The organism is Paenibacillus sp. Negev47 (assembly GCF_058313655.1).
On sequence record NZ_CM177754.1, the window covers coordinates 1787816 to 1903158 of the forward strand.

Annotated in this window: 107 protein-coding genes, 2 tRNA genes, 1 other RNA gene and 1 other annotated feature (1 of these 111 cut by a window edge); of the genes, 101 read left to right on the forward strand and 9 right to left on the reverse strand. The window is 46.6% G+C overall.

Going from position 1 to position 115343, the window contains the following annotated elements; all coding sequences use genetic code 11:
* Positions 1-29: 29 nt before the first annotated feature.
* The 19 genes from yqfC to AC4G47_RS08285 all read left to right on the forward strand — a co-directional run bounded on the left by yqfC (position 30) and on the right by AC4G47_RS08285 (position 18234).
* On the forward strand, positions 30-323 hold the full coding sequence (gene yqfC / locus AC4G47_RS08195; RefSeq protein WP_458123463.1) for a sporulation protein YqfC: 294 nt from the start codon (positions 30-32) through the stop codon (positions 321-323).
* Positions 320-1513, forward strand: coding sequence for a sporulation protein YqfD (gene yqfD, locus AC4G47_RS08200; RefSeq protein ID WP_458123462.1), 1194 nt, complete (start codon positions 320-322; stop codon positions 1511-1513). Before yqfC ends, yqfD begins: the two co-directional genes overlap by 4 nt.
* A 6-nt stretch (positions 1514-1519) precedes the next feature.
* The gene (locus tag AC4G47_RS08205) at positions 1520-2491 is read left to right on the forward strand and encodes a PhoH family protein (protein WP_458123461.1); all 972 of its coding nucleotides are present in this window, start codon (positions 1520-1522) and stop codon (positions 2489-2491) included.
* A 16-nt stretch (positions 2492-2507) separates the two neighbouring features.
* Positions 2508-4757: an HD family phosphohydrolase gene (locus tag AC4G47_RS08210; protein WP_458123460.1), complete on the forward strand. Its 2250-nt coding sequence runs from the start codon at positions 2508-2510 to the stop codon at positions 4755-4757.
* A 34-nt stretch (positions 4758-4791) separates the two neighbouring features.
* On the forward strand, positions 4792-5289 hold the full coding sequence (ybeY, locus tag AC4G47_RS08215) for an rRNA maturation RNase YbeY (protein WP_036674804.1): 498 nt from the start codon (positions 4792-4794) through the stop codon (positions 5287-5289).
* On the forward strand, positions 5289-5660 hold the full coding sequence (locus tag AC4G47_RS08220; protein WP_491105682.1) for a diacylglycerol kinase family protein: 372 nt from the start codon (positions 5289-5291) through the stop codon (positions 5658-5660). Before ybeY ends, AC4G47_RS08220 begins: the two co-directional genes overlap by 1 nt.
* A 310-nt stretch (positions 5661-5970) precedes the next feature.
* Positions 5971-6384 carry a cytidine deaminase gene (locus AC4G47_RS08225; RefSeq protein WP_458127317.1) on the forward strand — a complete coding sequence of 138 codons (414 nt, stop codon included), beginning with the start codon at positions 5971-5973 and terminating at the stop codon, positions 6382-6384.
* A gap of 37 nt (positions 6385-6421) precedes the next feature.
* Complete coding sequence (gene era / locus AC4G47_RS08230) at positions 6422-7321, forward strand: GTPase Era (RefSeq protein ID WP_145323247.1); 900 nt, start codon at positions 6422-6424, stop codon at positions 7319-7321.
* Between the two features lie 104 nt (positions 7322-7425).
* Positions 7426-7566 (forward strand): YqzL family protein, encoded by a 141-nt coding sequence (locus tag AC4G47_RS08235; RefSeq protein WP_145323245.1) that lies wholly within the window; start codon positions 7426-7428, stop codon positions 7564-7566.
* Positions 7567-7599: 33 nt separating this feature from the next.
* Entirely contained in the window at positions 7600-8352 is a 753-nt protein-coding gene (gene recO / locus AC4G47_RS08240; protein ID WP_458123458.1) for a DNA repair protein RecO, read from the forward strand.
* A 409-nt stretch (positions 8353-8761) separates the two neighbouring features.
* On the forward strand, positions 8762-9649 hold the full coding sequence (glyQ, locus tag AC4G47_RS08245) for a glycine--tRNA ligase subunit alpha (RefSeq protein WP_145323243.1): 888 nt from the start codon (positions 8762-8764) through the stop codon (positions 9647-9649).
* A complete protein-coding gene (glyS, locus tag AC4G47_RS08250; protein WP_458123457.1) occupies positions 9642-11717 on the forward strand; it encodes a glycine--tRNA ligase subunit beta in 2076 nt (691 codons plus the stop codon). The genes glyQ and glyS overlap by 8 nt, the downstream gene beginning before the upstream one ends.
* Positions 11718-11925: 208 nt before the next feature.
* On the forward strand, positions 11926-12414 hold the full coding sequence (locus AC4G47_RS08255; protein WP_076332315.1) for a YaiI/YqxD family protein: 489 nt from the start codon (positions 11926-11928) through the stop codon (positions 12412-12414).
* Between the two features lie 50 nt (positions 12415-12464).
* Positions 12465-14285, forward strand: a complete 1821-nt coding sequence (dnaG, locus tag AC4G47_RS08260) for a DNA primase (protein ID WP_145323239.1) — start codon at positions 12465-12467, stop codon at positions 14283-14285.
* A 43-nt stretch (positions 14286-14328) separates the two neighbouring features.
* Positions 14329-15468, forward strand: a complete 1140-nt coding sequence (rpoD, locus tag AC4G47_RS08265; protein WP_062835490.1) for an RNA polymerase sigma factor RpoD — start codon at positions 14329-14331, stop codon at positions 15466-15468.
* 186 nt (positions 15469-15654) lie between these two features.
* The gene (locus tag AC4G47_RS08270) at positions 15655-16413 is read left to right on the forward strand and encodes a tRNA (adenine(22)-N(1))-methyltransferase (RefSeq protein WP_458123455.1); all 759 of its coding nucleotides are present in this window, start codon (positions 15655-15657) and stop codon (positions 16411-16413) included.
* Positions 16389-17504 (forward strand): Nif3-like dinuclear metal center hexameric protein, encoded by a 1116-nt coding sequence (locus AC4G47_RS08275; RefSeq protein WP_491105683.1) that lies wholly within the window; start codon positions 16389-16391, stop codon positions 17502-17504. The genes AC4G47_RS08270 and AC4G47_RS08275 overlap by 25 nt, the downstream gene beginning before the upstream one ends.
* An 82-nt stretch (positions 17505-17586) precedes the next feature.
* An RNA gene (gene rnpB / locus AC4G47_RS08280) (RNase P RNA component class A) lies at positions 17587-17995 on the forward strand.
* Between the two features lie 89 nt (positions 17996-18084).
* On the forward strand, positions 18085-18234 hold the full coding sequence (locus AC4G47_RS08285; protein ID WP_491105684.1) for a hypothetical protein: 150 nt from the start codon (positions 18085-18087) through the stop codon (positions 18232-18234).
* 13 nt (positions 18235-18247) lie between these two features.
* Here the strand turns inward: AC4G47_RS08285 and AC4G47_RS08290 are convergent, their stop codons facing one another.
* A complete protein-coding gene (locus tag AC4G47_RS08290) occupies positions 18248-19477 on the reverse strand; it encodes an aminotransferase-like domain-containing protein (protein WP_491105685.1) in 1230 nt (409 codons plus the stop codon).
* Positions 19478-19585: 108 nt separating this feature from the next.
* Here AC4G47_RS08290 and pdxR point away from each other — a divergent pair, with 108 nt between their 5' ends.
* Both pdxR and AC4G47_RS08300 read left to right on the forward strand, forming a co-directional pair.
* The gene (pdxR, locus tag AC4G47_RS08295; protein WP_458123452.1) at positions 19586-21106 is read left to right on the forward strand and encodes a MocR-like pyridoxine biosynthesis transcription factor PdxR; all 1521 of its coding nucleotides are present in this window, start codon (positions 19586-19588) and stop codon (positions 21104-21106) included.
* Positions 21107-21192: 86 nt separating this feature from the next.
* Positions 21193-21450 carry a hypothetical protein gene (locus AC4G47_RS08300; RefSeq protein WP_491105686.1) on the forward strand — a complete coding sequence of 86 codons (258 nt, stop codon included), beginning with the start codon at positions 21193-21195 and terminating at the stop codon, positions 21448-21450.
* Positions 21451-21550: 100 nt separating this feature from the next.
* Here the strand turns inward: AC4G47_RS08300 and AC4G47_RS08305 are convergent, their stop codons facing one another.
* Positions 21551-23425: a S8 family peptidase gene (locus tag AC4G47_RS08305; protein WP_491105687.1), complete on the reverse strand. Its 1875-nt coding sequence runs from the start codon at positions 23423-23425 to the stop codon at positions 21551-21553.
* A gap of 282 nt (positions 23426-23707) precedes the next feature.
* Here AC4G47_RS08305 and AC4G47_RS08310 point away from each other — a divergent pair, with 282 nt between their 5' ends.
* The 6 genes from AC4G47_RS08310 to thiI all read left to right on the forward strand — a co-directional run bounded on the left by AC4G47_RS08310 (position 23708) and on the right by thiI (position 28559).
* Positions 23708-24214: a YpuI family protein gene (locus AC4G47_RS08310; RefSeq protein WP_145323225.1), complete on the forward strand. Its 507-nt coding sequence runs from the start codon at positions 23708-23710 to the stop codon at positions 24212-24214.
* 167 nt (positions 24215-24381) lie between these two features.
* On the forward strand, positions 24382-24600 hold the full coding sequence (locus AC4G47_RS08315; RefSeq protein ID WP_076211597.1) for a DUF1540 domain-containing protein: 219 nt from the start codon (positions 24382-24384) through the stop codon (positions 24598-24600).
* Positions 24601-24636: 36 nt separating this feature from the next.
* Positions 24637-25050 carry a hypothetical protein gene (locus tag AC4G47_RS08320; protein WP_491105688.1) on the forward strand — a complete coding sequence of 138 codons (414 nt, stop codon included), beginning with the start codon at positions 24637-24639 and terminating at the stop codon, positions 25048-25050.
* 188 nt (positions 25051-25238) lie between these two features.
* Entirely contained in the window at positions 25239-25991 is a 753-nt protein-coding gene (locus tag AC4G47_RS08325) for a lytic transglycosylase domain-containing protein (RefSeq protein WP_458123448.1), read from the forward strand.
* A 171-nt stretch (positions 25992-26162) separates the two neighbouring features.
* Positions 26163-27311, forward strand: a complete 1149-nt coding sequence (locus AC4G47_RS08330; protein ID WP_491105689.1) for a cysteine desulfurase family protein — start codon at positions 26163-26165, stop codon at positions 27309-27311.
* 6 nt (positions 27312-27317) lie between these two features.
* Positions 27318-28559 carry a tRNA uracil 4-sulfurtransferase ThiI gene (thiI, locus tag AC4G47_RS08335; protein ID WP_491106666.1) on the forward strand — a complete coding sequence of 414 codons (1242 nt, stop codon included), beginning with the start codon at positions 27318-27320 and terminating at the stop codon, positions 28557-28559.
* A gap of 120 nt (positions 28560-28679) precedes the next feature.
* On the opposite strand, the gene AC4G47_RS08340 is transcribed toward thiI, so the two are convergent.
* Entirely contained in the window at positions 28680-29381 is a 702-nt protein-coding gene (locus tag AC4G47_RS08340; RefSeq protein WP_491105690.1) for a TerC family protein, read from the reverse strand.
* 87 nt (positions 29382-29468) lie between these two features.
* Here AC4G47_RS08340 and AC4G47_RS08345 point away from each other — a divergent pair, with 87 nt between their 5' ends.
* The 6 genes from AC4G47_RS08345 to AC4G47_RS08370 all read left to right on the forward strand — a co-directional run bounded on the left by AC4G47_RS08345 (position 29469) and on the right by AC4G47_RS08370 (position 35277).
* Positions 29469-30128 (forward strand): TerC family protein, encoded by a 660-nt coding sequence (locus AC4G47_RS08345; RefSeq protein WP_491105692.1) that lies wholly within the window; start codon positions 29469-29471, stop codon positions 30126-30128.
* Positions 30129-30425: 297 nt separating this feature from the next.
* Positions 30426-30920, forward strand: a complete 495-nt coding sequence (locus tag AC4G47_RS08350) for a hypothetical protein (RefSeq protein ID WP_491105693.1) — start codon at positions 30426-30428, stop codon at positions 30918-30920.
* A gap of 176 nt (positions 30921-31096) precedes the next feature.
* Entirely contained in the window at positions 31097-32941 is a 1845-nt protein-coding gene (gene typA, locus AC4G47_RS08355; protein ID WP_458123444.1) for a translational GTPase TypA, read from the forward strand.
* Between the two features lie 336 nt (positions 32942-33277).
* The gene (locus tag AC4G47_RS08360; protein ID WP_047843765.1) at positions 33278-33574 is read left to right on the forward strand and encodes a YlaH-like family protein; all 297 of its coding nucleotides are present in this window, start codon (positions 33278-33280) and stop codon (positions 33572-33574) included.
* A 90-nt stretch (positions 33575-33664) separates the two neighbouring features.
* Positions 33665-34726, forward strand: a complete 1062-nt coding sequence (locus AC4G47_RS08365) for an LCP family protein (protein WP_458123443.1) — start codon at positions 33665-33667, stop codon at positions 34724-34726.
* Between the two features lie 98 nt (positions 34727-34824).
* On the forward strand, positions 34825-35277 hold the full coding sequence (locus tag AC4G47_RS08370) for a pyridoxamine 5'-phosphate oxidase family protein (protein WP_458123442.1): 453 nt from the start codon (positions 34825-34827) through the stop codon (positions 35275-35277).
* Between the two features lie 7 nt (positions 35278-35284).
* Here AC4G47_RS08370 and AC4G47_RS08375 read toward each other — a convergent pair whose 3' ends face one another.
* Positions 35285-35980, reverse strand: a complete 696-nt coding sequence (locus AC4G47_RS08375; RefSeq protein WP_458123441.1) for a YhcN/YlaJ family sporulation lipoprotein — start codon at positions 35978-35980, stop codon at positions 35285-35287.
* 241 nt (positions 35981-36221) lie between these two features.
* Between AC4G47_RS08375 and AC4G47_RS08380 the strand changes: the two genes are divergently transcribed.
* Positions 36222-37556, forward strand: coding sequence for a PhoH family protein (locus AC4G47_RS08380; RefSeq protein WP_491105694.1), 1335 nt, complete (start codon positions 36222-36224; stop codon positions 37554-37556).
* 221 nt (positions 37557-37777) lie between these two features.
* On the forward strand, positions 37778-39046 hold the full coding sequence (locus AC4G47_RS08385) for an extracellular solute-binding protein (protein WP_491105695.1): 1269 nt from the start codon (positions 37778-37780) through the stop codon (positions 39044-39046).
* A 2-nt stretch (positions 39047-39048) separates the two neighbouring features.
* Here the strand turns inward: AC4G47_RS08385 and AC4G47_RS08390 are convergent, their stop codons facing one another.
* Together AC4G47_RS08390 and AC4G47_RS08395 are read right to left on the reverse strand one after the other, a co-directional pair.
* Positions 39049-40128 (reverse strand): hypothetical protein, encoded by a 1080-nt coding sequence (locus AC4G47_RS08390; protein ID WP_491105697.1) that lies wholly within the window; start codon positions 40126-40128, stop codon positions 39049-39051.
* Positions 40129-40311: 183 nt separating this feature from the next.
* Positions 40312-40548, reverse strand: a complete 237-nt coding sequence (locus AC4G47_RS08395; RefSeq protein WP_076332330.1) for a DUF2626 domain-containing protein — start codon at positions 40546-40548, stop codon at positions 40312-40314.
* A gap of 314 nt (positions 40549-40862) precedes the next feature.
* On the opposite strand from AC4G47_RS08395, the gene AC4G47_RS08400 reads away from it, so the two are divergent.
* The 37 genes from AC4G47_RS08400 to AC4G47_RS08580 all read left to right on the forward strand — a co-directional run bounded on the left by AC4G47_RS08400 (position 40863) and on the right by AC4G47_RS08580 (position 83822).
* Positions 40863-41513, forward strand: coding sequence for an RsfA family transcriptional regulator (locus AC4G47_RS08400; protein ID WP_491105698.1), 651 nt, complete (start codon positions 40863-40865; stop codon positions 41511-41513).
* A gap of 151 nt (positions 41514-41664) precedes the next feature.
* A complete protein-coding gene (locus AC4G47_RS08405; RefSeq protein WP_491105699.1) occupies positions 41665-42606 on the forward strand; it encodes a ketopantoate reductase family protein in 942 nt (313 codons plus the stop codon).
* A 17-nt stretch (positions 42607-42623) separates the two neighbouring features.
* Complete coding sequence (locus AC4G47_RS08410; protein WP_491105700.1) at positions 42624-42998, forward strand: DUF3397 domain-containing protein; 375 nt, start codon at positions 42624-42626, stop codon at positions 42996-42998.
* Positions 42999-43151: 153 nt separating this feature from the next.
* A complete protein-coding gene (locus AC4G47_RS08415) occupies positions 43152-44849 on the forward strand; it encodes a peptide ABC transporter substrate-binding protein (RefSeq protein ID WP_491105701.1) in 1698 nt (565 codons plus the stop codon).
* 189 nt (positions 44850-45038) lie between these two features.
* Entirely contained in the window at positions 45039-45971 is a 933-nt protein-coding gene (locus AC4G47_RS08420; RefSeq protein WP_491105702.1) for an ABC transporter permease, read from the forward strand.
* A 47-nt stretch (positions 45972-46018) separates the two neighbouring features.
* Positions 46019-46900 (forward strand): ABC transporter permease, encoded by an 882-nt coding sequence (locus tag AC4G47_RS08425; protein ID WP_458127314.1) that lies wholly within the window; start codon positions 46019-46021, stop codon positions 46898-46900.
* 17 nt (positions 46901-46917) lie between these two features.
* Positions 46918-48687: an ABC transporter ATP-binding protein gene (locus AC4G47_RS08430; RefSeq protein WP_491105703.1), complete on the forward strand. Its 1770-nt coding sequence runs from the start codon at positions 46918-46920 to the stop codon at positions 48685-48687.
* A gap of 156 nt (positions 48688-48843) precedes the next feature.
* Positions 48844-50475, forward strand: coding sequence for a bacillithiol biosynthesis cysteine-adding enzyme BshC (bshC, locus tag AC4G47_RS08435; RefSeq protein WP_491105704.1), 1632 nt, complete (start codon positions 48844-48846; stop codon positions 50473-50475).
* Positions 50476-50519: 44 nt separating this feature from the next.
* Positions 50520-51785 carry an adenosylhomocysteinase gene (locus tag AC4G47_RS08440; RefSeq protein WP_491105705.1) on the forward strand — a complete coding sequence of 422 codons (1266 nt, stop codon included), beginning with the start codon at positions 50520-50522 and terminating at the stop codon, positions 51783-51785.
* A gap of 274 nt (positions 51786-52059) precedes the next feature.
* Complete coding sequence (mraZ, locus tag AC4G47_RS08445) at positions 52060-52497, forward strand: division/cell wall cluster transcriptional repressor MraZ (RefSeq protein WP_017687291.1); 438 nt, start codon at positions 52060-52062, stop codon at positions 52495-52497.
* Between the two features lie 18 nt (positions 52498-52515).
* Entirely contained in the window at positions 52516-53466 is a 951-nt protein-coding gene (rsmH, locus tag AC4G47_RS08450) for a 16S rRNA (cytosine(1402)-N(4))-methyltransferase RsmH (RefSeq protein ID WP_491105706.1), read from the forward strand.
* 27 nt (positions 53467-53493) lie between these two features.
* Positions 53494-53925 carry a hypothetical protein gene (locus AC4G47_RS08455; RefSeq protein ID WP_491105707.1) on the forward strand — a complete coding sequence of 144 codons (432 nt, stop codon included), beginning with the start codon at positions 53494-53496 and terminating at the stop codon, positions 53923-53925.
* Positions 53926-53937: 12 nt separating this feature from the next.
* Complete coding sequence (locus AC4G47_RS08460; protein ID WP_491105708.1) at positions 53938-56271, forward strand: penicillin-binding transpeptidase domain-containing protein; 2334 nt, start codon at positions 53938-53940, stop codon at positions 56269-56271.
* A 142-nt stretch (positions 56272-56413) separates the two neighbouring features.
* The gene (locus AC4G47_RS08465; RefSeq protein ID WP_440131295.1) at positions 56414-58318 is read left to right on the forward strand and encodes a stage V sporulation protein D; all 1905 of its coding nucleotides are present in this window, start codon (positions 56414-56416) and stop codon (positions 58316-58318) included.
* Between the two features lie 140 nt (positions 58319-58458).
* Entirely contained in the window at positions 58459-59946 is a 1488-nt protein-coding gene (locus AC4G47_RS08470) for a UDP-N-acetylmuramoyl-L-alanyl-D-glutamate--2,6-diaminopimelate ligase (RefSeq protein WP_491105709.1), read from the forward strand.
* Positions 59946-61358 carry a UDP-N-acetylmuramoyl-tripeptide--D-alanyl-D-alanine ligase gene (locus tag AC4G47_RS08475; RefSeq protein ID WP_491106667.1) on the forward strand — a complete coding sequence of 471 codons (1413 nt, stop codon included), beginning with the start codon at positions 59946-59948 and terminating at the stop codon, positions 61356-61358. The genes AC4G47_RS08470 and AC4G47_RS08475 overlap by 1 nt, the downstream gene beginning before the upstream one ends.
* A 12-nt stretch (positions 61359-61370) precedes the next feature.
* Positions 61371-62339, forward strand: a complete 969-nt coding sequence (mraY, locus tag AC4G47_RS08480; RefSeq protein WP_047843751.1) for a phospho-N-acetylmuramoyl-pentapeptide-transferase — start codon at positions 61371-61373, stop codon at positions 62337-62339.
* Between the two features lie 3 nt (positions 62340-62342).
* Positions 62343-63764: a UDP-N-acetylmuramoyl-L-alanine--D-glutamate ligase gene (gene murD, locus AC4G47_RS08485; RefSeq protein WP_491105710.1), complete on the forward strand. Its 1422-nt coding sequence runs from the start codon at positions 62343-62345 to the stop codon at positions 63762-63764.
* A gap of 48 nt (positions 63765-63812) precedes the next feature.
* A complete protein-coding gene (spoVE, locus tag AC4G47_RS08490) occupies positions 63813-64910 on the forward strand; it encodes a stage V sporulation protein E (RefSeq protein ID WP_458123427.1) in 1098 nt (365 codons plus the stop codon).
* 7 nt (positions 64911-64917) lie between these two features.
* Complete coding sequence (gene murG / locus AC4G47_RS08495; RefSeq protein WP_145323174.1) at positions 64918-66027, forward strand: undecaprenyldiphospho-muramoylpentapeptide beta-N-acetylglucosaminyltransferase; 1110 nt, start codon at positions 64918-64920, stop codon at positions 66025-66027.
* Between the two features lie 149 nt (positions 66028-66176).
* Positions 66177-67082, forward strand: a complete 906-nt coding sequence (murB, locus tag AC4G47_RS08500; protein WP_491105711.1) for a UDP-N-acetylmuramate dehydrogenase — start codon at positions 66177-66179, stop codon at positions 67080-67082.
* Between the two features lie 17 nt (positions 67083-67099).
* On the forward strand, positions 67100-68383 hold the full coding sequence (murA, locus tag AC4G47_RS08505) for a UDP-N-acetylglucosamine 1-carboxyvinyltransferase (protein WP_145323170.1): 1284 nt from the start codon (positions 67100-67102) through the stop codon (positions 68381-68383).
* Between the two features lie 58 nt (positions 68384-68441).
* Complete coding sequence (locus AC4G47_RS08510; protein ID WP_491105712.1) at positions 68442-69209, forward strand: cell division protein FtsQ/DivIB; 768 nt, start codon at positions 68442-68444, stop codon at positions 69207-69209.
* Between the two features lie 293 nt (positions 69210-69502).
* Positions 69503-70783, forward strand: a complete 1281-nt coding sequence (ftsA, locus tag AC4G47_RS08515) for a cell division protein FtsA (RefSeq protein WP_491105713.1) — start codon at positions 69503-69505, stop codon at positions 70781-70783.
* Between the two features lie 150 nt (positions 70784-70933).
* Complete coding sequence (gene ftsZ / locus AC4G47_RS08520; protein WP_145323164.1) at positions 70934-72049, forward strand: cell division protein FtsZ; 1116 nt, start codon at positions 70934-70936, stop codon at positions 72047-72049.
* Positions 72050-72304: 255 nt separating this feature from the next.
* Entirely contained in the window at positions 72305-73285 is a 981-nt protein-coding gene (gene spoIIGA, locus AC4G47_RS08525) for a sigma-E processing peptidase SpoIIGA (protein ID WP_491106668.1), read from the forward strand.
* An 11-nt stretch (positions 73286-73296) separates the two neighbouring features.
* Positions 73297-74019, forward strand: a complete 723-nt coding sequence (gene sigE / locus AC4G47_RS08530) for an RNA polymerase sporulation sigma factor SigE (RefSeq protein WP_017687308.1) — start codon at positions 73297-73299, stop codon at positions 74017-74019.
* 111 nt (positions 74020-74130) lie between these two features.
* The gene (sigG, locus tag AC4G47_RS08535) at positions 74131-74913 is read left to right on the forward strand and encodes an RNA polymerase sporulation sigma factor SigG (protein ID WP_017687309.1); all 783 of its coding nucleotides are present in this window, start codon (positions 74131-74133) and stop codon (positions 74911-74913) included.
* A 173-nt stretch (positions 74914-75086) separates the two neighbouring features.
* Positions 75087-75479, forward strand: a complete 393-nt coding sequence (locus tag AC4G47_RS08540; RefSeq protein WP_427463898.1) for a YlmC/YmxH family sporulation protein — start codon at positions 75087-75089, stop codon at positions 75477-75479.
* Positions 75480-75530: 51 nt separating this feature from the next.
* Positions 75531-76430 carry a peptidoglycan editing factor PgeF gene (pgeF, locus tag AC4G47_RS08545; RefSeq protein ID WP_491105714.1) on the forward strand — a complete coding sequence of 300 codons (900 nt, stop codon included), beginning with the start codon at positions 75531-75533 and terminating at the stop codon, positions 76428-76430.
* Between the two features lie 6 nt (positions 76431-76436).
* A complete protein-coding gene (locus AC4G47_RS08550) occupies positions 76437-77138 on the forward strand; it encodes a YggS family pyridoxal phosphate-dependent enzyme (protein ID WP_491105715.1) in 702 nt (233 codons plus the stop codon).
* Positions 77129-77596 carry a cell division protein SepF gene (locus AC4G47_RS08555; RefSeq protein ID WP_062835447.1) on the forward strand — a complete coding sequence of 156 codons (468 nt, stop codon included), beginning with the start codon at positions 77129-77131 and terminating at the stop codon, positions 77594-77596. Before AC4G47_RS08550 ends, AC4G47_RS08555 begins: the two co-directional genes overlap by 10 nt.
* 7 nt (positions 77597-77603) lie before the next feature.
* Positions 77604-77870 (forward strand): YggT family protein, encoded by a 267-nt coding sequence (locus tag AC4G47_RS08560; RefSeq protein WP_440131282.1) that lies wholly within the window; start codon positions 77604-77606, stop codon positions 77868-77870.
* A gap of 20 nt (positions 77871-77890) precedes the next feature.
* The gene (locus AC4G47_RS08565; RefSeq protein WP_145323158.1) at positions 77891-78673 is read left to right on the forward strand and encodes a YlmH family RNA-binding protein; all 783 of its coding nucleotides are present in this window, start codon (positions 77891-77893) and stop codon (positions 78671-78673) included.
* A gap of 238 nt (positions 78674-78911) precedes the next feature.
* The gene (locus AC4G47_RS08570; protein ID WP_017687316.1) at positions 78912-79421 is read left to right on the forward strand and encodes a DivIVA domain-containing protein; all 510 of its coding nucleotides are present in this window, start codon (positions 78912-78914) and stop codon (positions 79419-79421) included.
* Between the two features lie 57 nt (positions 79422-79478).
* Positions 79479-79771, forward strand: a binding site (T-box leader).
* 427 nt (positions 79772-80198) lie between these two features.
* Positions 80199-83297 carry an isoleucine--tRNA ligase gene (gene ileS, locus AC4G47_RS08575; protein ID WP_491105716.1) on the forward strand — a complete coding sequence of 1033 codons (3099 nt, stop codon included), beginning with the start codon at positions 80199-80201 and terminating at the stop codon, positions 83295-83297.
* Between the two features lie 165 nt (positions 83298-83462).
* Positions 83463-83822, forward strand: coding sequence for a DUF5665 domain-containing protein (locus AC4G47_RS08580; protein ID WP_145323152.1), 360 nt, complete (start codon positions 83463-83465; stop codon positions 83820-83822).
* A gap of 29 nt (positions 83823-83851) precedes the next feature.
* Here AC4G47_RS08580 and AC4G47_RS08585 read toward each other — a convergent pair whose 3' ends face one another.
* Entirely contained in the window at positions 83852-84589 is a 738-nt protein-coding gene (locus AC4G47_RS08585) for a TraR/DksA C4-type zinc finger protein (protein WP_491105717.1), read from the reverse strand.
* 218 nt (positions 84590-84807) lie between these two features.
* On the opposite strand from AC4G47_RS08585, the gene lspA reads away from it, so the two are divergent.
* The 28 genes from lspA to AC4G47_RS08725 all read left to right on the forward strand — a co-directional run bounded on the left by lspA (position 84808) and on the right by AC4G47_RS08725 (position 112820).
* Positions 84808-85302 carry a signal peptidase II gene (lspA, locus tag AC4G47_RS08590; RefSeq protein WP_458127310.1) on the forward strand — a complete coding sequence of 165 codons (495 nt, stop codon included), beginning with the start codon at positions 84808-84810 and terminating at the stop codon, positions 85300-85302.
* Entirely contained in the window at positions 85295-86257 is a 963-nt protein-coding gene (locus AC4G47_RS08595) for an RluA family pseudouridine synthase (RefSeq protein WP_458123416.1), read from the forward strand. The genes lspA and AC4G47_RS08595 overlap by 8 nt, the downstream gene beginning before the upstream one ends.
* Positions 86258-86367: 110 nt before the next feature.
* A complete protein-coding gene (locus tag AC4G47_RS08600) occupies positions 86368-87621 on the forward strand; it encodes an LL-diaminopimelate aminotransferase (RefSeq protein WP_036674844.1) in 1254 nt (417 codons plus the stop codon).
* Between the two features lie 207 nt (positions 87622-87828).
* Positions 87829-88719, forward strand: coding sequence for a decaprenyl-phosphate phosphoribosyltransferase (locus AC4G47_RS08605; protein ID WP_491106669.1), 891 nt, complete (start codon positions 87829-87831; stop codon positions 88717-88719).
* A 17-nt stretch (positions 88720-88736) separates the two neighbouring features.
* Complete coding sequence (locus AC4G47_RS08610; RefSeq protein ID WP_458123414.1) at positions 88737-89369, forward strand: HAD family hydrolase; 633 nt, start codon at positions 88737-88739, stop codon at positions 89367-89369.
* Positions 89366-89686: an EamA family transporter gene (locus AC4G47_RS08615; protein ID WP_491106670.1), complete on the forward strand. Its 321-nt coding sequence runs from the start codon at positions 89366-89368 to the stop codon at positions 89684-89686. Before AC4G47_RS08610 ends, AC4G47_RS08615 begins: the two co-directional genes overlap by 4 nt.
* Positions 89673-89993, forward strand: coding sequence for an EamA family transporter (locus AC4G47_RS08620; protein WP_491105718.1), 321 nt, complete (start codon positions 89673-89675; stop codon positions 89991-89993). Before AC4G47_RS08615 ends, AC4G47_RS08620 begins: the two co-directional genes overlap by 14 nt.
* 31 nt (positions 89994-90024) lie before the next feature.
* Positions 90025-91350, forward strand: coding sequence for a DUF6080 domain-containing protein (locus AC4G47_RS08625; RefSeq protein WP_491105719.1), 1326 nt, complete (start codon positions 90025-90027; stop codon positions 91348-91350).
* Between the two features lie 525 nt (positions 91351-91875).
* Positions 91876-92439, forward strand: a complete 564-nt coding sequence (gene pyrR, locus AC4G47_RS08630; RefSeq protein WP_017687330.1) for a bifunctional pyr operon transcriptional regulator/uracil phosphoribosyltransferase PyrR — start codon at positions 91876-91878, stop codon at positions 92437-92439.
* Complete coding sequence (locus tag AC4G47_RS08635; protein WP_491106671.1) at positions 92439-93350, forward strand: aspartate carbamoyltransferase catalytic subunit; 912 nt, start codon at positions 92439-92441, stop codon at positions 93348-93350. The genes pyrR and AC4G47_RS08635 overlap by 1 nt, the downstream gene beginning before the upstream one ends.
* Positions 93351-93476: 126 nt before the next feature.
* Positions 93477-94781 carry a dihydroorotase gene (gene pyrC / locus AC4G47_RS08640; protein WP_491105720.1) on the forward strand — a complete coding sequence of 435 codons (1305 nt, stop codon included), beginning with the start codon at positions 93477-93479 and terminating at the stop codon, positions 94779-94781.
* Positions 94782-95182: 401 nt separating this feature from the next.
* Positions 95183-96325, forward strand: a complete 1143-nt coding sequence (gene carA / locus AC4G47_RS08645) for a glutamine-hydrolyzing carbamoyl-phosphate synthase small subunit (protein WP_458123410.1) — start codon at positions 95183-95185, stop codon at positions 96323-96325.
* 1 nt (position 96326) lies between these two features.
* The gene (gene carB / locus AC4G47_RS08650) at positions 96327-99545 is read left to right on the forward strand and encodes a carbamoyl-phosphate synthase large subunit (RefSeq protein ID WP_458123409.1); all 3219 of its coding nucleotides are present in this window, start codon (positions 96327-96329) and stop codon (positions 99543-99545) included.
* A 102-nt stretch (positions 99546-99647) separates the two neighbouring features.
* A complete protein-coding gene (gene pyrF, locus AC4G47_RS08655) occupies positions 99648-100388 on the forward strand; it encodes an orotidine-5'-phosphate decarboxylase (RefSeq protein WP_491105721.1) in 741 nt (246 codons plus the stop codon).
* Positions 100385-101026: an orotate phosphoribosyltransferase gene (gene pyrE / locus AC4G47_RS08660; RefSeq protein ID WP_253439277.1), complete on the forward strand. Its 642-nt coding sequence runs from the start codon at positions 100385-100387 to the stop codon at positions 101024-101026. The genes pyrF and pyrE overlap by 4 nt, the downstream gene beginning before the upstream one ends.
* A 272-nt stretch (positions 101027-101298) precedes the next feature.
* Positions 101299-102246 (forward strand): ABC transporter ATP-binding protein, encoded by a 948-nt coding sequence (locus AC4G47_RS08665; protein WP_491105722.1) that lies wholly within the window; start codon positions 101299-101301, stop codon positions 102244-102246.
* The gene (locus tag AC4G47_RS08670; RefSeq protein WP_491105723.1) at positions 102209-103318 is read left to right on the forward strand and encodes an efflux RND transporter periplasmic adaptor subunit; all 1110 of its coding nucleotides are present in this window, start codon (positions 102209-102211) and stop codon (positions 103316-103318) included. The genes AC4G47_RS08665 and AC4G47_RS08670 overlap by 38 nt, the downstream gene beginning before the upstream one ends.
* Positions 103318-106233, forward strand: coding sequence for an ABC transporter permease (locus tag AC4G47_RS08675; RefSeq protein WP_491105724.1), 2916 nt, complete (start codon positions 103318-103320; stop codon positions 106231-106233). The genes AC4G47_RS08670 and AC4G47_RS08675 overlap by 1 nt, the downstream gene beginning before the upstream one ends.
* Positions 106234-106235: 2 nt before the next feature.
* Positions 106236-107099, forward strand: a complete 864-nt coding sequence (locus tag AC4G47_RS08680; protein WP_145323112.1) for an ABC transporter ATP-binding protein — start codon at positions 106236-106238, stop codon at positions 107097-107099.
* Between the two features lie 20 nt (positions 107100-107119).
* Positions 107120-108571: an ABC transporter substrate-binding protein gene (locus AC4G47_RS08685; RefSeq protein WP_458123402.1), complete on the forward strand. Its 1452-nt coding sequence runs from the start codon at positions 107120-107122 to the stop codon at positions 108569-108571.
* Between the two features lie 105 nt (positions 108572-108676).
* Positions 108677-108868 (forward strand): hypothetical protein, encoded by a 192-nt coding sequence (locus tag AC4G47_RS08690; protein ID WP_047843730.1) that lies wholly within the window; start codon positions 108677-108679, stop codon positions 108866-108868.
* A 71-nt stretch (positions 108869-108939) separates the two neighbouring features.
* Positions 108940-109013: transfer RNA gene (locus tag AC4G47_RS08695), tRNA-Met, on the forward strand.
* 56 nt (positions 109014-109069) lie between these two features.
* Positions 109070-109143 (forward strand) — tRNA-Ile (locus AC4G47_RS08700).
* Between the two features lie 311 nt (positions 109144-109454).
* Positions 109455-111008 carry a tetratricopeptide repeat protein gene (locus tag AC4G47_RS08705; RefSeq protein WP_491105725.1) on the forward strand — a complete coding sequence of 518 codons (1554 nt, stop codon included), beginning with the start codon at positions 109455-109457 and terminating at the stop codon, positions 111006-111008.
* Positions 111009-111064: 56 nt separating this feature from the next.
* Positions 111065-111244, forward strand: a complete 180-nt coding sequence (locus AC4G47_RS08710) for a hypothetical protein (protein WP_458123400.1) — start codon at positions 111065-111067, stop codon at positions 111242-111244.
* Positions 111245-111413: 169 nt separating this feature from the next.
* Positions 111414-112091 carry a hypothetical protein gene (locus AC4G47_RS08715; protein WP_491105726.1) on the forward strand — a complete coding sequence of 226 codons (678 nt, stop codon included), beginning with the start codon at positions 111414-111416 and terminating at the stop codon, positions 112089-112091.
* A 115-nt stretch (positions 112092-112206) separates the two neighbouring features.
* Positions 112207-112332: a YjcZ family sporulation protein gene (locus AC4G47_RS08720; protein ID WP_491105727.1), complete on the forward strand. Its 126-nt coding sequence runs from the start codon at positions 112207-112209 to the stop codon at positions 112330-112332.
* A 158-nt stretch (positions 112333-112490) separates the two neighbouring features.
* The gene (locus AC4G47_RS08725) at positions 112491-112820 is read left to right on the forward strand and encodes a DUF1904 family protein (protein WP_145323102.1); all 330 of its coding nucleotides are present in this window, start codon (positions 112491-112493) and stop codon (positions 112818-112820) included.
* A gap of 40 nt (positions 112821-112860) precedes the next feature.
* On the opposite strand, the gene AC4G47_RS08730 is transcribed toward AC4G47_RS08725, so the two are convergent.
* Positions 112861-114087, reverse strand: coding sequence for an MFS transporter (locus AC4G47_RS08730; protein ID WP_491105728.1), 1227 nt, complete (start codon positions 114085-114087; stop codon positions 112861-112863).
* A gap of 143 nt (positions 114088-114230) precedes the next feature.
* Positions 114231-114425, reverse strand: coding sequence for a DUF6199 family natural product biosynthesis protein (locus AC4G47_RS08735; protein WP_491105729.1), 195 nt, complete (start codon positions 114423-114425; stop codon positions 114231-114233).
* 307 nt (positions 114426-114732) lie between these two features.
* Here AC4G47_RS08735 and AC4G47_RS08740 point away from each other — a divergent pair, with 307 nt between their 5' ends.
* On the forward strand, positions 114733-115343 hold the 5' portion of the coding sequence (locus tag AC4G47_RS08740) for a sensor histidine kinase (RefSeq protein ID WP_458123396.1). It continues 538 nt past the right edge of the window; the window shows 611 of its 1149 coding nt (coding positions 1-611); its start codon is at positions 114733-114735; the stop codon falls past the right edge of the window.

Below are 115343 nucleotides of genomic sequence, written 5' to 3' on the forward strand. Positions count from 1 at the left end.
AACTGTAGAGGAAGGGGGAAGACCTTCGAATGACCCGGATCAGCCGCAAGCTGCGCAGATGGACCAGTGAAGTGCTGGATCTGCCGCAGGATGTGCTTTATGATATGCCACGGTTAACCCTAATCGGCAGCAAGCAACTGTATATAGAGAATCATCGCGGTGTCATCCATTTCACGCCGGATCGCATCGTGCTGGCTCTTTCCCAAGGCCAGTTGGAGATCAGAGGAACTGCCTTGGTGATACGCAACATTTTGCCGGATGAAGTAGCTGTTGAAGGAACGATTCTGGATATTCATATGAATGGAGTGGAGGGGAACGGATGAAGCAGCCCAGTCTGTACAAACTGCGGGGAGCAGTCCGAATCACGGTCACTGGGGGAGACATTGAAGCATTAATCAACACGGTGGCAGAGCAGGGACTGGAAGTGTGGAACCTGCGTGCTCACGATGGACGCGTAGCAGAGATGAATATTCTGCTGCCGCATTTTTTCAGGCTGCGTCCTGTGTTGAAACGGACAGGCTGCAGAGTGAAAGTAACCCACCGTAGCGGTTTTCCTTTTTTTGCGGCCCGACTATTGCGAAGGAAGTTCTTTCTCGGTGGAATGCTGTTTTTTGTGGCAGCTTTGTTTGCGTTGTCGTCTATGGTATGGAATGTGGAGGTCAAGGGGAACGTTACCATTCCCACGGACGAAGTGCTCGCAGCAGCGAAGAAAGAGGGGGTATACCCTTTCCAGTGGGGGTTCCGCTTGCAAAGCCAAGACAAGCTCTCCAGGCAGCTTGCACTCGCTCTGCCGGATGTAACCTGGATTGGAGTAAGCAAAGAAGGGACAACCATTACCATTCAAGTCGTGGAGTCCGCACAACCGAAGCGCGAACCGTTACTGAATCCGAGACATTTGATCAGCAAATCAGATGCTGTTGTCACTCAAATCTATGCGGAGCAGGGGCGTCCTGTCGTTCAGAAGGACATGCGTGTCAAAAAGGGTCAGGTACTGATCTCGGGCATTCTTGGAGACGAAGAGAACACCAAGACTATTGTTGCCAAAGGCGAAGTGCGTGGACTGGTATGGCGTGAGTATCAGGTACAGGTTCCTCTTGTGCAAAAACATAATACGATGACCGGTGAGAGCAAAGAACGGTTTTACATGGTGCTGGGGAAATGGGCGATCCAATTGTGGGGATACGGAAGTACACCGTTCAGTTCCTTTGATACCGAGAGTAATCATAAACCACTAACCTGGAGATCCTTTACACTACCCATGGGCTGGTTGACAGAGAAGGATCTGGAGACCCGTGAACATGAGGAACAACAGACCATAGAGTGGGCCAGAACGAAAGGATTGGAAGGAGCAAGAAACGATATTATTGCTAAAAACGGCAAAGGAACGAAAATTATAAGTGAAAAAATTTTGCATGAGAAGAAAGAGAATGGTAAAGTTTATATGAAAGTCTTATTTGAAGTAGAAGAAAGCATTGCGGAAGAACTTCCGCTATTCCATAGTCAAGGAGAATGAGGATATTTGTCAGAGCCAACACGCAGCATACAAATCTCCCTCCAGAGTGCGGGAGAGGGCCAATCTCTTTTTGGACCCCAAGATACTTTTCTTAAACTGATTGAATCCGAGATTCCCGCCCAGATTGCATCCCGTGAAGCGGAGATTGTGATTTTCGGCAATGCACAGCATGTGGAATCGCTTGAACAATTATTTGATGTGTTACTGCAGTTGATACGCAATGGATATGTGTTAACCGAAAGAGATGTGAAATATGCGATTGAACTTGCCAAGGATATGCGGGCAGATCAGCTATTGGATCTGTTCAAGGGCGAGATTACCACGACATACCGAGGTAAACCAATCCGTGTTAAAACCATTGGACAGAAGCACTATGTAACTACAATTAAAAAACGTGATATTGTATTTGGTATTGGTCCTGCAGGTACGGGTAAAACCTACCTTGCTGTTGTACTGGCTGTTGCCGCAATCAAGGAAGGCAGCGTCAAACGTATTGTGCTCACACGGCCTGCTGTTGAAGCAGGAGAGAGTCTTGGTTTTTTGCCAGGTGATCTTCAGGAAAAGGTAGACCCGTATTTGAGACCACTGTACGATGCCCTGTATGACGTTATGGGACAGGAACAGACCGCGAAGGCACTGGAGCGAGGGTTAATCGAAATCGCACCACTCGCATATATGCGGGGGCGTACGCTGGATGACTCCTTCATCATTCTTGATGAAGCACAGAACACAACACCGGAACAGATGAAGATGTTCCTGACCCGTCTTGGTTTTGGCTCCAAAATGGTCATTACCGGAGATGTGACACAGATTGATTTACCGCGTGGTAAGAAATCCGGGCTTGTGGAAGCGAATACGATCTTGAACGAAGTTAAAGAGATTGGATTTGTCTATTTTGCCGAGCAAGATGTTGTGCGGCATTCCCTCGTCCAGAAAATTATCGTGGCTTACAACCACGCCGCAGAAAATCAAGCATAGAAAGGGATTGTCTAAAGTGACCTCGAAGGAACCGTCAAAAGGCAAATCTTTTCAGAATAAGGCTACAGGATGGAAGTATAGCGTGTGGGCACGCTATCTTCTGTTTTTGTTTCTGGTGATTCTTTTCTACGTGAGTCTGGCTTCCAAGTTGCTCCCCGAGCGGTATGATATTCAGGAAGGTACACGGAGTGAAGTGGACATAGCTGCGCCCATGCAGATTCCAAATAACAAGGCCACACTCAAAGCACAGGAAGAAGCTGCTGAACGGGTACAGCCGATATTTCAGATTGTGCAGATGCGAAACGAAAATTTGATGACGACCCTGCTTGATCGTGTAGATCGATTGAACCAGGATGATCAGATTTCAAGTCAAGACAAGATTGATATTTATCGGGATGAAATCCCGCAGCGTCAGAAGGATTTTGTGACCAATTATATCAATAACAATCGGAAAGCCGGTACATACTCCGAGACTCTGTTGGAAGAGATCAGAAACGTGGTACAGGAGCAAAGCTACCGTATTCCCGAAGAAACCTACATCAAAATCTCGCGTCTGACATCGGATGATATCCAAGAGATGAAACCAGTTGCGAGGGATATTGTTGCCCGGTTAATGACAGATCAGATCAACGATGCAACCACTGCACGTGCGAAAGTAGCCGAGATGGTGAGTGTCAGCTCGCTCAGTAAGCGTACGCAACGTGAGGTGGTGCAAGAACTTGCTCGCCTCGTAGTGACCGCTAACCGTTTCTATGACGAAGAGGGAACCAAGGAAGCGAAAGTTCAGGCGCGTGAGAACACGCAAACGGTCTTTATCAAGCAAGGGGACACATTAGTTGCCAAGGGTGAAATGATCACCCCGGAAATGTATACGCTTCTGGATGAGAATGACTTGCTGAAAAATGAAGTAAACTACTGGCCGCAGCTTGGACTTCTTATGTTTTCCTGCCTGTTGTCGGCAGCAATTCTGATGTATATTCAGCAAGGCAGCGGAACGCACTTTAAATATAATAATGCGCAGCTGTTGATGCTTGTTCTCATTTTTATTATTACGATTGTGGTTATGCATGTGACGGCGATTATCCAGACCAATGAGAGGTCTTATGTAGGTTTCCTTGCGCCTGTTGCGGTAGGGGCGATGTTAATTGCACTTCTCCTGGATACCTCGCTTGCCTTTGTATGTTCGATTTTGATCGGTATGTTGTCCAGCATTATTTTGAACACGCATCAGGGTCAGCTTTTTGACTTTGAACTGGGCTTCTTCGCTGTATTAGTTTCGTTTGTTGCGATCTTCGCAACTCATAAGGCTAGCCAGCGATCAACGATCCTGAAAGGGGCCATTATGGTCTGTCTGTTCGGATCCATAGCCGTCTTCACCCTGGCCTTGATTGACTCGGGCGATTGGAACCGAACCACGACACTGTATGGCGTTGGGTTTGCATTTGCGGGTGGCGTGCTGACTGCGATCTTGGTGATTGGGCTGATGCCATTTTTCGAAACTTCATTTGGTATCTTGTCAGCGCTCAAACTGGTGGAATTGTCCAATCCGAACCATCCGCTTCTTCGCAAGTTGCTGACGGAGACACCGGGTACCTATCATCACAGCGTTATGGTAGGTAATCTGTCCGAAGCTGCAGCAGAGGCCATTGGAGCTAACGGATTGCTCTGCCGAGTGGGATCGTATTATCATGATATTGGCAAGACCAAGCGACCCATCTATTTTATTGAAAATCAGAATAATATGGAGAATCCACATGATTCGATCGATCCGAAACTGAGCAAATCCATTATCATTGCCCATGCGCGTGATGGTGTGGAAATGCAGAAGGACTACAAACTGCCCAAACCTATTCGGGATATTGCGGAACAGCATCACGGCACAACATTTCTCCACTATTTCTATCACAAAGCACTGCGCCAAGCAGAAGAAGCAGGAGTTGAACCTGATTTCACGGAAGAGGATTTCCGTTACCCTGGGCCGAAGGCTCAGTCCAAGGAATCTGCTATTGTTGGCATTGCCGATAGTGTGGAGGCTGCTGTGAGATCTTTGCGCAAACCTACAGTGGAGCAAGTGGAGTCGATGATTGAGAAAATTATTAAAGGGCGATTGGACGATCATCAGTTCAACGATTGTGATCTCACGATGCGTGAACTGGATATCGTCGCCAGAACATTGAAGGAAACGGTGATGGGTATCTTCCACTCCAGGATAGAATATCCGGAGGAGATTAAGAAACCGAAGCCGACTTCGCCCGAAGCAGGCTAGTTCAATAATATGAGCAGACAGGAGTTATGGAAGAATGAGTCTTAATCTGGCATGGAATAATGAACAACAGGACAAAGAAATTACAGAACCAATGATTGCAATGCTGGAACAGTTGCTGAATCTTGCCGGAGAAGCGGAAGGTGTTGCAGACGGGGAAGTGGCTCTGACTTTTGTGAACGATGAGCAGATCCATGAGTTGAACCGTGATTATCGCGGTATTGACCGTCCTACGGATGTATTGTCTTTTGCGATGAACGAGACGGTGGATGAAGAGCTTGATATTATCTATGAGCTGGACGAAGATGAAGAAATGGAAGAAATGCCGGATGTTCTTGGAGACATCATCATCTCCGTACCACGGACAATCCTGCAAAGTGAGGAGTATGGACACTCATTTGAACGTGAGCTTGGTTTTCTGTTTGTTCATGGCTTCTTGCACCTGCTCGGATACGACCATCAGGATGAAGCCAGTGAGGCTGAAATGATGGGCAAACAAGAAGCGGTATTGGCCCAGGCCGGGTTGACACGATAATGAAAAGGCGCTCCTGGGGTCTGGTATTCCGCAATGCTGCGGAAGGAATCGCATATGGGTTGCGGACTCAGCGTAATGTGAGAGTTCACACGGGAGTGGCTGTTTTGATGTGTATAGCCGGCTTTTTTTTCAGAATCTCAAGAACGGATTGGATGTTTGTGCTGACCGCTGTCTTTTTGGTCCTGGTGACTGAATTGATGAACACGGCTGTAGAGGCTGCAGTTGATTTGGCACATCCCCATATCCATCCGCTGGCAAAAGCGGCGAAGGATACCGCGGCCGGAGCAGTTCTGCTGGCTGCGGTATTCGCCGTCATCATCGGTTGTATCGTTTTCATGAAGCCGGTGATGAGCTGGCTAGGTTTGATCTGATTTCGTTTTAACTTTGATTTGTTTTGTCTTGTTTTGATGTTAATACTACACACTAATATAAAGTTGGATCTTTTTTAAGTTGAACTTGTAGACGTTACACGATAACGAAGAGGACAGAAATAAACCTGTAGAAGCGAAGCGTTCGCCTTTATCCCCGGATTTTCACTTTGAAAAAGTGAATCAAAAAATCTGGGGATAACAGCGATCGAAAGGTTATTCTGGACTCGAAGTGGCAAGTGTAAATTTGGCTTTGGTTGAACTTAACTTGTAGGTAGTAACTTTATATTGCACCCTAAGGGAGAGAATAATGATGGATAACGGTTTGTTAATGCAGGAAGCAATTAAGGCACGTACGAAGGCGTATACGCCTTATTCCCATTTTGGTGTAGGTGCGGCTTTGCTTGACAGTGAAGGACATGTGCATCATGGTTGTAATATTGAGAATGCTGCTTATTCCCCAGGTAACTGTGCTGAACGTACAGCGATGTTCAGTGCCATTGCAGGTGGACAGAAGCCTCGCAGCTTCAAAGCGATTGCCATTGTAGGAGACACGGATGGTCCGATTGCTCCTTGTGGTGTATGTCGTCAGGTCATGTACGAGCTGTGTGAACCGGATATGAAAGTCATCTTGGGGAACATGAAAGGTGATCTGCAAGAGACGACTGTTGCCGAACTGTTACCTTGGGCTTTTGGGCCTACTGATCTGAATTCTGCCAAAAAATAAACCAATATTCCAGGCCTAGGCGCCTGAGGAGGAACATATGAAAAAACAAGCATTTAAATCCGGTTTTGTAGCCATTATTGGACGTCCAAACGTAGGTAAATCCACACTGATGAACCAGGTTATCGGACAGAAAATTGCGATTATGTCGGACAAGCCGCAAACAACCCGTAATAAGATTCATGGTGTGTATACATCAGAACATCAGCAAATCGTTTTCCTGGATACACCGGGTATTCACAAACGTCAATCCAAACTTGGCGATTACATGAACCAGACTGCTCTGAACACGCTCGGAGAAGTGGAAGCAGCACTGTTCTTGATTGACGCTTCGGAAGGAATGGGTGGCGGTGATCGTTATATTGCGGAACAGTTGAAAAATATCCGTACTCCTGTCATTCTCGTCATGAATAAAATTGACAAAATTGAGCCGGAAGCGTTGCTGCCCCTTATGGAGGAGTATCGCAAACTGCATGATTTCGCTGAAATCGTGCCTGTATCTGCCAAGCTGGGTAGCAATGTAAGCACCTTGCTCGAACAGCTTGGGAAGTATTTGCCTGAAGGTCCACAGTACTATCCTGATGACCAGGTCACTGACCATCCGGAACAGTTTGTATGTGCAGAGTTGATTCGTGAAAAGATTCTACAGATGACTCGTGAAGAAGTACCTCACTCCATTGCTGTAACGATTGAAGATATGAAAGTACAGGATAACGGTGTCGTTTATATCTCAGCCGTCATATTTGTGGAACGGGATTCGCAAAAAGGGATCATTATTGGGAAGCAGGGTGCTCTTCTGAAAGAAGTGGGTAAACGAGCTCGACATGACATTCAGAACTTGCTTGGTTCCAAAATTTTCATGGACCTATGGGTCAAAGTGAAAAAGGACTGGAGAAATCAGGATCGGGTTCTGCGTGATCTTGGCTTTGGCCGCGATTAATGATTTGAGTTATATCCAGTAATTGCAACACATAGTTTACCTTGCAAGACTCCATCCTATTTGGTAGATGCAGACGTCATTTCCGAAGAGAGGATGAAATTCCGATGCGAGATTTTTCGTGGAAGGTTTTTGCGATGACGGGGGATGTGGAGTCCTATTTGTTATATACCGAGGCGTGTAACTCGTTAGGACAGGAGTCGGAACCTGCAAGGGAAGTGATTGAAGATGAAGAAGCCGAAGGATAACTGGCTAATTCGGGAATGGTTAGGTGACGAGGCATGCTATACAGGGTGGAAGGGATTGTCATCCGCAGCATGGACTACGGCGAAGGGAACAAAATTATTACGCTTTGCACCGAAAGCGGCGGGAAAGTAGGCGTACTCGTCCGCGGTGCCAAAAAACCCAAGAGCCGACATGCTGCACTGGTGCAGCCGTTTACGTATGGTCAATATGTATATTTCCGCAATACGGGTCTAGGCACACTGAATGCTGGAGAGATTGTTGAATCCTATCATGAGTTGCGTGAAGATCTGGTCAAGGCCTCTTATGCCTCGTATGCGTGTGAACTATTGGATCGCGTGCTTCAGGATGAAGAGACAGGTACATTTTGGTTCAAACAGTTAAAGGCGTGTCTGCAGGCGTTGAAGGAAGAGAAAGATCCGGTTGTCATTACAAGTCTGTACGAAATGAAAATATTACAGGCATCCGGTTATGGTCCGCAGTTCGATGAGTGTATCTCCTGTAACCAGGAGCGACCTGATGAGCAGTTGTTTATAAGTCCCAGACTTGGCGGCGTCCTGTGTCGTGCATGCAAACATTTCGATCCTCCGGCGATGTCAGTCAGTCCAAAGGCTCTGAAGTTGTTGCGCTTGTTCGCTCGGTTGGATCTGCAGCGCTTGGGGAATATATCAGTGAGTGAGTCTACCCGTAATGAGATCAAAAAGCTGATGCGTGCCTTTATGGATCATCAGCTTGGCCTGAATCTTAAATCCCGTTCTTTCCTCGATCAGATGGAGAAGTACGGGATTTGAGGCGTTTATGTGGAAGTGAAACTATATCTTGACTTCATACTAGATTTTATATATTATGAAATATAATTTCTCTTTATGAGACATGCATTGAACGAGAAAGTAAAAGACTGGATTTATTGCATTTGTGGGGACAAGTCGTTGTAGGACACTTGCGCATCATGAATGAGCGAGTTGGGGATGGTGGAAGCCTGACTGAATCGGTTTTTGAAACGGCACTCGGGAGCATGAATGGACACGGAAAAGTGGGCTTGAATAACAGGATTATCCTGTTTGATCCAAGCCAAGTAGGGTGGAACCGCGGGAATAGCTCTCGTCCCTACGTCTGTACAACAGGCGTAGGACGGGGGCTATTTATTGTTGTTTTCGCCGTTCTAAGCCTACTAACAAACCATTGAAAAGGAGCATGATTATGAATTTTCAGCAGATGATTCTAACGCTGCAACAATTCTGGGCCGAGCATAACTGTATTATTGTCCAGCCATACGATACGGAAAAAGGGGCAGGTACGATGAACCCGATGACCTTTTTGCGTTCGCTTGGACCCGAACCTTGGAAAGTGGCCTATGTGGAGCCTTCCCGTCGTCCTTCGGACGGACGTTATGGCGAGAACCCTAACCGGCTGTATCAGCATCATCAGTTTCAGGTAATCATCAAGCCTTCTCCGGACAATATCCAGGAAATTTACCTGGAAAGTCTGAAGCGTCTGGGCATTGATCCGCTCAAACATGATATTCGGTTTGTTGAAGATAACTGGGAGAATCCTTCACTTGGTTGTGCAGGTCTTGGTTGGGAAGTATGGTTGGACGGAATGGAGATTACGCAATTCACGTATTTCCAGCAGGTTGGTGGAATCGAGACGAATCCGGTAGCCGTTGAAATTACGTATGGTATGGAGCGTTTGGCTTCTTATATTCAGGAAAAAGAGAATGTGTTTGATTTGGAATGGGTGGAAGGTATTACTTATGGTGATGTGTTCCGTCAGCCAGAATTCGAACATTCTAAATATACATTTGAAGTATCCGATGTCAAAATGCTGTTCACTCTCTTCAACATGCACGAAGAAGAAGCAAACAAAGCCATGGCGCAGCATCTGGTATTCCCGGCATATGACTATGTGCTCAAATGTTCCCATACGTTCAACCTGTTGGATGCACGTGGGGCCATCAGTGTAACGGAACGTACGGGTTACATCACACGTGTCCGTAATCTGGCTCGTCAAGTCGCTGCAACATATATGGAAGAGCGTGAGAAGCTAGGCTTCCCGCTAATCAAGAAAGGGGGAGCCGAGCATGTCTAAGGATCTGTTGTTTGAAATCGGGCTGGAAGAAGTACCTGCACGCTTCATGCGTGCAGCAATCGCACAGCTGCAAGAGCGTGTCGTGAAATGGCTTGAAGCATCCCGCATTGCTTATGGTGAAGTGAATGCGTATGCTACACCTCGCCGACTGGCTGTTTTGATTCAGAATGTGGCTGAAAAGCAGGAAGATATCGAGGAAGAAGTGAAAGGTCCTTCACGCAAAATTGCACTGGACGACAGTGGCAATTGGAGCAAAGCTGCACTTGGATTCGCCCGAAGTCAAGGTGTTGAACCGGACCAGTTCACGTTCAAGGAATTGAACGGTGTCGAATATATCTATGCAACGAAGAGCAGTAAAGGTGTGGAAACGGCTTCTGTGATTGGGGAAGGACTGCTTTCTGTATTGCATGCCATGACGTTCCCGAAATTTATGCGCTGGGCTTCCTATGATTTCAAGTTCGTACGTCCAATCCGCTGGATTGTAGCTTTGCTTGGCAGTGAAGTCATCGAGCTTGAAGTGGCCGGAGTGAAGTCTGACAATGTCACACGTGGGCATCGCTTCCTTGGCGATGATGTGGTAATTTCGAAGCCTGCCGTTTACGTAGAAGTCCTGCGTTCCGAACATGTCATTGTAGATATTCAGGAACGTGAACAGATGATTGTATCCCAGATTCAAGCACTGGCTGCTGAGAAAAAATGGGATATTGCCATCAAGGAAGACCTGCTGGAGGAAGTCCTGTTCCTGGTGGAGACACCTACGGTGTTGTTCGGAACATTCGACTCATCATTTTTGAATATTCCACAAGAAGTATTGATTACTTCCATGCGTGAGCATCAGCGTTATTTCCCTGTATTGGACAGCGAGGGACAATTGTTGCCATTCTTCGTGACGGTGCGTAACGGTGGAAGTGACTCACTTGATGTCATTGCTAAAGGGAATGAAAAAGTACTGCGTGCGCGTTTGTCTGATGCCAAGTTCTTCTATGAGGAAGACCAGAAGCTACAGATTAAGGATGCATTATCGAAGCTGGAAAGTATCGTCTTCCAGGAAGAGCTGGGTACGGTTGGAGATAAAGTACGCCGTATTCGCAAGATTGCCGATGGAATTGCTGCCAAACTGCAAGTATCCGGTGATGTTGCCGAATCCGTTAGCCGCTCAGCTGATATTTGCAAGTTCGATCTGGTGACACTGATGGTGGGTGAATTCCCGGAACTGCAAGGTGTGATGGGTGAGGATTACGCTCGGAAAGCTGGCGAAAAAGAAGAGGTGGCCAAAGCCGTATTTGAACACTATCAGCCACGTTTCGCCGGAGACCAATCCCCCGCTTCGCTTGTCGGTGCCATTGTGAGTGCTGCGGATAAAATGGACACAATCGTGGGTTGTTTCTCCATCAACATTATTCCAACAGGTTCTCAGGATCCATATGCGCTGCGCCGTCAGGCTGCAGGTATTGTACAGATTCTACTGGATCATAAGCTTCCGCTGACATTGTCAGACGTGTTCGGAGTGGCGCTTCAAGTGCATGCCCAGATGAACCTGTTGAAACGTGCAGATGAAGAGGTTCGTAAAGATCTGCAAGACTTCTTCGGTCTTCGCGTGAAAAAATTATTGTCCGAAACCGTCCGTTATGACGTAGTGGATGCCGTAATTTCTTCCGGATTCGATGATATCAGCGCTGTGGTTCCAAAAGGTGAAGCATTGATGGCGGCTGTTCTGACAGGTGACGCATTCAAAACAACGGTTGAATCGTTCAACCGTGTGGGTAATTTGGCTGCCAAAGCATCCAATGCTTCCGTGCATCCAGAACTGTTCACAGAAGATGGAGAGCGTCAGTTACACGAGTCATGGAGCAAAACGAATGCAGAATATCGTCAGGCGTTGACTCAGCATGATGCTGCTGAAGCACTGGCTATTGCATCAGCTTGGAAGGATGGTATTACCTCATTCTTCGATTCGGTCATGGTTATGGCTGAAGATGAGGCTGTCCGTGCGAATCGACTTGCCTTGCTCGCGGCTATTGATCGTGACTTGAAAGGATTTGCTGATTTTTCCAAGTTGGTTTGGTAATTGGGCGTATTTCATGAGTCCTTTTCCACAGACTTGGAGCAAAGCTAAAATTCAGTATTAAAGAAGGATATATGAGGGTATAAATATACGGAACGGGTTGTGAAATGTATTTTTTACAACCGCTCCGTATTTTAGCCTTTGATTTCCCTTGTTCCGGCAGAAGGATTTTGCCTGGCCGGGGTCGTATATTACAATATGCAGCTATTTTATGAAACCGGGTGGTCTGGGTTTGAGTGAGTTAAATATACGCCACATTGTTGTGGATGGTGATGCTTGTCCGGTCAAAACCGAGATTGCGCAAACCGCTCGCCTTTTCAACATCCCTGTACTGTTGGTCTCTTCATTTGATCATTTGCTTCAAGGAGGAGAAGGGGTGCGTACTGTGCAAGTGGATCGAAGTGATCAGAGCGCAGACCTCTATATTGCTAATCATATTAAGCCATACGATGTGGTTATTACTCAGGACTATGGACTTGCGGCACTTGCGCTCGGCAAACGTTGTTATGTTTTATCCTTTCGTGGTCGTGAGTTTAACGATCGGGACATTGATTTCATGTTGGATTCTCGTCATACTGCGGCCAAAGCACGAAAAAGAGGCCATTACGGGAAAGGCCCAAAGCCTTTCACAGAGCAGGATCGAGAAATTTTTCAACATAAACTGACAAAACTTTTAAAAGATTTGCAGGAGAATGTGTAAGTTTATCGAATTATATTTACGACGTGTTGAAGAGATGAAGGTGGCCAGAGATGAGTACCGGACAAGGCGGTATACCCGAAAGTATTATTGAATCGGTGTTACAGCAGAATGATATCGTCGATACGGTGAGCCGATTTGTGCATCTGACCAAGCAGGGGAAGTATATGAAAGGCCTCTGTCCTTTTCATTCCGAGAAGACCCCTTCGTTCACCGTTACACCTGAGAAACAAATTTTCTACTGCTACGGTTGCGGCACGGGCGGAAATGCCATCAAATTCAGGATGGAAATCGAAGGGTTATCCTTTCCCGAGGCTGTCAAGACGATGGCGGAAGAAAGCCATATCTCTATGGGGGACTGGCAAGGGCGTGAATCTGCTCATGTGAATCCGGAGACGGAACGTCTGTTGGAGGCCTATGAGCTTACCGCAAAGCTGTATCATTTTTTGTTAAAAAATACAGAACACGGCAAGTCAGCCATGGAATATTTACGCTCAAGAGGTTTTGGCGACAAGTTGATTGACCAGTTCCAGATTGGTTTTGCACCAAATCGTTGGGATACACTGGTACAATTTCTCGAAAAACGTAACTATCCGCTTGAAGAGATGGAAAAGGGTGGTCTTCTATCACCGCGAAATGAAGGTCAAGGATATGTGGATCGATTCCGCGACCGGATTATGTTCCCGATTAACGGCAGGAGCGGTAAGCCAATTGCATTTGCAGGGCGCATATTGGGAGACGGGCAACCGAAGTATCTAAATTCACCGGAAACCCGGTTATTTAACAAAAGCCGTGTTCTCTATAATCTGCATCATGCCAAAAATGCAATTCGCAAACAAAGGCAAGCCATTTTGTTCGAGGGATATGGTGATGTCATCTCCGCATGGGATCAGGATATCCAGAATGGTGTTGCGGCAATGGGTACTGCGCTAACTGAGAATCAGGCACTGATGCTCAAAGGCATGTGCGACGAGGTCATCATATGTTATGACGGTGACCGAGCAGGACAGGCTGCTGCACTCAAAAACTTCCCGATTCTTGAGGAAGCCGGATTGCAGGTCAAAGTGGCTCTCATTCCTGAGGGACTTGACCCGGATGATTTTATCCGGAAGCATGGTGGGGAACGGTTCCGAAACCAGATTGTGGACGGTGCTGTGACCACTACAAAATTTAAACTTATAAACCTAAAAAAAAGCCATATACTGCTAGAGGGTGGCGGACAAATCGCCTATTCAAAAGAAGCGGTAAAATTGATTGCCCCCTTACCTTCTCCAACAGAGCGGGAAGTGTATCTTCGAGAACTGGCTGCAGAAGTGGACGTATCCTTCGAAACATTGAAGCAGGAGTGTAATGAAGAACGGGAGGCAATGAAAAATAACCTCCAGTTTGGGGATAATAACCCGAAAAGGTGGAATAATGGTAGGCAACAAAATAGGCAGGTGCCTACACCCAATCTGTTGCCAGCTTACCACGCTGCTGAACGCAAACTGATCGCCTGGATGTTGCAGGATGATGAGGCCGCCCAGTACGTGAACGAGCATCTTGGTGAAGCTTTTAACTTGGATGATCATGCAGCTATTGCTGCTTATCTATATGCCTACTATGCGCAAGGCAAACCGTCGGATACAAGCCGTTTTATGTCTTCACTGCATGACGATCGCCTGGAAAAAACGGTCAGTTCAATCTCGATGATGGATGGTCCAGGTGAATGGAGTATTCAAATGCTCGATGATTGCATCAGGGAAGTGCTGAAGTATCCGCGTAAGAAAGAGTACGATTTGAAAAAAGAAGAAATGATTGCTGCAGAGCGGGCAGGTGATTCTGTACGCGCGGCACAGATTGCAATTGAAATGATTGCCCTAGAGAGACAGTGAATGTCTGATTATTGGATGTTTCTAGGGAGGAGGGAGTCGAGTTATGGCGAATGATCAGCATACTGAACTAGAAACAGAATTGACACTGGATCAGGTTAAAGATCAATTGATTGAATCAGGTAAGAAAAGAGCTTCGCTGAATTACAAGGAAATTATAGAGAAACTCTCTCCTTTTGAGCAGGATGCAGAGCAAATGGATGAGTTCTATGAGCAACTGAGCGATCTGGGTATCGATGTAGTGAATGAAAATGATGAAGAGGTTACACTTCGTCCTAGTGAAGATTCCGAGAACAACACCAGAGAGGGAGAGGACGAATTCCACTTTGATGATGATCTGAGCTTGCCGCCAGGTATCAAAATCAATGACCCTGTCCGTATGTATCTCAAGGAAATTGGTCGTGTGCCATTGTTGTCGGCAGATGATGAAGTACAACTGGCCAAACGGATTGAGAACGGGGATGAAGAAGCCAAGCGTCGTCTGGCTGAAGCGAACCTGCGTCTCGTAGTCAGTATCGCCAAGCGTTACGTTGGACGTGGAATGTTGTTCCTTGATTTGATTCAGGAAGGTAATATGGGTCTGATCAAAGCGGTTGAGAAGTTTGACCACAAAAAAGGATACAAGTTCAGTACGTATGCTACATGGTGGATTCGCCAGGCGATCACTCGTGCGATTGCTGACCAGGCGCGTACAATTCGTATTCCTGTTCACATGGTGGAGACGATTAATAAGCTGATCAGGGTATCCCGTCAGCTGTTGCAGGAACTTGGGCGTGAACCGACTCCAGAAGAAATTGCCGCTGAGATGGATCTGAGTGTAGAGAAAGTTCGTGAAATTACGAAGATTGCACAGGAACCGGTTTCTCTTGAAACACCGATTGGTGAGGAAGATGATTCCCATCTGGGTGACTTTATTGAGGATCAGGAAGCACTTGCTCCGGCAGATGCTGCTGCGTATGAGTTGCTGAAAGAACAGCTCGAAGATGTACTGGATACTTTGACTGAGCGTGAAGAGAATGTTCTTCGTCTACGTTTTGGTCTGGACGATGGACGGACGAGAACGCTGGAGGAAGTGGGCAAGGTATTCGGTGTTACGCGTGAGCGTATTCGTCAGATTGAAGCCAAGGCTCTTCGTAAATTGCGCCACCCGAGTCGTAGTAAACGACTCAAGGATTTCCTCGAATAATCGAACTATGGGAGACTTTCCGCAAGACGCTTTAGCGGCGGCGGGGTCTCCTTTATTTTTAATTTGAACGTCTTGATTTCTTGGTTTTGGAAATTCATCCTTGAAATGTTTGATTGGATTTTATTTTATCGCTTTTCCTTGTTCAATGCAAATCAATAAATTAAATGAATGGTGTAGGTGTGCTTCATGAAACTTTCGAATCGATTACAGCGAATACATGATCAAATTCCCGAGGGCAGCCGCATGGCTGATATCGGTTCAGACCACGCGTTGCTGCCAGTAGCCGCGATCCGCAGTGGGAAAGCCGCAAGCGCAGTAGCTGGGGAAGTCAACCCTGGCCCTTATGATGCTGCATGCAAACAAGTCAGCGACGCTGGCATGAAAGAAAAAATTACGGTGCGTCGTGGAGATGGGCTTGATGTGATCTCTGCGGGTGAAGTGGATGTCATCACCATTGCAGGTATGGGTGGTGCCTTGATTGCTTCTATTTTGGACAGAGGTATATCCAAACTGGAAGGAGTTCAGTTACTTATTTTGCAACCGAATGTGGGAGAGGACATCCTCAGACGCTGGTTGTTGGAGCATCACTGGGTGGTTGTAGCAGAACAGTTGCTCGAAGAAGATGGCAAGATCTATGAGATTATAACGGCGATGCCGCAATCCGTAAGCCCGATTGCAAATGTTGAGGTGTATCGTGCACGTCCGCTTCAAGGCGGGGCAGAATTGACTGAAGATTTGCTTCTGCGGATGGGACCGTATTTGGTGGATCGTCCAACGGATGTATTTTTTGCCAAATGGGAAAGTGAGATCGTCAAACTGCAAGGGGTTGTAAATTCCATCTCCAAATCGGATCAGGATTCTTCCCGGGACAAGGCGGCTGAGGTAGAACGTCTTATCGCAAACTTGAAGGAGGTTTTGGCATGTTTGCCAAAGGTCAAACTGTAATTCAACTGATGGAGCAGCTCGCTCCTAAACATCTGGCTGTGCCGGATGACCGCATCGGTCTGCAGCTCGGCAGTTTGCAAAAAGAAATCAGTCACGTGCTCGTTGCTTTGGATGTGACGGATGAAGTGGTGGATGAAGCAATTCGTATCGGTGCCAATCTGATTATCGCCCATCATGCCATCATTTTCCGACCGGTTAAGTCACTGAGCACGGATACGCCTATGGGTAAACTGTATGAAAAGCTGATTAAGCATGATATTGCTGTCTATATCAGTCATACGAACCTTGACGTGGCCGAAGGTGGCATGAATGACTGGATGGCTGAAGCACTTGGCATTGAGAGCAAGGAATCGCTGGAGGATGTACATACAGATCATCTGTACAAGCTGGCGGTATTCGTACCTCGTACGCATCATGAACTGGTGCTTCAAGCCATCCTAGAAGCCGGAGCAGGAAGTATCGGTCAATACAACAAGTGCAGCTTCAACATGGAAGGTACAGGAACGTTCGTACCCGGAGAAGGGACACAACCGTACATTGGTACTCAAGGGCAGATGGAACGTGTGGAAGAAATGCGGATTGAGACAATCGTGCCTCAAAGTCTGCGCAGTAAGGTCGTTCAGGCGATGCTTAAGGCTCACCCGTATGAAGAAGTCGCCTATGACCTCTATGCAATGGATTTAAAGGGCCGTACGCTCGGTCTGGGACGCTTGGGACCCCTTAGGGATCCTAAGACATTAGGTGAGCTGGTGGAGGTCGTGAAGACCCAATTCAACGTGCCTCATGTTCGTGTTGTAGGGGATCTGAACAAACAGATCAAAAAAGCAGCGGTTCTGGGCGGTTCTGGCAGTCGTTATGCACTCACTGCCCGCTTCAAAGGTGCGGATGTTATTGTGACCGGAGATATCGATTATCACACGGCACATGATGCGTTAATGGCAGGCATGTGCATCATTGATCCAGGACATAATTCCGAGAAGATTATGAAACCGAAGACAGCCGATTGGCTTCGTTCCCGTTTGGAAGATAAACGATATGATACGCAAGTTACGGCTTCTGAGGTGAATACAGAAGTATTCCAGTTTATCTAAAAAGACAGGTGATGTGGGATTCCCAGTAATATTAAGCTTGTCTGGGAACCCAAATGCCTGTATACTATGTAATGTTGTTCGGAAAGCTTGACAGACAATCGCTGGTGGCCTTTGTTGCCACGAGAGGAAAGTCCGGGCTCCACAGGGCAGGATGCTGGATAACGTCCAGTCAGCGCGAGTTGAAGGATAGTGCCACAGAAATGGACCGCCGATGGCCGGATTTCCGGCACAGGCAAGGATGGAACCGAGGTGTAAGAGACCCCGAGGAACGCTGGTGACTTCGTTCCTGGTAAACCCCATCTGGAGCAAGACCTAATGGGACACAGTCACCTCTTCGGAGGAGACAGCCTTAGCCCGAGGTGTGTCTAGGTTGGTCGCTTGAGCTGTGCAGCAATGTATGGCCTAGATAGATGATTGTCGCTTCTGGTGGGAGGGTAGTTCCCGCATGAACCACGAAGAGCACAGAACCCGGCTTACGGTAAGCTTTCCTAACTGCAACAACAGCATTACAGTGTAGTCCACCTATCAGTCGAGGACAATCCTTGAGATTCACCGATGGCCTGACTGATCAGAAGGACCCATGAAATTTACCACAATTGCATACATCCTGTTCATGACAGGTCATATAAAATACGGCGGCAGTTCCGAGATTCTCGGTCTGCCGCCGTATTTTTGTTATATCGAGAAATTGCTTCGTACACTTTCACATTCTATGAATGGAAACAGTTGAAAATGACAGTGAATTACAGTGTAACCACACGGTCAGATTGTAATTCGGCATGCCAGCGTTGGATGGCGCGATCCATTCTTTCCACGGCTTCCGGAAGAAGCTCAGGATCTGTATGGGTAAAGTTGATTCGCATACGGTTCAACTCTGGTATGCCCGCATAGAAGGAATCACCTGGGACAATGCACACTTTCTCTTGGATACCGTAAGTGAACAGATTACTTGCCAGCATGCCTTCAGGCAGCTGTAGCCACAAGAACATGCCACCTTGAGGTGAATTCCACGAGATACCTTCCCATGATTTGGCTGCCATGAGTGTGGTCAGTGTTTTCATGCGTTGCTCGTAATCCTGTGAAATATGGCGGATATGTGCATCCAGATCGAAAGATTCAAGCAATGCATGAAGAGCTCTTTGGTCGATGCTGCTGGAATGCAAGTCGGCACCCTGTTTGGCCCGTGCTGCCATTTTGACAATATCAGGAGCAGCCAGTATCCAGCCGGTACGAAGGCCTGGTGCTACCGTTTTGGAGAACGTACTGGTGTAGATAACATTGGAAGGGGCACCATAGGCGGCTGCATCCAGTTCTGCGAGAGCAGGGACATCCAATTGTTCCGGATTGAATCGAATTTCGCCATACGGATCATCCTCCAGAATGAGCACACCATACTCGCGGCACAGATCCACAGTTTGTTGTCTTCTTTCTCTTGACCACACTTTACCCGTAGGATTGGAGAACGTCGGGTTGATATAGACGAGCTTTGGACGATGAAGTTGGAGCTGTTCCTCCAGAGATTCAGGCAACATGCCATGATCATCGCAGGCTACGCCGTGAGATTCAGCCTGATAGGAATGGATGACTTGCAGAGCAGCGAGATAGGTTGGTGATTCAACCAGTACGCGGTCACCCGGGTCGAGAAGGATGCGGCAAACCAAGTCAATGGATTGTTGTGAGCCCGTAGTGAGAAGCATGTGGTCTGGTGAAGCGGGAATGCCCTTGGATTCAAGACGCTCGGCAATTTTGGCGCGAAGAGGACGGTATCCTTCAGTCTCCGCATATTGAAGAGCGGCTGCTCCGCTCATAAATACTTTTTCATATGCAACGCGGATGGCTTCCAGCGGGAATGAAGTCTGGGCTGGTAATCCACCGGCAAGTGAAATCATTCCAGGTGCCTGGGCGGCCTGGAGCATGTCGCGAACGACAGAGGACGGGGTGTTTTGTGCCATTTTGGACCAAGGGATACTCATGTTATTCTCATCTCCTGTTATTCACTGTTATACTGATATTATAAACTATTTTAGACGGACTGCACTATAACAGTAAAATGAAGATCATAACAGTTGGGGGGAGCACGTATGCATATTGAATTAAAGCGGGGAAGCAGTACCAAATTGTACGTGCAGATAGCGCTAACGATTGCCGATCGCATCAGATCAGGACTCATTGAACCCGGAACCCGACTTCCTTCTGTTCGTAAAATGACCGCCGATCTGGGTGTAAGCCTGGTCACCGTATCGAAAGCCTATGCTGAACTCGAGGCAATTCAATTGATCACTTGCTCCCAGGGTAAAGGTTGCTATGTAAGAGGCGTGTTGCACACCGATCAGACGGAGGAGATGGAAAGGACGCAGCGGATGAATGGTAATAGTGAATCCAGTACGCCTTGGAATTGGCAGATGGCACTGGTGGATTATTTACCAAGAGCACAACTCTGGAGACATTTTGATACGTCACCTCAAGTACGGGTTGAACTTCATATGTCAGCGATCCAGCCTGAACTCTTGCCTACACGCGAGATTATCGATAGTGCCTACCGCCTTTCCTCGGATCATGCAGAGCGTATGGCGGCGTATGGATCTTTTCAGGGAGATCGGGAACTCAGACAGACCTTTGCGGAACATTTTGCTGAGCGTGGACTACAGGTGACACCTGAACGCATGCTGATTACAAGTGGAGCCCAACAAGGAATTGATCTTGTCGCACGGACTTTTGTTGGACCTGGGGATGTAGTGTATATGGAGGCTCCAAGCTATACCGGAGCCATTGATGTGTTTACCAGTAGAGGTGCGAAGATCATTACGGTCCCGATGGACGACGAAGGTATGCGTATTGATCTGTTAACCCGGTTATGTGATACATATCCTCCCAAGTTGATCTATACAATCCCGACCTATCATAACCCAACAGGCATTACGATGAGTGCAAGAAGACGAGCACAGCTCTTGAATCTCGCGCAAAGTTACCACTGCCTCATTCTGGAGGATGACCCGTTTGCAGATCTTTATTTCCGTGCCCCTCCCCCGGCTTCCATTAAATCGATGGATGGGACGGGCCACGTTGTGTACATCAAAAGCTTCAGCAAGGTGTTATCTCCTGGTTGCCGTATAGCTTGCGCTATTGCAGACGGAAGTGTATTGACCCGACTTGTAGCTGCGAAGTCTACGGCGGATTTGGGGAGCCCGCTCCTTACACAGAAGGCACTGCAATCCTTTATTCAGAATCAGTACGGAGTGTATGTATCCCGCTTGAGGGATGAACTGTATTCTCGCTTATGCGCAGCAGCTGAAGTACTGAAAGAGCATGCTCCTATGGGGATGCACTGGCGTTTGCCGGATGGGGGACTCAATCTGTGGCTTCAACTGCAGGATAACTTGGATATGCGTGAACTTCATCGTCAGTCACTTGCCGCCGGGGTGTCATTCCTGCCGGGTTCCGCCTGTTATGTGGGTGAGACGGATACATCAAGTCTGCGCATTTGCTTCACCGTGACGAACGTTGAGCTTTTGTGTGAAGGGTTGCGCGTATTGTGCGATGTCATTGACAAGGTTACACCTCAGGAAGGCGGGGCAGTGGCGGACAGGCTACCGCTCATATAATTTTTCGGACTATGGACATACATCCAATCCACTTTCGACCTGCTGCAATAGGTTATAGTATCACCAGAAAGGGAGTTGGTTTTGAAATGAACCATTACTGTCCACCGCTTTGCCCGATTGTCTGTGACCCGATCCAGGTTGTTGAGGATTACTACATCCCACAAATCGTGCCTGTAATTCACCCGATTGAAGTTATCAAAAAACATCACTGCGTTCCAATTCACCACCACATGTACCCAGTTGTTGTAAAAGAAGAAGATCCTTGCTATGTATCCAGTCACAATGCGAAGAAGAAATCCGTGAAAAAATCAAGCAAGGCCCGCACAACTTCTCACAAACGCTAATCGCAGCGGGTGCCCCGGGGAATTGGATATAAACCAAAGAGCAGCGTACGCCCCGGGGCGCAGCTGCTTTTGTATTTTTTACAGAGTAGCGTCATTACGCTTACTGCGTATACTTTTTCATCGTATTATCCATTTGTTTTCTGACATGCTGGGGCCAAAACTGCAAAGGAGCGCTGTTGCCTGATGCGGCTTGCAGTGCTTTATAGACATCGATTTGTCCATAACCGAAATACTTATCGTGACCCGGATCACCGAGGTCAATGACACTTTGGCGCATTAGATCCATCACTTCCGTGTTGGTTAAGTCCGGGTTCAAGGAACGAATCAATCCTGCAAGTGCTGCTACATGCGGGCTAGCCATGGATGTACCAGACAAAGCTGCATACTGATTGTCCGGATACGTACTTGCGATACTGGACCCTGGGGCCATCACATCCACATAATCCCCGTAATTGGAATAGGAAGCTTTGCTCATATCCGGGTCTGTAGCGGACACGGCAAATACCTCCGGGTAGGCAGCAGGGTATCCTGGACGCTCGGTATTATCGTTCCCTGTAGCTGCAATCAAGACGATATCCCGGTCAAAAGCGTATTTAATGGCGTCATGAAGAAATTGGGCATCGGCATAATTGCCAAGACTCATATTGATGACTTTGGCTCCATGATCAGCTGCCCAAATGATACCTTCAGCAACGGCATACGTGGTGCCTGAACCCGAGTTGTCCAGTACTTTAACCGGAAGTACCTTGTTATACCAGCTCATGCCTGCCACGCCTTCATTATTGTTAACAATAGCGCCGATAATGCCGGCAACGTGTGTGCCATGTCCCACATCATCCAGTGGCTGGCTTCCCGGATCGACCACATTATATCCCTCTAGGAGCTTGCCTTTCAGATCAGGGTGATTCAAATCAACCCCTGTGTCGACCACTGCAACGATAACATCCTTGTTCCCCTTGGTAATATTCCAGCCGCGATTCGTTTCGATTGCAGGCAGGTTCCACTGATAATCGGAGAACAAAATATCGTTGGGTATCGTTACATCTGTTTGTTCAGTTACAGTATCATTGGTTAAATACATGTAGTGGGGTTCCATATAGAGTGGATTCCATTTGCTTTCGAAATAGCTATGCAATTGCTTGTAATTCATGTGTTCTGACCGGAAAACATACGTGTATCCCAGCTTACGCGCAGACTTCGCTCTTAGATCAGATTTAATGATACGCATATCCCGGTCACCAGGATCTTGCCGAAAACGGATAACAATTTCATTTTCGTAAAAATGACTGGCATTGGCATTATCGTGCCCTGTTTTAACCGTGATTTCGTTAAGGGTATCCGGGTGAACGGACTCAATTTTGAACTTACCTTCACGTGGATATGGGATCATGCGCAGATTTTTGCGCTGGTGTTGTTCAACAGCATTCAATACGTTCTGACTGAACAAGGCGATCACAGCTCTTTTACCATCTTTCGCAGGTTGCCCCATCACAAAATATTTCTCTTTTCCCAAGGGGAAAGAAGAGGATTCGAAGCTTTGACGTTTGTTTACCGCTTTTTTGGCGAGGTTCAAAGCATGTTCAAGCTTCTGTTGCTCCAGCTTGCTACCTTGCTTGGATGCCTGATCAAATGGCTTGTTGAATGAACCGTTGGTATCCATGAGATGAATGGATCTAATATGTTTATGCGAACTTTGGAGATCATTCATGTATTGATTAAGCTGCGAAGTATTCATGGTGGAGGTTTTCTCCAGCATGATGCTGAGGTGTTGTTTGGCATCCATGCGGGTCAGAAGATCTGTTGCTTTGACATCCTGTACTTTCAGTCGCTGTTTGTTCGTGTGCTCTTCATGAGCAGAGTCGGAAAGGGCGCTTGGCTTAGGTTCGGGACGATTGGATGTTGGAAGCAGCAGAGTCAGGGCGAGTGCTCCCGCACCAGCTGCTATGGCCCAGTTAATCCATTTCGGTCTGGACATGGGGGTGGAACCTCCTTCGTTCATTTTGGACAATCATCAACAGTGCTTCATCATTGTCACTGGTTGTATCTATCGTTAGGATAAGCGGATATTTTTATGCAGGCGAGTTCGAGTCTAACTGCGTATAATAGGCATGTTTGATGGTAGAAACGGAAAGCATGATTAAGGGATACCGCTCGTCATCTTTTTATGGTAGGATTATAGCTGAGAATTCAAAGGTCAGGGGAAAACCACCGTTGGCCGACCTATATGTAAGGACTTATTTAAGGGGGAGCTACCTTTATGTCAGCAGCCAATGTACAGAAAACATGTGAGTCAACTAGGGAAAAGTTAAAACCGGCTATCGATCGGATCGAAAAATTTTTGAATGAAAATGCCTTGCCTGAACTGGATCAGAATCAGACGGAAGAATCAACAGCCTTCTACAAAGGATTTCTTTCAGATCTCCGTCATTTGCTCGTTTTTTCTGAAGTTTCTTACGAAAAACTTGGCGTTGTGCTGCGTCGTGCCAACTTTGATGTCGATTTTGCCGAAAAGGCTCTTTATAATACGTATCACCAATGCGTAAACAGCTTTTTCTATCCTAAAAATGAATGTTATTCTGAAGACGGAAGATATGCTTATACGGGACAAGATGCCATTCGTTTCCGTGACAAGCCAATCCGTTCGGTACGGGATGTCATTCTTGAGGTTTCCAAAACGTACGAAGAATTGCGCGATGATCTGGCATATTATGAAAGTGACTACCTGACTCAGCGCCGTATGCAGAATCAGCGTAATCACGCCTAATTCCTGTTAAAACCTGATATGAAATTGGACAAAACCGCCCTTGTGGCGGTTTTTTTGTGTCTTTATATAAGAATCAGACCAGGACGAGATCATGTCATCATCTGGCATTTCGACGGGGAATATCGGTTTTGTGGCGGGGAGACAATAGTACTCGAGGTGATAAAAAAATGAGCCAAGACAAACCTATTGTCAAATGCAGCGTCTCCAACTGCAACTTTTGGGGAGAAAACAACTTCTGCCAAGCTGATGCCATCATGATTGACATTGACCAACATGCCACCCGTCGTCTGCATGAAGAATTTGCCGGTGAAACATTTGACTCAGATCACCATGATCATGCACGTACATCCTCTGCAACATGCTGTCACACGTTCAAACCCAAGTGAGCAGTCATCCCTATTTCATAACGGAGGTGCTTCCAAATGAAAAATGACGATAATAAGTTTAATTTTAAAGATCGCCCTGAAACCAATGTAGAAGGTGAAAAACAGCGTATGCGTGTCGATTATCCAAGAAAAACACATCGGGAAGAATATGGGGCAGAGGTCGCTCCTCCGACTGTGGTAAGAACTGGAGGCACCGAGCGCACAGAACAGGTACCTGAGAAACATGAGGCAGACCGTGTTATGGAGTCAACAGGCAAAGTCGCGGGATATATAGGGCTTGCCTTCGGGATCGCGTCCTTATTCATGTGGTCAATCGTACTTGGACCGGCGGCAGCCGTACTGGGTTACTATGCATATGTAAATGGTCGGAAAACAGCGGGAGCTTGGTCCATTGGATTGGGTGTTGTAGCCACGCTAAGTTATTTTTTCATGATTCCATTCGCTCGCTAAAGTGTAAAGTATTCATCAAAAGCCTTCTGTTCTCACCCCAAAGTGGTGAATTACAGAAGGTTTTTTTCGTATATGCGAAGCATAAGTGGTCAGATTCATATATTTTTTTGAAAACAATGGAACCTTGCTGTAAAACGATGTAGAATAAGGTCATAATACGCTTAATTATACGGGAGTGGATATAACGCATGCAGATTGATCCACGCGGATCGCGGCAGTTGTTGGAACTGCAATTGTCCAATGTGAATAACCAGACCAATGGATCAGCCCCAGATGCTGGTTCAACAGTGGATTTTGCCAATATGATGGACGGGCTGTTAGGCACGGGTTCCAATTCGACGAACATGACCGGTTCAACCGAAACGATCTCCAAAAGATCCAGTGATGGTCTTTTGTGGCTGCAACTTGGAAGCACGTACAATCCGGATATGAATACGGCAGGGTCGTCCTCTGTCTCCAATAACATCGTTGAGTCTTTATTATCTTTATCCAATACAGGCATGGTGGATTCCGGTGCATCTGTACCTACGGATTATGAATCTATAATTGCGGAGGCAAGCGCCAAGTATGGTGTTCCTGAATCGTTGATCAAAGCCGTCATTGATACAGAATCCAATTTTAACCCGAATGTGGTGTCCTCCGCAGGTGCCAAGGGTCTTATGCAATTAATGGATGGCACGGCTGCAGGGTTGGGTGTGAGTAATTCATTTGATCCTGCCCAGAACATTGATGCGGGTACTAAATATCTCTCCCTTCAGCTCCAGCGTTTCGGTGGAGAAGTGAAGATGGCACTTGCTGCATATAATGCAGGACCGGGTCGTGTTTCACGTCTGGGTGTGTCGAGTGATAGCGAATTGATGAGTGTACTTAACCGTCTACCTTCAGAAACTCAGAATTATATCTCCAAAGTAGAGAAGGCGCAGTTGAAATATGTGATCTAAACTCACAGAAAGACCTTTGCGATAACACATCATTGCAGGACAAGATCAAATGTGGGAGCAGTAGCGCTTAAAACGCCTGTTCCCGGTTGGTCTTTTTGTGTTGTATGGGTATCGTGTTACAATGCTCACTGTAGATTCATGAACGAAGAGATAAGGGAGGTTTAACCTCATTTGAAATATTTTGATTATGCTGCAACCACACCTCCCCATCCCGATGTGATTCGTACGATGGCCGAAATTATGGAGACACAATTCGGGAATCCGTCCTCCATTCATGGGTATGGAGAGCGTGCCGATCAATTGTTGCGTCGTGCTCGATCCGGATGTGCTGCGGCAATAGGCGTTAAGCCTGAAGAGATTGTATTTACTTCCGGTGCGACCGAGAGTAATAATCTCGCGATAAAAGGTGCGGCATTACGTTACCAGTCAAGAGGCAGACACATCATCACAACAGCTACCGAGCATGCCTCGGTGTATGAGAGTTTTATGCAATTGCAACAGTGGGGATGGGACGTGACGCTAATTCCTGTCAATTCCGATGGTGTGGTTAATGCTCAGCAGGTTGTAGACGCGCTCAGGCCCGACACGGTGCTTGTGAGTCTGATGCATGTAAACAATGAAACAGGGGCCATTCATCCGATTGGAGAGATCGGCAAACAGCTCAAAAAGAAAGCACCACGCGTGCTTTTTCATGTGGATGGTGTGCAAGGGTTTGGAAAAATGGAAGCAGCACCTGCCGCTTGGGGGGCAGATCTGTACAGTCTGTCTGCTCACAAGATCCGTGGACCGAAGGGAGCAGGCCTCTTGTATGTGCGAAGGGGAGTGGAGCTTACGCCATTATTGTCAGGTGGATCACAGGAGCATGGCCTACGGGCAGGCACGGAGAATGTGGCCTTACTGGTAGGTATGGCAAAGGCCGTGCGGATGGCAGCAGAAGATCAGGTTGACTTTGCAAGACGTACAACGGGACTTCGTGATCGATTGATGAATACGATACGTGCCATTCCTGAATTTGAATTGAACAGCCGCCAAGAGGGTGCGCCTCATATTGTGCACTTCTCCTATCCCGGGATGAAGGCAGAAGTGGCGCTGCACACCTTGGAGCAACTGGGCGTAACGATATCCACCCAATCGGCCTGTTCTTCGCGTTCGGCTGAACCGAGTCGGGCTCTGCTTGCGATGGGCAGAGAGGCAACTTGTGCTGCTGGGGGATTGCGTATTAGTCTTGGAGATGAACATACAGAAGAAGATGTGGCCTTGCTTGAGCGGGCTTTACATCAGATGGTGGCGCAGTTGCGACCCCTCGAAAGGCGGATGTGAATGGATATGAATTATGATATGCTGCTTCTCCGTTTCGGAGAATTTATGTTAAAGGGAAAGAATCGTGCCCGATTTGAAAAAACGATCATTACTCAGGTGAAAGCTTTGCTTAAACCTTACCCTGGAGCGAGCCTTCGTAAAGAATATGGCCGTGTCTATGTAGATCTCGGCGGTGAATCACATACTGAACTGATTAAGGTGCTGAAGCGGGTATTTGGCGTGATGTCGATTAGTCCGGTTAAAGTTACCCCTTCGGAGCTTGATGAAATTGTGAAAACGGCAGTTGCGTTTATGGATGAAAGGGAAGACGAATTCAAGGAAGGTACCACATTCAAGGTCAATGTAAGGCGGGTATGGAAGGCGTTCCCGTACTCTTCACATGAAATGAATCATCTGGTTGGTTCCCCGATCCTTCGGAAGTTTCAGCAATTAAGTGTTGATGTTCGTCAACCTGATATTGAACTGAGAGTGGAAATCCGCGAACAGGGAACGTATATTTTCAATGAAACCATTCCCGCAGTAGGTGGGTTCCCTCTTGGTACCAATGGAAAAGCGATGGTACTGTTGTCTGGCGGCATAGACAGCCCGGTTGCAGCATGGTCTTCCATGCGTCGAGGATTGGAAGTGGAATGTGTGCATTTCTATAGTTATCCGTTCACAAGTCAGCGTGCAAAAGAAAAGGTCATTGATCTAGCACGTGCACTTGCCGATCACGCAGGAACTATCAAACTGCATCTGGTTCCATTCACAGAGATCCAAACGGCATTTACCCAACTGGGTCAGGATAACCTGATTATTACCCTGATGAGACGTTCAATGCTGCGAATTGCATCCAAACTTGCCGAGCGTGAGCGTGCACTTGCACTGATTACAGGAGATAGCCTGGGTCAAGTAGCGAGTCAGACTCTTCCAAGTATGAATGTCATTGGTCGTGCGACGGATCTGCCGCTGTTGCGCCCACTGGTTATGATGGATAAACAGGAGATTATCACGCTGTCCAAACAGATCGGAACGTATGACATTTCCATTTTGCCATATGAGGATTGCTGTACTCTCTTCGTACCAAAGTCGCCTTCAACCAATCCGAATCTTCGGATTGTGGATAAAATTGAATCGACAATGAGTTTATTGCCGGAGTGGCTGGATCAGGCGGTAGAGCAGACAGAAACGATCACACTGCATGCCGGTGAAACTTCCGTGGTATCGAATCAGTCAGGTGATAATGGGTTGAAAGATGATTGGTTCTAAACTTGATAAAAATTAGCATGGCTGACATAATAAGGGCTATGTTAACTGCAGAAAAGGACTGAACGATGTAATATCGTTCAGTCCTTTTCTGTATTCAGCACACATATAGATTAGATTAATTTATGAATAGGAACACTGCTGTTCCCCGCCAGATCCCTTGTTGCTGGAGCGTTTGCGATAACCTGCAAAGACTACACCTGCAATAACGACAACAATGAAGAGAATCCGCAATGCCGGATGTTCAGTAAAGTAAGGCAAGAGTCGCTGCTCCTCAGTGATCATATTGGAAGCCGTATACCCGAGAACGATGGCCCCGACATAGATGATCCAAGGGAAATGATTGATGAGCTTGATAAACAGGGTACTACCCCAGACGATGATCGGTACACTGATCAAGAGTCCAAGAATAACAAGCACGAGATGCTGCTGCGCAGCTCCAGCGACTGCAATCACGTTATCTAATCCCATGGCTGCATCCGCGATCACAATGGTACGAATAGCGGTCCACAAGGAAGTTCCCGCCTGAATATCATTGTGTTCATCCCCCTGATCCGCCAATAATTTATAGGCAATCCAGATCAGAAGTATGCCCCCTACAAGCAAGAGCCAAGGCACCTTAAGCAACCATAACACGACAACCGTTGCCAAAATCCGAATCAGAAGTGCACCGCCAGTTCCGTATAAAATCGCCTTTTTCTGCACGGAAGGGTGCAAATTTCGAGCTGCCAGGCCAATGACGATAGCATTGTCTCCAGCCAGAATGAGATCAATAAAGACAACGTTCAGCAAAGCTAGCCAGAATGTGGGACTAAATAGCTCCATATGATATGTCACTCCTTATATACGGTTCAATCATTAAGAATAGCATGGACAACTCTCACATACAAGTTAAGTGGGGGGGATGAGGACATGGATACACTATGGCTGTTAACTGAAATTTTAATGATCAATCTGGTATTAAGTGGAGATAATGCGGTTGTGATTGCGCTTGCCAGCAAGGATCTGCCACCAATACAACGTAAAAAGGCGGTATGGTGGGGGGCTTTTGGTGCGGTACTACTACGCTGCGTATTAACCTTCGTAGCGGTATTATTGCTGGGCATTCCATTTATTCAGGCGGCAGGTGGGCTGTTGCTACTCTGGATTGCAGTGAAGCTGCTGCTTCAGAATGATGATGAAGTACATATTCGAGAGGCTTCGACGACCTGGAAAGCCATTCAAACGATTCTGATTGCTGATTTTGTAATGAGTCTGGATAATGTCTTGGCCATAGCAGCATTGGCGGATGGAGATCTGGCTTTGATCGTGATCGGGATTGCGATCAGCATCCCTATTGTCGTATGGGGGAGCGGTCTAATCGTTGGTTTGTTGAAGCGATTTCCAATTCTGGTGTTCGTCGGCTCAGGCATTCTGGCCTTCACAGCAGGTGAGATGGTTATGAAAGATCCCAAGTTGGGAGAATGGCTGGGAGGAATGGCATCAGAGGTGCATACGCTACTACCCACAGCGATGGCTTGCCTTGTGGTCGCGGTTGGAGGCGCACATAAATTTGTGCGGAAGAACGCATAGTTTGATTTCGGGAAATTGCTTGGACAAAGGGCCGTCTGAACCATCCGGTTTAGGCGGTTTTGTGTAGAGAGAAATACGCTTGACCATGAGTTCTCATTGGGCTAGTCATAAGTTGCAGATTTTAGGGTAATACAGGTAAAGGGAGCAAGCAAAGTACGACATAAAGTATAGTTTTTTGCCGAAACATCGGATACACTAGAAGCAGGATTACAGGTTAGGAAACCAAAAGTCATCATGGAATGCGCATCGATTATAAGAGTAAAAGTACATAGCCAATGGTATAAGAGGTGATTGCAGATGAGGATGAGAAATGAAAAAGCGATTGGATTATTTATTGTAGCTGCGGGGATTATTATTCTGCTTGGCAAGTTTGGCGTGTTTGGGTTCATTGGTCGTAATTTCTGGCCTTTGCTGATCCTGCTACCAGGCATCGCCCTTCATGCGTTATATTATGCGCGTATTTCACCATCGTGGTCACTTGTTCCTGCCGGCATACTAACGGTGTATGGTGTTTTATTCAGTATAACGAATACATGGGGTGCAGGACTTATGAGCAGGCTGTGGCCAGCATTCTTGCTGGGGATCGCCATAGGTTTACTGGAATATGCAATGGCAGAGCGGAGAAGACCGGAATTTGTATTACCTGCGGTTTTGATCCTTGGTGCGGTGTCCATCATATTATTCGGATTCACCCTGCTTCAAACGGGAATAATCTATGTGCTGGCTGTCCTTTTGATCTTGGGCGGAGCCTGGTTATTGCTTGGTCGAGAGCGTCAAGGGAGAGGCTGGTAACATTCCCAGTGGTCTTTTCATGCGAAATATCTTGATTTTTACCTATAATAAACTATAATATAAGGGATATAGACATGCGTCGGGATATCACCGACGCTTATTTTGTGAGTAACCTGCGAAATTGCGGGAAGTTTAGTAGATAAGAATTGAAATTGGAAAGGATATGGATACAAACCATGCATTCAAGAGAACACATTCGCAATATTGCGATTATTGCCCACGTCGACCACGGGAAAACTACGCTCGTCGACAAGTTGCTCCAGCAATCCGGTACTTTCCGTGATCACGAAACGGTACAGGAGCGCGCAATGGACTCCAACGATTTGGAGCGTGAACGCGGTATTACGATTTTGGCCAAAAACACGGCTATAACTTATAAAGATTACCTGATCAACATTGTGGATACACCAGGACACGCCGACTTCGGTGGTGAAGTGGAACGTATCATGAAAATGGTTGACGGCGTATTGCTCGTTGTTGATGCATATGAAGGCTGTATGCCACAAACGAAGTTCGTACTTCGTAAAGCACTGGAGCACAACCTGACACCAATCGTTGTTGTAAACAAAATTGACCGTCCAGCGGCTCGTCCGACTGAGGTTATTGATGAAGTACTGGACCTGTTCATTGAACTGGGTGCCAACGATCAACAACTTGAATTCCCTGTTGTATATGCTTCCGCATTGAACGGAACATCCAGCATGGATAATGATCCTGCGAAACAGGATGACAACATGATGGCGATCTACAATACGATCGTTAGTCATATCCCTCACCCAACAGAGAATGTTGAAGAGCCACTTCAATTCCTCGTTACTTTGATGGACTACAATGAATACCTTGGCCGTATTGCCATTGGTCGTGTTAACCGCGGTGTGATCCGTCAAGGACAATCGGTAACGGTTATTATGCGTGATGGTAAGAGCAAAACTGCACGTATCGAGAAACTGTTTGGTTTCCAAGGTCTCAAGCGTGTTGAGACAGAAGAAGCAGGAGCAGGCGACATCGTTGCGATTGCAGGAATCAAGGACATCAACATTGGTGAAACCATCGCTGATCCGAACAATCCAGAAGCACTTCCAGTTTTGAAAATTGATGAGCCTACACTGCAAATGACGTTCCTCGTGAACAACAGTCCATTCGCAGGTCGTGAAGGTAAATGGGTAACTTCCCGTAAACTTCGTGAACGTTTGTTCAAAGAGTTGGAAACAGACGTTTCTCTTCGTGTTGACGAAACAGAGAGCCCAGATGCATTTATCGTTTCCGGACGTGGTGAGCTTCACTTGGGTATCCTGATTGAAAATATGCGTCGTGAAGGATATGAGCTTCAAGTATCCAAACCAGAAGTTATCATTAAAGAAGTTGACGGTAAGAAAACAGAGCCTATTGAGCGCTTGTTGATTGATATCCCTGAAGAGAGCATGGGTTCCGTAATGGAGAGCCTAGGCGCACGTAAAGCAGAGATGGTTAACATGGTCAACACAGGTAGTGGTCAAGTTCGTCTGGAGTTCCTGATTCCAGCACGTGGTTTGATCGGATATAGCACAAATTTCCTGACATTGACTCGTGGTTACGGTGTTATGAACCATGCATTTGACAGCTACGCTCCGGTAGTGTCCGGTCAAGTGGGTGGACGTCACCAAGGTGTACTGATCTCAACTGAAACTGGTACATCTACGTTCTATGGAATGATGGGCGTTGAGGATCGTGGTACGCTCTTCCTTGAGCCTGGAACAGAAATTTACGAAGGTATGATCGTTGGTGAGCATACACGAGACAATGATATCGTTGTCAACATCTGCAAAGAAAAACAACTGACTAACGTTCGTTCTTCAGGTAAAGATGATACGGTTAAAATTAAAACTCCGATTATCTTCTCGTTGGAACAGGCGCTTGAATATCTGAATGACGATGAATATTGTGAGATTACACCGAAATCTATTCGTCTTCGTAAGAAGATCCTGAATAAATCCGAGCGTGAACGTGCAGAGAAACAACGCAAAATGGCTTCAAAATCCTAATAACAACAAAATAATCTATATAAGTTAACGTTTGATGGAACACAGAAGTTAACGATGTTATGCACAGTGGAAGTAGTGAAGGGATCGGAATCGATTCTGTAGGAGCGAAGCGTTCGCCTGAAAGCTTTCTGAAAGAAAGCTACATCGGAAGCATACGCTTATCCCCGGATTTTTCCATAGAGAAATGGATCAAAAAAATCTGGGGATAACAGCGATCAGAAGAACGAGCTGAGACCGAAACGGTCACGATGCACGTATTGGCTCTATGTACTAGAGGGAATTCCATCAACCAGTTAACTTATATCCTAGCATGATAACGAAAGGAGCTGGCTGTGCATGCAAGCATGGTTCGCGTCAAACCCGATCGTAGCCTACATCGTCATCTTTGTATTGATTACTTACGTATATAACAAGGTGTTTCGGGTACGTCAGAAATTACCGCTTGGTAAGGAAATCGTTCTCTATATATTGATGGCGATGGGCACATTCATGCTTCTTATTTTTCAGATCGACAAGCTTCCCATCATTCAATGTTTGTTGGTGGCAGTCGGTTTGATGTTGTTAGTGAGAGTGCGCTATTTTATTGAAGGTCGTCAAAAGAAAAAAGCGGAAGCTGCCGCTCGAAACTCATAAATCCTGTCTTGTACAGACCATCCGTTTTCCTTAGGGAAAGCGGTTGTCTTTTATTTAGACAAAAACAGATGTGATAAAGGTGTTGAAGATATGAACTCGAATTCGAACGGACTGCCTCCACGGAGACAGGCACCGACGCAATCCGGCGCTTCTGGGTCGAAGAATGGCAAGGGTAAGCAGCCTAAGAAGAAAAAGAGAATGAATGCGTTTGGTAGAATCTTTTTAAGTCTATTGGTAATTGCCATTGTGGTAGGCGGCGGATATGCGTATTGGGTATACAATCAAGTCGTGGAAACAGGCATCGACAAACCGGTACCTCCGGGGATGTCAGCCACAACAAAACCGATCACGATGCTGTTGCTTGGTACAGATAACCGTCCGGAAACTGGCACGCATCTCTCGGATGTCGTTATGGTGGCTTCGTTGAATCCGGAGACCAAGACGGCAACGATTGTATCTTTGCCCCGAGACACGCGTATTCAACTGGATGGGTATAAATCTAACAAGCTGAACTCCTATTATCCGAGGTTCAAGGCACAGGAAAAGACTACTGGCAAAAATGCAGAGGATCAGATGAAAGAAATGATGGGCAAGTATTTGGATGTAGATATTAATTACACCACCGTCCTGAATTTCCAGGCATTCCGTGATGCTGTCAATGCCGTAGGTGGCGTAGATGTGACTGTGGATAAAAATATGTGTTACAGAGATACAGCTGACGGTACCGATATCAATCTGGTCGCAGGCGCACAACATCTCGATGGTAAAGAGGCACTGGATTTTGTTCGTTACCGCAAATCCAATTGTAATCCAAAGACGGATGAGTCCAACGACTTTGATCGGAACAAACGTCAAAACCAAGTGCTGAATTCCATGCTGGATCAGATGAAATCTCTTGGTGGCATTACGAAGATTAGCAAAGTGATTGGTGCAGTTGACGATAACATGACGACAGATGTGGAATCGGAACAAATGAAAAACTTTATCTCGACGTATTGGAATATCTCTACCTCAGATGTGCATTATACTCCGGTTACCGGAGAGTGGAGAAGCCCGTATGTGTATATTAATGAGACGGAACTGGCCAATGCGAAGCAGGCTTTACAAGATACACTTTCTGGTAAAGTAACAACTTCACCTTCAGGTGAATAACCTCCATTCTTTTGGGATTGGAAGCACGTTAATCGGTATGCTATAATAACATAAACCAAGTTTAAGAATTGCATAAAGAAGTTTAGGGGGCTGGTTGAATGTCCGAAGCCGTCACACAATTAACTGAATCTCTTTTACAGCAATTCAAGAATGAGACCTTTGTGCTTCTGAGCACCGTGGATGCAGAATCCGGAGGTCCGACTTCAACAGCCATCTCCTGGATCTATGCGGAGAATGCTTCTACTTTTCGTGTGGCGATCGATCATCGTTCACGCTTGGTGAACAACATGCTCACTAATCCGATCATTACGGTTACTGTCTTTGGAGAAGAGACGGTGTACGCAGTGAACGGACGTGCGACGGTACGACAAGATCCGCTGCAGGATGTTCCATTTAATATGTGCTGTTTCGACATCACGATTGAAGCAGTGAGGAATGCTCTGTTTTACGGCGCTCAACTGTCCTCTGTGCCTCAATATGTCAAAATATATGATCAGCGTGCTGCTGAGAAATTAGATGAGCAGGTTTTTGCTGCCATGAAAAAAGCCTAGTGAGAGATCACTGGGCTTTTTGTTGTCTTTTGTCATTTGAACGCTGCGGCATTTGTTGTTCTTGATCCACGTGTTCATCCGGATTTTGACGGACTTTGACGTCTTTCGGAAGTTGGGGAATAATTCTTCCCACCATGTCAGCGAGTTCTGAAGCAAAACCGGATATCGGGTGTCCTTGACGAATATGTTCACCAATTTCTTTAATTCGTTCAGTAACATCGGCATCGGCAGTAACAATAGAATCTACACCTTCGGGATCTTTGCGAAGTGCTTCGGCAACAGAGTACTTAATCGTACCCACCCGGGCACGTTCAAGTTCACCATCAACATCTATGCCAACTACGGCAGTATTTCCCAGTATAACGCAGTTCGCATCTTCAACACCTTCCACTTGCTTGGCAAGGGCTTTCAGGTGATTAATCCGTTTTTCATTTGACATTCGTCCACTTTGATCATCTTCAACAATGTCCATGTCATGGACTTCGCCTGTATTTTCATTGAAACGGTCCAGACGTGAAGGGTTCATTCGATCGTCCTGTGTATAGATCGGTTGGGTCCCATTCTGTTGATTTTCTCGTGTTTCAATATTGCCTCCGTAACTTCTGGGATGTGACGTATGCGGTTCTTGTGAAGCACTTCGTGAAGTGTTGTTACAACCGGTAATTAAGAAGATTAGAAGCAACGTGCAAACCCAATTTTTCATAAATGTTCATCCTTTCTTGGAGTTTTTCAGAATGGTTGACAATTATTTTGTCCTAGTCGAATACATTTATGTATGGGAGCATGATTGTCCATGCCGCTGCTGATAAGATCATACAATCAAAATGAACTCGGGAATGAAGGGAAACGGGCTTCCTTCCAGGATAATACAAGGATTAATCCGACATTCCCGAGTTTTACGTTCCAGCCCATGCCTTTAACGACGCCGCTTTGGAGGGGATTGAATGAAAAAGATTTTTGTATTGGATACCAACGTGCTTCTGCATGACCCCAATGCCATATTTGCCTTTGAGGAACATGAGGTAATCATTCCCGCGGTTGTACTGGAGGAAATCGACTCCAAAAAAAGAAATGCCGATGAAATTGGGCGTAACGCCCGCAATGTATCCAGACTGTTGGATGGATTACGTGAGCTGGGTCACCTGCACAGTGGGGTGCCTTTGGCTAATGGAGGTAATCTGAAAGTAGAGCTGAATCATCGGAGTTTCGTGAAAGTTCAGGAAATGTTTGGTGAAGTGTCCAATGATAATCGGATTCTGGCTGTCGCGTTGAATTATCAGATTGAGGAAAAAGAGAAAGAGATTGTTGAATGTCAGGTGGTGCTTGTCAGTAAAGATGTACTTGTGCGTATCAAAGCGGATGTGCTTGGTCTGTTCACACAGGATTACTTATCAGATCGGACGGCAGGACTCAGTGAGTTATATCCAGGCTATACGGCTCTAAAGGTTCATCCGTCAGTGATTGATGAGTTTTACACATATCGTTTTTTACCGATCAAACCGTTACAGTTGTCATATTCGCTCTACCCGAATGAATTTGTCATTCTCAAGGATGAGATGGGAACCAATAAATCGGCTTTGCTGAAAGTAAATACAGAGGGAACGAAGCTTGAACCGCTTTTCCTCAGTAATGATAATGTCTGGGGCATTAGCGCTCGTAATGCGCAACAACGTATGGCACTGGAGCTGCTTTTAAATGATGACATCCCGCTGGTTACGATTACCGGTAAAGCTGGAACAGGGAAAACCTTGCTGGCGCTTGCAGCAGGTCTGCTTAAGGTAGAGGATGATCATAAATACAAAAAACTGTTGATTGCTCGTCCTGTCGTTCCGATGGGGAAAGATATCGGTTACTTGCCTGGTGAGAAGGAAGAAAAGCTCCGGCCATGGATGCAACCGATTTATGATAATCTGGAGTTCTTGTTTGATACCAAAAAATCAGGAGATATCGATAAAATTCTAATGGGGCTTGGCAGTATTCAGGTGGAGGCTCTAACATATATTCGTGGAAGATCGATACCTGGACAGTTTATCATTATTGATGAAGCTCAGAACCTGTCCCGCCATGAAGTGAAGACGATTGTATCAAGGGTCGGTGAAGGCAGTAAAATTATTTTGATGGGAGACCCTGAGCAGATAGACCATCCGTATCTCGATTCCGCAAGTAACGGCCTCACGTATATCGTGGAACGGTTTAAACAAGAGGGGATCAGCGGACACATCATGCTCGAAAAAGGAGAACGCTCCAAGCTGGCACAGCTTGCAGCTGATTTATTGTAAAATTCAGGGTATTTATTTCCCGGAAAATGGTATCTTGGAAGCCGGCTCTTGAAGCCGGCTTTTTGCTGAAAAAATGAGAAAGCGTTATTGCACAGAACTCGATATGCTCTTAATATGCAAAAAGCCGGAAAAGTGTTTTTTGGCAGGGTAGGACAAGAGCACTACTTATTTGTTACAATAATTGCTGCAGGAAAAAACGAGGTGAGCAGGGAGGGAAGTTAATGAAGCGTAGACATCAGGTTGTTTTATTCGCGATATTGCTGCTTTCGTTAACGATCCTGTCTCCGAGTTTTGACTTCAGAGGGTCACAGCTTAATCAGGAACGTGATCAGGAAAAGGATACCTTTCCTGGTTCTTCATCCCGTAATGAGAATGCTCAAGCTCCACTGGAGATTGTAGTCGCCATGTCGGATGAAGAGTTTGAAGCCTTTCAAAAGATAGCAAAAGAAGTCGCTGCTTCTCAGCTGGTAGAGATCAATCTTCGGAATGAGAAGCCGGATACATATAAACGTGTTCTTGATCTTGAATTTTCGCTAGGGGAGAACGGGGATGTTGTTCTGCTTGATAGTGAGGAAGTGCAATACTATGCCCGAAAAGGGCATCTGTATCCGTTGAACGGCACGACATTATCGAAGTCGCTTGGAGAGACGGTTGCAGGGTTACGTGGAATGACAGAGTGGAATGGTTATCAGTGGGGCATGCCCTTTGATTTTGACCCATACATTCTAGCGACACAATCTTCATTTCTGAAAAAGGCGGGTCTTCAGACGTTACCTCATAGTAAAGATCAGTGGGCTAAATTAACTCAACAAGCCATTGCGGAAGGAATACATTTAATTGGAATGAACCTGAACGATGTGTACGGAACGAGTGGATGGTTGCATCATTTGGAACCGGGGATGGCACCAGATCAAGTTAAGGGAGCGCAGATTTCTTCGCAAACGGGGGATCTCCAACAAGGAATTGAGTTAATGAATCAGATTCAACCGTATATCATGGGCCAGTCTGCCAATCCGGATTTCTCTTCATCTGCTGACCAGAAAGTAACACCGATGATTGTATCATTGTTATCTCTATTATTAAAAGCAGAACAAGCGAGTACAGTTGATAAAGATTCCATGGAGCGTATTTCTATCGAAACGTTGGAACCTGTAAACTCGAGAAGCCTTGTGATTACCGCAGGTTCGGTTGAGGCTGAGGAAGCAAGTAGATGGATTGAAGGCATGACAGCTGCTGGTACACAGTTGAAATGGTACCAACAGACTAGTCGGTTGCCCGCAAAGCAACAGGAACTGGATGTGGAAACTGAGAAACTTGCGGGACATTATGACTTGACCAAAGGACAATCCTGGTTTTTAACCGAAGATATCCCAGCTGTAACGCCTCAAAGCCGTGCTTTGATTATCCGTTTTCATAAAAAAGTGCAACAGTTCTTAAAGGGAGAGATTACTGCTAATCAATACGTAGATAGTATCAGAACGACAAACTAACCTTAAAATGATATGGCGAGTTTTACTTCCAGTATGCCTTCACTTGATGAAACATCGGTGGCTTTGACGAAGGACAAGATTTTCTGTGGATAGAATCCGAGGTCGAACTCTCTTTCCAGCATTCGGCGAGTGGTGTCTGGTAATTCAAGCTGATTGAATACAAGTTTGTCCACATGAAAACGAATAGAGTTTTGAGGCTCATTTTCTACCGTATAATGTCCTTCAATACTTAATTGCAATTGATCTCGCTGACCGGAAGCTGTGATCTTGTCCTGGTTGAATTGAAAGGCAAAGTCTTCAAAGATGGAATTCTGGGAACGTAAAAATGCATTAAGCTCATCCTGCCCAATTCGAATCGTATACGTTGTTCCGGTCGTGGATATGCCCCCATTCTGCTCTTGAATAAAATCGGGCAGGTTCTGCATGGCAGATGCCAATGCTTTGAAATATCGTTTCACCTCATAGATGCCGATGTTCTCCCAATATAGGGTCAGTTCATCCATCAGTTTTTGAATCGCCGCCGCATCTCCGCTGGTGGCTATTTGGGCGTCCACTTCCTTTTGCAAGGCGACTACACGTTCCCGCTGGTTTTGAAGATTAGTCTTCATTTCAGATAATTCTGATGTAGTTTGACGAATTTGAGTGGAAGTCTGTTGCAGATTGCGATAACGGTCCTGATACTTGTCCAGCACAGCCTGATCCCGTCCAATAATGATCTGGTAATAATCATACAGTACAAACAGGTCTTTAAATGACCTGGCTCCCAGGACCGTCATGAGGAGACTGTCACGTTCTCCCGTGTAGTAGGACCTCACCACAACACCGGCCCGATCTTGCTGAATATGTATCTGTTGTTCCTGTTCCTGAAGCTGGACGGATAATGTCTCGTATTGTTGAGCCAGCTGTTTTTGCCTGTCTGCGATGCGTTCGATTTCATGATCGATTTCGACGATGGATAGACTTTTTTGCAATATTTCACGTGTATCCTCGGGTGAAGACTCTCCATAGGCATAGGTAGAAGGTAGCTGTGTGAATAAAATGATGCATAATAAAAAGGCGGCAATGCCGTATTGACGATTCACCGATCATTCTCCTTTCCATTCCCTAAATGATAATAGTACAGGCTTGTAGTCTTTCAGACAATATATGAAACAAATACGTGAAATATCCTTAGTGGTTACATAACACCACGAACAAACGTGTAATCTGAAAACAACAAAAAAGCAATCCGACTGATGCCGGATCACTTTGATGTTGCAGGTGGATTAGAGCGGCAACCCCATTTGGAATACGGTCCAGTAGCTGAACCCCGTGAAGGTCACGATCATATAACCCCAGAAGAGCAATATGTACGTTCGTTCAGTGAATTTCAAGTATCCCAAAATGACAAAAAACGCAGTCTGCAGGAAAAAAAGCAAAGCCATTTCGACCAGATCTCCCGCAAAAGCCATCAGGCCAATCGCAAGCGTGAAGAACCCGAGTACCCGAAACATGCGTGCCACGGTAAATCCTCCTCTCCTAAGTACGATCATAGATTGTCTACACAACATTATACCGGGAAAGGAAAAACGTGTAAACAAATTTGGATATGAAAGCGAATTCTTTTTTTGTCCCAAAGCAAGATGACGGGAGTAGTTTTACAGAAGTTACGTATGAGCAAGCCTAAATGTGGAAATACATTTTAGTATGAAATCAATTCTATGAACTCTATGAGAGGCATAAGAATGAATGAAGCAGCTTTTATACCTAATTCACATACCGGGTTTCCGGTAATGCGGACGGTTATTTTAGGATGTTGTTAGGAGGGTATTATAGCATGACTGCAGTGAGACAGGATGCTTGGAGTACAGAGGACGATTTGATATTGGCTGAGGTTACTTTGCGTCATATTAGGGAAGGCAGTACACAACTGGCCGCTTTTGAAGAGGTGGGCGAAAAAATAGGCAGAACTTCTGCCGCATGCGGTTTTCGCTGGAACAGTTGTGTGCGCAAAAAGTATGAGTCTGCCATCAGTAATGCCAAGGCACAACGGCAAAAACGTAGTTATCTCAGAAAGCAGCCGGCTATGCTGGGACCGCAGGTTGCAGCTCTGTCTACAATGGATACCGAAGAACATCTGTACAAATCAGATGGGATCTCGGACGATTCATTATCTATGGATGCAGTAATTCGCTTCCTGCGACAATGGAAAGGAACAGTGCAGGAGAGCAGTCGTCAACTTAAGATGCTGGAAAAGGAGCTTCGAGAGAAAGAAGATGAATTGCTTGAACTGCGCTGCGAGAATGACCGTCTCTCCAAGCAAGTGAACGAAGTACAGACGGATTACCGTGTGGTGAATGACGATTACAAGGCTTTGATTCAGATTATGGATCGGGCTCGCAGACTCGCATTTTTGTCCGAAGAAGAAGAGGAACTCAAAACCCGCTTCAAGATGGATGCCAACGGGAACCTGGAACGGATTGAATAGTAGGAACAGGTGTTTGATTTGCGATAGTCAGATATGAACCCGCCACACCTCCGTTACATAACGGCAGGTATGACGGGTTTTTAGTTTGGTCTTTTTGTTCTATGATAGATAAAATGAGAGTAACTACTGAAGCCGAGAGGAGTGAATTCATATGATCATTGACATCGTAGGAGCAGGGTCACTGGGTCTTTTGTATGGCGGGAAACTGCTCGCGGCGGGTAATCAGATTCGATTTTGGACCCGAACAACTGATCAGGCAGACCTATTAAACCGTAATGGAGTAACTATCGCGGAACAAGATAGGAAGATACATATTCAACCGGATCAGATACAGGCAAAACCGATCAATGAGTTGTCTGACGCATTGGAGCGCACGCCTGGAGAATGGTTATTGCTAATGGTTAAGCAGACAAGCATTGACGATTTCCTTCATGAGGTTGGTCTATTGAAAGATCAGGTCCTGAACATCGCGTGTTTTCAAAATGGGATGGGCCATCTGGAGAAACTAGAAGCTACTTTGCCGCATTCATTTATATGTAGCGCGATTACTACAGAGGGGGCAAAGCGTACCGAGTACCAGGTGACTCGTGCAGGCACAGGTGAAACCAGACTGGGAAAACGAAACATATATATGGAAGCTTCTACATCTATAGAGATGGAAAAAACATTTACTCTATCGAGACTTATGCAGCAGGCAGGATTTGACTGTACAGTGTCGAATGAAATCGATAAGCTGATATACAGGAAACTGTTGATCAACGCGGTCATAAACCCGCTTACGGCATTATGGCGTATTCCCAACGGTGAATTAATCATCAAGGAAGATCGCAAGCGGTTTATGCGTCAGTTATATGATGAAACATTGGTGATCTACTCCGCAAGTGGAATATACCTAGATCAGGATATGTGGGAGCAACTGATAGGTGTCTGTCGTTCCACAGCCTCGAATACGTCCTCTATGCTTGCAGATGTTCTTCAAGGACGTGGTACAGAAGTCGGATCCATCAACGGACATATCGTAAGGATGGCACAAAAGTCAGGCCTTGCTGCACCTACACATAAAATACTGCTTGATCTGATTGAAGGAATGTAACCGGAAGGAGTGAGTTAATGGGATTATTTATTGTGTTAAGTATACTACCCTTTTTTCCGTTCTTTCTTGTATATTGGGGCATGTACGGGTGGAAAAAAGACAAACGCACAGCATTGCGGATGGCAATGGATGTAACGACCTTTTTTCTTGTATTTTCAGTTTCGGCGTTATTCAACTTAACATTTGACTCGAATTTTGGTTTTTATCTGACACTATTACTCATACTACTAGCACTTGGATTCATCGGAGGGGCACAAAATCGACTAAAGGGGAAGGTCAATGGGGGTAGAATGTTCCGGGCCGTTTGGCGCATGGCCTTCATCATTATGAGTTTCGGGTATGTTTTGTTTACTTTATTTGGATTATTTAGATACTTCATGCAACAGATGTGAGGATACATAACGCAAAAGGGCTAAAAAATGTGTCGATTTTGTCGAAAACTGAAAAAAACATTACTTTCTGAAAAAGTAATGTAGATTTTTTTGACCGGTGGTTGTATAATCTATAAACATATAAACCATATCAATTTAGGGGGAACGTGTTAGATGAAAAGGAAAAGTCTATTAGTCCTTTTGACGCTGATTTTGGCGTTCGGTACCGTACTTGCAGCGTGCGGATCGAAAAACGAAGGCACAGGTAACACCGATACTGGTTCTGCAAACGAAGGAAATGGTCTTGCTAAAGATCAAATCCTGAAAATCAACCTGTCAGCTGAACCTCCTACGTTGGACCCGGCTCAAGCAAAAGACAGCCAAACCAACACTGTTCTGAAGTTCTTGTATGAAGGTCTTGTACGCATTGATGCTGATGGTAAAGAACAAGCAGGCGTAGCTAAAGACTGGACAATCTCCGAAGATGGTTTGAAATATGTTTTCAACCTGAACCCGGAAGCTAAATGGAGCAACGGTGATGCAATCACTGCCGAAGACTTTGTTCGTTCTTGGGAACGCGCTTTGAAACCGGAAACAGCTTCTCCATATGCATACCAATTGTACTACATCAAAGGTGCTGAAGGTTTCAACCTCAGCAAAGATGAAACATACACTGGTACTAAAATCACAGATTTCTCACAAGTAGGCGTTAAAGCTACTGATGAGCACACACTGGAAGTAACGTTGGAAAACCCAACACCTTATTTCTTGGGTCTGACAGCATTCTACACGTACTACCCAGTACATGCATCTGCTGACACGAATGACAAATTCTTCACAGACTACAAAAACATGATCGTTAACGGACCATTTGTAATGGATCAATACGCTAAAGGTCAAAAAATTGTTGTGAAGAAAAACGATAGTTACCATGCAGCTGCCGATATTAAATTGGCTCAAATCGATATGTCTCTGACTAACAGCAGTGCTTCCGAACTGCAAGCTTACAAATCAGGACAATTGGACTACACTGGTGCACCTAACGGTGAAATTCCATCCGACCAAATTCCTTCTGTAAAAGCGGAATTGCCGGACGAGTTCAAAGCTACTGGTATTGCAAGTACTTACTACTACCAGTTCAACGTAAACGAAGCACCATTTAACAACGTTAAAATCCGTAAAGCATTTGCAATGTCCATTAACCGTCAACTGATTGTTGACAAAGTAACACAAGGTGGACAAATTCCAGCATTCGGCTTTGTACCTCCAGGTATCCGTGGTGAAAACGGCGAATTCCGTGATGAGCACAAAGACGATTACTTCACAGAAAATGTGGACGAAGCAAAAGCATTGCTTGCTGAAGGTATGAAAGAAGAAGGTTACACAACATTGCCAGCTGTTACCTTGATCTACAATACTAGTGATGGTCACGCAAAAATCGCTTTGGCGGTTGCTGACATGTGGAAACAAAATCTTGGTGTTGATGTGAAAACAGAAAACCAAGAGTGGGGCGTATTCCTCGAGAACCGTCAAAATCAAAACTTCCAAGTAGCTCGTGCAGGTTGGTCTGCTGACTACAACGATCCATACAACTTCTTGGAAATGTGGACTACTGGAAACACAAACAATGATTCCAAATTCAGCAACGAACAGTATGACAAAGATGTTAAAGAAACTGTAAAATCTGCTGATCCAGCTACACGTATGGCTGCATTTGCTGACGCTGAGAAAATCCTGATTCAAGATGAAATGGGCGTTTTGCCAATTTATTACTACACTAACGTATCTTTGACCAAGCCTTACCTGAAAGGCGTACAACTTGATTTCAGTGGAGCTATTGACTTCACGCGTGCATATCTAGAAGAGAAATAAGTTGTTCTGAAGTCTAATATGAATACTTCGGGATATATATGTGGAATTCCATATATATCCCGATTTTTTGTATGTGCACCGATTTTCCTTATAATTCTTGAAATTTCCGATAAATGGATTGGACTTTATTTCTGTCTAATTCTACAATCGATTTGTATACAAAATATTGTTTGTGGAGGTGTGCAAGGGTTGGTTAAGTATGTGTTGAAAAAACTATTATTTATGCTGCTATCGCTTTTCATACTCGCATCTGCAACCTTCTTCCTGATGAAGGCTATTCCGGGTGACCCTTTTACATCCGAGAAAAAAGTATCGCCTGAAATTCGGGTCTTGCTGGAACAGAAGTATGGATTGGACAAACCGATGTATGAACAATACCTGAAGTATATGGGTGGAATCATTAAGGGAGATTTCGGGGTTTCAATGAAATATCTCAATCGAGATGTAGCCGGAATGATCGGCGAAACATTCACCGCTTCGCTGAAGCTTGGAGTGTTTGCAATTGTTATCTCCATTATCGTGGGTGTTTTACTGGGACTTATTGCTGCAGTTTATCATCGTAAACTCATTGATGATGTCACGATGATCCTCGCTGTCATAGGTATAGCTGTTCCGAGCTTCTTGCTTGCGTCACTATTGCAGTATCTCTTTGCTACTAAATTAGGCTGGTTTAACGTTATGGGCTTCGATGGTCCATTAGATTACGTTCTTCCGGTTGCGGCGCTATCTGCATCTCCGATTGCTTTTATCGCTCGTTTGACGCGTTCGAGCATGCTCGAAGTCTTGCATGCAGATTATATCAAAACAGCTAAAGCCAAAGGTCTGAAATGGCCTGCAATTATGTTTAAACACGTTGTAAGAAACGGTATTCTACCGGTAGTAACTTATGTTGGTCCAATGACAGCGAATATCATCACAGGTTCCGTTGTAATTGAACAGATCTTTAACATCGGGGGAATTGGTAAAGTATTCGTAGAGAGTATCACAAACCGTGATTACACCATGATCATGGGGATTACGATTTTCTATGGTATCCTCCTGATGTTGGCGCGTTTCTTTACGGATATCGCTTACGTGCTGATTGATCCTAGAATTAAGCTGGAAAGCCGGAAGGGGGCATAACGTTGTCTGGCACGAATAATAAAAACAATGAAACGGCGAACACTGACCTGACTAGTCAGGCAGCGGTTAAACCGCAAGAAAGTGTATCCCTTTTTAAAGATGCCATGTACAGACTTGCAACCAATAAGGCTGCAATGATTAGTCTAGGTGTATTGTTTCTTGTCGTGATTTTCTCTTTGATTGGTCCAACTTCTTTGTTTACAAGTTATAATTATTATTCCAATGATTTGATGAATGCCAATGCAGCGCCGAGTGCGGAGCACTGGTTCGGTACGGACGAGCTTGGTCGTGACGTGTGGGTAAGAACTTGGGTAGGAGCACGTGTATCCCTTACTGTAGGTTTGGCCGCAGCCTTGATTGACCTTGTTATCGGGGTTATTTATGGAGCGATCATGGGTTTCTACGGTGGACGTGTAGATGGAATTATGAACAAGTTTTCCGAAATCCTCTATTCCTTGCCGTACATGCTGGTTGTAATTTTGTTGCTGGTTGTATTGGAACCAAGTCTGACAACGATTATCATTGCCCTCACCATCACAGGCTGGATCAGCATGTCATGGATTGTGCGTGGTGAGATTATGCAACTCAAAAACAGAGACTTTATTCTTGCTGCACGATCCATGGGAGCAAGCACAGGGCGTCAATTGTTCCGTCATTTGCTGCCCAATGCAATAGGACCGATTCTTGTAACATTGACGTTGTCCATTCCAAATGCAATCTTTGCCGAAGCGTTCCTGAGCTTCCTTGGATTAGGTGTATCTGCACCAAGATCTTCACTTGGTTCTATGATCAATGATGCACTTACAGGCTGGACGCTATTCCCGTGGCGGATGTGGTTCCCTGCAGGTCTGATGGTTCTTACAATGCTTGCATTTAACTTGCTCGGAGACGGACTGCGCGACGCACTCGATCCGAAATTACGTAAATAGAAATAGGAGGTGGGATTATGGAGCCGATTTTAACAGTCAAAGACCTGAGTGTGTCGTTCTCAACACGTTCTGGTGAATTTGATGCCGTTAAAAATGTGAGTTTTGAAATTGGCAAAGGAGAGACGCTGGGGATCGTAGGTGAATCGGGTAGTGGTAAGAGTGTTACCGCCCAAACCATCATGAAATTGATTCCCTCCCCGCCTTCGAAGGTCAAAAGCGGAGAAATTACTTTTCACGGGCAAGACCTGCTGAATAAGACGGATAAACAAATGGAAGCCATCCGTGGTAAAGATATCGGTATGATCTTCCAGGATCCAATGACTTCTTTGAATCCTACCATTAAAATTGGTAAACAAATAACGGAAGTACTTCGGAAGCATCAGAACATGTCCAAGCAAGAGGCTAAGAAAAGTGCTTTGGAAATGTTGGAGCTTGTAGGTATCAAAAATGCAGATATCCGCATGAACCATTATCCTCACCAATTCTCTGGTGGTATGCGTCAGCGTGCGATGATTGCAATCGCGCTTGCTTGTCGTCCATCTCTTCTGATTGCGGATGAGCCGACAACTGCACTTGACGTTACAATCCAGGCTCAAATCCTGGATGTAATGAAAGATATGCAGCAAAAGCTTGGAACATCAATTATGCTCATTACGCATGACCTTGGTGTTGTAGCAGGGATGTGTGACCGTGTTGTTGTTATGAAAGAAGGCGAAGTTGTTGAAACAGGAACAACTGCTGAAATCTTTAGTAACCCTCAACATCCATATACGATTAAGTTGCTGAATGCTTTGCCTCGCCTGGACGAGCCCAAAAAGGAGAAACCAACTCCGGCTGGTATTATCAAAGGCAGCAACAAGCCTTTGGTACAAGTGAAAAACTTGAAACAATACTTTAATATGGGTAAAGGTAACATTCTCAAAGCGGTCAATGACGTAAGCTTTGATATCTTTGAAGGTGAAACACTTGGCGTTGTAGGCGAGTCCGGCTGTGGTAAATCCACAACAGGTCGTACTATTCTGCGTCTTTATGAGCCAACTGGTGGAAATGTTAACTTTAACGGAACGGATATCTACAAGCTGTCCCCGCGCAGAATGAAAGAAATGCGTAAAGATATGCAGATGATCTTCCAAGATCCATATGCATCCCTTAACCCGCGTTTCAACGTTATGGATATTATCGGGGAGTCCCTTGATATTCATGGTCTGGCTTCCAGCTCTAAAGAGCGCAAGAGAAGAGTGGAAGAGCTGCTTGACCTGGTAGGTTTGAATCCAAGTCATGCACTCCGTTATCCGCATGAATTCTCTGGTGGTCAAAGACAACGGATCGGGATTGCGCGTGCACTTGCTGTAGATCCTAAATTCATCATCTGTGATGAGCCATTGTCTGCTCTGGATGTATCCATTCAGGCGCAGGTCGTTAAATTACTTGAAGAACTTCAGCAACGTCTCGGCTTGACATACCTGTTTATTGCGCATGACTTGTCGATGGTTAAACATATCAGTGACCGTGTAGCCGTAATGTACATGGGTAAAGTGGTTGAACTCGCAGAAAGTGAAGAACTGTATGCGAACCCGATCCACCCTTATACCAAAACATTGCTTTCAGCGATCCCTGTGCCTGATCCGGAAGTGGAAGCGAACAAGCGTCGCATCTTGCTGCCGGAAGAGCATATGAGCCCGATTCAGAATGGATCTGGCGGTCCTGCTAATGACCCGTACAACCTGGAAAATGCTCAATTGATTGAGGTTTCCAAAGGTCACTGGGTTGCAGAACCTTACGTATAATAGAAATTCTAAAGCGATATGCTATTATTGATGTATTAACTGCCGCCGACTTGTTCGGCGGTTTTTTCGTTTTTTAATTACTTTCTTTTGACGAAGCGACCCTGAATTCGGTACAATCAAGTAAGGCTCTTTGAAGCAGAATAGGAGGCAGACCTCATGAACGGTATTACCGAGGCACTCCGCAGCGGATCAAAACTTGCAGAAGATTATATCTGTTCAAGAGAAGCTGCGCGTGGCCTTTACGAGTATGACATTCGCTGGGAATCAGGACTTCATGCGCGTGCCGAGTGGTTGGACCAATCGGAAAACACACGCATTGATCGTCGTGATCTGGCAGAGTATTTACGTATATATAATAAACGGGTGAACGACCATGGAGAAGTTCATGCGTCCATCACACGTTTGGCAGAACAAGGTGCATTGGTGGTTACAGGAGGACAGCAGAGTGGTTTGCTCACCGGACCACTGTTTGTCATATACAAAGCCGCCAGCGTAGTTGCAGCTGCGCGTGAAGCCGAAGAAAGGCTGCAGCGCCCGGTAGTTCCAGTATTCTGGATCGCGGGTGAAGACCATGACTGGGATGAAGTTAACCATACGTATCTGCCTGATCACCAGGGAGACATGAAGAAAGTTAAGTTACCAGGACGATTCGCAGGAAGAGATTCTGTGAGTAATGTTCAAGTGGATACGGAACAATGGATGAATGTAATCGAACAGGTGGAACATCTGTTACCTGATACGATACATAAACCAGGATTGATGAAATGCATCACAGAGATCCATCAATCCAGTTCGAATCTGAGTGATGCCTTTGCCCGCATGATGTCCGCTTTGTTTGCCAACAGTGGACTTATTCTAATGGATGCATCAGATCCAGACTTGCGCAGATTGGAACAGCCTGTTTTTGAACGGCTGATCCGTAGTAATGAAGTGCTGCGTAACGCTTATATACAAGGATCTTCGTTAGTACAACAAGCTGGTTATGCTATGCCTGCCGAAGTGGCAGAGGATGGAGCCAATCTGTTCTATATCCATGAAGGTGTGCGTTTGCTTTTGACGCTGAAGGATGGCTTGTATACTGATCGTAAAGGTCTGGTTTCTTTCACAGAGGAACGTTTGCTTCAGGAGCTAGGGGAACATCCTGAGCGCTTTAGTAACAACGTATTGACCCGGCCCTTGATGCAGGATTCCGTTTTGCCTGTAACAGCTGTTATTTTGGGGCAAGGTGAAATTGCATATTGGGGTTTGACTCGCGAAGCATTCCGTCAGTTCGGGCTGCAAATGCCAATTTTGTTGCCGCGGTTGTCCTTTACCATTATGGAAGATGTTCATCACAAACATATGAAACAATATGGACTTTCCTTTCAGGATGTTCAGTATCATATGGAAGACAAGAAGGAACAGTGGCTTGCGCAGCAGGAGATATTTCAGGTAGAGGAACAATTTGCTAAGGTTCAGGAAGCGTTTCTTGATCTGTATGGCCCATTGTTGGATGAGATCTCGGAGATTCACCCGGGGTTGGAACGAATTGGGGATACCAATTTGAGTAAAATCACCGAGCAAATGCATTATCTGAAGCAGCAGACTCACAAAGCCATCGAAGATAAACATAATGTAAGTCTAAGGCACTGGAACGGCATTCAAAACTCCTTATTCCCGACGGGCAAACCGCAGGAACGAGTACATAATGCACTCTTTTACCTGAATCGTTATGGCACTGAGTGGATCGATGAACTGATTAAGACCTCAAGCGAATTCCGTGGAGAGCATAAGGTTATTGCACTGTAGAGACCTTTATAATAGAAGAAACACATAAACGAGGAGGAGATGGAATGACTACACCTGCATTGCAAAACAGTATTGTTAAAGATATGGGACTCGCTTCAGAGGGTCATCTGAAAATTGACTGGGTAGAAGCACATATGCCGGTATTGAACCGAATTCGTCGCCAGTTTGAACAGGATCTGCCTTTTAAAGGTTTGAAGGTAGCTATTTGTCTTCATCTGGAGGCCAAAACAGCTTACTTGGCAAAAGTGATCCAAGCCGGTGGAGCAGAAGTAACGATTACCCACAGCAACCCATTGTCTACGCAAGATGATGTCTGCGCAGCATTGGTAGAGGATGGCGTAACTGTATATGCGAAGTACAACCCGGAACCTGCAGAATTCAAATCACTGCAACTTCGTGCGCTTGAGGTGAAACCTGATCTCATTATTGATGATGGCGGAGATTTCGCGACCATTATTGCATCTGAGCGTCCTGACCTCGCAGCGACCATTCGCGGTGGAGCAGAAGAAACGACAACGGGCATTATTCGTCTGAAAGCATTGGCGAAAGAGGGCCAATTGAAGTTTCCGATGGTAGCAGTTAATGACGCTTACTGCAAATATCTGTTTGATAACCGTTATGGCACAGGCCAGTCCGCGTTTGACGGTATCATTCGTACCACCAATCTGGTGATCGCTGGGAAAAATGTAGTGGTTGCCGGATATGGCTGGTGTGGTAAAGGTGTAGCGATGCGCGCCAAAGGCCTTGGAGCGAATGTGATCGTAACCGAGATTGATCCAATTAAAGCGGTAGAAGCACATATGGACGGATTCCGGGTAATGACGATGGTGGAAGCTGCCAAATTGGGCGATTTCTTTATCGCGGTTACGGGCAATAAGGATGTTATCACGGGTGAGCACTACGATGTGATGAAGGATGGAGCGATCCTGAGCAATGCCGGTCACTTCGATGTTGAAGTGAATAAACCTGAACTTGCTAAACGTTCGGAATCGATTCGCACAGTTCGCCGCAACATTGAGGAATATTGTTTCAAAGATGGTCGTAAAATGTACCTTCTTGCAGAGGGTCGTCTGGTGAACCTGGGTGCAGCAGATGGTCACCCTGCCGAAATCATGGATACGACGTTTGCTCTGCAGGCGCTTGGTCTGCGTTATGTGAGTGAAAACTATGCTGAACTGGGTAAAAACGTGGTTAATGTACCTTACGATATCGACCAACAGGTTGCGAGCTATAAGCTTGAAAGCCTGAATATTGGCATTGATTCCTTGTCAGCTGAGCAGGAAAAATACTTGGATAGCTGGAAGTTTTAAGCTCGATCCAATATTTACAAGCTGATGAACCGATTCAAAGGGTATAGAATGGTTTATTGATGATATGGCTCATGTACGGGTAGACATACGATTGTCCGTTTACGGTAAACGTCTTTGATCCTGAGTGACAGGATCAGAGACGTTTTTTTTATGCTTATAAAATAAAAAATCAAGCAATGCAAGAAGGGTTTTGATTTTTTTGTGCGAATCTATTATGCTTAGGTGGTGGAAAGTGGGGCAAAGTGGGAGAATCGGGTGAGGAGTGAGTGGTCCAATGTTTATGGGGGAGTTCCAACATAGCATTGATGATAAGGGTCGGGTCATCATTCCGGCTAAATTCCGCGAATCTCTGGGACCGTCTTTCGTTGTCACACGAGGTTTGGACCAGTGTCTTTTCGTGTACCCCATGGAGGAGTGGGGGGTCATGGAACAGAAGCTCAAAGCACTGCCATTGATGAAATCTGATGCACGTGCGTTTACCCGTTTTTTTTTCTCGGGTGCAACCGAATGTGAACTGGACAAACAGGGCAGGGTAAATCTGCCGGGCAATTTAAGAGAGTATGCCAAGCTGGACAAAGATTGTGTTGTTCTTGGTGTGTCGAACCGGGTGGAGATTTGGAGCAAAGGCATATGGGAGAGTTATTTCAATCAATCCGAAGAAGCATTCAACGACATTGCCGAAAAGCTGGTCGATTTTAATTTTGATTTATAAAGTCAGGAGGGGTGCAGGTTGTTTCACCACATAACCGTACTCAAAGAAGAGGCAACAGAGGGATTAAACATCAAGCAGGACGGTATATACGTGGACTGCACTTTAGGCGGTGGCGGACATAGCTCCGTGATTGCTTCCAAGCTCGGTCCAGGGGGACGTCTGATCGCACTTGATCAGGATGATTGGGCTTTGGATAATGCTCGCGAGAAGCTCGCTACCTATGGAGAACGTGTAACATTGGTGAAAACCAATTTTCGAGATCTGGAACAGGTACTTAAGGATCTGGATGTACCGATGAAGGATGGTGTACCACAGGTCGATGGTATTTTGTACGACTTGGGTGTGTCATCTCCGCAATTCGATGAAGGAGAACGTGGATTCAGCTACAATCATGATGCTCCACTTGATATGCGAATGGACCAGGATGCAATGCTTACAGCCAAAGAGATTGTAAACGAATGGTCAGAAGAAGAGATTGCTCGGATTTTCTATCGCTATGGCGAAGAGAAGTTTTCGAGAAGAATTGCCCGTGTAATCGTTACAAAACGAGCTCAGTCTACCATTGAAACCACTGGTGAACTCGTAGAACTGATCAAGGAAGGCATTCCGGCGGCAGCTCGCCGTACCGGTGGACATCCTGCCAAACGCAGCTTCCAGGCATTACGGATTGCCGTCAATGATGAGTTGGGTGCTTTTGAGGAAGGCCTGCATCAGGCTGTTCGTTGTCTAGCACCAGGAGGACGTGTATCTGTTATTACCTTCCACTCCCTTGAGGATCGGATATGTAAACAGATTTTCAGCAGTTATCTGGAGAAATGTACATGTCCACCCGATTTTCCGTTGTGTGTATGCGGCGGCAAGGGTACCCTGCGTTTAGTTAACAGAAAACCGCTGATTCCAACGGAAACGGAATTGGCCGAAAATTCACGTGCTCGTTCAGCCAAACTGCGCGTAGCCGAGAAATTGTAGATCAAGAGTGGAGGAGAGAATCGGAGTATGGCATATACACGTGGTAATCTCGCTGTAAAAGAAAAAGCGTCCCAGGAACGTGTGACCCAGCAACGATACAAAGAAACCACCAAAGTGGTGACCCGTCGTACGGGTCTTCCGGCACGCGAGAAGATTTTGTATCTGATTACCCTGGTTGCAGTTATCCTTGTTGGAGGAGCCTTGATGTCTCGTTATGCTCATATCTATGATCTGAACAAGCAGGCACAGGCCACTATTTCAGAAGTCAAGGGGTTTGAGAAGACGATTGCAGACCTGCAAGTGGAAAAAGAAACATTGAACAACCAGATTATTGAAAATGCAAAACAACTTGGTTATGTTGAAGCTTCCGGCAAGGATGTCATTTTTGTACCTCGCTCCACAAGTTCGACTAAATCAACAGGTACTGAATCGTCCTCGAATACAGCGAGCAGTAAGTAAAGAGGTGTTCCGATGATAAAAAGAATAAAGATGCGCACGTTGCTTATAGGGGGATGTATTACCCTCTTTTTTCTTGTACTCGTAACCCGAATCTTTTTCATCCAAGTTGTGAATGGTGGTGTATGGCAGGAACGGGCGGCCGGTTTGGTAGAGCGGGAACAGACGATTAAGGCTGCACGTGGAACGATTACGGATCGAAATGGTAACATTCTGGCTACCGATGCGCCTGCGTATACGGTTTCGGTCAATCCTCTTTTAATTAATGAACTAGGTATAGAGGATGTTGTCACGGAGAGGCTCTCTGCTCTTCTTGGCAAAAATGAAAGTGAAATGCGCGTTCTGGTTACAGCGAAGAATAAAGATGATGAATTCTATCAGCAACGCGAGGTGCGTAGCGAGGGATATAAGATTAGTCCTGAGCTTGCGGCACAAGTCAACGAGCTGCGTGAAGAACTGCAAGATGAATACAAGGCCCGTAACGCAATTGTGATGGCTCAAGAGTCGAAGCGTTTTTACCCCGAAGAAACACTTGCTTCTCACCTCTTGGGGTATATGAGCCGTGATGGGAAAGCTGTCAATGGACTTGAAGTCTCATATGATGAAGCACTGACTGGTACAGACGGGTATCTGAATTATCAGAAGGATGCCAAAGGCATTAAACTTCCGGATTCACAGGATAACTATCTGCCACCTCAGAACGGGAAAAACCTTACACTGACCATCGATGATACGATCCAGTTTTACATCGAGGATGCCATGAAGGAAGCCGTTGCCAAGTATAATCCTCTGAGCATGACGGTTATTGCTGCTGATCCGAACACAATGGAGATTCTGGGGATGGCGAACTGGCCAAACTTTAACCCGAATACGTATGCGAGCACGCCTGATCAAAAGAACTTTATTAATCATGCGACGCAATCGATCTATGAGCCGGGTTCTACATTCAAAATTGTAACGCTAGCAGGAGCTGTGGAAGAAAAACTCTTCGATCCCAATGCAAGTTTCGAATCGAAACCGACCTATATTGGCGGATATACGATTAGTGATAACGGTCATTCTTACGGCCGAATATCTTATCTTGAAGGTGTAAAACGCTCTAGTAACATTGCTTTTGTTAATCTGGGTTACAGCATGCTTGGCGGTGAACGTTTACGTCATTACATAGACCAATTTGGTTTTGGCAAAAAGACGGGCATTGATCTGCCAAGTGAGGCGGCATCACCAATTAAACCACTGGTTTTTAAATCCGAGATTGCTACTGCTGCCTATGGTCATGGTCTTGTCCAGGTAACACCTATTCAACAGGTCGCAGCGATTTCGGCGATTGCCAATGGTGGCAAGTTGCTTGAGCCACATCTGGTGAAGGAGATCAAGAATCCGAATGATGGGACAACGGAAGTGATTAAACCTAAAGTTGTTCGTCAGGTGATCTCCAAGGAATCTTCCAAACTGGTGAGCGGTTATCTGGAACAAGTGGTTGCAGACCAAACGATTGGTACAGGTCGCAACGCTTATATCGAGGGTTACCGTGTAGCTGGTAAGACAGGTACGGCAAGAAAGGTAGTTAACGGGGCATACAGCAAGTCGAAAGACGTTGTATCGTTTATTGGATTTGCACCCGTGAATAATCCCAAGATTGCGATACTAGTTGTCATTGACCAACCTGATGGTACCAATATTGGGGGAGGAACTGCAGCTGCCCCTGTATTCAAAAAAATCGTTAGCCAAACTCTTCAATATATGGGAGTTCCGAAGGATACAGCCAAAACTGCTGACAAAAAGTCAAAAGGAGTCCCTGTCGTGCAAGCTAAGGCACCGGATCTGAGTGGCAAGACAGCCAAACAGGCCAGAAGCCAACTTTTAAGTGCAGGTATTGCTTATGTGACTCTTGGTCAAGGTGATAATGTAATTCGGCAGTATCCGGTGGCTGGGGCATCCATGAATCCAGGCCAACGAATCTACTTGCTAACGGAAGAAAGTAGCAAAATGAAGATTCCTGACCTGACAGGTGAATCTCTCCGCGATGCTCTTGAAGTGCTTTCTCTCATGAAAGTTGGAGTTACCGTCAAGGGTGAAGGCTATGTCGTGAAGCAAACGGAGCAGGTCGCAGGTGAGCAGAGAACCGTGCTACTGAATTTGCAGACTGCCAAAGCCGCAGTCACTGGCATAGCGGATGAGGCTCCCGTTTCTTCTGATCCGTCGTCAGATGCTGAAGTGAAGGAACAAGAGGGGTCCGGCGGAGAAGGTAAAAGCGATGTAACAGAAGAGACAGATAACAACAATGCTTCTGCCAATGAATCCGAATCCTCTAGCGATCCAACAACAAACGGGGCTTCTCTTCCATAAGGAGCTCTGACAGCTTGTTCTAACCCCCGGTTGTCCTGAATATTCATGAATGGAACGAATGTCATGATTTTGGGACGAGTGGGGGGATCTTTTCGTGAAGGGAACAAGCGTAAATCTGCGGCGCAGGCTGCTATGGAGTTTAATGATTTTAGTTCTGTTATTTTCGGCCCTGGTGATCAGGCTTGCTTATGTACAACTCGGGAAAGGCCCTGAATTGTCAGCAAAAGCAGAAGAATCCTGGCGGCGTAATATTCCTTACTCTGCTAAGCGAGGGGAGATTCTGGATCGTAATGGAACCTCTCTGGCCTATAATGTCACAACACCGACCATTATGGCCATTCCGGCACAAGTCAAGGAAGCTGAGACGACAGCCAGAGCGCTGGCTCCATTGCTCGGGATGACTGAAGAGAAAGTGCTGGCAACCATTAAGAAACGAGAATTGATTGTAAGACTACAACCCGGTGGCCGCAAAATTACGATGGAGAAAGCTCAGCGCATCCGTGATTTGAAGCTTCCGGGTATCGTTGTTGCTGAGGACAATAAACGTTTTTATCCTTATGATGATCTGGCTGCTCATATACTTGGTTTTACGGGCATCGATAATCAGGGTTTAACGGGCGTCGAGAAGAAATATGATGACAAGCTGAATGGTTTAAATGGCAGTGTGTCCTACTTGTCCGATGCGGCCGGAAGGCTAATGCCGGGCTCATCCGAGAAGTATGTGGAACCGAAGGACGGCCTTAACCTCAAGCTGACCATTGATAAATCCATTCAGTCCATCATGGAGAGAGAACTGGATCAGGCCATGGTGAAATTCCAGGCGAACTCAGCACTGGCCATAGCCATGAACCCCAAAACAGGTGAAATTTTGGGGATGTCCAGCAGGCCGGGATACGAACCTGCTGATTATCAACAATATCCCGCAGAGATATACAACCGGAATCTACCGATCTGGATGACATACGAGCCGGGCTCCACGTTTAAGATCATTACTCTGGCAGCGGCGCTTGAAGAGAAAAAGGTTAATCTGCAGCAAGATCAGTTTTTTGATCCAGGATATGTTGAAGTGGGGGGAGCTCGTCTGCGTTGCTGGAAAAAAGGCGGCCACGGTAGCCAGACCTTTTTGCAAGTTGTGGAGAACTCATGTAACCCGGGATTTGTGGCATTAGGGCAGAGGCTGGGTAAAGAATCGCTATTCTCCTATATCAAAGACTTTGGCTTTGGTACCAAAACGGGAATCGACCTCAGCGGAGAAGCCAGTGGAATTCTGTTCAAACTGTCCAGAGTAGGACCGGTCGAGCTTGCAACGACTGCTTTCGGTCAAGGGGTATCTGTAACGCCTATTCAGCAAGTAGCAGCGGTGTCAGCGGCCATCAATGGGGGTAAACTTTACAAGCCCTATGTTACGAAAGCCTGGGTCCATCCGGTAACGGGAGAAGTGATGGAAGAAGCCAAGCCGGAACTCGTTCGCCAAGTGATTTCGGAGAATACGTCCAAGCAAGTACGTGAAGCACTCGAGAGTGTTGTCGCCAAAGGTACCGGGCGTCCGGCGTTTATTGATGGATACCGGGTCGGTGGTAAAACAGGTACAGCCCAGAAGGTTATCAACGGACGTTATTCCTCAACGGAGCATATCGTATCCTTTATCGGTTTTGCTCCAGCAGATGACCCACAGATTGTGGTCTATACCGCAGTGGATAATCCCAAAGGGATTCAATTCGGAGGTGTGGTTGCCGCCCCGATTGTACAGAACATCCTTGAGGATGCCCTGCATTACATGAACGTCCCTGTCCGGAAGGATCAGGTCGCCAAAGAATACAAGTACGGCGAGACCAAAATCGTGACGGTTCCAGATCTGACAGGTGCTACTGTTGAAGATCTATACGAAGACCTGAACATGAATTTTATGTTGGCGAAGTCCGGCAGTGGTAAATATGTCATTAATCAGGCGCCTAAGCCTGGGGCAAGGGTAGATCAGGGTTCAACCATCCGCATTTACATGGGGGATGTGCTGAATGATGCGCATGATCACACGAAGGATGAATAACGGAAGCTTTGAAGCCGTTTCGACTTCAGGCGCAACAAAATTCATCCAGGCGCGTTTCATTATGTGTCTGTATTGACGATATTAATCAATACAGACACAAGCTAGAACAGAAGTATAATTGGAAAAGTGAGGTTATTCATGTGCTTTTAAAACAATTCGCATCGATGCTGACCACCGCCCGTATTGTGGGCGAATCGAATACAGAATGCCACAACCTTCAGACAGATTCCCGGCAGGTAAAACCGGGTGATCTGTTTATCTGTCTTCCGGGACATACGGTAGATGGTCATGATTATGCAGAAAAAGCCGTAAATGCTGGTGCAGTTGCATTGGTTGTTGAACGGCAGCTGGATCTGCCTGTACCACAATTGCTGGTGAAGGACAGCCGGTTTGCGATGGCTGTTCTGGCAGATTTCTTTTTTGACTCGCCAAGCCAGAAGATGAATATGATTGGTGTAACGGGAACGAACGGAAAAACGACCACTACGTATCTGATTGAAAAAATCATGAGCGATTATGGACGTAAGACGGGATTGATCGGTACCATTCAAATGCGTTATGACGGTCGTACCTATCCGATGTCAGGAACAACACCAGAGGCACTTGATCTGCAGCGCAGTCTGCATGATATGGTTCAGAAGGGGACTGACTGCTGTGTTATGGAGGTTTCTTCTCACGCACTGGAACAAGGCCGTGTGAAGGGAACGAATTTCCGTACTGCGGTATTCACTAACCTGACACAGGATCATCTGGACTACCACCATTCCATGGAGGAATATCGCGGAGCCAAAGGATTGTTCTTTGCACGATTGGGTAACGGATATACGGAAGACACTTCACAGCGTAAATTCGCTGTCATCAATGCAGATGATCCGGCAGCGGCTTATTTCATCTCTGTGACTGCGGCTGAAGTGATTACATATGGCATGGGTGAAGAGGCGGATGTACGCGCATCCCAAATCTCGATTACCTCACAAGGGACTTCATTCCACGTGGATACATTTGCAGGCAGCACGGATATTCGCTTGCGCATGGTAGGTAAATTCAATGTGTACAATGCAATGGCAGCGATCTCTGCAGCACTGGTAGAAGGCATTCCGCTGGAAGAGATCAAGCGCAGTCTGGAGACGGTTCCGGGCGTGGATGGACGTGTTGAAGGAGTGGACGAAGGACAGCCGTTTGCTGTGATTGTCGATTATGCCCATACACCGGATGGACTGGAGAATGTGCTGCGGACGGTGAAGGAATTTGCCGAAGGACATGTGATCTGCGTGTTTGGCTGTGGTGGTGACAGAGACCGTACGAAACGACCTCTTATGGGTAAAATTGCTGCAAAATATAGTGATTTTGTACTGGTCACTTCCGATAATCCACGGACAGAAGATCCGGATCTCATTCTCAAAGACATTGAACAGGGCCTGATTGAAGAATCCGTTCCTGCTGAACGTTATACGATGATTGTGGATCGTCGCCAGGCGATTCATGAAGCTATTGAAATGGCAAGCCCAGCCGATGTAGTATTGATTGCGGGCAAGGGTCACGAGACCTATCAGATTATCGGCACAACCAAAACCGATTTTGATGACCGGATCATAGCCAAAGAAGCGATAAGGGGCAAATCCAATTGATAAAAAGAACATTGGCACAATTGGCCGAGATGTGTGGAGGAACATTAAGTGACGTTGCTGTTCATGGCAATGTAATGGTCCAAGGGGTGTTTACCGATTCGCGTAAACCTCTGGAAGGCAGTTTGTTTATTCCGCTAGTGGGTGAAAGGTTTGACGGACACGAATTTGTGCAAGCCTGTTTAGAGAAGGGTGCCGCAGGGGCGATCTGGCAAAAGGATCATGGGATTCCGCCACAAGGAGCAGTTATTGTTGTTGACGACACACTTGTCGCACTGCAAGCACTCGCATCTGCTTATCTAACGGAGAATAAAGCTGCTGTTGTTGGCATTACAGGCAGCAACGGCAAGACAACAACGAAAGACATCGTGGACGCCATTCTCTCGACTACGTTTAAAGTGCACAAGACGCAAGGCAACTTCAACAATCATATCGGGTTGCCACTGACTGTACTAAGCATGGACCCGGATACAGAAATTATTATTTTGGAGATGGGCATGAGTGGCCGCGGAGAAATTAACGAGTTATCGGTTATTGCTCAGCCTGATGTAGCGATCATTACGAATATTGGTGAATCTCATCTGCTTCAGCTGGGGTCCAGATTAGAGATTGCCAGAGCCAAAGCCGAGATTGCAGCGGGATTGAAGCCAGGCGGGTTACTGATCTACAACGGAGACGAGCCTTTAATTGCTCAAGTCCTTGAAGAGCCGGAAACGATCCAACCGGAGGGATTGCAGCGGTTTACATTCGGTCTGCAAACCGACAATGATGATTATCCTACCGGACTCATGAATGCGCAGAATGGGGTCGTTTTCACCACCAAACAGTTTGGAGACCTTGCAATTACACTCCCGCTGTTAGGAACCCATAATGTCGTTAACTGCTTGGCTGCCCTCGCTGTAGCCCGTCATTTTGGAGTGACGACAGAACAGATTGCTGCGGGTTTGTCCCGCTTGAAACTGACAGGCATGCGCATTGAGGTTACTCAAGGCGTAAGTGGTCTGACCATGCTGAATGACGCATACAATGCAAGTCCAACTTCCATGAAGGCTGCCATTGATGTATTAGAGGGTCTGAAAGGATACCGTATGAAAGTGGCTGTGCTTGGTGATATGCTTGAACTCGGTCCTCAGGAGCAGGATCTGCATCTTGGAATCGGTGAGTATATTACACCTGCCAAAATGGACATGGTGCTGGTATATGGTCCGTTATCAGCAAAGATTGCTGAAGGAACAAGAAAGCATATGCCGGCAGAGGCTGTGCATGCTTTTATAGATAAAGAAGAAATGACCCGTTATCTACTGGAGAAACTTCATCCAAGAGACGTTGTCTTATTCAAAGCCTCAAGGGGCATGAAGCTGGAGGACGTGGTCGAAGCACTACAAATAGCACCATTACAGAATCGAGTAGACTAGAGGGGTGAACCCATGGATTTTCAGGTATTACTGTTAACAATCGGCGTTTCATTTATTCTGGCGGTGATTGCCGCACCGCTCCTGATTCCGCTGTTACGACGAATGAAATTCGGACAGCAGGTTCGGGAAGATGGGCCTCAGAGCCATTTGAAAAAAAGCGGAACACCTACAATGGGTGGCGTCGTCATTTTAGTTGCGTTCACATTGGCCTTTTTGAAATTTTCGGCAGTCAAGAATACAGACTTTTATGTCTTGCTTGTAGCTACGTTGGGATTCGGGCTTATAGGCTTCCTTGATGATTACATCAAAATTGTATTCAAACGTTCGCTTGGACTGACGGCCAGACAAAAAATGCTGGGGCAGTTGTTCTTCAGTGCAGTGATGTGTTTCTTGCTGATTCAGAATGGACACAGCACAGCCATCTCTATTCCGGGTACGTCATTCTCGTTTGACTGGACCGGATGGTTCTATTATCCGTTTGTCGTATTCATGATGCTTGCCATTACCAATGCGGTTAACTTTACCGATGGTCTGGATGGTTTGCTGTCCGGGGTAAGTGCGATTGCCTTTGGTGCGTTTGCCATTGTGGCGATGCAAGCCACGTCCATGCCGGCAGCAGTGTGTGCAGCAGCGATGATCGGAGCCGTGCTTGGTTTTCTGGTATATAACGCACATCCGGCCAAAGTGTTTATGGGGGACACAGGTTCTCTGGGGATTGGCGGTGCGATTGGTGCAGTGGCCATCGTAACGAAAACAGAGCTTCTATTTGTCATCATTGGCGGTATTTTTGTCATCGAGATCCTGTCGGTTATTATTCAAGTGGTATCCTTCAAGACTCGTGGCAAACGTGTATTCAAAATGAGCCCCATTCATCATCACTTTGAATTAAGTGGTTGGTCAGAATGGCGTGTTGTCATTACCTTCTGGGCGGTAGGCGCAATTTTGGCCGCTCTTGGACTTTATCTCAACAAGGGGTTGTAAATCATGAACCATCCTGAATCATATCGCGGACAACAAGTAGTCGTTCTGGGATTGGCCAAAAGCGGCGTACAAGTCGCCAAAGTGCTGGATCGTGCCGGAGCGAAGGTTACAGTGAATGATAAAAAAGAAAGAGATCAGTGTCCCGAAGCTTCCGAATTGGAGGCTTTGGGAATTTCTGTTGTATGCGGTGGACATCCGGATGATCTGATTCAAAGTGATGTGAAGCTGGTTGTCAAAAACCCGGGTATTCCTTACAACGCTGCTCCTGTGCAGCAAGCTCTGGCATTAGGGATTGAAGTGGTCACGGAGGTGGAAGTCGCCTATCATCTGTGTGCTGCACCCATGATCGGTATTACAGGATCCAATGGGAAGACAACAACGACGACTTGGGTGGGGCAAATGTTGGAACATGCCGGCCTCAAGCCGATCGTTGCCGGTAATATCGGAACCCCTCTCTGTGAAGCGGCAGAGCAGGCTTCTCCGGATAACTGGATGGTTGTCGAGCTTAGCAGTTTCCAGCTCAAAGGAACGGCCGATTTCCGTCCGCGTATTGCGAGCCTGCTAAACGTTGCAGAGACGCATCTGGACTATCACGGGGACATGGATGATTATGTGGCTTCCAAAGCCAAGCTCTTCGCCAATCAGCAACCTGACGACGTGGCCATCCTGAATTGGGATGACCCGGTATGTCGTGGTCTGGTTCCTTACATCAAAGGCAGATTGCTCCCCTTCTCCATGACCGAGAAATTGGATGCAGGTGTGTATGCAGATCCTCCTTATGTGGATGGCGAAGAGGATGATGTGAAGCGCCAGATTATTTATGCGGATGAAAACGGAGATCACCACATCATTATCGATATTGAGAACATTGGCATCGCTGGACGATTCAATGTGGAAAATGCAATGGCTGCTGTGGCCATTGCCGTAGCGGCAGGAGCTGATCCGGCGGTGCTGGCTGCTCCGCTTGCAGACTTCAAGGCGGTTGAACACCGACTCGAATATGTTCTAGAACATAATGGCTCTGCGTACTACAACAACTCCAAAGCGACCAATTCGAAGGCTACGGTCATGGCCCTGAATTCGTTTAAGGAACCGGTGGTGTTAATTGCCGGTGGGCTGGATCGTGGGTCAGACATGATGGAGTTGTTACCCTTGTTCCAGGAACGGGTAAAAGCTGTCGTTGCCCTTGGAGAGACACGGACAAAAATTGCCAAGGTCGCGGAACTTGCCGGATTAAAGCAAATTAAGGTCGTCGATAATGAGGAGGACGCTGCCCGGACGTTAACCGTTGCTGTGCAGGAAGCATCGAAGCTTGCCAGTGCCGGTGATGTCGTTTTGTTATCCCCGGCGTGTGCAAGTTGGGACATGTTTGCTTCCTATGAGGAGCGGGGACGCATTTTTAAAGAGGCGGCGCATAACTTGTAAGTAGGGGGGTGGAAAAGCCCCTACTTCCATGCAAGGGGTGGCCTCCTGATGAAACAGACGCGACCGGCACCAGATATTTGGTTGCTGATTTGTATTTTGGCATTGCTTGCCATCGGCATTATTATGGTATATAGTGCGGGCTCGGTGCTTGCCTTTCATGACTATGGCGATTCATTTTATTTTGTAAAAAGACAGGCTTTGTTTGCAGTGCTTGGGCTTGTGGCCATGTTCGTAACCGCTAATGTAGATTACCGGGTCTGGAGGAAGTATGCGAAGCCAATATTAATTGCCTGTTTTATTATGCTTATTGCGGTTCTAATTCCTGGAATCGGTGTAGTTCGTGGCGGCGCACGAAGTTGGCTGGGCATAGGTTCGTTCGGTATCCAGCCATCAGAATTCATGAAGCTGGGCATGATTCTGTTTCTCGCTCACTGGTTGAGCAAGGAACCTGGCAAAATCAAAACCTTCACAACGGGGCTAATGCCACCGCTTGGATTGATCGGGTTGGCTTTTGGTATTATTATGCTACAGCCTGATTTGGGGACAGGCACCGTGATGATGGGTGCATCCATGCTTATTATTTTCACAGCCGGAGCACGAATGAAGCATCTATGCTTGCTTGCTCTCGGTGGCGTAGCCGGGTTTGCAGCGTTAATCGCGGCAGCTCCCTATCGGTTGCAGCGTATCACAGCGTTTTTGGACCCTTGGTCTGATCCGCTGGGTGCCGGTTATCAGATTATTCAATCGTTATATGCGATTGGTCCGGGTGGACTTGCGGGACTTGGACTAGGAATGAGCCGACAGAAATACAGTTATGTACCCGAACCGCAGACGGACTTTATTTTTAGTATCTTGGCCGAAGAACTCGGCTTTATAGGTGGAATGATTGTCTTATTGTTGTTTCTGGTGCTCGTGTGGAGAGGAATGCGTGTAGCAATGACCGTCCCGGATGCCTTTGGCAGTCTGCTTGGTGTTGGTATTGTAGGAATGGTCGCCGTACAGGTCATCATTAACATTGGTGTTGTTATTGGAATGATGCCTGTGACGGGCATTACCTTACCTTTGATCAGCTACGGCGGATCATCATTAACCCTCATGCTCACAGCACTGGGCATTTTAGTGAACTTATCCCGTTATGCGAGGTGACTATGCGATGCGAGTCGTTCTTAGCGGCGGCGGTACGGGTGGACATATCTATCCGGCCGTTGCCATAGCAAGACAATGCGAGGCGGAGAACCCGGACTCGACATTTCTATATATTGGAGGAACCAGAGGGCTGGAAAGCAAACTGGTTCCCCAGGAAAATATTCCTTTTAAATCCATTGATATTACTGGTTTTCGGCGTAAATTGTCCATCGACAACCTGAAAACGGTCATGCGTTTCATTCAGGGTGTACGCAAATCTAAAAAAATGCTGAAGGAATTCAAACCGGATGTTGTGATTGGTACGGGTGGATATGTGTGCGGGCCTGTGGTGTATGCAGCAACAAAACTGGGGATTCCGAGTATAATTCATGAACAGAACGCTATTCCTGGTCTCACTAACAAATTTTTGATGCGTTATGTGGACACGGTTGCAGTTAGCTTTGAAGGTTCTGAAAAATCGTTTTCCGGTGCGAAAAAGGTGATCTACACCGGTAATCCACGAGCCACTACGGTAGCTCAGGCAAGCCGTGATCGTGGTTTTGCCACGCTAGGTGTACCGATGAACAGCCGTGTTGTTCTTGTGGTTGGTGGCAGTCGCGGAGCAAAAGCAATCAATCAGGCCATGGTGGACATGGCTCCAATGCTGGAACAACTGGATGATGTACATGTGGTTTACGTGACAGGGGATACCTATTTTGATGAAACGCGTGAAGCCATTCGTAGCTCACTCGGGACAATGCCAAACCATCTGCATGTTTTGCCTTATGTACATAACATGCCTGAGGTACTTGCCTGCACATCCTTGATTGTAAACCGCGCAGGGGCATCATTCCTTGCGGAGATTACATCACTGGGTATTCCTTCTATTCTGATTCCTTCACCCAACGTGACCAACAATCATCAGGAGGCCAATGCACGCACGCTTGAAGGTGGAGGCGCGTCACTCACGATGCTGGAGAAGGATCTTACAGGCAAAGTACTGTACGAAGCCATCGCAGGTATTATGAATGATGAATTGGGTCGCAAACGAATGGCTGAAGCCTCCCGTAAACTGGGGAAACCCGATGCAGCTGAAGTGCTTGTAAGTGAAATTCAACGTCTTGCTGCACGCCGGTGAAGTGCGTTTGTGGGCGATTGTCACACACATGACGGGACTGACATAAGATACCGTATAAATCGTGATCATCGTTCCATGGCGCCAGAACACGGTCTGTAGCAACAGAACATATCGTGTTCATCGGTTTTGAAGCAAAGGAGGAATCAAACATGCACCAGTGGATATCGCACCTATCCCAGATTAATGTTGGCAGAGTTCTTGAAAACGAATCGCTAGCCAAATACACCACATGGAAGATCGGCGGTCCTGCGGATGCACTGGTCATTCCGGAGAATAAAGAGCAGATGATGAATCTCGTTCAATGGCTTCACAAGGTTCAGATTCCGTGGATGCAACTGGGACGGGGTTCAAACATGCTGGTATCAGACAAAGGAATACGTGGTGTTGTAGTGAAACCAGGCGCAGGCTTTGATTATGCCGAATTTCACAAGGGCAGCGTAACCGCCGGCGCGGCGCATTCTTTTGTCAAACTCAGTGTGGTTGCTGCCAAAAAGGAATGGACTGGTCTGGAATTCGGCAGCGGTATCCCCGGCACTGTCGGTGGAGCCGTGTACATGAATGCAGGTGCCCATGGATCGGATGTGTCACGGATATTCAAATTCGCTGAGATTGTACTGGAGACAGGGGAATTGGTACGTTACAGCAAGGAGGACATGGATTTTGCCTACCGCCACTCTGTTCTGCATGACCGGAGAGGCATCGTGCTGGAAGCTACATTTGAACTTCAGCAGGGAGAGCGCAAAGTCATTTCGGAAGCCATGGCGGCTTACAAAGATCGCCGGCGCCGCACACAGCCACTACAGATGGCATGTGCAGGCAGTGTATTCCGTAATCCCCCGGGTGATCATGCAGCCCGCCTGATTGAAGCAGCAGGGCTGAAAGGATTGACTCAGGGAGGCGCACAGGTATCCTCCATGCATGCCAATTTCATTGTCAATACAGGCCAAGCAACAGCAGAGGACGTTATCACCCTAATGCAGCAAATTCAGAGCACTATATCATCTCAAAACGGTATTAACCTGGTACCGGAAGTCTTCGTAGTGGGTGAGCGGTAAACCCCGGAGGTGATACATTGGACAAATTGGTGATTGAAGGCGGGAAACCCCTCTCAGGATCCATACGCATCCATGGAGCAAAAAATGCCGCTTTACCGATTATGGCCGCAAGTTTGTTGGCAGATGGAGAAGTTACGCTGCATAACGTTCCACACTTGCTGGACATTGAAGTGATGCTGTATATCCTGGAACGGCTTGGATGCACGTGTCGGCATGAACAGGGAACAGTGACGATTAATACCTCGTCTATCCGGTCATATGATGTGCCAGAAGATCTAATGAAGCAGATGCGCTCTTCCATTTTTTTGATGGGACCATTGCTGGCTAAGTTTGGGCAAGTGTCGGTGTACCAGCCAGGGGGCTGTGCCATTGGAGAACGCAAAATTGATCTTCACCTCCGGGGCCTGGAAGCGCTCGGAGCTTTGATTGAAGAGCAGGACCAACAGATTATCTGTCATGGGAAGAATCTGGTGGGTACAGATATTCATTTGGATTTCCCGAGTGTGGGAGCGACCGAGAATATCATGATGGCAGCCGTTATGGCTAAAGGTACAACAACCATTTGCAACGCGGCAAGAGAACCTGAAATACAGGATCTGCAGCATTTCCTTAATGCTATGGGTGCAAGCATCATTGGTGCAGGAACGGATACGATCACGATTAATGGCGTTGAGAAACTGAAGCCTTGTTCGTATGAGATTATACCGGATCGAATCGTTGCTGGAACCGTGATGATTGCAGCCGCGGCAACGCGAGGCAATGTTACGCTTACACACTGCAATCCTGCTCATCTTACTTCACTTATACATGTGTTGAAGCGCACTGGTGTTCAAATCACAGTCTGCAATGATATAATGACGGTGAGCTGTATGAGCCGTCCCAAATCAGTGGACCGTATTGTGACTTCTCCGTACCCTTCGTTTCCGACAGATCTGCAATCGCAAATCATGGTGCTGCTCAGTCTGGCAGACGGATTCAGTGTGATGAAGGAAACGGTATTTGAGGGCCGGTTCAAACATGTGGATGAGCTGAATGTAATGGGGGCTGATATTTCAGTCGATCTGAACGCAGCATTTATCCGTGGTGTTCCCCGTCTCTACGGGGCTACAGTAGAAGCAACCGATCTTCGCGCAGGTGCAGCTCTCGTTATCGCAGGCCTGGCAGCTCAAGGCAAAACGGTTGTGGAGCAAGTGCATCATATTGACCGGGGGTACGACCAGATCGAGAAGTTGTTCCAGAGTCTTGGAGCATCGGTTGAGCGACAGTCGCCCGTTTCGAAACAGTTGGATTTTGCCAATTAACGTCCTTGGCGTCCCCTTCTTGAAGGGAGGGGACCTGAGGCTTTGTGGAGCGCTACTTATGCCTAAAAGTCAAATTCCGGTTTTGAAGAAGAACCGGCCAAAAGGAAACACAAGCCGCAAAATTGTAATTATTCTGTTATTACTTTTTATTGTATTGCTCGCTGTATTATTCTTTCGTTCTTCCATGAGTCGGATTTCAGCAATTGAAATTACGGGTAATGTATACACAGCGACTCCAGAACTGCTGGAGAAAAGTGGTCTGAGAGAAGGCGATCAATTTTTTGGGACAACTACTGCCGAGGTTATTGAGCGTCTTAAGACAATCAAGGCGATTTCGACCGTTACCGTGGACAAGCAATTTCCGGGCATCATTCATATTAAAGTTCAGGAATATGCCACGGTGGCGTACGAACTTGATACGGATGGTACGCTAAAAGCGATACTGGCTAGTGGGACAAGCTTGACGGTCCCGGCAACGATCGGTGTTGCGGTAGAGAAGCCGATATTGACCCAATGGAAAGCTAATGATCCGCTCAAAGCCAAACTGAGTGAGACGCTGGCTAAAATTCCGAATGAATTGACGACGGATATTTCGGAGATTATCCCGAATCCTACGCCTTCATTTCCGGACCAGATCCGGATGTATACCAAATCACAGTTTGAAGTGATTACAACCGTCTCTCTTTTATCCGATAAAGTGGAGTATCTGAATCAGGTGATCGAGACCGAACGGCCTGGAAAAATTACCATGCTTGAGGCAGATACCTATGTACCTTTCATCCCGGATGACCCGGAAGATGATGCTGAACTGGGAGCAACCCCCTGATCTTTGCCATCATGAGGCCGAATTGATTATGAAAGCCTAGGCAGGTCGGGGTTTGGCCCCGTCAAAGCAATGAAACTTGTTCTTTCTGAGATGAAGAAAAAATGATACACTTGAACTTATGGCACATGAGTTGCCTCCTTCTTTTTTCTTCAATGTTTTATGTCTCGCAACCAGATTTTGACACCTAAAAACATTGTAGAAAAAAGAGGGAAAGCCTGAAGTGTGTTGAATATGTTTTAAGAGTGTTTAAACCCGAACGTAATTTACTATTGGAGTCAGGAGGTGCCACAGACTTGAGCAACAATGACATCATTGTTAGTTTGGACATCGGTACATCCAAAATTCGCGCTATTATTGGTGAAATGAATAATGGAACCTTTAATATTATAGGAGTTGGATCTGCCGACTCGGAAGGAATTCGCAAAGGTGTAATCGTAGATATCGATCAGACGGTGCAGTCGATCCGCAACGCAGTGGATCATGCAGAACGTATGGTAGGTATTCAAATATCCGAAGTGTATGTTGGAATCTCGGGAAATCATATCGGACTGATGAGCAGTCACGGCGTCGTGGCTGTGTCTAACGAGGATCGTGAAATCGGAGAAGAAGACATGGAGCGGGTGTTGAAAGCAGCCGAAGTGATTGCAGTTCCGCCGGAACGGGAAATTATTGATGTTGTCGCCAAGCAATATGTTGTAGATGGCTTGGAGGGCATACAGGACCCCCGTGGTATGATTGGTGTTCGTCTGGAAGTTGAAGCGACAATCATTACGGGTGCAAAAACCGCGATACATAATCTTTTGCGCTGCGTGGAAAAAGCGGGTCTGAAAGTAAGCGATCTGGTACTCATGTCGCTTGGAGCGGGTCAACTGGCTTTGTCCAAAGATGAAAAAACGATGGGTTCAGTACTTGTGGATATTGGAGCAGGTGCAACAACCATCGCCATTTTTGAAGAAGACAGTCTTGTCGCAACATCAACGTTGCCTATTGGCGGGGAATTTGTAACGAATGATATCGCCTATGGCTTACGCACGTTAACGGATCAGGCGGAGAAGGTGAAACTGAAGTATGGTTGTGCCTGGTTGGATGATGCTGCTGCGGATGTGATGTTCAAGGTAACCCGAATCGGCAGTAATGTAGACAAGGAATTCTCACAGGAGGATCTGGCGGCTATTATTGAACCTAGGGTTCAGGAAATATTCCAGATGATATCTCAAGAAGTGAAGCGCCTTGGTTACAACGAGCTTCCTGGAGGTTATATACTAACGGGAGGTACGGTCTCTATGCCGGGGGTTCTGCAGGTCGCTCAGCATGAGCTTGCTGCTTCGGTACGAGTTGCAGTTCCGGATTATATTGGTGTGCGTGACCCTGGTTATACAAGTGGAGTCGGCATATTGCACAGTGTAATTCGCAGTTTGCGTATTCGTCCCTCGATCAACAACGGCAGTGGAAATAACAATAATAATAACAACAAGAAACCGACCAACCGTCCGAAGCCGAATGCGGCACAGGAATCGGAGCAAAAACCTGGTCTGTTCGAACGGCTGAAGAATATGTTCAGTGAATTTATATAACAGGTTGGATCCATTTCATACATTCTTGAAGCCGTCTGAATGCGCTGGTACTAAAATAAACGCTTTCGTTCGTCGATATATGAAATTGATTCGGTTCAAATCAAAAATTGGACGGGCCATCCATGCACATTGAGGGGGAGATGGAATAATATGTTGGAATTTGATTTCGAGATGGAGAGCTTGGCTCAAATTAAAGTCATCGGTGTAGGCGGCGGCGGAAGCAATGCAGTCAACCGTATGATTGAAAATGGTGTACAAGGTGTTGAATTTATTACGGTAAATACGGATGCGCAGGCGTTACACCTGGCGAAATCCGAGCATAAATTGCAAATCGGTGATAAATTGACTCGTGGTCTTGGCGCTGGCGCCAACCCGGATGTAGGTAAAAAAGCAGCGGAAGAGTCCCGCGATCTGATCATGAACACGTTGAAAGGTGCAGACATGGTATTTGTTACAGCCGGTATGGGTGGTGGTACAGGTACAGGTGCGGCTCCGGTTATTGCCGAAATCGCTAAAGAGTGTGGTGCACTTACAGTTGGTGTCGTAACTCGTCCATTTACATTCGAAGGACGCAAGCGTTCCAGCCATGCAGAGCAAGGTATTGAAGCCCTCAAGGAAAAAGTCGACACACTGATCGTGATTCCTAATGATCGTTTGCTCGAAATCGTAGACAAAAAGACACCTATGCTTGAAGCATTCCGTCAAGCGGATAATGTACTTCGTCAAGCAGTACAAGGTATCTCTGATTTGATCGCAGTACCGGGTCTAATCAACCTCGACTTTGCAGACGTAAAAACAATCATGACCGAGCGAGGTTCAGCGCTGATGGGTATTGGTGAAGCAACTGGTGAGAACCGTGCAGCTGAAGCAGCTCGTAAAGCCATCATGAGTCCTTTGCTGGAAACTTCAATTGAAGGTGCGCGTGGTGTCATTATGAACATTACGGGTGGCATGAACCTGTCTCTCTATGAAGTTAATGAAGCTGCAGAGATTGTTACTTCTGCTTCTGATCCGGAAGTGAATATGATCTTTGGTGCCATCATTGATGAAGATCTCAAAGAAGAGATTAAGGTTACGGTTATCGCAACAGGTTTTGAAGACAAACCTGCTTCACCACCACCAGGACGTAAACCAGCTCCAGCAACAACGGAGACAACGGATACGCGTTCGCCGAACCTGCGTCCGTTTGGAAATCAGCCGAGCAATGATCAGCTGGATATTCCGACATTTTTACGCAATCGTTCACGCAATAATAACAACGATTAATACTCATTTCGATTTATCGAAAACCCGGTGCTCCTGATGGAGTTAACCGGGTTTTTTTATGTTCTTTAGATATCTTAGCATATAGCAATGAACAAATTCTGAACATCAGGTCTGCGCAATTCCGACAAAAAAAGTTGGAAACACACCCCCATGATTAGACAGACTTTGAACAGGGGGCTCCGTATACTTGTGAATATGCTCATGAATATCGGAATATCACTATTTCGATATGTTGGTTGCAGGTAGGTGAAGAGTTTGGTTGTTTATGTGGATCTTATTTTTTTGACAAACCTGTGTATTGACGGTGCTCTCATCGGACTGACCGCCTGGATGCGCAAAACGAAGCTGGTCTGGTGGAGATGGTTGCTATCAGCCATTGTGGGCGCATTATACGTAGTCATGATGTTTGTGCCGGAGTTTGATTTTATGTTCACCTTTTTGATCAAGTTTGGATTCTCTCTGGTTATGCTCAGTATCGCTTTTGGTTTTAAGGGTCTGCAGGCTTTTGCGAGAACGCTCGGTACCTTTTATGTCATTAATTTTGTCGCTGCCGGAGGTATTCTGGGTGTGCATTACATGCTTCAGAGCTCCGGAGAGCTGTTTAACGGCATTTGGTTTACGGCTTCAGGTGGAATGTCATTTGATCTGAAGATTGCCTTCTGGTTCACGTTTATTGTATTTTTTGCTGTCCTGTTTTTATTCAAAGCTGTGCAGAGCTCAAAACGGAAAACGGATCGCATGACGACCTATTTGGGTAAAGTCGAGGTCTGCATCGATGAGGTAGTGATTTCTTGTACAGGCCTTCTGGATACGGGCAATCAGCTCACTGATCCCTTAACACGTATGCCGGTCATGGTGATGGAGATTTCGTTATGGCAAGACATGTTACCTGCTTCATGGAAGGGCAGGCTCAAGGACGAGGCGCCGGACAACCTTATTATGGAGCTTGATCAAGAGAGTTTTCAGTGGCAGGATCGACTGCGGCTTGTGCCCTATCGGGGCATTAACAAAGGGACTGCGTTTATGCTGGCGATGAAGCCGGACCGGGTGAAGGTAACGATGGAGGAAACATGCTATGAGACGACAAGGGTATTAATTGGGCTGGATGGAGGTGTTTTGTCGTCGGATGGCAAATACCAGGCCGTGATTCATCCTGAACTTGTGCAAGACGCTGCTTCTGCGCAGTCTACGGCTCTCTCTGCGGGAGCAACAGAAAAGCCGCTGAATGTGGTATAGGAGGAACGTACATGCTTGTGAAATGGAAACTGGTGGCGCAGCTGCAATATTATCGTCTGTTATTTTTGTTGGGACTCAAAAGTGAAGAGATTTATTATATTGGGGGAAGTGAGGCACTTCCGCCGCCATTGACACGGGAAGAAGAAGAATTTTTGCTGCAGAAATTATCATCCGGAGACTCGGCTATTCGCGCGATGCTGATTGAGCGTAACCTTCGTCTGGTTGTATACATCGCACGTAAATTCGAGAATACAGGTATCAATATTGAGGATCTGGTTTCCATTGGAGCCATCGGATTGATTAAGGCAGTCAATACATTCGACCCGGAAAAGAAAATCAAACTGGCAACATATGCTTCACGTTGTATCGAAAATGAAATTTTGATGTATCTGCGACGCAATAGCAAGATCCGAACTGAAGTTTCTTTTGATGAACCGCTCAACATTGATTGGGATGGAAATGAACTATTATTATCCGATGTACTGGGTACAGAAAACGATACAATCTATCGGAATATTGAAGAGCAGGTAGACCGCAAACTGTTGCATAAGGCACTGGAAAAATTAACGGAGCGCGAGCGAATGATTATGGAGCTTCGTTTTGGCTTGACGGATGGGGAAGAAAAGACCCAAAAAGATGTAGCGGATCTACTTGGAATCTCCCAATCCTACATCTCTCGTCTCGAAAAAAGAATCATTAAAAGACTCCGCAAGGAGTTCAATAAAATGGTCTGAAATACATCGTTGATCAGAATGGGTATTACTGGCAAGGGTGCCAAGTACGAATAAAAAAGCCTGCCCCGGAGATAATGTACATTAATGTTTCTCCTTGGGAGGTAAATCACGATGACCCGAAACAAAGTCGAGATTTGTGGCGTGGACACCGCAAAATTGCCTGTCCTCACCAACACTGAAATGCGGGAATTGTTTCATTCCCTTCAGCAACACCATGATCGCTCAGCAAGAGAGAAATTAGTGAATGGCAACCTGCGTTTGGTACTTAGTGTCATTCAGCGTTTTAACAATCGGGGGGAGTTTGTCGATGATCTGTTCCAGGTTGGTTGCATCGGCCTGATGAAAGCCATTGATAATTTTGATTTATCCCAGAATGTCAAATTTTCAACCTACGCGGTGCCGATGATTATCGGTGAAATCCGTCGATACCTGCGTGATAATAACCCGATTCGGGTATCTCGCTCCTTGAGGGACATTGCTTACAAAGCACTTCAGGTCCGTGACAGCCTGACGAATAAAAATTCCCGGGAACCGACGATATTCGAAATTGCGGAAGTACTGAATGTGCCGAAGGAAGATGTTGTTTTTGCATTGGACGCCATTCAGGACCCGGTTTCGCTCTTCGAACCGATCTATCATGATGGAGGAGATCCGATCTACGTCATGGATCAGATCAGTGATGACAGAAATAAAGATGTGTCATGGATCGAGGAAATTGCGCTCCGCGAAGCGATGCATCGCCTTGGTCAGCGAGAAAAAATGATTCTGTCGATGCGGTTTTTCGAAGGGAAAACCCAGATGGAAGTGGCTGATGAAATTGGCATTTCTCAGGCTCAGGTCTCACGTCTGGAAAAGTCAGCAATACAGCAGATGCAAAAGCATGTAAAGTCGTAATACGAAGCAAGGACAGGAGGACGATCAATCGGGGGAGTGTATACCGTTGATCGTCTTTTTCTTTTGGCGGTTTCCACATTCAATGAAAAACAGGACATTTTTCGCCCCTGAAACATATATTGTATAGAAGGGTAAGGAACGGACAGAAGAGGAATAACAGGGGGCGGAAATGAATGAAAGTGAATACAAGCGAAGTAGCGGCAAGAGGCATGAAAATCTCGGACTTTCAGACAAAGGATGTCATTAACATTACAGATGGCAAACGTCTGGGGCAGATCAGTGACTTGGAGCTGGATCTGAAGCAGGGACGAATTGAAGCGATTGTAGTGCCAGGGTATAGTCGCTTTATGGGGCTCTTTGGAGGGGGCATGGATCTTGTGATTCCCTGGAGAAATATTGTGAAGATTGGTTCAGATGTGATTCTGGTGAAGATGGATGAGGTTAAGGAAAACACGTATGACGAGCGTGATCGGGAAGCGCGTCTGTATGATGAACAGCAGCATAACCGCACAGAACGTGTGGAACGCATTGAACGATCGGAACGTAATCAGCGTCGAACGATATAAATGAGACAGAATGTGGCTCATTTGGTACACTGGAAGTGGTGAGGTGAGAGAATGGAACCATTTGTATTGAATAAGGAATTACTTGAACGGACAGTGAACCCAAATTCAGATTTCGGTTCTGACCCGTTATTATTATATGTTGCGCCTTGGAGAGATCAGTTTGAAAAGTTAACGGTCGGGTTTACGACAAGACATGGTGGTGTCGGAAATGTTCCTTATGCTACCCTCAATTGTGCTTATCATGTGGGGGATAATCCTGAAGCTGTACTTAACAACCGCAGGCTCGTAACCGAGAAGCTTGGCTTTGCAGCGGAAGCCTGGACCTGTGGAGAGCAGGTGCACGGCAAACATGTAGCTGTAGTTAAAGCTGAAGATCGGAGCAGGGGATTACTTGATCGTCAGTCTGCGTTACAGGATACAGATGGATTGGTCACGAATGTGCCAGGCGTGCTACTGACTTCTTTTTATGCTGACTGTGTTCCGCTTTATTTCTATGACCCGGTTCAGCAGGCGGTAGGTCTTGCTCATGCCGGCTGGAAAGGTACAGTCGCGGGTATCGCTGTATCCATGGTGGAGACGATGGAACGGGAGTATGGAAGCCGCAGACAGGATATTCGGGCTGTCATCGGTCCGTCCATTGGGGATTGCTGTTATGAAGTGGATGAGGCGGTCATGCAGCATGTACGGGTTTGGTTTGAGGATTCACCGGTTAATGATAAATACGAGGATTCTGCTTCTAAACAAGCATATCGACCCGTGAATAACGGTAAAACGATGTTAAACTTGAAAGAATGTAATCGACACATTATGATGAAAGCAGGAATAATGCCGGATCATATCGAATGTACAACATGGTGTACAAGTTGTCATCCCGAACTATTTTTCTCCTATCGGAAGGAAAATGGTGTTACAGGGCGGATGGCGAGCTGGATTGGGCTGGAAGAGAGGTGACCCTCTGTGTCATTGGAGGAGCGTATACAACAGGTAAACCAGAAGATCGAGGATGCATGTCGGCGCAGTAACCGTCAACGTGATGATGTGAATGTGATTGCGGTCACGAAGTACGTCTCACTTGAAACAACGGGATCGGTGCTGGATCATGGTCTTGAGCATATTGGAGAAAATCGGTGGCAGGATGCACAGGCCAAAAGGGAAGCTTTTGGTCAGCAGGGGACTTGGCACTTTATCGGCCATTTGCAGACGAACAAGGTGAAAGACGTGATTGGCAAGTTTCGTTACATACATTCACTGGATCGTTTGTCATTGGCGAAGGAGTTGGATAAGAAAGCAGCTTCACTTGGCATCCAAGTGGAAACGTTTTTGCAGGTGAATATTTCGGGTGAAGAGAGCAAGTATGGCTTACAGCCAGAACAGGCAAGTTCATTTTTGCGTGATATTCGTTCGTTCAACAATCTCAAGGTTGTCGGCCTGATGACCATGGCACCTCATGAGGAAAATCCGGAACTGACGCGTCCCGTATTTCGTGGATTACGTGAGCTGAGAGATCAATTGAATGGACAAGCCCTCACAGCAGAGCCATTGACCGAGCTGTCGATGGGGATGTCCAATGATTTTGAAGTGGCCATTGAAGAAGGGGCAACCTGGGTACGGCTAGGATCGATTCTTGTAGGAAAAGAGGAGGGTTCACGATGGGCGTAATGAATAAATTTATGAATTTCCTCGGACTTCAGGAAGAGGAAGAGATTGTGGAACGTGAACGGATGGCTGCACAGGAGGAAAATGAACCTGAACAGCAGGAAGCTGAAACCTCCAGTCTCGATAAACGTAGAAACCAAAGGGGGAATAATGTGGTGAGCATTCATTCCCAGAAAAATGTTAAAGTTGTCCTGTATGAACCTCGTTCTTATGACGAGGCTCAGGAAATTGCCGACCATCTGCGTTCGCATCGTACCGTTGTGGTGAACTTGCAACGTATTCGCCAGGACCAAGCGCTGCGCGTTATTGATTTTTTGAGTGGCACGGTATATGCATTGGGTGGCGGTATTTCCAAAATCGGCGGAAACATTTTTCTCTGTACGCCAGATACGGTTGAAATTCAGGGCTCAATTACGGAAATACTGGCTGACAGCGAGCAAGATTATAACAGAATGAGGTGAGCCACTTTTGTATCAGATTGAAAGCGTGTTGTACACGTTATACCAGATTTACTTTTACATGGTCATTGTCTACATATTGATGTCTTGGCTTCCCAATGCGCGGGAAAGCTTCATCGGTGAATGGTTGGGCAAATTAGTAGAGCCATATCTAAGACCTTTCCGTCGATTTATACCACCTTTGTTCGGTGTGCTGGATATTTCCCCGATTGTGGCGTTAATCGTTCTCCAACTCGCGCTTAACGGGTTGATCTCCATTCTCCGATACTTTATATAATGTTGGGTAGGGTGACATAGATGAGCGGTGAAATTTACGAACATTTTAGCCATGATGAGCGGGATTTCGTAGATAAAGCTTCGGACTGGGTTGAGCGGGCAGGCAAGTATCATGACATGAAGCTAACTGACTTTCTTGACCCAAGACAGGTTTTTATTTTACAAACTCTTGCCAATCGTCGCAATGACGTTCAGATTCGTCTGGATGGTGGTTACGAGGCTGCTGAGCGCAAGCGTGCGCTGGTAGCACCGGATTACATGTATCTGGATGATGAGGATATGGGGATGCAGGTGCTCAGTATCACGTCTGATGATCAGAAAATCTCGGAGCTGGAGCATGGGGACTATATGGGTTCCCTGCTCGGGCTTGGGATGAAACGTGGAAAGATCGGAGATATCCAAGTGCTGGAGGACGGTTGCCATACAGTGGTGGCGGCGGAAACCGGCGCTTTTTTATCGCTTCAACTGAATCAGGTGCATCGGTTACATGTGTTCACAGAGTTACTTCCGTTGGATCAGATGCGATGGTCAGAGAACAAACTGGAGACGATGGATATTACGGTCGCTTCTCTTCGTTTGGATGGAATCTGTGCAGATGTGTATCGGCTTAGTCGTAGTAAGGTGCTGGTGCCAATCAAAGCCGGTCGCTGTCGTGTGAACTGGAAGGTTGAGGAAGACCCCTCCAAATCGTTAAAAGCAGGAGATGTCGTATCCATTCAGGGATTTGGCCGATTCAAGGTTATTGAACAGGACGGGATGACAAAAAAAGGACGCTGTCGAGTGAAAATCGGCAAATTTGCCTGAGACTGTTGCAGGAAAATTGGCTTTCTTGTCGAAATGTTTAACGTAAAGGTGTAAAAAATACGCGGTGTTTCCGATATACATTAAGTCAAAGGTTTAAATGAACGTCTGAGGATGCAATTCGGATCCTGCATTCCGTATAAGTTGATGAGTTAGGCATCAACGATACGGCCCCTTGGGTGGAACCCATATGCTGCAACCTTCTCTGAACGGGAAGGAACTTTTACAGGAGGTGGACAGCATGCCATTAACGCCGCTGGACATACACAACAAGGAATTTTCCCGACGTTTGCGCGGGTATGACGAGGATGAAGTCAATGAATTCCTGGATCAAGTCATCAAAGATTACGAAGGCGTCATTCGCGAGAACAAAGAGCTGAGCAATCAGTTGCTGTCCGTTCAGGAGAAACTGGATCATTTTTCCACGATTGAAGAAACGCTCAGCAAAACGATCATCATTGCGCAGGAAGCTGCTGATGATGTGAAGGGGAATGCCAAGAAAGAAGCGCAGTTGATCGTGAAGGAAGCAGAGAAAAATGCAGACCGGATCGTGAACGAATCACTGGGTAAATCGCGTAAAATTGCTTTGGAAGTGGAAGAACTGAAAAAGCAGGCATCGATTTACCGTGCACGTTTCCGCACGCTTGTTGAAGCGCAGCTTGAACTGTTGACTCAGGATGGTTGGGAAGTGCTGGAGAGCCGGGAGCAGGAAGTGCGTGACCGTGAGCGGGAGATGAAAGAAATTTATTAGTCTGTCGCCTGGTTGACTTTTGTCTGCAAAGAGGCTATAACTATATTCATAATGAATAGTGATTCCATGACGGGTTCAGTACGTTATGATCTCATCCCTCAGAGAGTTGGTGGTTGGTGCAAACCAATGGATGAGTTATAGCCGAATATCTCCCCGGAGAAGTGACGCTGAAGCGGTGTACTTGAGTGCCGTGTGTAAGCCGAACCGTAAGCCGTACGTTATAACGGCACCCTGCGGTAGTATAGCGGGGCATAAGCGCTGTTGATGACAGAGCATACCCAGGCTTGCTTGGATGTGGTTTGTGATGAACAGAATTAGGGTGGTAACGCGAGTAAAGTCTCGTCCCTTTCCAGGGATGGGGCTTTTTTTGTGTCCAAAAAAGGGCGAACGCCCATGAGGCCCGAAGGGACCTCAAGGAGAGAGCCACCCGCCGGGGGAGCGAAGCACCCGGCAATCGGGTTTCGCCAAGGCGAACGCCCATGAGGCCCGAAGGGACCTCAAGGAGAGAGCCGCCCGCCGTGGGAGCGAAGCGCCCGGCAACACCGGCCTCGCAGTAAGGCCATGCGGCGTTCCCGGAGGGAACAGCCGCAGAATGGCCGCCACCACGCACATAAACCCTCGCCCATAAGCGCCACCGTTCCCCAAACGACAACCTATCCCGGGTGTCCAGAGGGCGGAGCGCCTATGGGGTCCCCCTTGGCAAGGGGGATTTAGGGGGATTGAAACGCTTTTTGTGGACGGTCCACAATCTAACTAAAGAAAGGGAAGTTGATCATCATGCAACGAGTTGACGTCAAAGAGAAGGCACGTGCCAGAGAATTACGCGTGTTAGATAAATGGAAAACGGAAAATACATTCAAAAGATCCATCGAAAACCGGGAGGGTAAGCCAAACTTCGTATTTTATGAAGGGCCGCCTACAGCGAACGGCAAACCGCATATCGGTCACGTACTGGGACGCGTAATCAAGGATTTCGTGGGACGGTATAACACGATGAAGGGTTACCGCGTCGTTCGTAAAGCGGGCTGGGATACACATGGTCTGCCTGTAGAACTGGGTGTACAGAAGAAGCTCGGCATCTCTCACAAGTGGGAAATCGAAGATTACGGCGTGGAGAAATTCATTAACGAATGTAAAGCGAGCGTATTTGAATACGAGCAACAATGGCGTGATCTGACAGAAGGTATTGGTTATTGGACGGATATGGATAACCCGTATATCACCCTGGATAACAACTACATCGAGAGTGTATGGAACATCCTGGCGACGATCCACGAGAAAGGGCTGCTGTATCGTGGTCACCGTGTGAGCCCGTATTGTCCATCTTGTCAGACGACACTGAGTTCCCATGAAGTTGCACAAGGGTACAAAGACGTCAAAGACTTGAGCGCTACAGCCAAATTCAAGCTGAATGACAGTGGAGAATTCGTACTCGCCTGGACGACGACGCCTTGGACACTCCCTTCACACGTAGCACTTGCCGTGAATCCGGATATGGACTACTCCCGTGTTCGCCAAGAGGATGAAGTGTACATCATGGCTACCAATCTGGTTGAGAAAGTGATGAAAGATACCAAAGGTGAGTATGAAATCATTGGTGCACTGAAAGGTGCCGATCTGGTTGGCAAAACGTATGATCCTCCGTTCAACTACGTACAGGCTGAGAAAGCCAACATCATTCTGGGCGCAGGTTTTGTAACGGATGCAAGTGGTACGGGTATCGTACACATGGCTCCTGCCCATGGTGAAGATGACTATCGAGTGTGCCGTGAGAATGGCATCAGTTTCGTCAACATGGTGGACCTGGAAGGCAAATTTGTCGCTGAGGTTACTGACTTTGCCGGACGTTTCGTGAAGGATTGTGATATTGATATCGTGAGATATCTGTCCGAGAAGGGACGTTTGTTCAGCAAAGAAAAATATGAGCACAGCTATCCATTCTGCTGGCGTTGTGATACACCGCTTCTGTACTATGCGATGGACAGCTGGTTTATCCAAACGACAGCCATCAAGGACCAACTGATTGCCAACAACAGTGAAGTGGACTGGTACCCGGGTCATGTTCGTGAAGGTCGTTTCGGGAAGTTTCTTGAAGATCTGGTGGATTGGAACATCAGCCGTGACCGTTATTGGGGAACACCGCTGAACATCTGGGTGTGTGAAGAGACTGGCGAACAATTTGCTCCACACAGCATTGCTGAATTGCGTGCTCGTGCGGTAGGCGATGTGCCTGAGAATCTTGAATTGCATAAACCATATGTGGATGACGTTAAAGTCATGAGCTCTTGTGGCAAATATGAAATGAAACGTACGCCGGAAGTGATCGATGTCTGGTTCGACAGCGGATCTATGCCGTTTGCTCAGCAGCACTATCCATTTGAAAATAAAGAAGTGTTCGAACAGCAGTATCCTGCTGATATGATCTGTGAAGGAATTGACCAGACACGCGGCTGGTTCTACAGCTTGCTGGCAGTTTCTACCCTTTTGACAGGCAAAGCGCCGTACAAAGCGGTTATGGCTACAGGTCACGTCCTCGACGAGAATGGACAGAAGATGTCCAAATCCAAAGGTAACGTCATCGATCCTTGGGAAGTGATTGAAGAATATGGTACAGATGCATTCCGCTGGGCTTTGTTATCTGACAGTGCACCGTGGAACAGCAAACGTTTCTCCAAAGGCATCGTAGGCGAAGCGAAATCCAAAATGGTGGATACACTGGTCAACACCCATGCATTCCTGACGCTTTACGCGACCATTGATGGATTTGATCCACAGGCGCATCCGTTCCAACTGTCCGCTCACAAGCTGGATCGCTGGATTCTGTCGAGACTGAACAGCCTGATCCTGGTTGTAGAAAAAGCGCTGTTGGTTAACGACTATCTGAACTCTTCCAAAGCGATTGAAGCGTTTGTTGATGAGTTGAGTAATTGGTATATCCGTCGTTCCCGTGATCGGTTCTGGGGAAGTGGCCTGACAGAGGATAAATTGGACGCTTACCGTACATTGACTGAGGTACTGGTGACTACAGCGAAGTTGGTTGCTCCGTTCACGCCGATGCTGGCAGAAGACATCTATCTGAACCTTGCAACAGGTGAGAGTGTGCACATGGAAGACTATCCAGTAGCCAATGAAGCGCTGATTGATTCAGGATTGGAACAGGATATGGAGACGGCCCGCCGTGTGGTTGAACTTGCCCGTAACGTTCGTAACGAAACAGGTATCAAGACACGTCAGCCGCTGTCCGAATTGATTGTTTCCCTGGATAAAGGCTTTGATTTGGCAAGTTATGAAGAGATCATCAAGGAAGAGATCAATGTGAAAGGAATCCGTACGGAGCATAATGATGCGGAATTCGTTGACTTTACATTGAAGCTGAACCTGAAGGTCGCAGGTAAAAAATACGGAAAAAACGTAGGTTTCCTGCAAAACTTCTTCAAGGGAATGTCTGCAGATGAAACACGTAAAGTGGTTTCGGAAGGTGTGCTGAACATCGTTTCTCCAGAAGGTGAAGAGCTGCAAGTGACGAACGAAGAATTGTTGGTCGATAAACAGGCCAAATCAGGCTTTGCCTCAGCATCTGGTTACGGTCTGACGGTTGCGCTCAATACCGAAATCACGACAGCATTGGAACAAGAAGGTTGGGTCCGTGAAGTGGTTCGTGCCGTGCAAGATACCCGGAAACGACTGGATCTGCCGATTGAGAAAAGAGTACGTTTGACGCTGGATGTGGATGCAGCGCTTCAAGAAGCTATTCAGGCGTTTGATGATGTGTTGCGCGAAAATGTACTCGTGACAGAAGTGACATTTGGCACGAACGAGGCCATGGAACGTGTTGAAGCCGGAGGCAAATCGATCGGTATTTACATCGAGGTGTAATTCGGAGTATCTTCCATCCAACGAGGACAGCATATAGAGTATGGACCAACGAGCCGCAGAGGCAGGGAACATTTTCCCTGTATCTGGGCTCGTTTGGTTTTTGGGCAAAAAGGAAATGATTCTATTGTACAGTCAATCTATATTGATCAAAGGAACGGAGCAAACATGAGCGAACATGATGACAAGCAATCTGCATCCATTTCACAATCGACATCAGATGATCTGACTTCACATGACAAAATTGAAGAGTTACATACCTTGACTAACCGCCTGGCTAATGAACTGGAGCGTTCCCGAATTGCGCAATACACGGAATTGTTAAACAGACCCTGGAAGCTGATTGGACTGAACTTGTTGTCTGGAGCCGCACGAGGTGTGGGGATCGCAATTGGGTTCACTTTTTTCGCAGCAACGATCATTTATGTTTTACAGCTGCTTGGGGCGCTCAATCTTCCTATTGTTGGGGATTACATCGCTGATATTGTGCGCATTGTCCAGCGTCAGCTTGATATGAACACCTACTAAGTCATGTAGGGATTGATATTAAGGTGCAATTAATACATGTCATCCGTGTCCGTGTCCGGTTCTAACAGACCATCGCCTTCACCATTCTCCAGGTACTGGCGATATTGCCGGTTGCGCACAATGGATACGTCATGACCGTAGATATCTGTTGCAACAAAGCTTTCGTACGCTTCAACGCAGCCTTCCACTTCATCTGTTGCTTCAATGGCCATAACATCATAGCTGTCAATATCTCGTCCTTCAGCCATGGCTGGTGAATTCGATGTGCCCCAGCTCTCAACGATCTGCCAGGCATCCTCGCCATCGAAGCCATTTTGGTCATCACGTTCGTCCAGACTTGTTCGACCAAATGCCGGGGCGAGGAATTCTTCCTCTACAGGGCGGTTTACGGAGACAACCGTTTCCGGTTGATGTTTTTTGCAATATTTGGTGTAGGGCACAGCCTCCATACGTTCATATGGAATGGGTTGCTGGCATACCGCGCACGTACCATAATGCCCTTCTTCGATGGAGTGCAGTGCCGAGTCGATACGCTCCAATTGGAACTCATCGTGTTCCAGCAGGGAAATATCTTTCTCGCGTTCATAGACCTCCGTAGCTATATCACCAGGATGGTTATCAATCGGTGATAGTTCACCTGTCTGTAGTTTGAGGGAGTCTCCGAGGCCATAATGTTCGTTTTCCGACAGTCTATGTTCAATGTCGCGCTTATCAGTCATCAATTGGGAACGTAAAGATTGTAGCTGTTTGGCAGTAAAATGTGACATGGTTTTCCCCTTTCTATTCCGTGTGGAATCCGGATTTTGTCTCTATTGTAGGATGTACCATTAAGGACAGGATTACAGAAGGGAAATGTTATCGTTTTTGCCAAGAGCGTGGCAACACAGCGCGTCGTGGACGATTTCCAAACAGCTGTGCTACAATAAACAAGTCTGGCGTAAGCCTGGTATCGTTTGGAAAAGACAAGAACGGAGTGACAACAAACGTGGTGTATTATATCCTCGCTTTTATCGTATTTTTATTGGATCAGGGAACTAAGTTCCTGATTGCAACCCGGATGGAACTCAGAGAAGAAATTCCGGTCATCGGCAATTTCTTTATCATCACATCACATCGTAATTCAGGTGCAGCTTTTGGTATTCTGCAAGACCAGCGTTGGTTCTTTATTGTGGTTACGGTGATTGTAGTCGTTGCCTTGATTTGGTATTTGCAAAAGGTAAAAGATACCCCGCACAAATTGCTGCCTGTGGCGCTTAGTTTAGTGCTGGGTGGAGCGATCGGCAACTTCCTTGACCGGGCCTTGACCGGAGAAGTTGTGGATTTTGTACAGCTTAACTTTGGAAGTTACACGTTTCCCATTTTCAACATCGCCGACTCGGCAATCTGTATCGGTGTAGCGTTGATCATTGTGGAGACGTTGCTTGAAGGACGGCGCGAAAAAGCAGCCGCGAAGATTGAAGGGAATGAACATCATGAGTAATCTGAATGAGGAACAGATCAACGACGAAGAACTATTGAATGGCAATGAGCGTATGGAATGGACCGTTGCCGCTGAACATAAGAAAGAACGCATTGATAAATATATTACGGAAGCTGTGGACAACGTATCTCGCTCCCAAGTTCAATTGTGGATTGGAGACGGGTTAGTTACGGTAAATGGTGCTGTAGTTAAAGCCAATGCCAAGTTATCCGAAGGTGATCTGATTGAACTACAGATTCCTGAACCAACTTCCGTTGAGATCATTGCCGAAGATATTCCGCTGGAAGTGGTATATGAAGACAGTGACTTGATCGTGATCAATAAACAGCGTGGTCTTGTGGTGCATCCAGCACCAGGACATACGTCGGGTACGCTCGTCAATGCGCTCATGTACCACTGCAAAGACCTTTCAGGTATCAATGGGGAATTGCGCCCAGGTATTGTACATCGCATTGATAAGGATACGTCTGGTCTTATTATGGCTGCCAAGAACGACCGTGCGCATGCCTCACTGGCTGCTCAGTTGAAGGACCATACAGTAAACAGACGTTATATCGCGCTCGTTCATGGTCATCTTAATCATGATCAAGGGACCATTGATGCACCGATTGGACGTGATACCAATGACCGCAAAATGTATACGGTCACGGAACGCAACAGTAAACATGCAGTTACGCATTTTACCGTTACGGAGCGGATCAATGACTACACCTTGCTGGAATTGAAACTTGAGACAGGACGTACTCACCAGATTCGGGTTCACATGAAATTTATTGGCCATCCGCTTGTCGGAGATCCCACGTATGGACGGAATAAAGGCATCAAAATGCAAGGACAGGCTCTTCATGCTGCCATTCTTGGATTCGTGCATCCGACTACGGGAGAATACCTTGAATTTACAGCTCCGCTTCCGCAGGATATGGAAGATGTACTTGCTTCACTGCGCAGTCGTTAACAGCTCCAAGAAAGTACAAATGTTCAGATACTTTGTCCATGGCTTTGAATACGCAAATCCTTCATATTTAAGTGTAGAAATTTGCGTCAAATGAGGAGATGAACAACGTTATGAGTATCGATAAATATCAAGAAACTTACATTCAGACTAATTTTGCCGACCGTATCGGTGGCTCCAACTATGGTAAAGACACGAACATTTATAAATTCGAGAAAATCAAACGCGCCAAAGCTTCGGCCAAAAAAGATTTTCCCGATGTGGAACTGATTGACCTTGGTGTAGGTGAACCAGACGAGATGGCTGATGCAGGCATTGTCGCTGCACTTGCAGAAGAAGCTTCCAGACCTGAGAACCGTGGTTATGCCGATAATGGTATTCCTGAATTCAAAGCTGCTGCTGCTTCTTACCTGAAAAACGTATTCAACGTAGAAGGTATCGATGCAGATACTGAAATCGTGCACTCCATTGGTTCCAAACCGGCTTTGGCGATGATGCCTTCATGCTTCATCAATCCGGGTGATGTAACGATCATGACCGTTCCAGGTTACCCGGTTATGGGCACACATACAAAGTATCTGGGTGGAGAAGTGTTCAACATTCAATTGACGAAGGAGAACAACTTCTTGCCTGATCTGACGGCTATTCCGGAAGATATCGCAAAACGTGCGAAGTTGCTCTACCTGAACTATCCGAACAATCCGACTGGTGCAAGTGCCACAGTGGAGTTCTTCACTGAAGTAGTGGAGTGGGCGAAAAAATACAACGTAGTCGTTGTCCATGATGCTCCATATGCAGCACTGACGTACGATGGCAAAAAACCATTCAGCTTCCTGTCGGTACCTGGTGCGAAGGATGTCGGCGTCGAGCTGCACTCTCTGTCCAAGTCCTACAATATGACGGGTTGGAGAATTGGCTTCGTAGCGGGTAATCCGCTTGTAGTCAAAGCATTCAGCGACGTGAAGGATAATAATGATTCCGGTCAGTTCATCGCGATTCAGAAAGCTGCAGCATATGGTTTGAATCACCCTGAGATCACGGAAAAAATTGCAGAGAAATATTCCCGTCGTCACGACATGCTCGTTGCCGCACTGAATGAACTGGGCTTCCAGGCTGAAAAACCTAAAGGTTCCTTCTTCCTGTATGTTGAAGCACCAAAAGGTGTAGTTGGTGGACGTCGCTTCGAGTCGGGCGAAGATTTCTCCCAATTCCTGATCCGTGAGAAACTGATCTCGTCCGTACCTTGGGATGATGCGGGTAACTTTGTTCGTTTCTCCGTTACCTTTGAAGCTAAAGGTGAAGAGGAAGAGAAACGTGTTATCGCTGAGATCAAGCGTCGTCTGAGCGACGTACAATTCGAATTTTAATTGCAGCACCCTATAGCTTCATTACGTACAAAAAACGAAGAGACCGGAAACGGTCTCTTTTTTTATGTCCATATTAGATTTTTTTTCATTTACTCCCTTTACAAAATTATACAATCAACATATGATTAGATCTTTACGTTATTTGTTATATACAGAAGTTGTTTTTGAAGGGAGTTATTACAATTGTTATCATCACGAACGAGTACGGTGTCCTCAGCGACTACAGAAAATGGCAGTACAGTTTCAGGATTAATCAGATTGTTAAGACCCAAACAGTGGACTAAAAATCTGCTGTTATTTGCTGCGTTACTTTTCTCTTTTGAAGAGATTCGGACGGAAACCATTCTTGCGACGTTGCTTGGTTTTATTCTATTTAGCCTCGTTGCAGGCTGTGTTTATATTTTGAATGACTTTGTGGATCGGGACAGGGATCAGCGGCATCCGGTGAAAAAGTATCGTCCCATTGCTTCGGGTCAGGTGAATCCGGCTCATGCTTTGTTGTTCGGCATTATCCTGTTAATCCTTTCGGTTGGAACAGCCTTTGTAATGAACCCGCTATTCGGGGTATTATGTATCGTCTATTTCCTGTTGAATGTGTCATACTCCTTTGTGCTGAAGCATCTCGTTATCTTGGATATGATGACTATTGCAGCGGGTTTTGTACTTCGTGCTATTGCCGGTGGTGTACTGATCCATGTACCTTTCACACCGTGGTTTTTGATCTGTACAATGCTGCTATCGTTATTTCTGGCCATTGGCAAACGGAGAAATGAACTTACCTTGCTTGAAGGGAACACAGGATCACATCGTAAAGTTTTGGATAACTATTCCATTACCTTGTTGGACCAATTTAATACGATTGTGACGACAGCTACGATTATCAGCTACTCCCTGTTCACATTCACTTCAGATCGAACCATTCATCTGATGTGGACAATTCCGCTGGTCATTTATGGCATGTTCCGTTACTTGTATCTAATCCATATGAAAAACCAGGGGGGCTCGCCTGATCGTGTGCTGTTTGAGGACAAGCCCATATTAATTACGGTTATATTGTATGTGATAAGTGTTGTTACAATCTTTACTATCTTTGAATAAGACTGAGGGGGATCAGGGTGAAAAGCACGAAAGTCGCGATCTTTGATATTGATAAAACGATTATACGCAGTGATTCCATGTTTCAATTTGTACATTATGGTGTTCGACGTTACCCTTGGCAGGTATGGAGATTGCCTGTCATTGCATTACATACGGTGTTATTCAAGGCGGGATTCATGACTGTGGAACGAGTCAAGCGCTCCTACTTTCAAGAAATTGAGCGCATGTCTGAGAAAGATCTGGAGCATTTCTTTGATACCCGCTTGCGTACATCCATTTTTGCTGAGGCCAGTGTGGAGATGCAGCATCGCAAGGAAGCAGGCTACCATGTCTTGCTTGTCACCGCGTCTCCGCATGCCTATATGAAATATTTTAAAAACTTTCCCTGGGTGGATCATGTAATTGGGACTGAACTGGTCCGTCATGCGAATGGTTACACGTGCAGAATTGAAGGCAGTAATTGCAAAGGGGAAGAGAAGGTGCGCAGAATTCAGGCTTATCTGAGTGAGAAGAACATGGTAATTGACTATGATCAGTCATGTTCCTACTCGGACTCCTTATCCGACCTTCCGGTCATGCAGCTTGTGAGTCAGCGTTACTTTATTAACAAGCGTGTTCCGGACATGGAGGCATTAACGTGGGGGAAATGAAGTCGCGTCATGCAGGTAAATGGTTGATGCTCGTCTCCGCTTTTCTCACAGCCACGGGTCAATTGTTCTGGAAATGGGGACTAACCGAGTGGATATACCTGGGTGTTGGTTTTCTGTGTTATGGACTTGGGGCGATTCTAATGATTAAAGCTTTTGCTCTGGAAAAACTTTCAGTTGCATATCCTCTGATGTGTGCCAGCTACGTGTTTGCTTTAATCTATGGATATTTCTTGCTCGGTGAAGAAATTACGGTGCAGAAACTGGCCGCCGTTGTGCTGCTTGGAATCGGGGTGACATTAACCAGTGTTGATCGATAGTTGGATGGTTGCTGTGTTAATTGTCATGACGTTGTGCGGTGCACTGGGCGGGGCCGGATTGAAAGCTTATGCGACGAGTCGCAATCGTCTGCATGTGCTCTTGGGACTCGGATTCTACGGGATGGGTGCGTTACTGAATATTGTGTTGTTGAAGTTTCTTCCATTAACCGTCGTATTACCTGCCAACGCATTAACATATGTCTGGACTCTCATCATAGCGCGGTTGGTATTTAAGGAGATGGTGGGCCCTTTACGCTGGATTGGTGTGGCATGTATTATGGGCGGGCTATGTTTATTGGTGTTCTAGAACTTATTTAAATTGGATGTGAAATGAAAGTATGAAATTTTTGGATTACATATTTTATAATCGCAGAGTCAACTATACAGCTTTTTTCCTGTTTGCGGGATTTGCTTTGTTCTATGGTTTAATGAACGGCTCGTATGTTCTATATATTGAAAATAACGCAGAAATGTTGGGGGCGTATACCCCATTTAATACGACACTGTTTCCAATCAATTTATTCAACTTTGATCCTTCGATGTATTATGGGGACAACAGTTCTTCCGTTATCCACCCGCTCATTTCTTTTCTGGCAGTTACCCTTGCAGCTGTAGCGAAGCTGCTGGGAGGTAACTGGTTCTTTCTAATCTTGCAATCGTTGATCAATGCGGGTTCGGTGGTGCTGGCGTATCTGTTCTTGAGTCAAAAAGAAAACAGACCGACGATCACACCGCTGCTGTTCGCCTTGTTGTTTGGTTTCAGTTCCTACTTGATGTATACCGCATTGATTCCGGACTCGTATCCGTATGTACAATTCGTTATCCTTCTCTCTGTGGTTTACATGCAGTATACTCGTGAGCGTCAGGACGTACGTTATGTACCCAATGCATTGCTTGCATCGATTAACTTCGGGCTAACCTCAACAAACATCGTACCGTTTGCTGCTGCTACATTCTTCAATATGCATGCATGGCGCAATAAGGCGGGGTGGAAGAAATATATTGGTATCATGGCGCTAGCAGTTCTGATGATTGCCGTGTTTACCGGCATTCAGTATGTTGCATTTGGAGGTAAGAGCTGGGTTAGTAATTGGCTGTTAGGCATACAAAATGGCGGAACCAGCTATGCAACGCCATTCCAGTTCGCTGTTCATTGGAAAGCATTGAACATGCTAACCATTAATCCGATGCTGACACCGAAGATGCATTTGCTGGACCCTGGCATGGCAGCCTTTGTTACGGATCTGTCCCGTTCCAATCCAATCTACGTGCAGATTACAGGTATCTTTATTTTACTACTAGCATTCATGGGCTTCATTAAGGGCATTCGTGAACGTGAAGTGTGGACCCTTGTGCCATATATTATGTTTGCCTTTTTGCTTCATGTTGTTGTGGGCTTCGGTCTGGCCGTCTTTCAATACGATATGTACCTGTATGCGGGACATTATCTGTTTGCGTTTTTCCTGTTGGGTGGAGGTTTCGTCATCCGTATTCGTCCGGGTTTGGGCAAAAATGCACTATTCGTTCTGCTTATGTTATCCGTGCTTATTACGGCTGGTAATAATATATATCGTCATATTGAGACCTTATTCACGATTAAGCAGTCCTATGAACAGCTGGAGCAGGATCGTATGCTCCTTCAAGATTCAGACTCAGTCCATTAAAAGTATTCTTAACCCTTTACCGCATCTGTGGATGCAGGTAGAGGGTTATTTTGGCTATATCGAATTTCTCATTTGCCTATGGATAAATATACAGAAATGTTGTATAATTATGAATAACCAATGAGATGTAATGTGCATGGATGTTTTTCGGCCTAACTGCTGATTCTAAGAAGAACGTAGCAGAGGATTTTCACCTGCGATGGTGAGGTGTTGACAGAGGGTTGTCTATCTGTCATAATTCATGAAGACAAACGGACATATTGAGTACAGAACCCTGTGAGGTCCTGCAATATGAACGACATGAATAGCACCTTTAAATCAGTCCCGTGAGACTGGCAAGGTAACGTGAACGATACATCGTTTTTTGCTGCGGCAAATGAAGCGATGCATCCCCGAGAGTAAACTTTCTTCAGAGCGGTCTGAAGTTCGGAGACTCCTTGCCAATAAACACGGCAAGGAGTCTTTTTTGTTCTCCTCGTCACGGGGCCATGATGCTGAAGGGAAAATCCTGAGGAGGCTGAACGCATGAGCACAGAGACACATGTCATTATGGATGAGACGGCGATCCGCCGCGCATTAACACGGATTGCCCATGAGATATTGGAAAAAAACAAAGGAATCGACGATTGTGTATTGGTCGGTATTCGTACACGCGGGGTTTACCTGGCTGAACGGATTGCCGCCAAGATTGAAGAAATCGAAGGCGCCAAAGTCCCCTGGGGAGAACTGGATGTGACTCCTTACCGCGATGACCGCTTGGACGAGAATAAAGCGAATCGCAAGGAAATGTTGATTATGACACCTGAATCACTTTCGATCCATAACAAAAAAGTGATTTTGTTCGATGATGTGCTCTATACCGGACGGACGATTCGCGCAGCGATGGATGCCCTGATGGACTGTGGAAGACCGCAGAACATTCAGCTAGCTGTACTCGCAGACCGCGGACACCGGGAACTTCCGATCCGACCTGATTTTATCGGCAAGAATGTGCCGACTTCCAAATCAGAGGAGATCGAGGTTGCACTCATGGAAACAGACGGACAGGACGAAGTCAAAATCACTCAGAACCGGGGGGAACAAGCATGATGATTACACAACCAGCATTGAGAGACCGGAGCTTGCTTGGACTGAAGGAACTTAGCCGAGGAGAAATTGATTCGATTCTAAACAGAGCGGCTCACTGGGAAGCGCAGAAAGAGAAACTGGTTCCGGTACTGGAATCACGCTTCGTTGCCAATATGTTCTTCGAAAACAGCACTCGTACCCGCTTCTCGTTCGAAATGGCAGAGAAACGCTTGGGCGCACAAGTGCTGAACTTCACGGCAGCGGCATCCAGTGTGGAAAAGGGAGAGTCCATCTACGATACGGTACGCACGCTTGAGTCGATGGGCATTGATGCAGGGGTAATCCGGTTGAAACCGGCAGGCGTTCTGCAACAACTGGCTCAGAAAGTGAATGTACCACTCGTTAACGCTGGAGACGGTAATAATGAGCATCCTACACAGGCACTGCTGGATCTCTACACAATGCGGAAAGCATTTGGCGAACTGAAGGGCCTGCGTGTCTCCATCATTGGCGACATTTTGCATAGCCGCGTAGCACGCTCCAACCTGTGGGCACTGCAAAAGTTTGGTGCAGATGTACGTTTCTGTGCACCACCAACGATGCAGGCACCGGAACTCGCAGAGTATGCGCCTTATGTCGGTCTTGAAGAAGCGCTGGATGCAGATGTAGTCATGATGCTCCGTGTTCAATTGGAACGTCATCAACATGGCTTGATTACTTCAGCTGAGGATTATCGCGAACACTACGGATTGACGGAAGAACGTGCGTCACGCCTAAAACCAAGTACGATTATCATGCACCCTGCTCCTGTGAATCGCAACGTCGAGGTAGATGACGCGGTTGTGGAGAGTGAAGCATCGCGGATCTTCCCGCAGATGGCAAACGGCGTTCCAATCCGCATGGCGGTTATGGAACGTGCGATGAAACTGTAACAGGGTCTGGCTGTGGGTCATAGGCTGATGGTACGGAAGTTCTTATAGAGCAATATGAGAGTACACGATAAAGAAAATCATCCGGCTTGCCTGGTAAACCGGACAGAACCGAAGCGGAGGGCAATTATGCTACAAATTATAAAGAACGCCAACATCTTGAACAAACAAGGGGAACTTGAACGGAAAACCATCATTATAGATGAAGGTAAAATTAAAAAGATCGTTGGTCTGGAAGACCAAGCCGTAGTGGATGCCGAAAAGTCAGCGCATAGTGTGACAGACGCATCAGGGAAACTGGTCATTCCAGGATTGATCGATATGCACGTGCATCTGCGTGAACCTGGATTCGAACACAAAGAGACAATTGAAACAGGTGCCCGTTCAGCAGCACAAGGCGGATTTACAACGATCGCGTGCATGCCGAACACAAGACCGGTAACAGACACACCGGAAGTTGTGAAGCTTGTATTGGATAAAGCCAAAGAAGCCGATCTGGTGAAAGTGTTACCTTATGCAGCGATTACGAAAAACGAACTGGGTCGTGAACTTACCGATTTTGCGGCATTGAAAGAAGCAGGGGCTATTGGATTCACGGATGACGGTGTAGGCGTACAAAATGCTCAAATGATGAAGGATGCCATGAGCCTCGCGGCAAGCATGGATATGCCGGTTATTGCACACTGTGAAGATGACTCACTGGTTGTCGGTGGATATGTGACAGAAGGCGAGTTTTCGAAGCGTCACGGCATCAAAGGGATTCCAAATGAATCCGAGGCCATCCACGTGGGCCGTGATATCTTGCTCGCGGAAGCAACCGGAGTTCATTACCACGTCTGCCACGTAAGTACAGAACAGTCGGTTCGCCTGATCCGTCTGGCGAAGTCCATCGGCATTAAAGTAACTGCTGAGGTGTGTCCACACCATCTGGTGTTGTCGGATGAAGATATCCCGGGCATGGACGCTAACTGGAAAATGAACCCACCGCTGCGCTCACCACGCGATGTGCAGGCTTGTATCGAAGGATTGCTGGATGGCACGCTGGACATGATCGTAACTGACCACGCGCCACACAGTGAAGAAGAGAAAGCCAAAGGCATGGAGCTGGCACCTTTCGGAATCGTAGGATTCGAAACAGCCTTCCCGCTGCTTTACACAAAGTTTGTGGAAACAGGACTGTGGAGCTTGGATTTCCTGGTGAAACGAATGACTGCTGATCCGGCACGTGTATTCCGACTGGATACAGGCAAGCTCGAAGAGGGAGCACCAGCGGATATTACGATGATTGACCTGAACGAAGAAAAAGCAGTTGATCCTGCAACGTTCGCAACCAAAGGAAGAAACACCCCGTTCACAGGCTGGAAGCTGAAAGGCTGGGCCGTACAAACATGGGTGGATGGCAAAAGCGTGTGGAGCAACACTGTACAACAATAAAACAGTACCATGGTAACTCAATAAATCATTAGATCGTTTATCTTGAATTCTTCAAAAAACAAGCCTTTATAACTCTAAATTTACAACTTTTACACCAGTAACATCTTTACAACTAACTCGAGGCAACTGATGCCGAGAGTCCAATATACGAAACAAACAAAGTTGAATGTCATGATTTTGAACTTGGACACCAACGTTACTGCGGAGTGGGCAGAAGAACCCGAAGAAACGAAGTGCTCGCCTTTATCACCGGATTACATCATTTGAACAATGATAAAAAGTAATCCGGGGATAACAGCGATCAAAGGGTCTTCTGCCCACGGAGCCGCACCAAACGTAACGTCCCCCCATGTTCAACCCCAATGCATTCAACGTTGATAAACACAGAGGAGTGAAATGGGATGCAGGCACAGGCAAGATTATTGTTGGAAGACGGCACACTGTTCACCGGGAAAGCATTCGGTGCTGAAGGTGAAACTACAGGTGAGGTCGTTTTTAATACGGGAATTACAGGCTATCAAGAGGTGCTTTCGGATCCTTCCTATTGCGGTCAAATCGTGACCATGACGTATCCGCTGATTGGAAACTACGGCATTACGCGTGATGACTTTGAGTCGATTCGTCCATACGTACACGGTTTCGTTGTGCGTCGTCATGAGCCAACGCCAAGCAACTGGCGTGCGGAATATAGTGTAGACAATCTGCTCAAGGAATACGGTATCGTAGGAATCAGCGAAATTGATACACGCATGTTGACTCGCCGGATTCGTCACCACGGCACAATGAAGGGAATTCTCACAACAGGATCGAAGCCTGTGGAAGAACTGCTGGAGATGATGGGAGACACCACCATCGCCGAGCTGCGTAACCAGGTGCCAATGACTTCGACGGAGCATGTATACAATAGCCCGGGAACGGCTGAACGTATTGTACTCGTGGATTACGGTGCCAAAACAGGGATCTTGCGTGAACTCAGCAAACGCAACTGTGACGTTGTCGTTGTTCCACACGATGTAACAGCAGACGAGATTCGTCGCCTGAACCCGGACGGAATTCAACTGTCCAACGGCCCTGGGGACCCGAAAGACGTACCTCACGCGGTTAATATGATCAGTGAACTGCTTGGCGAATACCCGATCTTCGGCATCTGCCTGGGTCACCAGTTGTTTGCACTTGCGGCTGGAGCAGACACCGAAAAACTCAAGTTTGGACATCGCGGAGGAAACCACCCGGTGAAAGAACTGGAGAGCGGACGTTGCTTCATCACATCCCAGAACCATGGATTTACTGTTAACGAAGAGTCTGTGAAGAGCACGGACCTGGAAGTTACACATATCAACAATAACGATAAAACTATTGAAGGTCTGAAACATAAATCATTCCCGGCATTCTCGGTTCAATACCACCCAGAAGCAGCCCCGGGTCCTTACGACAGCAGCTATCTGTTTGACCGCTTCATCGAGATGATTCGCGAGCACAAAATCACTAACCCGCAAAAGCCGCGTCAAGCCGTATTGGCAGCCGCAGTGAAAGGAGCACAATAACATGCCGATTAACAAAGATCTCAAAAAAATCCTGGTGATTGGTTCCGGTCCAATCGTCATCGGTCAAGCGGCCGAATTCGACTATGCCGGTACACAAGCATGTCAGGCACTGAAAGAAGAAGGCGTGGAAGTTGTACTCATTAACAGCAACCCGGCGACCATTATGACGGATACAAACATGGCTGACAAAGTATACATTGAGCCAATCACACTGGATTTTGTAACCCAAATCATTCGTCAGGAACGTCCGGATGGCTTATTGCCAACACTGGGTGGTCAGACTGGTCTGAACATGGCTGTGGAACTGGCACGTGCTGGAGTTCTGGAACGTGAAAATGTAAAATTGCTCGGAACACAGTTGACATCGATCGAGAAAGCGGAAGACCGCGATCTGTTCCGTGATCTGATGCGTGAACTGGAACAACCTGTACCTGAGAGTGTGATCGTAACGACACTTGAAGAGTCACTTGAATTTGCAGGTGAGATCGGTTATCCAATCATCGTGCGTCCAGCTTATACGCTGGGCGGAACAGGTGGGGGAATCTGTGCGAACGAAGAAGAGCTGCGCGAGACTGTGGCAGCGGGAATTCGTTACAGTCCGATTGGGCAATGTTTGGTTGAGAAGAGCATTGCAGGCATGAAAGAAGTCGAGTATGAAGTGATGCGGGACAAAAACGATAACTGCATCGTTGTCTGCAACATGGAAAACTTTGACCCGGTAGGTGTTCATACAGGCGACAGTATCGTCGTGGCACCAAGCCAAACACTGTCGGACCGTGAATATCAAATGCTGCGTTCAGCTTCCCTGAAAATTATCCGTGCCCTGAACATTGAGGGTGGATGTAACGTACAATTTGCACTGGATCCACACAGCTTCCAATACTATGTTATCGAAGTAAACCCACGGGTAAGTCGTTCATCGGCCCTGGCTTCCAAAGCAACGGGTTATCCGATTGCGAAAATGGCTGCCAAAATTGCCATGGGTTACACGTTGGATGAAATCGTCAACCCGGTAACTGGTCAAACATATGCTTGCTTCGAGCCTACGCTGGATTACATCGTGAGCAAAATTCCTCGCTGGCCGTTCGACAAGTTCATCTCGGCGAACCGTAAACTGGGAACGCAGATGAAAGCAACAGGCGAAGTTATGGCCATTGGCCGGACATTCGAAGAGTCGATTCACAAAGCCGTTCGTTCCCTGGAAATTGGCGTACATCGCCTCTACCTGAAGGATGCCGAAACGCTGGACGAAGCTACACTGAACGAGCGTCTGATCAAAGCAGATGATGAGCGTATCTTCCTGATCGCCGAAGCATTCCGCAGAGGGTATACGTTGCAACAGTTGCAGGATCTCACCAAAATCGACTGGTGGTTCCTGGACAAAATCGAAGGACTAATCGCATTCGAAGATCGCATTCGTGAAGAATCCGAACTGTCTTCCGACATTCTGTATCAAGCGAAACGCCTTGGATTCACAGACCGTGCTATTGCTGAACTGCGTGCGCAAGGTCAACCAGGAGGCACATTAACAACTGAAGCGGAAGTTAGAACTCGTCGCGAACAAGAAAACCTTCGTCCAGTTTACAAAATGGTAGATACGTGTGCAGCTGAGTTCGAAGCCACAACGCCTTATTACTACTCGACTTACGAGACAGAGAATGAAGTGATCCCTTCAGACAAGAAAAAAGTTGTTGTGCTTGGCTCGGGTCCAATCCGGATCGGTCAAGGGATTGAGTTCGACTACTCTACTGTACACGCAGTATGGGCATTGCAAAAAGCAGGCTATGAGGCAGTCATTATCAATAATAACCCGGAGACGGTGTCTACGGACTTTAATACATCTGATCGATTGTACTTCGAACCCTTGTTCTTCGAAGATGTCATGAACGTGATTGAACAGGAGAAGCCAGTAGGGGTTATCGTACAGTTCGGTGGTCAAACAGCCATCAACCTGGCAGCACCACTCCGTGCCGCAGGTGTAACGATTCTTGGAACGGATCTGGAAAGCATTGATGAGGCGGAGGACCGCAAGAAGTTCGAGCGTCTGCTCTCCCGTCTGGAGATTGCACAGCCGAAAGGTAAAACGGTCATTTCCATCGATGATGCAGTAGAAACAGCTCAAAGTCTGGGTTACCCTGTTTTGGTCCGTCCTTCCTATGTACTCGGTGGTCGTGCCATGGAGATCGTATACTCGGATGCAGAATTGCTCACGTATATGGAGCAGGCGGTTAAAATCAATCCGGAACATCCGGTCCTGATCGACCGTTACATGATGGGTAAAGAAGTTGAGGTTGACGCCATCTGCGATGGTGAAACGGTATTGATTCCGGGAATCATGGAACATATCGAGCGTGCAGGGGTTCACTCTGGTGACTCTATCGCGGTATATCCTCCTCAACATCTGTCCCAAGATCTGAAAGAGAAGATTGTAGAGATTACAATCAAAATTGCGAAAGAACTGAAAACGGTAGGTTTGGTCAACATCCAGTTTGTTATCCATGATGGCCAAGTATACATTATCGAGGTGAACCCGCGTTCGTCCCGTACCGTGCCATTCCTGAGCAAAGTAACCAACATTCCGATGGCGAACCTGGCAACACAAGCCATTCTGGGTGTGAAACTGAAAGATCTAGGTTATGTTGACGGGCTGTGGCCTGAGTCGGACCATGTATCTGTCAAAGTTCCGGTCTTCTCCTTCGCGAAGCTACGTCGTGTTGAACCAACCCTTGGACCTGAGATGAAATCGACAGGTGAGGTTATGGGTCGTGACCCGAATTATGCGAAAGCATTGTTCAAAGGTCTCATCGGAGCTGGAATGAAAATACCGGCAACCGGAGCGATTGTCGTGACTGTAGCAGACAAAGACAAGGACGAAGCTGTACCATTGCTCGAAGGTTTCTACAGACTGGGTTACAAAATCATGGCTACCGGCGGAACAGCAGCTGCGCTTGAAGCAGCGAACATTCCGGTAACGACTGTGAACAAATTGAGTGAAGGTTCGCCGAACATTCTGGATATGATTCGCAGCGGCGAAGCGAACTTTGTTTTCAACACGCTGACCAAAGGCAAAACACCGCAGCGTGATGGATTCCGTATCCGTCGTGAAGCGGTAGAGAACGGCATTGTATGTATGACTTCATTGGATACGATTCGTGCGCTGCTGATCATGCTGCAAACGATCAACTTCTCATCGGAAGCAATGCCTGTCTTTGTTAAATAAATAAGTCTTTGATGAAGGACATCAGTCAGCCTGCGGGCTGGCGAGATGTCCTTTATATCGGGCAAAAACGGAAAAATGAGCAAGTGGAAGGGAGCGCTGTTGATGAATCACACGAATTTCAATGAAATGGCTGGCCGTTTGATGGTAGCACTCGATTATCCTGGAGCGAAAGAAGCTCAAGAATTGGTACAAGCTCTTGAGGGCATTCCCTGTTATCTCAAGGTGGGCATGCAGCTGTTCTTCGCAGCAGGACCTGACTTTATTCGGGAGTTGAAGTCCAAAGGCTACTCCGTTTTTCTGGATGTGAAAATGCATGACATTCCCAACACGGTTCGAGGTGGTGCTGAGAGTATCACGCGTCTGGGTGTAGACATGTTCAATGTGCATGCAGCGGGCGGAACCATCATGATGCGTGCTGCACGTGAAGGCGCTGAGGCGGCAATTGCTGCTAATCCTTCCTTACAGAGACCTGAGATCATTGCAGTTACCCAATTGACTAGTACAAGTCTGGAAACGATGAATAACGAGATAGGCATCCCGGGAAGTGTGGAAGCTGCTGTGGTTCGTTATGCAGCCCTGGCCCAAGAGGCTGGACTGGATGGAGTTGTTGCTTCTCCACTGGAAGTGCCCGCAATACGGGCAGCGTGTGGCAGTTCTTTTCATACCGTTACACCAGGAATTCGTCCAGCGGGTAGTGGTCTCGGGGATCAGACACGCGTCTTGACGCCGGGTGAAGCCATTGCCAGAGGCAGCCATTACATTGTTGTAGGCAGACCGATTACAGGCGCTCCCAATCCGCGAGAAGCGGCAGAAACCATTTTGAAGGAGATGTTGAACGCATGATTGAACTGAATGAGATTCCAAATCATATTGCTTCCCAACTGTTGAAAATCAAAGCCGTGGCGTTGCGTCCGCAGCAGCCATTTACATGGACATCCGGCATCAAATCACCGATATACTGCGATAACCGGTTAACGATGTCCTATCCCGAGATTCGTAATGATATTGCTGAAGCCTTTGCAACGATTATTCGTAACCAATACCCGGATGCAGAAGTCATTGCAGGTACAGCAACTGCAGGTATCCCGCATGCTGCCTGGGTGGCTCAGAAGCTGAATCTGCCGATGGCCTACATTCGTGATAAAGCCAAAGGACACGGCAAAGAGAATTTGATTGAAGGGCTGATTGCCGAAGGACAGAAAGTGGTCGTCATCGAAGACCTGATCTCTACAGGTGGCAGTTCGATCAAAGCAGCAGAAGCCGTACGCGTAGCAGGTGCAACACCTCTCGCCGTGCTTGCGATCTTCAGCTACCAGCTGGATAAGGGGGTTAAAGCGTTCGAAGACGCAGGAATTCCACTTCAGACGCTGTCCAATTACACGGCTCTGATGGATGTGGCTTTGGCTCAGGGAACGATTCAGGAGAGTGACTTTGAATTGCTCAAATCCTGGCGTGAAGATCCTTCTTCATTTGGTAAATAATATCATTGATAGCCCGAAAAAATGTTCATGACTGAACGGTATCAAAATTGTAATGATTGCCGTCATAGCGGCAAAACCATCGAATATGCAATAGGCATCCCGCACTTTGGGGTGCTTTTTTCGTTTGTTCATCAAAATATTAACTTTTTCCCTCTACCGTTGTAAAAAGCTTGTAACTTTTAGTTGGGATCGGTCGTTTATAATTCAGTGTAGGTTGGAACAGATTTCTAATTTTAGGTTTTTTGAAGAAATGAACGGGATTTCAAGAAAGGATGAGCGTGATTGCTGGCATGAAGAATTTATTTCTGAAAAAAAGACCTGCCAAGAGCCAGTCAGGCGATGAATATCAACAGGGGGAAGCGCAGCTGGAGGCATCGACGGTTTCGGGAGCAAATACATACGAGAATGAACACGATCACCCGACGAGTGAACCTCCGTTACCTGAAAGTGAAATCGCTTCGGATGAAGTGGCTGCAGCTGCTGTCACTACCGTTGATGAACCCCAGAAGAAGATCAAACCGAAGAAGGATATGCTGCCTCCATATGATGGACCTGTACTGGAGGTTCGTAATGTACATCGCAGTTTCCAGACAGGCAGTCGCATCATCCATGTGCTCAAAGGCATTGATATGGAAGTGAATCCGCAGCAATTGGTCATGCTGAAGGGGCGTTCAGGTTCAGGCAAAACAACGTTGCTGAATATGCTCGGTGGATTGGATCAGCCTTCAAGTGGAGACATTCTGTTCTCCGGTCAGCCTCTTCAGGATTGGGGAGACCGGCGGCGAACCGCTTTGCGGCGCAAGGAGATTGGTTTTATTTTTCAGGCGTATGCACTGATGCCCTTATTGTCTGCTTGGGAAAATGTAGAATTGTCGCTGCGAATGGCGGATGTACCGCGAGCGGAATGGAAGGACAGGGTTGGTCATTGTCTGGATCTGGTTGGACTATCCAAAAGGGTGAAGCACCGTCCTTTTGAGATGTCCGGGGGAGAGCAGCAGCGGGTGGCTATAGCCAAGGCGATTGCCCATAGACCCAGATTGTTGCTTGCGGATGAGCCTACAGCGGAACTGGATTCCAAGATGGGCGCACAGGTTATGGCGGTATTCCGCAATATTATTGAAGTAGAACAAGTAACGATATGTATGACAACACACGATCCTACAATTTTGGAGGTTGCGGACCATGTTTATGAAATGGCGGACGGCAGATTTATCAAGTAAAGGGGCCGCTCCGAAGAGGGGGAAACGCGCAGCAATTATTGTAATTGGTGCGATAATGGTTGCAACGATGTCCGGTTGCTCATTGCTGCCGTCAGAAACAGAGGAAGAAGTGCTGCCACCAATTACGCCGCCAACCATCTCCAAGAAACCGGAATACGAAGTCCGGACGGAAACGTTGGAGAAAAAAGTAAGTGGTAGCGGCAAGATGATGAGTCAGCGGGAAGAGAAGGTGTACTTTACACTCGATGGTATGCATGTCAAAGAGTTGAATGTTAAACCGGGGGATAAAGTGAAAAAGGGTCAACTTCTCGCTGTGCTCGATGTGGAGAGTGTAGAGAAGGAAATCCGTGGCAAGAAACTGCAGATTCGCAAATCCGAAGTTCAAATGAAGGAAACCCTCCGCAAGCAGGATGAGATGGACCCGGTGGAGTTCGAAGAGGCAACGATTGCGTTTGAAGAACTGCGCCAGGAACTCGCTGATCTGGAGGAACAACTGGGCAAGGCCACATTGACCGCTCCGTTTGGTGGCACCATTATTGCTGTGCAGGTAGAGAAGGGTGCAGCCGTGAAAGCGTATGATCCGATTGCTACGATTGCGGATACATCGAATCTGGTTGTGGCAGCTACCTTTGCCAAGGAAGATCTGGAGAAGTTCTCAGCTGGTATGAAGGCAGAAGTAGATATTAATGGAGCGGGTAAAGTTGCTGGCAAAATTAAAGTCATGCCTATCGCGGAAGCATCGGGAAGTGGCAGTGGCGAAGGAACGGGTGAAGGCGGTACGCCTCCGACGAAAGAAACGCTGGATAAGTATGTTATCGTTACACTTGCAAAAATGCCAAAAGGTGTGGAACGCGGGACACCTCTATCGGTCTCCATCGTAACGCAGCGTACCGAGAACGCGATTGTGATTCCTGTATCTGCTTTACGCTCCATCGGTTCAAGAACGTATGTGCAAGTGGTGGAGAGTGATGGCAGCAAGCGTGAAGTGGACGTTGAAGTGGGTCAGCAGACATCGACAGATGTTGAGATTCTGAAAGGTCTGACCGTAGGCCAGAAAGTAGTGGGACGCTAATGGGGCTGCCATTGCTTCGGCTGCTGTTCCGCAAAATGTGGAACACGCGCTGGATGACCTTCAGCACACTGATCGGATTGATTGTGGCGGTAGCGTTCACCGTCAGTATCCCAATGTATGCCGATGGTGCACTGAAACGGGTCGTCGCGCAGACGCTGCAGGATAATAGTGAAGGATTGCCAGCCGGTTCCTTGCTTATGAGTTATCAGGCACCCGGTGGAGTCAAGACAGACACACGGGGTCTGGATGAAGTAGATCGTTTTATTCGTGAGGATGTTCCTCGCGATATTGGGTTTCCTTTTCATACGTATGTGAATTCCAGATCCATTCGGAGCACAGAGGTGAGTCCGGAAGATCCAACCAAAGTGGACGCCAGCCGGGTGCGCAGTATGAGTATGGGCACGATGAGTGGACTGGATGCGCAGGTGAATTATTCTGCCGGAGTGAAACCTGGCAACCAGATTAAGGACGATATCATCGAGGCAGTCATGTTGGAAGAAGGCATGTATCGTAACGATCTGCATATCGGCGATATTCTGGAATATCCGGTATATAGCGGCCTTGATATCACGTTACGTGTGAAGATTACGGGGTCCTTCAAGGCAGATGATCCAAACAGTCCTTACTGGGTACAGGGATTTGACGGGATGATGAATGGACTTTATTTGGATGAATCTGTCTTTAATGATGTATTACTGAAGGAAAAAGGCATTCCACTTCAGAATTCACGTTGGTATTATGCTTTTGATCTGAAAGAAATTCAAACCAGCCAATTGTCGGGTCTGACTTCCATGCTGGAAAGGCTGGACATCGATCTGTATCAGCGGTTGAAAGATACGAAAGTGGATATCACCTTCGGTGATCTACTCAAGCAGTTCCGCAGTCAGAGTCTGCAATTGCAGACCATGCTGTTTACCTTGGCAGCACCGATGATTGCGATGGTCTTTTATTTTATTGCGATGAACGCCAGACAGTCATTACAGAAGCAAGAGAGTGATATTGCGGTATTGCGCAGCCGTGGAGCTTCAGCTCGGCAGATATTCTCTCTTTACCTGCTCGAAGGCATATTCCTTGGTGTTATTGCGTTGATTATTGGACCGTTGCTCGGTTGGTTTATGGCCAAGAGTATTGGTTCAGCAAGTGGCTTTCTCTCGTTCGTAGATCGGAAGTCGATTCCGATTGGTATATCCAAAGAAGCTATTCTATTAGGCGTAGCAGCAGTACTTGTTGCCATCATTGCGTCCCTGATTCCGGCGATAACCTACGCACGAGCAACCATTGTGTCGGCCAAGCGGCGCCAAGCAAGGACAGACCGTGCTCCGGTATGGCAGCGCTGGTGCCTGGATGTTGTGTTACTCGGCCTGGCCGGATACGGATACTACCTGTTCTATGAACGTCAGATGTTGACCTTCCAGACCGGAATGACAACCGATCAGCTGCAGGTACAGCCGTTTCTGTTTTTTGTACCCGCACTGGCGATCTTTGCGCTCGGACTGTTCTTCCTGCGCTTGTTCCCGTGGATTTTGAAGCTCATCCAGCTGATCGGTCGCAAGTTTCTCCCGGTCCCGTTATATCTGACATTAACGCAGCTATCACGTTCGTCTTCTTCTTATTATCCGTTGATGATACTTCTTGTATTGACACTGGGACTTGGGGTGTACAACTCGGCTGCGGCTCGGACCATTGATCTGAATTCTACCGAGCGTACCCTATACCGTTATGGTTCTGATGTGATTATGCAGACCGTGTGGGAAGGAACGCCTGAGATTAAGCCTGGTGGTTCCGGACAAAATGGTGGTTCGGGTGGAGGTCAACAAGGTGGAGGCGGAGGTTCTGCTGGTGGTGGCGCTTCTGGCGGAGGAAATGGTGGTGGAGGTGCTCCAGGTGGAGGCGGTGGGTCTTCGCAGCCCTCCAAAGTCATCTACTCCGAACCTCCATTCGAGGTATTCCGCAGATTAGACGGGGTTGAGCATGCAGCAAGAGTGCTGCAGACCAAGGGTAATATTATCGTCTCTGGTAAATCGGGTGGACAGGGAATGCTGGTCGGAATTGATAATGTAGACTTTGCTCAAGTGGCATGGTTCCGCAACGATCTTTTCCCAGCACATCCTTACAAGTACCTTGACTTGCTTGGTAAATATGAAGGGGCTGTATTGATCTCTTCCAAATTTGCTGACAAGTTCAAGCTAAAAACCGGAGACCTCGTCTCGATGGGTGTGCAGGGACAGGCAATTGAATTCGTCGTGTTCGGGATCATTCCTTACTGGCCAGCCCAGTATCCGGATCAGATGCCATTCTTCGTGGCTAATCTGGATTATATCTATGATCAGGTGCCTCTGATTCCTTATGAGGTGTGGCTGAAAATGGAACCGGATGCCAAAGTGGCTCCATTAATGGAGAAGCTCGCAGCAGAAGGTATTGAGTTATCGTCTGTCCGTGACGTACGCACCGAATTGGTATCTCAGGGCAAACATCCGTCACGGGGCGGTGTATTCGGGATTCTGAGTCTTGGTTTCCTGGTATCGGTTATTATCTCGTTGATTGGATATGTGCTGTACTGGTTCTTCAACCTGTCCGGACGTGTTGTGCAGTTTGGTGTATTACGAGCTATGGGGTTATCCCGAGCGCAACTGAGCGGCATGCTGCTGCTGGAACAGGTGTTCACGGCGGGGCTGTCGATCCTGCTCGGTATCGGTATTGGTCAGGTGTCGAGTCGTTTATTCCTGCCATTCCTGCAAACGACGGATAATGTATCTGCTCAGGTACCTCCGTTCCGGATTGTCTTTGAACAGCAGGATATGTTGCAACTGTATGGAGTTACCGTGGTGATGTTGGTCATCGGTGCAACGATGTTGCTCTGGCAGATTCGCAGGCTGCGGGTTCACCAGGCGGTCAAAATGGGAGAGGAGAGGTAAACGTGATCCAATGCGAAGGACTTGTCAAAATTTTTAAATCCAGCGATGTGGAAGTCGTTGCCCTTCAGGGCCTCAACCTGACTGTCAATCAAGGTGAAATGATGGCGATAATCGGTAACAGTGGTAGCGGTAAATCCACGCTGCTGAATATTCTGGGTGGGCTTGATCGGCCTACTGCCGGCACGGCTGTTGTAGGAGATTGGGATCTGCTCAAAATGACAGATGCTCAATTGGTCGAATACAAACGTCATACCGTAGGGTTTATCTGGCAAAATAACGGTCGTAACCTGCTGCCTTATCTCACGGCATTGGAAAATGTGGAGACACCCATGATTCTGGGAGGCAAACGTGACCGTGCTTATGCAAAACAATTGCTCGAATGGGTAGGCCTTAAGGATCGGATGCATAACAAATTGCATCAATTGTCAGGAGGAGAGCAGCAACGGGTAGCGATTGCGATCTCATTATCCAATCGCCCCAAAATTCTGCTTGCAGATGAACCAACAGGTTCAGTCGATTCCGAGACATGTGACACGATCATGGGGATTTTCCGAAGAATGAACAAGGAACTCGGTGTTACAATTGTCATCGTTACCCATGACTTGACGCTTGCTGGTAAGGTAGACCGGATCGTTGCGATTCGGGATGGCTTGACGAGTACCGAGTTTGTGAAGCGTAACCCGAATCTGGATGATGAGCATAGCTTGTCCGAGGCGGGTATGCCAGACATCCATGAAGCATTCGTCATTATAGACCGTGCAGGACGACTTCAGGTGCCAAAAGAGTATCTGGAGGCCTTATCCATTGATAACCGGGCTACATTGGAATTTGACGGTGAACGTATTGTCATTACACCGCCAAGATAATATTAGAGGGGGAACTGGAAATGAAGAACAGTATGTGGGGAAAACGTGTGCTTGCTGTCATGGCTACAGCAACACTGGCACTGCCGCTGATTGCCGGTTGTACGGCAAGCGAGGCCAAGGATACGGAGCAACGTGTATTGCGCGTGGCTACAATGTGGGGAGGACAGGATGACAGTTACTTCCGTCAGCAATTTACCGATGCTTTTGAACTGACACATCCCAATGTAACCATTGAGATTGTAGCCGCCGTTGATCAGAGCAGCATGTATGGGTATGGCAACACGGAAGAACAGCAGGAAGTTCCGGATACGATGGAAAGTCTGAAGAAAATTATGACTGGCGATAACCCGGTTGACGTCATCGTTGCCGATACGTCTACAGTCAAATCATTAATTCAGGAAAATCTGGTAAAACAGCTGGACCCGTTGATGCAGGAAGACAAGTTTGACACCAGTGACATTGTTCCTAGTGTACTGGAGGGAATTAAAGACCTTGGAGATCAGAGCATTTATGCGTTAACACCAACGTTCTCCTCTTCGGCTTTGTTCTACAACAAGGGCATGTTTGAGAAAGCGGGCGTGGAACCACCAACGGACAATATGACGTGGGACGATATTTTCAATCTGGGTACACGGCTTACGAAAGGGGAAGGTAAAGACCATGTATTTGGTTTCTCCTTCACCACATATCAGGGTGGTTCGCCTTACTACTCCATGCAACAATACTACAGTTCTTTGCAGCTGAAGACATTCGACGACAAAGCAGAGAAGATGACAGTGGATTCTCCTCAATGGGAGAAAGTGTGGAGTACTATCAGCAAACTTGCGATTGACAAAGTGATCCCTAAAGGCGACGAACCACAGGATCAGGATCCAAGTGGACGCTATGATCCGGTTCAGGGTGATCTGTTTCTGAGTAGCAAGGCAGCCATGGTTATTGGTGATTATAGCTATATTAATCAATTAATCGATGCGAATAAAAATGCAGATAAAATGAAAGATTTTACGAAGGTAGATTGGGATGTTGTAACACCTCCAGTTCACCCGGAAGCTCCTGAAATTGGGGGAAGTATCTATTTGAGCAATCTCATGGCGATCAATAGTGCGGCGCAGAACCCGGATGATGCATGGGAATTGATCAAGTACATGAACAGTGAAGATTGGGCCAAGATCAAGGCACGCAGCAGTTATGAGATGGTATCCCGGAAGAGCTTCATTAAACCAAAAGATGGCTTGGATTATAACATTCAAGCATTCTACTCACTGAAGCCTATTCCGCCAACGAATACCAATCTGGATAAACTGTATCAGAAATCCCCAGGCTTATGGCAAGTAAGCGAAAAAGGGATGGAATATTTCAATCAAGTACTTGAGAACAAAAAGACACCAAAAGAAGCGCTTGGCGAGTGGGCGGCTAAAGGAAATGAGATGCTTGAGAAACTGAAAAAAGACCCTAAAGCCACGTTTCAATGAGATTTGATGATGTAGTCCGATCATGACGAGGATAGCCGCTGAAGATTTTAATCTTTGGCGGCTATTTTTATGTGAAATGGGGTATTCTACAAAAAGCAGGAATAAATGACGACTCCGGAAAGGACGAGCGGTATGCACTGGGTGTATTTCAGCAAGTTGTATGCAACCAAATTTCAGGCAGGATGTCTGGCCAAACGAATGGAGCAGGACGGATGGATCTATGGTCACAATGAACCGGCAGAAGTCGAAGTGTATCGTTCACGCAAAGGTCGTTATGGTGTACGTTTTATTCCCTGACATTACCCCTTGACTTATTAAGGTAGTATGGTGTATATTAATTAAGTCGCTGTTTTAATATTTCTTACTGACGCGGGGTGGAGCAGCCCGGTAGCTCGTCGGGCTCATAACCCGAAGGCCGCAGGTTCAAATCCTGCCCCCGCAATTTAGTTTCACTTGGATGATTCACAGCCATCATCTGCACGTTATACATTATGTCTAGGGCCCTTAGCTCAGTTGGTTAGAGCGGTCGGCTCATAACCGATTGGTCACAGGTTCGAGTCCTGTAGGGCCCATACTCTTGAAACCCTTGCTGAGCAAGGGTTTTTTTCTGTCTTCATTTAGGTGCTTGCAACTTCTACGTTTAGCTTGAGCCTCCTGGCCCTATGTAAACTAGATCAATATCTTTCTTAAATGAAACAGATCATAGGCCTGCCCTCAAAAGCAGGTTTTATTCTTGTTGAAGGGGAACACTGAACTCCATCGAGTAGATAAGGTTCTATGATATAATACATTACAGAGATTGGAATGGTATTCGATAATAAAGTAGTACGTGAACATCTAAGAATCTTATGAAATTATAGATAGAAAGCAGGTTTAACGTTTAATGACGTCAAAAGAAAGTCAACGTTTTCGTTACAGTGAAGCTCCGGTCTGGGATTGGCAACGAGCTTATTATGAACAGAAAGGGCTAGAGGCATGGACTGAGAATCAGGTGCCTCAATATATCACCAGTAATCCAATGATTGCAACGGCGTATGCAGAGATGATTTTTGGTTTTCTCCAGGACCTCGCGAACAAGGGGCAGATCACTGAGACCGTGACCATTCTGGAACTTGGGGCGGGAGTAGGGCGTTTGGCACATCAAATCCTCGTTAAACTGATCGAGTTAAAGGATTTTGCCGGAATAAAGTTACCTCCATTCAGATATGTGATGACTGATCTTGTAGCGGAGAATGTGCTAGGCTGGAAAGAGCATCCATCGATGCAGTCCTTTATTCAACAAGGCATATTGGATTTTGCGCGTTTTGACGCTGTAGAAGATACGGAGTTAAAACTGGTCGTCGCAGGTACGGTTATTCAGCCGGGTAATCTGAAACAACCGTTGTTGTTGATTGCCAATTACTTTTTTGACAGCATCCCGCAGGAACTAATCTACATTGGGGATGGCGAGATATATGAGTGTGATCTGCTTGTTCAGTCTCCGGATCATCGTGAACTTGATCCCGCTGAGATGCTGAAGAATATGACGCTGAGTTATGAGTATCGCCGGGCGCCCGAATACAGTGCAGATAACTATCCGTATTCGGAGCTTATCACATTGTACAAGGCGGAGCTGGAGGATTCACATATTCTTTTTCCTGCCATCGGCTTGTCCTGTCTTGAACGCTTGAACAAATTGTCACAGTCAGGTTATGTGTTGATTACCGCTGATAAAGGGGATCATCGGCTGGATAACTGGAAGTTCGCAGAGCCACCTGAATTCGTTCTTCACGGGAGTTTTTCTCTAACAGCCAACTACCATGCGATTCAATATGTCCTGGAACAACAGGGCGCCCATACTCGATTCACGACACATCATTATAAAGATCTGAATGTTGGGTGCATGTTGATGGTGGAAGAACCGATGAATTATGTGAACACGCGGTTAGCCTATCATCGATTTGTTGAACGTTTTGGACCGGATGACTTTTTCAGCATGAAACAATGGGTAGACTCTCGAATAGAGAGTATGGAGTTGAAGCATATTTTACCGTTTTGGCGTCTGGGCGGATATGATGCTGAGTTCTTGATCCACAGTGCTACGCACATTTCCAGTCTGCTTCCTGATGCAAGTGATGAGGAAATGCTCGATATTCAGTCTGGGATTCATACGATGTGGTCGTCCTACTATGTGATGGAGCAGCAAGGGGGACTGGCATTTCTGGCGGGGCAGTTATTATATGAGATGTATATGTATGAGGATGCCAAACGGTTTCTGGAGATATCGTTGGTTGCAGATCCGAGTAACCATAATCCGGCAGTTTTGTACGATTTGGCTGTGTGCTGTTATGAACTTGAACTGGAAGAAGAAACCCTGGCTTATACCCATAAAGTACTGGCCCTAGAACCTGATCATGAAGAAGCAGCAGCGTTACTCCAGAGTTTCGAGTTGATCTAAACAACAACATAATCGTAGTCTTATCTCCGTATGTATCAACAGAAGGAGACAGGGCTATGAAGAAATTGTTATCCGTTGTATTGTATCCATTGGCTTGGGTACTGGGGGCACTAAGTGTTTTATCAGGAAATGCAATCAGTGTGGCAGACAACGCTCTATTGGTGAAAGATATCGCTACAGATCGAAGCTATGATGGACAGGCTATATATGATAATATTGAACGTAGAAATGTCTAACTACATACCATTGAACTGTAAAGGTAATTGTGTCAGCGATTAATGGCTTTAGAACAATTACTCTTGAAGCGAAGTACGATGAGCAGGAATCTGTTCGTACAACCTTTAAGCCGGTTTCGTACCTTATTTGGGTATGAACCGGCTTTTATTATTGAAGGGGGGATGCCAGTTGAAAATTATCATTGGACAACCGAGGCTCGAACAGCATTTGCTACAGCTTGAAGCCGAACTCAAGCAACACCCTGATGCAGATGTATTGTTCTTTCCTGAGGGTTATCTGAACCAGAATGTTGAAGAAGCTTGCCGCCTTGCGGCTGAATACGGAACCATGATTGTATCAGGTCACCGCAGACTGGACGAACGTCCGAAGGACCGATCCATCATCATCAATAAGGCCGGAGAGATTGTCTTGGAGAAAGCCAAATACACACCTGCTGAAGTGGTTGAAGAACAAGGGTGGGTGATTAGAACTGTATTATGTGATGAGCTGGTGCTGCAAGGATTTCGCAACGAAAATATAGGACACGTGGACATCATTATGCATTCGATTGGTGTGGGCATGTTCAGTGAAGAACAGTATAGCGAATGGGTCGAAGCGGCTCGGCAGATTGCCTTGCAGCATCAATGCGTCGTCATGGGGACAAGCCATGCGGATGGTTCCTACCGCGATAGCGAGATCTCTATTTCCATCGCCTATTGTATAGCGCCCGGCGGAGAGGTTGTTTTGGCATCTCATAGTGATACATGTACTCGTACGATTCTTCTGAATAGAGGAGAAGATTTAGCTCCTTCAAGTCACACGACGCAAGAAAACCAAATTAATATCACTGTCAGTCCATCCGCCTAAGCATCGAGCTTGAATCCCGGATGAATAGGCTGATGAACTTGCCGAATCGCCCGGTCACTTGTGCAGAATACGCATATGTTATGGCATACCTTGAAATTCAAAGGAGGCCAATCAAATGAGTCAAGTTGGATACGGTTATGGTGGTCATGTTGGAGGATTTGGCGGCGGATGGACTTCTACAAGTGCAATTCTCGTACTGTTCATTCTGCTCGTAATCATCACAAAATCTTTCTGGCTGTAAGTCACGTATAGAATCGTGCAGGCAATGGCTCCGCTGAGACTTCAGCGGGGCTTTTCCTATTGAATCAAGCGTACTATGACATTCGTGGCATTTGACAACTGAAAACAATGTGCTTAAAATCACATAAGAGACTATTAACAGAGATTGAAGGGATAGCAATGCCGTTTATTCGCTTTAAAGGATTCACAGGTCCTCAGCTAGAGGAAGTTGTACCCCAAATTACAGAGCAGATGGCCCTTATTACTCATATTCCACGGGAGAGAATGAAGGCAGAGCGTCATGATGTACAGGCGCTAACACCTTCTCCAGCTTCTATAGAGATTCTGATGTTTCAACGTGATCAGGAGATTCATAACCGGATTGCATCGTCGTTGCAGGCTATTCTGGAAGAAGCATATATGCCGGATGTGCATATTTTCTTCAATATATTGTCACCCGCTTTGTATTATAAACAAGGTAAGCCGCTGACAGATTATCGATTGGATTGAGATTGTGAGAGACGAGCAGATGGTTGCTCGTCTTTTTGATTTACATATATTTCGTATGTTTAGCGATGTGCTGCTTTCTGTGAACCCGGCTCAACGATAAAGAGCATCGCGCAGACACGATAAACAAGGCTGCACCAATAAGGTATACCCATCGAACGCCCAGTTGATCAGCGACTAGACCGAAGATGACGATGGAGATACTCATGACTGTAGAGATCAAGATACCATGTGCGGCGTATACCTTGGATAGGGATTCGACAGGGGTACTACTCTGAAGCGCTGTCTGCTGAGCCGCATTACGAATCTGATAAACTGGACCCATAAGTAGGCATAACACCAATGCGAGCCAAGGCAGGCTGTTTAGACCATAAGCAATGGTCATCAGGCTGAAGAGAAGCGACCCCATGGTCATGCTGGCGATCAGGTGCTTCTGAATCCATTTGGCCAGAGCAAGAGCCAGAATGCCACCAAGCAGGGTTCCAACAGCGTAACTGGAGTTCATGAGTCCCCACCAACCTTCTCCTCGTCCCAGTGCTTCTTTCGCAAAGGCCAGTGTAATAGCACCAATCCAGACGGAACTGGCCAGACCCTGGGCAATGTCCATAAGTGTGATCAATCGTAAGGATGGGTTCTTCCAAAGCATACTCCATCCTTCTCGCAGGACATCTCGCTTGACGGTAGATTTCTCGGGCTGTTCTACAATATCCCGTGTGAGGGAACCAAGGGTAATCAGGAAGATCAGAACGGCCCAGGACAGGCTTGTAGCTGCCCAGAATATCTGTGACGCACCCCAGTTCATCACCGCGAATCCTGTCATGGCATACCCGACAATGGTGACAGTCTGATTGGAGAATGAGAGAAGGCTGTTGGCCTTCACCAGGTCTTCTCCCTGAACCAATCGCGGCGTTAGGGCATTCAGTAGCGTAGATTCCCATCCTTCCAAAAAGGAGAGAAGGACAACACCCATCAACAGAAGTGGCAGTTGTGTGCTCAAGTGAGTTAACGAAATCGCGATTCCAGTCATGATGAATGTTTTGACTACGGGAATGCCGATCAACAGTCTGGAGAATGGGAAACGGTTCACAAGTAATGGTAAAGTAAAGCCTGCTGTTATATGTACGATCATCCGAATGAATGGAAACATCGCAGCATAGAGTACCGATCCAGTCTGACCGTAAATATACGTAGTGATGACCATGATATATATGATATTAATAAGCGTGAGCAGCGTTTTGGCAGCCCAGTACGGATAAAATGCGATGTTCATGCCAAGATGTCCTTTCCGAAACGATATGTCTATATTACGGGCATTGTCATCTTCGCACCACAAACAAAGTTATCATTTTCCCGTCATTTCAACACAAAAAAAGAAACTGCCCAATAGGACAGTTGTCTTCGGATTTCTATAGTTCATGCCATAGTCAGAGTGAAGGCGATAAGCAACATCAACAAGCTGGTCATTCTGACCATAGTCATATAAGGCCTGCTGGGCTCAGTTTCACCCCGGGAAATCCAGCCATACCGTAGATACCAGCCGAATTTTGGGAAACAGAAATTGATGATGCACAGGATCATGAATATAAAAAAGAAGGTTCTCATACCCATCTTCCTTTCTTGACTTACATAACAGATCTCATCTCAACGTTTGCGTCGGGTAAAGAAGACTACAATCAGAATAATAATGATGATAATTAACAGAAATTTCATTTGTGTTCCTCCTGATGACAAGTTTAATTAAGTCGAATGTTAGTTATGAACTATTACCCATGAATCACATCATTTGAATAACTGTGTTACAATTAAATTATATTGGTTTTATATCAACACATACCATTTGGTTAGTTGTATCTTCATATTAAATACGAAAACGGAATATACAAACAGTAACGTGTATGAGATGAAGGAGGAAGGCATGAGCCAAAATAATCAACTCTCATTACAATGGGAATTTATCATCTCGAAAGTGAAATCCTCCGTGACGGTGGTCGATGCCACCCTGCCTGAGCTTCCGCTTATGTATGTAAATGAACATTTCACCCGGCTGACAGGATACACCTATGAAGAGTCTGTTGGACAGAATTGTCGGTTTTTGCAAGGACAGGACACAGACCCCGAAACAGTAATGCAGATTCGGGATGCATTAAAAAAGCAACAGTCCATTAAGATTGATATCTTAAATTATACAAAAAGTGGCCAGAAGTTCTGGAACGAACTGAATATTGATCCCATCTTCAATGAATCCGGAGAGTGTCTGTATTTTGTAGGCATTCAGTACGATATTTCTGAACGAAAGTATGCCGAGCAGCAGTTGAAATTCGCGACTTCCATGGCTGAGATGAACAGCAGAGGACAGTTGGAATTCATTGGCAAGCTGAATCACGAGCTTCGTACCCCGCTTAATGGCATTATGGGCATGATTGAACTTGCCAGTATGGGTGAAATCAACGATGAGCAGAAAGAATATCTGGAGCTTGCACGTCAATCGGGTGAGGCGCTCCTGAACATCATTAACAATAGTCTGGA

Bases quoted from the DNA above. Each gene is read 5' to 3' on its own strand.
- yqfC (WP_458123463.1), top strand. From the start codon at position 30: ATGACCCGGATCAGCCGCAAGCTGCGCAGATGGACCAGTGAAGTGCTG.
- yqfD (WP_458123462.1), top strand. From the start codon at position 320: ATGAAGCAGCCCAGTCTGTACAAACTGCGGGGAGCAGTCCGAATCACG.
- ybeY (WP_036674804.1), top strand. From the start codon at position 4,792: ATGAGTCTTAATCTGGCATGGAATAATGAACAACAGGACAAAGAAATT.
- AC4G47_RS08220 (WP_491105682.1), top strand. From the start codon at position 5,289: ATGAAAAGGCGCTCCTGGGGTCTGGTATTCCGCAATGCTGCGGAAGGA.
- AC4G47_RS08225 (WP_458127317.1), top strand. From the start codon at position 5,971: ATGGATAACGGTTTGTTAATGCAGGAAGCAATTAAGGCACGTACGAAG.
- era (WP_145323247.1), top strand. From the start codon at position 6,422: ATGAAAAAACAAGCATTTAAATCCGGTTTTGTAGCCATTATTGGACGT.
- AC4G47_RS08235 (WP_145323245.1), top strand. From the start codon at position 7,426: ATGCGAGATTTTTCGTGGAAGGTTTTTGCGATGACGGGGGATGTGGAG.
- recO (WP_458123458.1), top strand. From the start codon at position 7,600: ATGCTATACAGGGTGGAAGGGATTGTCATCCGCAGCATGGACTACGGC.
- glyQ (WP_145323243.1), top strand. From the start codon at position 8,762: ATGAATTTTCAGCAGATGATTCTAACGCTGCAACAATTCTGGGCCGAG.
- glyS (WP_458123457.1), top strand. From the start codon at position 9,642: ATGTCTAAGGATCTGTTGTTTGAAATCGGGCTGGAAGAAGTACCTGCA.
- AC4G47_RS08255 (WP_076332315.1), top strand. From the start codon at position 11,926: ATGAAACCGGGTGGTCTGGGTTTGAGTGAGTTAAATATACGCCACATT.
- dnaG (WP_145323239.1), top strand. From the start codon at position 12,465: ATGAGTACCGGACAAGGCGGTATACCCGAAAGTATTATTGAATCGGTG.
- rpoD (WP_062835490.1), top strand. From the start codon at position 14,329: ATGGCGAATGATCAGCATACTGAACTAGAAACAGAATTGACACTGGAT.
- AC4G47_RS08270 (WP_458123455.1), top strand. From the start codon at position 15,655: ATGAAACTTTCGAATCGATTACAGCGAATACATGATCAAATTCCCGAG.
- AC4G47_RS08275 (WP_491105683.1), top strand. From the start codon at position 16,389: ATGTTTGCCAAAGGTCAAACTGTAATTCAACTGATGGAGCAGCTCGCT.
- AC4G47_RS08285 (WP_491105684.1), top strand. From the start codon at position 18,085: ATGAAATTTACCACAATTGCATACATCCTGTTCATGACAGGTCATATA.
- AC4G47_RS08290 (WP_491105685.1), bottom strand. From the start codon at position 19,477: ATGAGTATCCCTTGGTCCAAAATGGCACAAAACACCCCGTCCTCTGTC.
- pdxR (WP_458123452.1), top strand. From the start codon at position 19,586: ATGCATATTGAATTAAAGCGGGGAAGCAGTACCAAATTGTACGTGCAG.
- AC4G47_RS08300 (WP_491105686.1), top strand. From the start codon at position 21,193: ATGAACCATTACTGTCCACCGCTTTGCCCGATTGTCTGTGACCCGATC.
- AC4G47_RS08305 (WP_491105687.1), bottom strand. From the start codon at position 23,425: ATGTCCAGACCGAAATGGATTAACTGGGCCATAGCAGCTGGTGCGGGA.
- AC4G47_RS08310 (WP_145323225.1), top strand. From the start codon at position 23,708: ATGTCAGCAGCCAATGTACAGAAAACATGTGAGTCAACTAGGGAAAAG.
- AC4G47_RS08315 (WP_076211597.1), top strand. From the start codon at position 24,382: ATGAGCCAAGACAAACCTATTGTCAAATGCAGCGTCTCCAACTGCAAC.
- AC4G47_RS08320 (WP_491105688.1), top strand. From the start codon at position 24,637: ATGAAAAATGACGATAATAAGTTTAATTTTAAAGATCGCCCTGAAACC.
- AC4G47_RS08325 (WP_458123448.1), top strand. From the start codon at position 25,239: ATGCAGATTGATCCACGCGGATCGCGGCAGTTGTTGGAACTGCAATTG.
- thiI (WP_491106666.1), top strand. From the start codon at position 27,318: ATGAATTATGATATGCTGCTTCTCCGTTTCGGAGAATTTATGTTAAAG.
- AC4G47_RS08340 (WP_491105690.1), bottom strand. From the start codon at position 29,381: ATGGAGCTATTTAGTCCCACATTCTGGCTAGCTTTGCTGAACGTTGTC.
- AC4G47_RS08345 (WP_491105692.1), top strand. From the start codon at position 29,469: ATGGATACACTATGGCTGTTAACTGAAATTTTAATGATCAATCTGGTA.
- AC4G47_RS08350 (WP_491105693.1), top strand. From the start codon at position 30,426: ATGAGGATGAGAAATGAAAAAGCGATTGGATTATTTATTGTAGCTGCG.
- typA (WP_458123444.1), top strand. From the start codon at position 31,097: ATGCATTCAAGAGAACACATTCGCAATATTGCGATTATTGCCCACGTC.
- AC4G47_RS08360 (WP_047843765.1), top strand. From the start codon at position 33,278: ATGCAAGCATGGTTCGCGTCAAACCCGATCGTAGCCTACATCGTCATC.
- AC4G47_RS08365 (WP_458123443.1), top strand. From the start codon at position 33,665: ATGAACTCGAATTCGAACGGACTGCCTCCACGGAGACAGGCACCGACG.
- AC4G47_RS08370 (WP_458123442.1), top strand. From the start codon at position 34,825: ATGTCCGAAGCCGTCACACAATTAACTGAATCTCTTTTACAGCAATTC.
- AC4G47_RS08375 (WP_458123441.1), bottom strand. From the start codon at position 35,980: ATGAAAAATTGGGTTTGCACGTTGCTTCTAATCTTCTTAATTACCGGT.
- AC4G47_RS08380 (WP_491105694.1), top strand. From the start codon at position 36,222: ATGAAAAAGATTTTTGTATTGGATACCAACGTGCTTCTGCATGACCCC.
- AC4G47_RS08385 (WP_491105695.1), top strand. From the start codon at position 37,778: ATGAAGCGTAGACATCAGGTTGTTTTATTCGCGATATTGCTGCTTTCG.
- AC4G47_RS08400 (WP_491105698.1), top strand. From the start codon at position 40,863: ATGACTGCAGTGAGACAGGATGCTTGGAGTACAGAGGACGATTTGATA.
- AC4G47_RS08405 (WP_491105699.1), top strand. From the start codon at position 41,665: ATGATCATTGACATCGTAGGAGCAGGGTCACTGGGTCTTTTGTATGGC.
- AC4G47_RS08410 (WP_491105700.1), top strand. From the start codon at position 42,624: ATGGGATTATTTATTGTGTTAAGTATACTACCCTTTTTTCCGTTCTTT.
- AC4G47_RS08415 (WP_491105701.1), top strand. From the start codon at position 43,152: ATGAAAAGGAAAAGTCTATTAGTCCTTTTGACGCTGATTTTGGCGTTC.
- AC4G47_RS08430 (WP_491105703.1), top strand. From the start codon at position 46,918: ATGGAGCCGATTTTAACAGTCAAAGACCTGAGTGTGTCGTTCTCAACA.
- bshC (WP_491105704.1), top strand. From the start codon at position 48,844: ATGAACGGTATTACCGAGGCACTCCGCAGCGGATCAAAACTTGCAGAA.
- AC4G47_RS08440 (WP_491105705.1), top strand. From the start codon at position 50,520: ATGACTACACCTGCATTGCAAAACAGTATTGTTAAAGATATGGGACTC.
- mraZ (WP_017687291.1), top strand. From the start codon at position 52,060: ATGTTTATGGGGGAGTTCCAACATAGCATTGATGATAAGGGTCGGGTC.
- AC4G47_RS08455 (WP_491105707.1), top strand. From the start codon at position 53,494: ATGGCATATACACGTGGTAATCTCGCTGTAAAAGAAAAAGCGTCCCAG.
- AC4G47_RS08460 (WP_491105708.1), top strand. From the start codon at position 53,938: ATGATAAAAAGAATAAAGATGCGCACGTTGCTTATAGGGGGATGTATT.
- AC4G47_RS08465 (WP_440131295.1), top strand. From the start codon at position 56,414: ATGATTTTAGTTCTGTTATTTTCGGCCCTGGTGATCAGGCTTGCTTAT.
- mraY (WP_047843751.1), top strand. From the start codon at position 61,371: ATGGATTTTCAGGTATTACTGTTAACAATCGGCGTTTCATTTATTCTG.
- murD (WP_491105710.1), top strand. From the start codon at position 62,343: ATGAACCATCCTGAATCATATCGCGGACAACAAGTAGTCGTTCTGGGA.
- spoVE (WP_458123427.1), top strand. From the start codon at position 63,813: ATGAAACAGACGCGACCGGCACCAGATATTTGGTTGCTGATTTGTATT.
- murG (WP_145323174.1), top strand. From the start codon at position 64,918: ATGCGAGTCGTTCTTAGCGGCGGCGGTACGGGTGGACATATCTATCCG.
- murB (WP_491105711.1), top strand. From the start codon at position 66,177: ATGCACCAGTGGATATCGCACCTATCCCAGATTAATGTTGGCAGAGTT.
- AC4G47_RS08510 (WP_491105712.1), top strand. From the start codon at position 68,442: ATGCCTAAAAGTCAAATTCCGGTTTTGAAGAAGAACCGGCCAAAAGGA.
- ftsZ (WP_145323164.1), top strand. From the start codon at position 70,934: ATGTTGGAATTTGATTTCGAGATGGAGAGCTTGGCTCAAATTAAAGTC.
- sigE (WP_017687308.1), top strand. From the start codon at position 73,297: ATGCTTGTGAAATGGAAACTGGTGGCGCAGCTGCAATATTATCGTCTG.
- sigG (WP_017687309.1), top strand. From the start codon at position 74,131: ATGACCCGAAACAAAGTCGAGATTTGTGGCGTGGACACCGCAAAATTG.
- AC4G47_RS08540 (WP_427463898.1), top strand. From the start codon at position 75,087: ATGAAAGTGAATACAAGCGAAGTAGCGGCAAGAGGCATGAAAATCTCG.
- pgeF (WP_491105714.1), top strand. From the start codon at position 75,531: ATGGAACCATTTGTATTGAATAAGGAATTACTTGAACGGACAGTGAAC.
- AC4G47_RS08555 (WP_062835447.1), top strand. From the start codon at position 77,129: ATGGGCGTAATGAATAAATTTATGAATTTCCTCGGACTTCAGGAAGAG.
- AC4G47_RS08565 (WP_145323158.1), top strand. From the start codon at position 77,891: ATGAGCGGTGAAATTTACGAACATTTTAGCCATGATGAGCGGGATTTC.
- AC4G47_RS08570 (WP_017687316.1), top strand. From the start codon at position 78,912: ATGCCATTAACGCCGCTGGACATACACAACAAGGAATTTTCCCGACGT.
- ileS (WP_491105716.1), top strand. From the start codon at position 80,199: ATGCAACGAGTTGACGTCAAAGAGAAGGCACGTGCCAGAGAATTACGC.
- AC4G47_RS08580 (WP_145323152.1), top strand. From the start codon at position 83,463: ATGAGCGAACATGATGACAAGCAATCTGCATCCATTTCACAATCGACA.
- AC4G47_RS08585 (WP_491105717.1), bottom strand. From the start codon at position 84,589: ATGTCACATTTTACTGCCAAACAGCTACAATCTTTACGTTCCCAATTG.
- AC4G47_RS08595 (WP_458123416.1), top strand. From the start codon at position 85,295: ATGAGTAATCTGAATGAGGAACAGATCAACGACGAAGAACTATTGAAT.
- AC4G47_RS08600 (WP_036674844.1), top strand. From the start codon at position 86,368: ATGAGTATCGATAAATATCAAGAAACTTACATTCAGACTAATTTTGCC.
- AC4G47_RS08615 (WP_491106670.1), top strand. From the start codon at position 89,366: ATGAAGTCGCGTCATGCAGGTAAATGGTTGATGCTCGTCTCCGCTTTT.
- AC4G47_RS08625 (WP_491105719.1), top strand. From the start codon at position 90,025: ATGAAATTTTTGGATTACATATTTTATAATCGCAGAGTCAACTATACA.
- pyrR (WP_017687330.1), top strand. From the start codon at position 91,876: ATGAGCACAGAGACACATGTCATTATGGATGAGACGGCGATCCGCCGC.
- AC4G47_RS08635 (WP_491106671.1), top strand. From the start codon at position 92,439: ATGATTACACAACCAGCATTGAGAGACCGGAGCTTGCTTGGACTGAAG.
- pyrC (WP_491105720.1), top strand. From the start codon at position 93,477: ATGCTACAAATTATAAAGAACGCCAACATCTTGAACAAACAAGGGGAA.
- carA (WP_458123410.1), top strand. From the start codon at position 95,183: ATGCAGGCACAGGCAAGATTATTGTTGGAAGACGGCACACTGTTCACC.
- carB (WP_458123409.1), top strand. From the start codon at position 96,327: ATGCCGATTAACAAAGATCTCAAAAAAATCCTGGTGATTGGTTCCGGT.
- pyrF (WP_491105721.1), top strand. From the start codon at position 99,648: ATGAATCACACGAATTTCAATGAAATGGCTGGCCGTTTGATGGTAGCA.
- pyrE (WP_253439277.1), top strand. From the start codon at position 100,385: ATGATTGAACTGAATGAGATTCCAAATCATATTGCTTCCCAACTGTTG.
- AC4G47_RS08665 (WP_491105722.1), top strand. From the start codon at position 101,299: ATGAGCGTGATTGCTGGCATGAAGAATTTATTTCTGAAAAAAAGACCT.
- AC4G47_RS08670 (WP_491105723.1), top strand. From the start codon at position 102,209: ATGTTTATGAAATGGCGGACGGCAGATTTATCAAGTAAAGGGGCCGCT.
- AC4G47_RS08675 (WP_491105724.1), top strand. From the start codon at position 103,318: ATGGGGCTGCCATTGCTTCGGCTGCTGTTCCGCAAAATGTGGAACACG.
- AC4G47_RS08685 (WP_458123402.1), top strand. From the start codon at position 107,120: ATGAAGAACAGTATGTGGGGAAAACGTGTGCTTGCTGTCATGGCTACA.
- AC4G47_RS08690 (WP_047843730.1), top strand. From the start codon at position 108,677: ATGACGACTCCGGAAAGGACGAGCGGTATGCACTGGGTGTATTTCAGC.
- AC4G47_RS08705 (WP_491105725.1), top strand. From the start codon at position 109,455: ATGACGTCAAAAGAAAGTCAACGTTTTCGTTACAGTGAAGCTCCGGTC.
- AC4G47_RS08710 (WP_458123400.1), top strand. From the start codon at position 111,065: ATGAAGAAATTGTTATCCGTTGTATTGTATCCATTGGCTTGGGTACTG.
- AC4G47_RS08720 (WP_491105727.1), top strand. From the start codon at position 112,207: ATGAGTCAAGTTGGATACGGTTATGGTGGTCATGTTGGAGGATTTGGC.
- AC4G47_RS08725 (WP_145323102.1), top strand. From the start codon at position 112,491: ATGCCGTTTATTCGCTTTAAAGGATTCACAGGTCCTCAGCTAGAGGAA.
- AC4G47_RS08730 (WP_491105728.1), bottom strand. From the start codon at position 114,087: ATGAACATCGCATTTTATCCGTACTGGGCTGCCAAAACGCTGCTCACG.
- AC4G47_RS08735 (WP_491105729.1), bottom strand. From the start codon at position 114,425: ATGGGTATGAGAACCTTCTTTTTTATATTCATGATCCTGTGCATCATC.